This is a genomic window from Nocardioides sp. W7, assembly GCF_022919075.1.
Lineage (GTDB): Bacteria > Actinomycetota > Actinomycetes > Propionibacteriales > Nocardioidaceae > Nocardioides.
In genome coordinates this window covers 4,139,128-4,254,470 of record NZ_CP095078.1, presented here as the reverse complement: position 1 = coordinate 4,254,470, position 115,343 = coordinate 4,139,128, and the positions used below count along the sequence as shown (strand labels likewise).

Sequence of the window (115,343 nt, the reverse complement as noted above, 5' to 3'; positions counted from 1 at the left end):
AGGTCGAGCATCCGTCGTCGGGTCGGGTCGCCGACCGCCGACCAGAGGGCGTCGTCGACCGCCACGGTCATCGCGCGGCGACCAGGCGCTCGGCGTACGCCGCGAGGCGGGGGACGAAGAAGTCCCAGCCCGAGACATGGTCGCGGTAGGCCTCCTCGAGCACCGCGGCCTCCCAGCCCCTCTCGCGGAACCCGGACTCGGTCATCCGCAGCGAGGTGCCGGTCGCCGAGGGAACCAGGTCGAAGGTCACGAGCAGGGAGTTGCCGGGACCCGCCTCCTCGTCCGCGGCGTGGGTCCAGCAGAAGGCGAAGCGTCGCGGCGGGTCCGACTCCACCACCGTCATGAGCTGGACGTTGGCGCGCGGGTCGGCCTCGTCGCCCCAGATCAGCTCGCCGGTCGCGCCGGGGGCCGAGGACTCGAGGGTGGTCTCGTCGGGCCACCACTCCCGGAGGTGCTCCGGGCGGCTGACCACCTCGAACACCACCTCGGGGGAGGCCTGGATGTGGACCTCGCGCTCGATGCTTGCGTACTCCATGGCCGCTTCCCTTCGCGCAATGTTTGGTTGCGCATGACGTTAGTCGGGAACTCCAGGAGATGCAACCATTGGTTGCGATTCGGGGGTGCGGGCCCCGTCAGGCGCGCGCCGCCGCGGCTGCGCGGCCCGCCCGCCGCCCGAAGAACGTGCCGTCGCCGAGCGAGGTGCCGGAGACGTAACCCTCCCCGTGGATGCCCGAGCTGGCCCGGCCGGCGGCGTACAGGCCGGCCACGAGGGAGCCGGTCACCGAGCGGACCTCGCCGTCGACGGTCGTGCTGAGCCCGCCGAGGGTGAAGCCCTGGAAGCCGGTTCCGCCGCCCCCGGTGCTGCCCTCGGCGAAGAATCCGAGCCGGGGATCGACCGCGGCCCAGGGACCCTCGAGCACCCGCAGCCACCGAGCGTCCTTGTGGAACAGCGGGTCCGTGCCGGTCGCGGCGTGCTCGTTGTAGGCGGCCACCGTGCGGCCGAGCGAGCCGGTCGGGAGACCCAGCTCCTCCTCGAGCTCCTCCAGGGTCTCGGCGGCGTACGTCGGCCGCACCCCCATCTCGTCGCCGTCGGGGACCGACTCCAGGCCCTGCTCGTCGAGCAGCACCCAGCAGGGACCGGGCTGGTGCAGCGCCGCGTGGCTGAACAGCCCGGGGTAGACGTCCTCGTTGATGAACCGCTGCCCGAGCCCGTTGACCAGCATGCCGCGACACACCATCGCGGGCACCGCGGTGTACGCCGCCTCGACGAAGCCCATCCGGCGGGTGGCTGCGCCGAGCGCGGCGGCCATCTGGATGCCCGAGCCGTCGTCGAGCCCGTCGCTGACCTTGCCGTGTCCCAGCAGGACGGGGGCGTGGTCGGTGAGCATCTCGTCGTTGTCGACGAAGCCGCCGGTGGTGAGCACGACCCCGCGCCGCGCGCGGTAGGTGACCTGCGACCCGAACCGGCGGGCCACGACGCCGACGACGCGGCCCCCGTCGTCCACCACCAGCGACCGGGCGCGGGTGTCGGTGTGGACCGACGCCCCGCCCTCCCGGCAGGCGCCCATCAGCGCCTCCATGACGGTGTGTCCCGCCCAGCCCTTGGTCGCGGGGCGGTGCCCGCGAGGCACGGGGCGGGCGAGCTCGTTGTAGGGCCAGGCGTTCTCACCGAGCCACATCAGCCCGTCCTGGGTGAACGGCATCCAGGTCGGGGCGTCGTACAGCGACTCCTGGAAGTTCACGCCGCAGGACCGGAACCACTCGAAGTGCTCCACGGAGCCGTCGCAGTAGAGCCGGAGCTTCTCCTCGTCGACGTGCGGCCCGAGCGCGGCGCGCAGGTAGGCGAACATGTTGTCGGCGTCGTCCTCGAAGCCGCAGGCCCGCTGCACGGCGGTGCCGCCGCCGAGGTAGAGCTCGCCCCCCGACTGCGCCGACGACCCGCCGGGACCGCTGGCCCGCTCCAGTACGACGACCTCGGCCCCGGCCGCCGCCGCCTCCATCGCCGCTGCCGCCCCGGCGCACCCGGCGCCCACCACGAGCACGTCGACCTCGTGGTCGAAGGAGGACACCTGCGCGAGCGGCACCGGCGTCACGTCGGTGACTCCCGGGGCGGTTGCCCGCTCCTCGGCTGAGGCCTGGTCACTGGTCACGGGAACACTCCTCGTCGATCACCGGAAGGAGCGTCACCGTGCCACGGCCGGGGGTGGGCCGCCCCGCCTCCTTCCGTTGATCGGGACCCTCGTCGCGCGCTCAGCCCGGCCGCAGCACCTCGTAGCTCAGCACCACCGTGCCGCGGCTCGTCGTACCCGAGGCGGTGAGCGCGAGCGGGCGAGGAGCGGGCAGTTCCCGGAAGAGGCGCTTGCCGGTGCCCAGGAGCAGCGGGTGCAGGAAGAGTCGCAGCTCGTCGACCAGGTCGCGCCGCAGGAGCTGCTCCACGAGGTTGCCGCTGCCCAGGACCGCGAGGTCGCCGTCCCCGCTCGCCTTGAGCTCGCCGACCGCCGCCTCGAGCTCCCCGTCGAGCAGGTGCGTGCCCGGCCAGCCGACTTCGCGGAGGGTGCGGGACGCGACGTACTTGGGGGTGCTGTTCAGCCGCCGCGCCATGGGGTTGTCGTCGGGTTGCTGCGGCCAGAAGCCGGCCATCTTCTCGTAGGTACGACGTCCGAACAGGTAGGCGGTGGTGAGATTCGGCCCGTCTGTGGTGACGGCCTCGTGGATCGCGTCGGCGTACGGCGCGCCCCAGCCGCCGTGGGTGAACCCGCCGTCGGTGTCCTCCTCGGGGGAGCCCAGGCCCTGCATGACACCGTCCACGGACAGGAACTCGACGACCACCAGTCTGCGCATGTCCGCGATGGTGCAGGACCGACGATCCGGTGGCTTGAAGGAAATTGATCCGCGACACTGGGTCGGGTGGAGGAGCCGCACCGCATCGAGCTCGCGCGGCACCGTGCCTCGCCGGCCCTCGACGGCGTGGTCGCCGGCATGGTCGGGCTGTCCGAGCGGGCGACCGGCGCGGTTCGCCGCCGTCAGCCCGCGGGCACCGTGGTGCCCCTGGTGCTCTCGTTCGGCGACGCCCTCGCGATCGACGCGCTCGCCGACGGGGTGGGAGCCGGCCGCGAGTACCGCTCCTTCGCGGCCGGGCTGTCCACCGGCTGCGCCGACACGCGGTTCGCTCGCGGCCAGGACTGCGTGCAGGTCTACCTGACCCCCCTCGGCGTTCGCCGGATCATGGGCGTCCCCGGTCGAGAGGTGGCTCGCGCCGTCCTCCACGCGGGCGATGTCGTCACCGAGCTGGGCGACACCCTGAGCGACAGGCTCCACGCGGCGACCGGCTGGGAGGAGCGGTTCGAGGTCGTCGAGAGCCTGCTGCTCCGTCGCGCGGCCGCGCAGGGTGAGCCACCGTCGTGGCTGACCTGGATGTGGGACCAGATCCGGCTGAGCGGCGGACGGGCGCGGATCGCGGACCTGGTGACCGCCACGGGTTGGAGTCACGGCCACGTGGCGCGGACCTTCCGCGAGGAGATCGGACTCACGCCCAAGGAGGTCGCGGGGGTCGTGCGCTTCGAGCGGGCCGCGGCGGACCTGGGAGTGCTGCCGCAGGCCGAGATCGCGGTGCGGCACGGTTACGCCGACCAGAGTCACCTCGCGCGAGACGTCAGGCGCTACGCCGGCGAGACTCCCGGTGAGCTCGTCGCGGCGCGTCGACCGACGCCGTCGACGGCACTGGGTGGGTTCTAGCGGCGGCAGCGCGTCCGGCTACAGCTCGCGGTCGGCGATCAGCCGGTCGAGCTCGGCGTACCCCTCGTTGACGCCGACCTCCATGCCGCTGGCCAGCCACTGGTCGCGACCCTCCAAGGAGTCGCACAGCGAGACCGCGTGCAGCCGCGTGCGGCCGTCGCCCAGGTCCTCGAACGTCAGCGTCTCCAGCGAAACGGCGTCCGGCATGCCCTCCCAGGTGAAGGTCTGGACGATGCGGTCCTCGCGGACGGTGTGGAAGCAGCCGCGGAAGGAGCCCTCGAAGTCGTCGTGCCGGGCGGTGTAGCGCCAGGACCCGCCGTCGCGGGCGTCCCACTCGACGATCTCGTTCTCGAGCTCCCTCGGGCCCATCCAGCGGACGAAGATCTCGGGGTCGGTGTGGGCGCGGAAGAGCTGCGCCGGCGTGGCCCGGAAGTCGCGCCGGATGTGGATGGCGGGCACCGTCGTGTCGGCCTCGATGGCCGCCTCGTCGTAGCGCTGCGCGGCGGTGGGGGAGCTGCTGTCCTGCTGCTCGCTGGTGGTGGTCATGATGCGGTCCCTTCTCGGGTGCTGATGGGGGTGCTGTCCTCGTCGTCCATCTCGGCCATCTCGGCCAGCACGGCGTCGAGCCGGCTGAACCGCTCCTCGGCCTGTCGGCGGTAGCGCTCGATCCACTTCGTCATCAGGTCGAACACCTCCGCCTCCAGGTGGACCGGCCGGCGCTGCGCCTCTCTGCTGCGGCTGACCAGTCCGGCGTCCTCCAGCACCTTGAGGTGCTTGGACACGGCCTGGACGCTCACGTCGTACGGCTCGGCCAGCGCCCCGACCGTCGCGTCGCCTACGGCGAGGCGAGCGACGATGTCGCGGCGGGTCGGGTCGGCGAGCGCCGAGAAGACGCGGGAGAGCTGATCGGTCATCGTGTTCCTATTCAACCGGTGGGTTGAATAGAGGGTAGGTCGCGAACTGTCGGTCGTCAACCGTTCGGTTTACCAATGAGTCGCCAGGAGGCGGACAACGCGCCCCGGTGGGCAGCACGTAGTCGGACTGACACAAGTGGCTCGAGTCCACTCTCTGCACGCCTAGGGAGACTCACCGCCGGAGACTTATGTAGGTCGGACTACGAGACCCGGATCGGGACGCGACCAGGGACGACTGCAGCATCGGCATCCTCGGTCGGAGCTCAGTCAGCTGAGGTCTGCGCGCACCAGATCGACGAGGATCGGCTTCGCCGACAGGTCGCGGCAGTGAACGATGCCGGCGTAGGCGCTGCCCGGCGGGTTCGCCATCTCGGTTCGCCCGAGCACCGGCACGTCGGAGTTCTGCACACCCGTCTGGAACGTCGCGCCTGACTGGCGGCTGTGGTTCATCGACTGGGTTTGGCGGGCCACCGTGCGATTGCCCAGCCGTCGGCCGAAGTAGTCGGTCGTCTCCGGACCCGCGCCGGCCATCAGGATGTGGGTACCGCAGTTGGCGAGGATCGTTTCGCGCTGCTGCTCGTCGAAGTCAGTGACCTCCTGCAGCGCGAGCAGGATGCTCATGCCGGAGCTGGCCGACGTCGTCAAGAGCTGAGCCAGGTTGAGACGGTCCGCCAGCCGCGGCGCTTCATCGAGCACGAGCAACACCGGCCGCGACGAGCGGTTGAACTGGAGCATCTGCTGGCGGATGAACTGGGACAGGAACAACCCGGATACCGCCGTGGACGAGCGTCCGTGCGCGAGGGGAGCGGTCACGACGAGAAGCCCGGGCTCGTCGCTCACCCGGCTCAGGTCGATCCCGCGCCGGCCGGTGACCCGGTTGAAGTCGTGGGTATTGAGCGCCTCGAGGTACGTCACGAGGAACTGGACCCGGGTGTGGTAGTCGTCGGGGGACAGGCTGATCAGGTCGCGTAGGCGGGTTTGCGCCCGCTGCGGTGCGTCGTTCCCGACGTACTGCGCCAGCCGCGGTTGATCATGGAGCAAGCGCAGGAGGGAAGCGACGGTCCACGGGTGATCGCTGGTGCTGGCGTACTCCAGCAGACCCTGGAGCCATTTGAGATCGCGCAGCCGGAACTCGCGGTTCGGGTCGACCTCACGGTCATCACCGATGATCGCGGTCGCCGCCGTCGTGATCGCGCCGTCCTCGCCGTTGAGATCGCTGATCCAGTTCCAGGTGGCCGAGCGCTGGGCGTCGGTGTAGTCGAAGTTGGTGAGGGCCACGTCGGGCAGGTCGCCCGCTGCGCGTGCGTAGGTCTGCACCATGTCGAGCAGGTCGCCGTTGCCCTTGAGATCCAGGGCCACCACGAAGTAGCCCTGACCCATCGCGGCATGGATCCAGGGCGCGATGATCGAGGTGGACTTGCCGATCTGGCTCGGGGCGTAGACAACGGTGTGCTTGTTGGCAGTGCGCGGGGTGATCCCGATCTCGCCCTCGGCGGGGAAGGACCTGGACATCAGGGACGTCTTGGGCTTGACGTACCTGCCGAGCGGGAACGCCCAGGTCTGCGGCGAGATGTCGGCGGGTCGGGCGACCCCGGAGTAGTCGAGGAAGTCCTGCGCGCCGGCCGGCACCTGGTCCCACGGCCCGATCAGACCTCTGCTGACCGCGCGCGAGCCGCGGTTGGCCCGCCGCATCGCGGCGTTGGTCGCCGCCTGATTGGCCATGGTCCGACCGGCCCTGTTCATGCTCCGACTGGCCGCGTTGGTGGCGCCGAAGACGCCGCGGGTGACCTGCCATCCCAAGCCCATGGGCCGAAATCTAGCTACCTCGGAAGGTCGAGCGACCTGATTCGTGACAGTTGGTCAAATGATGGCGAAACCGTGGGCGCTCCCGCTTTGCCGCTGTCAGGCTGGCGCCTCGAAACGTACCAACCGAACACATGGGGGAGCGGGATGTTTGGAAAGGGCGCGTCCGGACGACCGGAGGAGCCGCCGGTCGTGGATGAACCCCTGGTTCCCCTCCAGCCCGTTGCTGTGCAGCCGTTAGAGTCCCTGGCGACGACGCCAGCACCGACGCCAGTACCGGCCCCGGAGCCGGAACCCGAAGCGGTCGCCCCGCAGCCTGATCCGCTGATCGAAGCGGTGGCCGCGATCGTGGCGCAGACCGCTCGCTTCCATGAGCGCTCCGCCGCCCAGGAGGACACGATCCGGCACCTTCACGCCCGGGTCGAGGAGCTCCAGGCCGACCAGGTGCGCACCCTGCTCAAGCCCGTGATCCAGCGGATGGCGGCGCTCCACGCGCAGTCGGGCGAGGCCGCGGACCGCGCTAAGGAAGCCGGCGAAAGTGCCGAACGCGACCTCGCCTACTTCGCGGTGGCCCTCGAGGACGCGCTGGGGCTGCTCGACATCGAGTCGATCGGCGCGGCCACCGGCCAGATGTTCGACGCGAGCCGACACCACGCCGTCCAGGTCGCGGCGACCGATCAACCCGAGCTCGACCGCACGATCTTCCGGGTCCTGCGCCAGGGCTTCACCTACTCCGGTGCGGAACGGGTTCTCCTGCCCGCACAGGTCGTCATCCACCGGCACGAGCCGGTTGACGCCTCCTGACCGACGCACTTTCCCGCCCCACTCACTGGCTGACCACGAGGAGTTCCATCGTGTCCGACACCGTCTACGGCATCGACCTGGGCACCACCTACTCGGCGCTTGCGCGCATCAACGAGCTCGGCCAGGCCGAGGTCGTCCCGAATTTCGAGGGCGAGCCGGCGACTCCTTCGGTCGTCTACTTCGAGGGCGAGCGCAACGTCGTCGTGGGCGCCGAGGCCAAGCGCACGCTGCTCTCGGACCCCGACAACGCCTGTGCGCTGGTGAAGCGGCACATGGGCACCGAGCACCCGCTGGAGTTCCAGGGCAGGAGCCACGGCCCGGAGAGCATCTCGGCGCTCATCCTGGGCGAGCTGGTGCGTACGGCGAACAACTCGACCGGCAGCCAGGTCGACAAGGTGGTCATCACCGTCCCGGCGTACTTCGGGATCCAGGCGCGTGAGGCGACCCGACAGGCCGGCGCGATCGCCGGCCTCGAGGTCGTCGGCATCGTCACCGAGCCGGTCGCGGCCGCGCTGTCGGCGGTGCGGGGCGAGCAGCAGCAGACGGTCCTGATCTATGACCTCGGCGGCGGCACCTTCGACACGACCGTCCTGCAGATCGGCCCGGGCGAGGCTGACGTCATCGCCATCGACGGCAACCGCCTGCTCGGCGGCGCCGACTGGGATCTGGCGCTGGTCGACCTGATCATCCGGAAGTTCTCCGAACAGTCTGGCGCGTCGGCGGAGGACGCCCACGACAACGACCTGTTCATGGCAGAGGTGCGAGGCTCGGCGGAGGAGACCAAGAAGGCGCTGACCCGTCGCGAACAGACGACCGTGCGGTGCCGGCTGGGACAGTGGGACGAGCAGGTGGTGGTGACCCGGGCCGAGTTCGAACAGGCGACCCGGGACCTCGTCACCCAGACGCTCGACATCTCCCAGCGGGTGGTCGCCAAGGCGCAGGAGAAGCGCCCCGGCCTGACCATCGACCAGGTCCTCCTGGTCGGTGGGTCCTCACGGATGCCGATGATCGGTGCGGCGCTGCGTGACCAGCTCGGCTGGACCCCGGTCGACACCGACTTCGACCTGGCCGTCGCCAAGGGCGCCGCCATCTACGGCCAGGCCGCCCTCGAAGAGGTGCTGACCACGGACGCCGACGAGCCTGCAGAGGTGCCGGCGGACGCGCCGGCCCGTCCCTACCTCCGCGGCGCACGGAGTCTCAACGTCAGCAACGTGCTGTCGCGCGGTCTTGGCGTCTACCTCATCGACTCCCAGACCGACGAGCCGATGATCGAGTTTCTCGTGCACGCCAACGACAGCCTGCCCGCCACACCGCCGACGCTGCCGGCGCGCACCCGGGTGGCCCAGCAGCCGAGCGTCCGCGTCCGGCTCTTCGAACAGGTCGGAGAGCGTGAGTCGCGGGTGCCCGGCGAGAACCGGGAGCTGAAGGCCCAGGAGTTGCCCCTCCCGCCGATGGACGCCGGTGCGCCGATCGAGATCACGCTCGAGGTCACGTCCGAGGGTTTGGCGCGAGTGCAGGCCTTCGACCCGACCAACGGCGGTCGGATCGACTTCGAGGTGCTCGTCGCACAGCTCGACCAGGAGCAGGTGGACAAGTTCACCGAGGAGCACGACGCGATCACCCTCCGCTCATGAGTCCGGTCTGATGGCATTCGACAAGTCCGCCTATCGCGAGACGCTCAAGCAGGTGGGCAGGGATCGCGGTCGAGCGGCCCAACTCAGCCAGGTGTTGCGCGATCTCCAGGCTCCGGGTCTCGAGATGTCCACGGTGATGACCATCGTTGGCGGCATCGACCTCGCCATCCTGCTCGCGGTCGACGACGACGTGCTGGCCGGCGATATCGCGGCCCACCTCAATCGGGTGAAGGCCGCTCTCAACAACGAGCCGTCGACCAACAAGGTGGCCGGGTTCGCCAAGCGCCTCATCGAGCAGCTGCCTGCCCTGGGTGTGGACCTGGAAACGTCGTTGTTCTGGGAGGACCTCGGCGGGGCGCGGGCCCGGGCGGTGCAGGAGCAGCTCGGTTCGTTCGCGACGACCCTCGCGCTCGAGTTCCCCCTCAAGGTGATCACACCGGCCGAGCTCAGCGAGGTCGCGGCCGTCCAGGGTCTCGGCGGGATCCCCGGTGCCGCACTCGCGAAGGCAGTCGCTGACCAGGGTCTCGAGGTCCATCCGGACTTCGACCTGCCGGGGGTCGCGGTGCCGGACTCGATCCTCAAGGCCCTCGACGCAGCGGCGTTCCGCACTGTTGCCGACATCCTGGCCCTGGGCCAGGAGGCTCGACCCGTGCAGGTGAGGGTCATCGGACGTGCCGCCCTCGGCACTCCGCCCGCCGAGATCACACCGGCCCTGTTCGAACCGGCGCAGCTCGCAGCACAGCGTCGTGACGACGACGCGAGCCACCTGGCGGACCGGGTGCTGTCCGAGCTCAGGTCCTACTTCGGTACGACGGCTCAACTGCGCGAGGTGATGCTGGCGCAGGCCGTCACCACCACCCAGAACCTGCTGCGTCGCGGCATGCCGCGCGCCGCGGTCCACCGCGAGCTGGTCCAGCTCGGCTACCACGCCACCGACGCGGCGCGGCTGATCGGGAAGCTGGTCGGTTCGACGGCCGTGCAGCGACTCTCCGACGTGTCCGAACGCCTCGCCGAAGGTGCGCTCGGCGAGGCCCAACGCCTGCTGGAAACCCTCCCTGAAATCCCCGAGGAGCAGGAAGAACGCGAGCGCATCGCGGCCCGGGTGGCCGACGCCGTTCGACGCAAGCAGCAGTTGGTCGCCGAGAGCGAGCGTGCCCTCGGGTCTCGCCAACACGCTGCCGCCGCGGCTGCCCTGCGCGCTGCGCTGACCATCGACCGCGAGGACGGCGAGCTCGCCCGACGCCTCGAGCAGCTGCCGCCCCCTGCGCCGGCCCACGTCCAGCTCCGCATCGACGGCCTCCAGGTCGTCGTCAGCTGGACGGCGGACGGCGACGCCGCGGTGCGCTACTCCGTCGTGCGCACTCGTGACACGGTCCCGGCCAACCCGCAGGACGGCGAGCTCCTGGCGCAGGACCTCGAGCAGCAGGTGTTCACCGATGCTGCGCCGGCCGTCGGTCGGACGGCGCGCTACACGGTCTTCGCCAGTCGCGACGGAAGGTCCCACTCCGACGGCGCAGGCGCGGCGGTGGTCGTGCTGCCGCCGCCGACCGAACTGGTCGCGTCCGCCGGGGTGACCGAGGCGGCGCTGTCGTGGACTGCGCCCATCGAGGCTGCCGGTGTTGTCGTGACCCGGATCGCTCCCGACGGCAGCACCTTGGCCTACCCGCCCACCAACGCGGGCCAGCTGTCGGTGCCGGGGCTGACCACCGGCACGAAATACAGGTTCGCAGCGCGTGCGATCTACGTGACGCCCGACGGTCGGGAGGAGTCCGCTGCTGCGGAGGTCGACGTCACCCCGCGTGGCGCCATGGCCGCGGTCAGCGACCTCGCCGTGGAGAACCTGCCGCGCGGCGGTCGCGCCGCGCATCGCGTTAGCTGGGCGACGATCGTCGGGTATTCCGTGGAGATCTGGGCGTTCCCGGTCACCGCCACCGTTCCCACGGGTCTGCGCCGGGAGTTCCACGAGATGCAGGAGGCCGGTGCCGAGCGGGTGACCGGCATCTCCGCGTCCGACACGGGCGGCCGGAGCGTCCGCGAGCTCGCTCCGCTTCCCGACCTGCGTCGTCTGGTCGCTGTCACCGTCGACGGTGCCGGCGGGTTGCTCGGGGCGACCTGCATCGCGGGTTCGGCGCCCTCGGTCGGCGAGCCACGAGCAGAGCTCTTCGGTGACGAGGTGCGCCTGTCGTGGAGCTGGCCGAAGGGCGACCATCTGATGGAGGTCACCTGGCGGGCGTCCGGCCATCGGCAGACCGAGCGGGTGACCCGGACGACCTACAACGACAAGTCCGGGGTGAATCTCCCCAACGCCCGGGAGGTCAGCGAGATCGGTGTCGCGACCGTCGTCCGGGCCGGCGACCAGGAATGGCTCTCCACACCGGTTCCGGTCACCTACTCCGCGGTGACCAGCCGGGTGCGTTACAAGGTCCAGCTCAAGCGGGCGCTCCTCGGGGGACGGGCGACAGTGACGGTCATCGCCGAGTCCGACGACTACCGCGGCGCCCTGCCGGTTCTAGCGATCCTCAAGGAGAGCTCGATCATGCCCGGTTCGGTCCAGGACGGCCGCCAGGTCGAACGCTCCGTCCTCGACCTGAGCGAGGGCACGACGACCTGGGAGTTCCCCCTCGGGAAGGTGAGTTCGCCCTACTGGGTGCGCCTCTTCCCCGAGTCCGACAGTGCGGTTCGACTCGACGACCCGCCCACCAGCCAGATGCGAGGATGACCATGGCCCTCTTCGATTCCAAGGTCCCGTGCCCGTACTGCTACACGCGCATCAACGTGTCCAAACTGGCCTACCGGTGCAGCGGGATGAAGGCCGCCGGCAAGGACACCTGCGAGCCCGCCGTCGACGCGCGGCGTCAGGACCACTTCACGGACGGCCAGCCGCGGTTGCCGGTGATCACCGCACCCGACGGCAGTGACCTGCTGGGGCGCAACAGTGTGGAGTGCGGCACCTGCGGTTCGACCCAGAACTTCCGGGTCTGCCCGGAATGTCACCATGAGCTCCCGCACGGCTTCGGGCCCGACTCGCCGCTCTTCGGTCTCGTCGGCGTCCGTGGCTCCGGCAAGACGGTGCTGCTCAGCGCGCTGCACCGCGAGCTGGAGGGTCCGGTGGCGGCGCGATTCCGGGGGAGCGTCAGCACGGTCGGCCAGTCGAAGTTGGTCGACAGCTTCGAGACCTGGGCACGGGCCCTGTCCACCGGTGGTTCGCTCCCGGATCAGACGGCCGCGGTCGGGATCGGTCGCGACGCCAAGCAGACGCCGGCGGTCTACGAGTGGCGGGAGCCGCGGACGGTTGCACGGATCAGTCGTGACCGGGCGACCGTGCTCTCGTTCTATGACAACGCCGGCGAGGACGTGTCGACCCAGGACGCCGTCCTGAGCCGGGCCTACCTCGCGGCTTCGTCGGGCATGGTGCTCCTGCTCGACCCCTTCACCTTCCCGGAGAACCTGCGCCGCGCGGAGGAACGGCGGGTGGAGTTGCCCGAGACCGGCACGCCGGAGAGCGTCCTTGACGCGATCACCTACCTGCTGCGGGCCGCGCACGGTGTGAAGCAGTCCCGGAAGATCAAGCAGCCGCTGGCGGTCGTGATCACCAAGATCGATGCATTCTTCGACCAGATTCCCGCCGAGCACCCCCTGCGGCAGCCGTCCTCGACCGCGCCGGCGGTGAGCCGGGCAGAACTGCAGACGGTGCACGACCACGTGGCCCTGATGATCGACCAGTGGGGCGGCAGTGGACTGCTCCGCAAGCTCGACGCCAACTACGAGTCCTTCCGGCTCTTCGGCGCCTCGGCGCTGGGTTCCGAGCCCGACTACGCGGCGAGGCGAGCCGGGGACCGGGGCTTCCTGCCCCACCGGGTCGCCGAGCCGGTGCTCTGGCTGCTTGCCGAGCGCGGCATCGTCCAGGCGGTGGACTGACCGTGGCATTCGACAGGGCGATCTACACCGATGTCCGCGCTGACGAGGCAGTGGACGGCCACGACGGCTTCAACTTCCAGGCCGTCTCCGCGGGGACCACGGGTTCAGATCTGGCGGCCATCCGGGGTGTGTTGTTGCACCAGGTCCAGCCCGGCTGGGCCGTCGACCACGACGAACTGAGCCACCCGCCGACCTGCGCCTACGTGATGCGTGACGGACGGCGGTACCTGTCCCGAGGCATCTCGACCGGGACGACCCACAACGGCCGCCCGGGCAACCAACTCACCGAGATCGCGATCTCGTCGGACGCCGGCGACTTCGTGCCCTATCGGCCGGCCCAGTTGTTCGCCGCTGAGGAGTGGACCCTGGCGAAGGCGCAGGGAACGTCGGTGGAGCCGTGGCTCACCCCACTGACCATTCGTGAGGACTTCGAGGTGGACGCGCTCGGCGCGATGCTCCTCGACGACCCGTGGGCGACGACGGCCCTGGCGAGCTTCCTGACGATGGTGGAGCAGGCCGCGGCCACCGAACCGACCCGTCTGATCCTGCTTCACGACGACATCGATGTCGTGATGCGCTGGATCGCCGTCGGCACGCTGTTCCTGGACGAGGACCGGGCGATGGCCCTGCAGTTCCGGGCGCTGGTGGCGGACCCATGGCGCCAGGAGGCTGACGTGGTGGGAGTGAGCCCGGCATTCCGCGGATCGACGGCGTTCGCAGGCGCCAACGTGCTCGACCTGGCCGGCCGGACACAGCCGAAGCTCGAGCCGAGCGTCTCGGCCCAGCAGCAGGCCCGCTGGCTCGTCGAGCTGGGCATCGAGGACACCCTGGCGGCAAGCGGTACGGCGCGTCGCTGGGCTCCGGCGCTGGGCGAGGCGCGAGCCGCGGAGGCGGCGCGGGTGCTGCTGTTCCCGACGTCGCGCTCCGACGGGCAGTCGGAGTGGGCCGCCGCGATCGGTCTCGTGGGCGGGCTCATCGCGAACGGAGAGGCCGAGCAGCTCGATCTCCACAGCGAGGAGATCGTCGAGGCAGCGGCGTCCTACCGGCCGCGCACCGCTGCGGAGTTCCAGGAGCACGCGACGGCCGTGCGCAGTGCCCACGACGCGGGCATGGGGGAGTTCGCCTGTGCCCTGCTCACTCCGGGGCTTGAGGCACTCGCGGCGACACCGCACCTCTGCGAAGGGTGGGCCGCCGAGCTCGGCCAGCTCGACCTCGCGCTCCAGTGGACCGATCGTGACGAGCAGTCGGCCGCTTCGCAGAGTCTGGCGACCGTGATCGCCGGCGCACCGGACCGGGCGCTGCCCGACCTGCTCTCAGCGGCTCGGGCGCTCGGCCTCCAGCTCCCGGTGGCGGATCTCGACGCGGCTGCGCGTCGGGTGGCCAACGTCTGGCTCGCTGAACCCGCCCTCGGTGTCGGACGCTGGCAACGCTGGGCGGGTGGCGACCGCGTCGTCACACTCGTCGCTGCGATGCTGGTCCAGCGGCTCCTCTCGGGGGACCGGCCGACCGGAATCGCCTTCCTGCAGGGGACCTGGGACCACCTCGCCGAGCTGCCGCCCGGCGTACCCGTGCGCGACTGGGTCCAAGCCGCCAGGATCGGGCGCACCCCACGTGAGCGGAAGCAGGAAGTGATCGCCCGGTCCGAGCCGCTTCCGCCCGAATCGTGGACGCTTGCCCTGTCCGGCACGACGCTCGACCGCGACGCGGCGATCTGGGGTGCCTGGGTGGCCTGGCACGGACTGCCCCCGGCGATGGGGGACAGGATCCGGGAGCGGACGCTGACCATCCTCCGGGCCGACCCCGACGGCGACATCGAGGGACTGGCAGGCGACTGGCACCTGTTGTTGCCGACCATCCACAAGGTCGACTACTACGGCGACACGCCTCCCGACCCGGTGCTGTGGGATCTCGCGGCGGAGATCGGTCCGCTGAGCAAGGCGATGAACGCGGCGCTCATGGACCTGAGACTGCGTTCGAACCGTGGCATCGCGGCGTGCTTCCCCCACATCTCGCGACTGGCGCCATTGGTCCTGATGCCGATGGGACGGCTCCTGGTCGAGGCCAAGGACCGGGGGGCTGCCGAAGTGCTCGCCGAGCGACTCGGTCCCTGGGCGCGCGCGGCCATCGAGACCGGCCTGCTCCGCTGGGTCGGCACGGAGTACCGCCTCAACGCGGTTGAGCTGTCCCTCCGGTTGCTGAACTCCAAGAACGACATCATGCGGGCGACCGCGCACTCTACTCTCGTCTGGCTCCACGAGGCACATCCGGCCCTCGTCCAGGAAGCCAAACAGGCCCAGCTGCTCCGCGTCGCCCTCGAGGCCTTTGCCGTCGATGCCGGCCTGGCGCGCGCCAAGAAGGGCCGTGGTTCGGGGACCCGCGGTGAACGCTCCATCTTCGATCGACGACAGGACGGCTGATCCCATGGACGAGATCTTGTTCTTCCTCCTGATGGTGGGCGCTGCCGTGACCGCGGTGTTCTTGGTGGTCTGGATCGCCGTGGCGGCGATCGCGAAGGTCCTCGCCTGGCTGCTCGTCGTGTGGGTGATCCTGTTCGCGGTCGGTGTCCTCGGCGGCATCCTCAACGGGGTCGTGCAGCCGCCGCGAGTGCTCCGCAACCGGGCGGCCACCCGTCCTGAAGTGGCGTCGCCAGAGGCCGTGGTGGCGGGCAATGTGCTCGGCGCCCGCACTCGGGGCGCTGCCCGCAACTTCGGTTGGGACTCGGCCTGGCCGCTCTACGTCCCGTACCAGTCCCGGCGCGACCTCAGGGCCGTCGTCGCGCAGAACCGTGCGGTCCTTCGAACGGTGCAGGTGCGGACCTTCGAGCTCCTCGACGACCTATTCGACGACCTCTACGGCCTGATCATCTGCCTGGTGCTCTTCGCCGTGCCGTACGCCGGCTTCTGGATCGGCGCCTGGGTGTCGACCCTGGCGTGGGCGGCGGTGATGGTGGTGCTGGGCCGGACCGTGGCACTCGTACAGTTGGTCGGAACGTCCTGCTACCGATGGTTCGACAAGCTGGCCCGCAAGCGCATCGACGCGACGTTCAACTGCACCAGCTGCCATCGCGTGTCGCAGACGCCGAGCTACCGGTGCCCGAACGGGGCCTGCGAGCAGATCCATCGCGACGTCTCGCCCGGCGCGCTGGGCATCGTGAACCGACGGTGCTCGTGCGGGACGAGCATGCCCACCACGGTGCGGGCGGCCGCGCGGGTCCTGATCGCCGTGTGCCCCTACTGTGACGCGGAAGCCCACGCGGGCAGCGGCGCCCGCAAGGTCGTGGCCATCCCGGTGGTCGGTTCCGTCGGCGCTGGCAAGACCCAGCTGCTCACCGCAGGCGTCGTCGCGGCCGACGAGCGGGCGCGCTCGCTCGGCGGCCGTCTGGAGGCACTCAATCCGGCCGCCCAGGACTTCCTCACCGCAGCGCGGGGGGTCGTCGGTGCCGGGCGAGGGGTGGTGAAGACCGACTGGACCCACCCCGAGGGCGTTCCCTTCCTCCTGGGGCTGAACGATCGCGACGTCGAACTGCTGATCGTCGACGCGGCGGGCGAGCTCTTCGCCGAGCATGAACGAGCCCGGGGCCTGAACTACTTCGACACCTCCGACGTGGTCGTCCTGGTGCTGGACCCGTTCGCGTTCCCGCAGGCCCTGGACCTGCTGCGTGCCGCGGGACTCGGGCACATTCCGGTGGCGTCCGGGGATCCGGAGACGGCGTACGGGACGGTCGTCGACCGGATGCGTGACCAGGGGCTGCGGGTGGGTCGCAAGCACCTCGCCGTAGCCGTAACCAAGGTGGACGTCGTCCAGCAGCTGCCCGGCGCGACAGCTCTGGTGCCTGGGGACGGTGCCTCGGTGCGGGCGTGGATCGAAGCTCACGGCGGTGCCAACTTCGTGCGGCGCATGGACCTGGACTTCAAGTCGGTGGAGTTCTTCGCCGTCGACTCCTTCCGTCGCCGGGAGGCTCTCGACCCGCTCCATCCGCTGCGCGTCATCGACTGGGTTCTGCGCAAGTCAGGTGCCCGGATGGAGCTACTGCCGGCGCCCGTGAGCGTCGGGGAGGAGTCGGCATGAGGCACGACATCCCGATCATCTACTGGATATATCGCAACATCTGGACCGGGATCCACCTGGCCATCGTCACAGCACTGGCGATCGTGGCAATCACCTGGGCGCAGGGAGACACAGCCGAGCGGCTGTTCACCGACGCGTCGAACTGGACGCTCGACGTGCAGTACGCCGTGTCGAGTGCCGTGCCGTTCCCCTGGGAGAGCTGAGTCAGGCAGCCGGCGAGGCGCCGCGAAGGCGCCGCTGGACCCGGCGCTGGGCAAGGGTGCAGCCGGCGAACACGACCAGGCCGACGGCGCTGAACGCCAGGCTCACCGTGCCCGCTGCGGATCCGTCCCGCAGCGGTGCTCCGGCCAGGGCATAGATGGGGACGTAGAGGGCTGACCACAGCACCGCCGCCGGCACCGCCCAGACGAGGAAGGCCGACGGTGACCGACCGCTCAGTCCCACCGCGAACGGCATGATCGAGCGCAGGAACGGGAGGAAGCGGGCGAGCAGGATCGCCGGTCCACCGCGGTGCTCGAGGTAATCCAGGGCGTTCTCGACCCTGCCGTGCCGGCCCTTGGATAGGCGTCGTGCCCGCCACCGCGGGCCGAGCCAGCGGCCCAGCGCGTAGCCGCCCAGGTCGCCGACCACAGCCCCGACGGACACGGCCACCGCGAGGCCGACGCCCTCGCCGGGGCTCGCCACCGCCGTACCGGCCAGGAGCAGGACCAGGTCGCCCGGCACCAGGATGCCGATCAGCAGACTCGTCTCCAGGGCGGCCGCGACACCGGCGATCGCCATCCGTTCGCCCGGGCCGAACTGGCGGAACCAGTCGGCAGCGTCATCGACCGGGCTGGTGAGAGCCTGCAGCAGGTCGAGGTACTGCGCCCACAGGTCGTTCACCGCAGTTCGTCCGCCAGCCCCACGGCGGTGGCTGTCAGCAGACGGAGGACGGGGGCCACGCTGGACAGCGGGACCTCCCCGGTCGCGGGGAGCAGGATGGCCTGGCGCACGCTCACGTGAGCGATGCCGCCGATGCTGAGGTGGCACAGCCCGCCGCAGACGGCCTTCTCGACGGCCCGGAGGGCCCGGTGCAGGTCGATCTGCGAGAGCTGGGCGATCGGTGCGTCGGCCTGGGCCCAGGACTGGTCGTCGTTGTCGCGGACGTGAGCCAGGTAGACCTCCTGGAGGCGTCCCGGGGTGACCTCGTGGACCACGCGCAGGGTCTGCGGGCCGATCCGGTCGACGCCATGGGCACGGTCAAGGGTGGCGCACAGTTGATCCCAGGGGGACATGGTCATCTCCGCTCGTCAGCGGCCGTTCCGGGAATGCGACCGGTCACGGCTCGGGGAGGGCTTGGCCTCCTGCTTGGGTTCGGGCTTGGGCTCGACGCGGGCGGGCACCGGATTGGGCAACGGGCGCTTGCCGAGGTCGGCGTACTCCTGCTGGGTACGGATGCTCTGGTACTCCGCCCAGTCCTTCTGCCGGTCCTGATCGATCTGGCGCGAGTACGAAGCGCCCGTGACTGGATCCTGGCTGACGTACTGCTGGATCACGGGCGTGGCTGCTGGGTTGAGGGCCACGTAGGCCACATGGACGGTGATCGCGCCGACGCGCGCGACGTCGCGGGTGTGCTCGTAGCCCTTGGCCCACCAGGTCGACATGACCACCTCGGATCTCTCGGCCACCGCCTCCGGTGGGTGCGTGCGCAGTCTAGGCACGCACGGGGGTGGTCGGACCCCTGAATCGTCGAACCGTCACGGGCCGCCGAGAGGTGGCTGAACGGGGCGCCCTTGCCCGGCGTGACAGTTCGTCACGGGGTGCCTGAATCCCGGGTCAGGCGGCGTCCGAAGCCCCTACAGTTCAGGCACTTGAGGAATCGAAGGGGGACGCGCAGCCTTGGTTTCGACTGCACACCGCTTCCTGCATCGCCAAGATCCGGGCTCACCAAGCATGCCCCGACACTGCATGCTTCACGGCGAAGGCATCATCGATGTCGTCTTCCATGACATGTTCCACGGTTGCGTGGTCGTGCCGCGGTCCGTCGAGTTGTGGGCCGGCCAGGAGTGGGCCGACGGCGACTCCGCCCCGCTCATCGTGCGGCTGACCAACACCGGCGACCTCGACTTCGGCGGGAACGCCGATCAGGAGGCCGCCCGCCAGGCGTTCGACCTGCGCCGGAACCCGCGAGGCCCGCGCTTCGCCAGCCGCAGGCCGACGCGCCGTACGGGCGCGGCCGAACAGACGCCGCTCACTCCAGAGCAGGAGGAGGAGGCCCGCGAGGCAGCCGACCAGGCTGCCGACGGCGTGGCCGACGGGCTCGGGAGCGGCAGGGGCCTGCTCAACCGCATGGAGCAGGTGGCCGCCGCGCTGGAGGCTCAGGGACACGGGCGGATGCTGGTCGTCGTAGATGATCTCGCCGGCCAACTGGAAGAGCTGCAGGCGCTCGGGCAGGACGGCATGCGGTTGCAGGTGATCAACTGCCTCAAGCGACGCTGGCTGACCCGGATCAACCCCAACGAAGCGCTCGTCGTCCACCTCGACCGCGATCGAGCGCTCGCCCCGCTGCTGAACGGCGTCGCCGGAGTGGCGTGGTGGCCCGTCGGCGGGCCGAGCGCCGGCGAGATCGGCGAGGCGCTGGTGCGGCTGGACGCGCGTCACCGCATCGGGCTGGAGAACGTCTCCGCCGTCTCCGACGCCCTCGCCCACCACGGCTCACTGCGCGAGTCGCTCGGTGCCGCGTCGCGGACCTACCAGGCGCGGGGCCGGATCGATCCGGCCGGCGTTCTCGACCTGCCGGACATCGACGAGGAAGCCATCGCCACCGTCCTCGGCGAACTCGACCAGATGGTCGGGCTGGAGGACCTGAAGGCCAAGCTGCGCGACAAGCGCGACGGCGCGGTCAAGCTGCGTGAGCGGGTCGGTGCCGGGAAGCCGGACGACCTGCGAACGATGCACATGATCTTCAGAGGTGGCGCGGGCACCGGCAAGACGACCGCGGCCAAGATCGTCGCCCGCTTGTTCCATGCCCTCGGCCTGCTGTCGACCGATTGGGTCGTCGAGACGACGGCGAACGACATCGTCTCGCAGTTCCAGGGCGCCAGTCGGGAGCGGATGGTCGCCAAGATCGCGGAGGCGCGCAACGGTGTGCTCTTCATCGACGAGGCCCACCAGTTCGCCGATCAGTCCAACAGCCATGTCCAAGAAGCGCTCCAGGCGCTGGTCCCGCTCGCCTGGGACAACCGGCACAACATGGTCATCATTCTCGCCGGCTATGCCCCGGGCATGGCGGACCTGCTGGCGACCGACGAAGGCCTGGAACGACGGTTCCCGGTGGATGGGCGAATCGAGTTCCATGACTACAACCGTGACGAGCTGTGGGAGATCCTTTCCCGCCAGTTGCGCAAGCAGGGATTGCGCGTCGAACCAGGCACCGAAGCCACGCTTCGCCGGGTCCTGGTCTCGCGTTCCCAGCGCAGCGGGTTCGGCAACGCCGGCGGCGTGGGGAACCTCGTCGGCGAGATCCTCGACATTCGTGACGCGCGACCCGACGCGGACCCGGACGTGGTGACGTCGCGAGACATGCCGCCGCGCGTCAGGCGCCGTCCCGAGGAGCTGGCCCAGGCGCGCGCTGCCCTCGACCAGATGATCGGGTTGTCCTCGGTGAAGGACGCGGTCGCGGACGTCGTCGCGAACCTGCTCTACATCGAGCTCGAGGACGAGGACATTCCGGGCGCGCCCCGCTACCGCTTCGTCGGGCCTCCCGGCACCGGAAAGACGACCGTGGCCCGGCTGATGGGTCAGATGTTGTACGGCGCCGGCCTGCTCGACCGCAAGCAAGTCGTCGAGGTCAAGGGCGCGGACCTGATGGCGCCGTACGTCGGCCAGACCGCGCCGCGGGTCCGCAAGATGTTCGTCGATGCCCGAGGTGGTGTGCTCTTCATCGATGAGGCGCACGCCCTGATCCCGCGCGGTGAGGGCACTTTCGCCCGCGATGCCCTGAGCGCCGTGGCCGCCGAGCTCACTCACCCCGACAACCGGGACACGGTACTCATCCTGGCCGGCTACCCGGGCGAGATCGACCAGCTCATCCAGGCCGAGCCGGGACTCGCACGTCGGGTGCCGTCGGTGATTCCCTTCGAGGCGTTGACTCCGGCGGAGTGCGTGGAGAAGGCGCGATTCATGGTCGGTGCCGGGGATCGACCGCACACGGCGGAGCCACTCTTCTACTCGGCGCTCGAGGAGCTCGTGCTCGAGGCGCAGCAGAACCCCAACTTCGGCAGCGCCGGGTGGGTCGAGAACATCGTGGGTGGTGCCATCAGCCAGCTCCGACGGCGCGTGGCCGCAGACCCGGTGGCGTACGACGCACCGGGGCGCCGCCACCTGCTGGTCGAGGACTTGGGTCTGGTGCGCCCGACTGAGCAGCCGGTCCGGGAAGTGACAGTCGCTGTCGACCTCGCGGCCGAGCCCTCACTGGCGCCGCGGATCCCGATCCGGCTCGACAGCTTCATCCCGCACGCACCGGTGCTGCCGCGAGCCGGCTCGGCATCGGGTCACCTGCGTGACGTCGTGGCCCGTCGGGTCGCCGATGCCGTCGTCCTGGTCGACGTCGAGACACCCACCGCCACGGGCACGGGGACGGGCTTCATGGTCACCCACGACGACATCGTGTTGACCAGCTGGCACGTGGTGCACGACAGCGTCGCGATCCAGGTGTTCCTCGGGCCGGGCCGCGGATCTGCGCCGTCGCAGGTGGTGGCGCACGACGAGGTGAACGACCTCGCCCTGCTGCGGGTGCTGCGTGATGATGCGGTGCCGCCGCTCCAGCCCCTCGCGCTCGCGACGAGCACCGACCTGCGTCCGCTCCAGGAACTGATCGTGGTCGGCAACGCCCAGGTCGGTCACGGCGAGGAGCCGCGCGTCATCACCGCACAGGTGGCGCGCAACCAGGAACAGGACGGCGCCCACTTCGAGACCGACGGCGCGATCGAGGAGGGCTTCAGCGGAGGCCCCCTGTTCGAGATCGACCAGGGCGGCGTCGTCGGCGTGGTCCGCGGTGGTCGCGGTCGCAACGTGAAGGTCGCCGTCCGATCCGAGCGGGCACTCGACCTGCTGCGAAGCCTGGGCTACCGGGAAGGGGACCTGTGATGGACACGACACTGGACGCGCCCTCGGCGTGGGAGGCAGTGGCGGGCATGGTCGACGGGCCTCGCCTCGTCGAGGCCCTGCGCGAGGTGATCGAACAGGCACGCTCCCAGGGGTCCGCGCCGCGGGTACAGATCATCGGGCCTCCGGGCTCGGGCCGCTCGACGCTGGCCCGCCACCTGGGTCCCGTGTTCGCTGCCGAGGGCCTGGTGCCCCGCAGGGGAGGGGTCGAGGTGTCTGCGGTGACGTGGCGGCCGACGTACGTCGGAAAGGCCGGCGAAGTGGCGCGAGCGACGATGAGCTCGGCCGGGGGAGGCACTCTCCTGGTCCAGGACGCACCCCGGATGGGCGGCACGTCCGACGGATTCGGGGCATCTCCTGTCGAGGCCCTCGTCGCCGAACTGGCAGGACCGAACTGGCACGACACGGCTGTGGTCCTGATCGGCGAGCCGGGTCCGATGGCCGAGCTCGCGGCCGAGAAGCCGGCGCTGGCCGAGCACTTCGCTCACCGCCTCGTCCGCACGGCGTACGACGCCTCGCACTGTGTCGACCTGCTCGCGGTCCTGCTGGGAGCAGGGGAGCGGCCGCAGACGGCCGAGCCCGCGTTCGTCGCCGCGTTCGAGGACCTGGCCCGCGCGGCCGCGTCGGATCCTGGCTTCGACAGCGGCGACTGGGTGGTGCGGGTGCTCGACGCAGCGCTGATCCGGATGCGACGACGGGTGATGACCGACCCCGAGCGCTTCGACGCAGAGGGTCGCCGCCGACTGGTGCTCGACGACCTCGTGCCGCCCGAGATTCCCCAGACCCACAGTCAAGGGAGCTGACCATGGTCCATGTCGGTATCGACATCGGTACGTCGAACACCGTTGCCGCCTACGTCAACGAGCAGGGCGAAGCCGTCGCGCACCACATCGAGAACTCGGTGCTGGTGCCGTCAGTGATGTACGTCGACGAGCTCGGCGGGCGGCGTACCGTCGGCCAGGCCGCTCTTGACGAGTGGGCTGACCCGGAGTTCGACCCGGCCGCCTCCTTCCGGCGCTGGAAGCTGGCGATGGGCAATGAGGTCGTCCTGGGTGAGCTCGCCATCGGCGGGAGCAAGCGAAGCACCAGGGTCACCCCGGAGCAGCTGACCACCTGGCTGGTCGAGTACGTCGTGGGCCACATCGCCGACGGCGTCGGTGGCCTCGAGGTCGAATCGGTGGTCGTGACCGTCCCCCACGGCTGGCGTCGCGAGAACCCGGAGAAGTGCGTGGCAACGCGCGCGGCCGCCTCGCTGGCGACCACCAACGGCACCAACCTCAAGGTGCGTGAGCTCACCTTGAGCGAGCCCGTCGCGGCGGCCAGCTACTGGTTGTGGGCCGCACGGCGCGGCGACACCGGAGCCGGCGACGACTTCCAGGGACGCACGGTTCTGGTCGTCGACATCGGTGGCGGGACCTTCGACCTGAGCCTGGTCCGAGTGGGGGCGGAGTCGGACCCGCTGGTGGTGGTCGACGCGATCAACCACGAGTTCGCTGGTGACTTCGCCACCGCGCTGGTCATGGCGCGCGTCGCCACCCAGGCCAATGCCGACCTGGGCACGACGTTGCCGACCGACCCCGGTGAGTTGCTGACCCTCGTGGGCGGTGACGAATCGGCCTGGGCCCGGGCCTGGTTCCTGGGCGCGCAGGAGCTGGTGCGCAAGGCCTCGACGCACCTGGCTGCTGCGGCGAGCCGGAACCTGACGCCGCGCCCGTTCAGGAACCACTTCGAGATGCCTGACGGTGAAGCGCTCAGGGTCCAGTTCACCCACGACGAGTTTCTGACCGTCCTCGAGCCCTTCTACGCATCGGGTCGTGACCTGGTGCGCCAGTTTCTGGGGCTCCAGGAGGCCGCCGATCTCCCGTACGGCGTGGTCTTCGCGGGCGGCGGCAGCCGGATTGCCGGTGTCGCCGACGAGATCGTCGAACCGGTCCTCGCCGACGTCGTCAAGGACGTCGCGACGGTGCTCGGCCGGATCGTCCTCAACGACGCGCGGGTCGACCAGGCAGTCGCGCTCGGCGCCGCCCTGGTCGCGAGCGACGTGGTGACGGTCGAGGAACGCCTGCTCTACGACATCGGCCTCGGCGTCGAGGTGTCGCAGCCGATCGCGAAGGTCCTCGACCTGGTCGCGGGCGAGCGGACGGTCGCGGTCTCGCCGATGCTGGCGCGCGGCTCTCGGCTCCCGACGGAGGCCGACAGTGCCACGCTGATCGGGGCCGTGGAGATCCCGGCGGGTCACAGCGCCGACTTCAGCGTGTGGGTGTTCGACGACCCGCACCATCCCTTCAAGCAGGAGTGGTCGCTGCCGCGCTTCGCGAGCGAATCGAGTGTGTCGGCATCGGTGGTCTTGACGGCTGACACCGACGGGGTCCTGACCGTGCACCTGGTGCGCGAGGACGGGGTCAGCGAGACGGTCCTGGGCCGGCTCGCGCGGGAGCGGTCGCGACGGGTCACGCTCACCGTGGATGCGGGCATTGAGGACAAGGAGTCGGTTCAAGTGGTCAGCCCCGACGACCTGAAGGCAGCGGTTGACAGGGTGCGGCGAGGGAAGGTCACGTCATGACGTCGACGAGCAGTCAGGACACCAACCTGACGAGCGAGCTTACCGCGATCCTGCACGGTGTGCTGCGGGCCGGCAGGCGACTCGAATGGGACGCCTGGTTCCCCATCACCCAGGCGGTGTCGGCGGATCCGCAGGCGTTGCAGGACGCCGTGAGCGCCCTGGCTCTCCAGGAGTGCTACGACCTGCTCGACCATTTGAAGGCCGACGGCGGCCCGCTGGCCGACTACCTCCTGTGTGTGCTCGCGTCCCGGCCTGAGGTCTTCGACGACGACCAGGTGCGCGCGTACCTGCTGGCCGATGCGGGCCCTGCTCTGAACCGGCGAGCGAGCGGTCTGGCCGGTCTCGTGTCCCAGTTGCGTTCGAACGTGGCCGAGCTCGACCGGCGTCGTGAGGACGGCTTCGACCTGGCCATCGAGGTCACCAGGCTGGAGGCCCGGCGCAACGAGCTGCGCGCCGAGCAACTCGACGAGGAGTTCCAGGAGATGAGCGATCTCGAATGGGAGATCGCACGGCTCGAGACGTTGCGGGCACGACTGGACGACTACGTGCCGGCCGAACGCGCTGCGCACCGCGACGCCCTGCTTGGGGAGTCGCAACGCCTCCAGACCGACCGGCAACAGACCGAAGAGCTCGTCGCGGCAGCGATCCGGGCCCGGGACGAGGCCCTGACCGGGGTGGAACGACTGCGCCGCGAGGCGGCGCAGGCCGAGCAGGAACACGGCTCGTTGACCGACGAGTCGGCCACCCTGTCGCGCCGCCTGGACCGGACGCGTGGCGAGCTCGAGGCCCTGCAGCGCGACATCGTCATGGTGCGTGGCGAGTTGGCCGCGCTCGAGGAGCGGCGTACGGCGCTCCAGGAGGAGTTCAAGGCCGATGAGTCGCGTCTGACCGATCTGGAGCGCTCGCCCGTCGGCGACGCCGCTCGCGCCCTGCGCGAACAGATCCGTCAGATCTATGCCGGGCTGCCGGTGGACGAGATGGACTCCCGGTTCGACAACAAGAGGAGAGCCCGATGAGTGGACCCAAGCGTGCCGACGTGCAGTCGGCGCTGGACCAGGCGGCCCGCACCGCTCAGACCGTTGCCGAGACGATCGGCAAGGCGCAGGACGGAACGATCCGGGCGCTGGCCGACCAGTTGGCCGAGGAAGCGCAGAAGGCGCGGGGACTCGAGGACCAACTCGGCGCGCTCGAGAAGGAGCTCGCTGCGACCGGCAGCCCGGAGGCGCGGCGGGCGCTGCTGACGGCCAAGGCGGCGCGGGAACGAATCCGGGACGTGGCGAGTCGCCGTACCGACCTCGGCAAGCAGGTCTCCGAGATCGCCAAGCTGGCGGGTGAAGCCGGTGCCGCGCACGCCCGTGCGCAGAAGCAGTACGACGCCGCACGGGCGAGTCTGTCCGGCAGCGGCGGACACTACCTGAGCCAGGAGATGGCGTCGGCCACGGCCGCCGGCCGTGCCTTCGACGATGCGGCGGCGGTCGCGCAGCGGGCAGCGGCCGCGAGGGAACACGCGCGCGTCCAGGCGACCGCGGCGCTGGAGGTGTCGCACGCCGCGCTCGCCGCAGGGCAGCAGGCGCTCGGCCAGGCCGACAAGGCCAGGCGAGCGGTCGAGGAGCGACGCAAGGCTGCAGAAGAGGCACAGCGCATCGTCGAGCAGGCCCGTCGGGCCGCCGTGGAGGCGTTGCAGGAGGCGACGATCGCCGTCGATGCGCTCGATGGCGCGGTGGTCGACCAGTTCCTGCCGGACCGCCGTGCTCGGTTGGCGCAGTCGGTCGAGGAAGCAGGTCGCGCGCTCGCGGCTGGCAGGTTCGCCGACGTGCACTCGGGCGTCAAGGCCATTGCCTCCGAGACCGGCAAGGTCGCTGAAGAGGCGGCCGAGGCGAAGCGTCGACACGACGAGGGTCTGGCCCGGGCGTCGGCTGCCGCCTCAGAGTTGGCTGCGGTGATCGGCGGTGCCGACGAAGAGGTGTTGCGCGAGTGGGCAGCGGACTCCGCTGCTCTGACGGCTGCGCGAACTGCTGCGGCCGCGGTCGACGCCGCCATCGCCGCCGGCGACTTCGACCGGGCAGTCGCGCTCGCCGGACAGGCCGGAACGGCTCTGGACGCCGCGGTTGCGGATGCAGCGGAGACGCTCGCACAAGACGTGCGACGGGCCGAGATCGGCGACGCCGTGATGGACGTGCTCGAGGAGCTGGGTTTCGAGACGTCCTGCGAGGACGGCACCCGCGACCAGGCGTTGAAGATCAGCGGCCAGACGTCGAGCGAGACGGGTCGCGGCGACTTCGAGATCGAGATCCCGCTCGACGGGGAGGTCGACTTCGAGGTGAAGGCCGACGAGGGAGACACCGCCTGCGCCACCGTGATCCGCGACCTGCAGAAGAAGCTGGCGGCGCGCGGCATCGACTGGAAGGTCACCGACTGGGGCCATGCGACCGGCACCGAAACGGGCGGACGGACCCGGACGCAGACCCAGACGCAGACACAGACCCGGACGCAGACCCCGGGCTGATGACGCCCGAGGCACCGGGTCCGGGCCTGCTCCGGATCGGCCACACCGCTCTCGACGTCGTCGACACCCTGGGTCCGGGGCGGCGTTCAGTCGTCTGGGTCCAGGGCTGCACCATCCACTGCGCCGGCTGCATCGTCCCGGAGAGTTGGCGCGCAGGTGGCCGGCTCGTCGATCCGGCGGAGCTGGCCGACGAACTGCTCGCCGACCAGGACGCCCAGCTGACGGTCAGCGGCGGCGAGCCGACCGAGCAACCGGCGGCGGTGGCCCGGCTGCTCGCGGCCGCACGCGAGCGGGGGCGCACCACCTGGGTCTACACCGGGCGCTCCATCGAGGACCTGGTCGCCGAAGGGGACGACGACCTGCTGACCATGCTCGCTTTGACTGATGTGCTGGTCGACGGGCCCTTCGCCGAGGACCAGGCCGGTGGCGTCGGCTATCGCGGGTCACGCAACCAGCGGATCCTGCGCCTGACCGATGCGGTCGACGAGGAGTCTGCGCTCGGTGGCCGACCGGGCAAGATCGAGTTGCGACTGTCGTCGAGCAACCACGAACTCACGCTCATCGGCATCCCTGAGCCCGGCCTGATGACTAGCCTCCGCGAGCGACTGGCGGCCCGGGGTCACGAACTCAACTCCCGCCACTGGCGCTGAGACTCAGCGAACGGTCAGGCGGCCCGGACGTCCGTCCAACCCAGCGCCGTTCTCGTCGCCGTACCGCTCACAGGTCTGCAGCACGATGCGCGTCTTCGAGCGGTAGCCGACGAGGTCGGAGTCCAGTCGCCAGGTGTCGCTCTCGTCCCACACGTAGGAGCCGGACGTGCAGGGCGGAGGTGCCACCGTGCTCCGCGGACCAGGAGAGCGTTCGGCTGCCCGACGGGTTCGGCGTCGAGTTGGTAGGGACCCACCTCGATCCGGATGCCGCTCTTGCGCCACGACAACTGCGCTTCCCAGCGTTCGTGGGGCCTCCAAATGTCGTACTCCTCGCTCGCGCCGCCGCCGGCCGGGACCTCAACCCACGACGGTGCGCTGGTGGGTGATCTTGATGAGGCGCAGCAGGTCGCTCATGTCGCTCCCGGAGCGAGCTGATCGAAGGCAGCGCACAGGGCATCGGGGTCCTTCGTCACGACGATGACGCCCTCGCCATGGCCGTCGATGTCGATGACGTCGGCGAGCTTGTGGTCCAGCAGCGGTGCGAACCGGCCCCCTGGCGGGCGACGGAGCAGAACTCCGTCGGTGGTCAGGGCCGTGTCACCGCGCAGGAGCCGGACCTTTCGTCCGGAGGTGTCGGGCGTGGCGTGCGTCGGGCTGTACACGGTGATGAGGCTGCCCGTCCAGTCGATCGCATTCACCCCTTGGCCGAGCTGTCGCAGCGCCGGCAGCCGCTGCGCCCAGGCGAGGCGGCGACTTCGCGGGGGCTTCGGGCGAGAGCCGAAGGCGGGCCAGCGGATTCCGTCACCGACGTGCGCGACACCCGCGTTCGTCATCACCATGCGGATGCCGGCACCCGACGACACCTGGGTTGCCCCAGCGATCCGATGGCGGTGGACAGTGCGGAGCCTGACGGAGGCGCCGGGGCCGGGGGGAGTGGTCTCCGGCACGGTCAGGGAGGTCACCCAACCGTCGGTGTCCACGGTCATCAGTTCCAAGCTGTCGATGGCTACCCCGACGAGGTGGCCCAGGCTCGGGTCGGTTTGCACCCGGCGGAAGCCTCGCCACAGGCTGCCGGTGCTCTCGAGCCACACCTCGCCACTCGCAGTGACTAGGGCGTGACGGTGGCCGTGCCTGGTGCGGGCAATGTGCAGCACCCGATCGGGGAAGTCGATGGTCTCGCCACTGGGGCGGTGCCAGAGCCTTCCCGAGGCCTGCACGCCCCAGTTGCCCCGATAGCAGATGACGTCGGTGCCGCCGCGCTTCTCGAGGGACGTCGCGGTCGACACGCCTCCGTGACCGCCAGCCACGTCGAGGGCGACGACGATCCCACCTGGGCCCGGGCAGAGTGGCGCGCCGCTCGGCTTGGGCGCTGGCTTCAGGGCCGGGAGCGCGCTGGCTTCACGCGGGGCCGTCGAACGTGACTTGGCGGGTGGAGGTGCAGGTGCAGGTGCAGGTTCCGGCGTCGGTTCGGGCGCAGCCACCGGCGTGGGTTCGGGCGCTGGTTCGGCGATCGCGAGGCCCGCGGTCTCGAGCACGTGCAACATGAAGCCGCGCACTTCGTCGTCGTGCCAGTCCGTCAGGTCGACGAGCCCGGCCAGTCGTTCGAGATCGTTGAGTTGCGCCGGCGTGAGGCGATTGTTCTCGTCACACAGGGCGCGGGCGCTGCGGACGTATCTGTCGACGAGCTGGGCCGGCCATGCGTCGAACTGCAAGGGCATCGCCAGCTCACCCCCTGTTGGCCGTCGACATTGTGGCGGCCCGATCGTAGTCCTCGCACGGCACCGGAGGGGCAGTTCCGCCAACTGTCACGCAACCGCCCTGACGACGCGGCTGCGCCACTAGATTGTCGGCGACATTCGCCAAGGCTGAGGAGTGACGCCGGTGCCGCTTCGCGAGCTGGTGCTCGGGGTACCGCACGTCGAGCTCGAGTACGCCGACCGTGTCCTCAGCGGCGATGCGCTGTGGGATGCCGTGGAGGACCGAGCGCGCCGCCTGGTCGAGTCCGGCCTGTGTCCGGGGGATCGGGTGCTGCTCCACCTCGACCTCACCGACGAGTACGTCCTGGCTCTCTTGGCAGCGCTGTCGGCCGACCTGGTGGTCGTGCCGGTCGACGTCTCCACCCCGGCGGTGGTGGTGGAGGAGATGGCGGTGCGCAGCAGGGCGGCAGCCCGGCTCTCCGCCTCCGGCATTGCGGCGTGCCCCGAACCGACGCCGGGCGGGGTCAATTCGTCGGGCGACCTGCAGTACATCCTGTTCACCTCGGGCTCCACTGGCCGGCCGAAGGGCGTGCTGGGATCGCGCGCGGGCCTGGCGACCCGGATCAGGTGGGGGCGCGACGAGTTCTTCGCCGGTGAGCACCGGCGCTGCGCGGTGCGGGCGAGCATCGCGTTCGTCGACAGTCTCACCGAGATCTTGGGCGCGGTTGCTGCGGGCAAGCGACTCGTGGTGGCCCCACCAGATGCGCGGCACGACGTCGGACAGCTGGCGCGCTTCGTCGCTGAATCCGGGATCGAACAGGTGACGACCACACCGAGCGTTGTTCCGGTGCTGGCGAGCTCGGCCGATCGGTGGTCACTGGCGGGAGTCAGGCGCTGGATCTTCAGCGGCGAGGAGCTGCGCGCCGACTGGGTGGAGCAGGTCCGCGGCTTCAGCCCGGATGCCGAGGTGATCAACTCCTACGGCTCCACGGAGGTCAGCGGCGACGTGGCCTTCCACCGGATCACCAGCAGTCAGCCCCTGCCGCACCCCGTCCCGCTCGGGACCATCGTTCCCGGAGTGGAGTGGACCATCGAGGCCGACGCGGGTGAGCCGGGTGCGGCCGAGGGCGGAGAGCTGCTGATCGGCGGAAGCCAGGTCGCGCTCGGCTACGTCGACCAGGACGCTGCCGCCTCGGCATTCGGCCCGGGCCGATGGTTCCGGACCAAGGACCTGGTCACGGTCGACGACGACGGCGTGCTCCACCTCCGCGGTCGGCGGGGCCACGTGGTGAAGGTGCGGGGCCGGCGGGTGGATCTCGACGGCGTCGCCTGCTCGCTCGAGTCGCTGCCGCAGGTCGTCGAGGCCGTTGCGTGGGTGGACTCTTCTCCCAGCGGAATGACGGCACTGCATGCCGCCGTGTCGGTTCGTCCCGGCGCGGTTGCCGACCCATCGGAGATCCTGGCACGCCTGCGTACCGACGTAGCTGGCCATCTCGTTCCGGACCGGGTCGTGATCGTGCCGCGGTTGCCGCGCACGGTGACCGGGAAGGTCGATCGCGCGAGCCTGTCCTCGACCAGCCCTGTCGTGAACCGTCCGAGCCAGGACCGCTTCGCCACCGGCATCGAGTACGTCGTGGCGCTCGGGATCGCCGAAGCCCTCGGCCACAGCGACTTCGACGCGCAGACCCCGCTGAGTGACGTCGGACTGGACTCGTTGCGCAGCGTGCAGGCCGCAGAGGCCATCCGTCGCCTGCTCGGTTGCGAGATCGACGGCCTCGACCTCCGGGCGAGCAACAAGATCGAGGCCATCGCACGGGAGGTGCTGCGGGACGCAGGACGCACAGCAGGGCCGGTTCGGGTGGTGCGCGCCGCCGATGGCCCCCACGTCGTGGTCTTCCTCCCGCCGGCCATCGGCACGGGCCTGGGGTACTTCCCTGTGCTGGAGGAGATTCCCGAGGGCACCACCCTCGCGCTAGTTGAGCAGGACGCGGCGTCGACGGCCGTCATCGCGTCTGCCGGGATGGATGCGCTGGCCGCCCACTACGCGGAGGCCATCGCAGGCGGGTTCAGCGGTCGCACGATCTACCTCGTCGGCTACTCGTTCGGTGGGGTCCTCACCTCGGCCGTCTGCTGCGCCCTCGGAGAGAGGGGCGTCGAGGTGGCGGGCATCGTCCTGCTCGATCCTGCGATTCCCACGGCAGGAATCGAGCTCCCCGATGACTGGGCGCTGCGACGCATCCTTGTCGACGCCGGCTACGCCGATCACCTTCCGAGCGAACCGCTCACGGTCGCTGCCGCGCATGACGTCGTCCGGCGCGCGGCGGGACCATTGGAGTTCGTGGCGCCGTCGTGGCTCGAGCAGCGTGCGCGCACGCTGTCGTCCAACAACGCTGAGATGGTCGGCTACCGACCGCCGGTGTGGAGTGGTCCCGCGCTGGTCGTGCTCGCCGGTGACCGTGACCGCCTGTTGAGCGACATCGGCTGGGTGCGTGAGAGCCACCCCACCGCCAAATTCGACGAGGTCGACTGCGGCCACTTCGACGTGCTCCGTCCTCCCCATGCCGCAATCGTGGCGCAGCTGATCACGAGCCGCCTCCAACGAACGATCGAGAGGTGAAGGTGGAGGAGACACCCGCGGGCACGGACGGCAACCGGATGAGTCTGTGCATGTTCATGGGGACCACCGGCTATCACAGTGCCTCCTGGCGGCTGCCGGGCTCGAACCTGCGCGGTGGCACCGATCCCGCTCACTTCGCCGCGCAGGCACGACTGGCCGAGGAGGGCGGGTTCGATGCCGTGTTCCTCGCCGACAGCATGGCCCTGTGGTCCGACGTACGGGAGCGGCCCGCAGGAGTCATCGACCCGTCGGTGCTGGCCTGCGCCGCGATCGCGGCGACCGAGCACATCGGCGTGGTCCTCACGTTCTCGACGTCGTTCAACGAGCCGTACAACGTCGCGCGTCGGTTGACCTCCCTCGACCACCTCAGTGGCGGTCGGATCGGGTGGAACATCGTGACGTCCGCGACACAGGAGGCGGCCCAGAACTTCGGCCTCGACACGATTCCCGACCACGGCGAGCGGTATCGACGAGGCGAGGAGTTCGTCGAGGTGTGCCTGAAGCTGTGGGACAGCTGGGACGACGACGCCGTCATCGGCGACCGTGCCGGTTGGTGGGCCGATCCTGCACGGATTCGTGCCATCGACCATGTCGGAGAGTTCTTCAGCGTCCGGGGGCCCCTCGATGTCCCGCCGTCGCCGCAACGGGTTCCCCTGCTCGTCCAGGCAGGATCCAGTCCGGCGGGCATGGCACTGGCTGCGGCGCGGGCCGATGTCGTCTTCACCGTGCAGGCGACGATCGACGCAGCAGCGGGGTTCCGGGCCGAGATCCAGGACCTGGCGCGGCGCTCCGGTCGGAGCACCCCGGTGCGCCTCCTGCCGGGCCTGATTCCCGTGGTCCGGGACACCGACGAGGAGGCCGAGGACTACCTGGCGCAGCTCGACTCGATGCTCGACCTCACCGACGGCCTGCGCCAACTCGAACGAAGCCTCGGCTGGGATCCCGGGTCGCTCGCGCTCGATGACCCGTTCGCGCCCGATCTCCCGGTGCCGGAGTCGGTCGCCGGCAACCAGACCTACTACCGGGTGATCAAGGACATGGCCGACGAGCGGCGCCATTCGGTGCGCGACGTCGTGCGCCGGATGAGCACCAGCCGTGGTCACCGGCTGGTCGTCGGTTCGCCCGAGACCGTCGCCGAGGCGATGAGCGACTGGGTCGATCGCGGAGCGGCCGACGGCTACATCGTGATGCCGGCCGTCCTGCCGGACGACCTCCAGGTGTTCGTCGACGAGGTCGTTCCTCTGTTGCGGAAGTCAGGCCACCTCCCCGCTGGCCACGACGATCGGGTGCTGGCCGATCGATTCCGGTCGACGGACCTCGCTCGATGAGCGAGGTGGGGCTGCGGGCGACCGGTCCGGTGCCGATCGGGCTGGGTGGGAGTGTGTTCGGCTGGCTGATCACGCCCTGCGAGTCAGAGGCGGTCCTGGACCGGTTCTTCGAGATCGGCGGGCGGTTCATCGACACCTCGGACGGCTATTCGCACGCGAGCCGCGACGTCGGTGGCGACTCCGAGAGCATCATCGGACGCTGGGCCCGGCGCAACGGCGTCGCTGACCAACTGCAGATCTGCACGAAGGTCGGCCTGTGCCCGGGGGGCGAGGGGCTGCGTGCAGAGACCGTACGCACGGCCGTCGACCGCTCGCGCGATCGCCTCGGCGTGGAGATGTTCGAGGCGGTTCTCGCGCATGCGGACGATCCGACGACCCCGGCCCCCGAGATCGCCCACACGTTGAGTTCACTGCGATGGGCCCGGGCCCATCGCGTCGGCGTCTCGGGGTTCGCAACCGAGCGCCTCGAAGCGGTGCTGAGCGCTGCGGAGGAGTTGCCCAACGGCACCCTCGACGTCGTCCAGGCCGAGTTCAATCTAGCCGATCGATCCTTCGAGAGCAGCGAGCTCGGCCGGCTGTGTGTCTCGCGCGGGCTGGGTCTGATGAGCACGGGTTCCCTGGCGCAGGGTTTCCTCACCGGCAAGTTCCGGAATGCGACCGAACGGGTCGGACACCGTCAGCAGGTGGTCGCCCGGCGCTATCGCGGCCACAGGATGGCGAACCTGCTCGACGTGCTGGAGTCGGTCGCTGCCCGGCACGACGTCTCGATGGCCGCGGCTGCCCTGGCCTGGTTGGTGGGCCGCCCTCCGGTCGTGCTGCCGCTGGCGAGCGTCACGCAGCCGGACCAGCTCGAGGCCTTCCGCGAGGTGGGCGGACTCCGCCTGGACGACGAGGACCGCGCGCTCCTGGATGGCGCGGGGACGAACTGATCCGAGGCTGCCCCTCAGCCTCCGGCCAGAAGCAGTTGCACCACGGTGTCGGAGATGCGGATGTCCAGGGACCGTTCGAGCCAGAGGAAGGCCCCGGACGGATTGACCTCCAGGAAGTGGTGGTCCTCGCCCGAACACAGGATGTCGACACCGCCGAACGAGAGCCCGAGCCGCTGCATCAGCAGGTCGAGGGAGGTGCGAAGGCCGTCGGGCAGGCTGGTTGCCTCGAACTCCGACGGCCCGGGCGTCCGCTGGCGCCAGTCGACGTCGTCGCCGTTGCCTCGCCGGATCCGGGCAGCGAACATCCGCCGCCCGACCACGGTGATCCGGAGCTCCGCGTCAGCGACGATCCGCTCCTGGAAGAGGTGGGGGTAGGGGAGGTCCTCTGCGGGCGCCGCATCTGCAGATGCGGTGTAGAGGAATCGTGCCGACGCATCACTGACGGTCACGACGGGGGAGTCGAGCGACTTGGAGACCACCTGGGTGGTGGACTGCGCGGCCCAGGCGCGCACCTGCTCGGCACTGCTGGTCACCAGCGTTCGGGGTGTCCGCAGGCCACAGGCCGCTGCGGCGTCGAGCTGGACCAACTTGTTCTCGGCGGCACGTACGGCCCACGGATCGTTGACCCAGCGATCGACCTTGATCCTTCCGACCAGCGCCCAGAACAGCGTCGTGAGCTGCTCGCCGGCGTACGACCGTTCCAGCGGGGGTACGGCGGCCCACTCCGGGTGGTGCCGAAGGGTCCGGTCGTAGTGGTAGTGCACGGGTTGATCGCCTCGGTGTGACCGGCACAGACCCACGTCGAAGCGGAGGTGTTCGACGGGTGCGGGCCAGGTCAGGCTGGGCTGCGATGCGATCCGGTCGGCCAGCAACACACGCACAAAGGCGCCGCGGTCAATGAGTTTGCGTGCGATGGACACCAGCTCGAGGTCATGGCTCTGCCCGATCAGCAGGACCCGAGTGGCCCTGGTGGGCGAGTCCGGCGGCGAGGGGTCGAGGTCGAGGAGTTCCTCGTCCCATTCGAGGAGGGGGTCGACGTCGAGCCGCGTCCACTGATCGGTGCTGGCTTTTCGGGGTTCAGACAATGGATGCCCCTGGGTCGGTCGTGCGGCTGGTGCCGCACGACCGGCCTGCGGGTACTGGGGCCTAGACGCCGGCCTTGCAGTCCATGATGCCGAAGGCGCCGAGGGGCGCCGGCCAGTGCTGCTCCGACAGCTCGCCGTAGGCGGCGGTCATCAGCGCGAGGGTGGGCTCGATCGGCGGCTGCGCCTCACTGGTCGAGGGGAGCGGGCGGTGGTGGATGAAGCCGCCGACCTTCTCGCCGAACAGCGCGTAGTCCTTGGTGAACAGGATGAAGGCGTGCCACATCTGGTCGATCGGGTAGCTCGGCGCCGGCGAGGCGTCGACGATGCTGCCGAGGAGGAGGAACTTCTTGACGTCCTCGAAGAGGCTGAGGGCGTCGGCCTCGGAGTAGCCGTGGTCGGTGCAGAACTTCTCGATCAGGAACCCTTCGGGCCGGTGGGCCAACGCGACCTGGGCGAGGTCGGTGGAGACCCGCTCCTGGAGTTCCTCGGCGGTGAATCCACACAACGGGTCGGCGACGAAGCTCTGAACCTTGTCGGTGTACGCCATGCTCTTCCTTCTTTCGATAGGTACCGCCGGTTGCGGTCACAGTTGGGGTTCGTCGACGAGATACTCGTCGAAGATGCGGATCTCGCGAAGAGTGAGGCTGAGCCGGGGTCCGACCGTCGCCTCCTCGCGGACCACGGTGTGTTCGTGCGTCGCCTGGACTGCCAAGTCCATGACGACGACGGCCCCTTCCTCCATCACCACCGACCGGACGTCGGTCGGAGCGGCGTAGGAACGGACCGAGAGGGTGCGCGGGGCGCCGAAGCTGACGATCGCGATCTTTGAGTCGTCCACGTGCAGGCTGGCCTTGTCCGAGTGCCAGCCGGTGTGGTCCTCGCCGTCGCGGTACAGGTTGGCCAACGCGTAGTTGAAACTCAGGCCGAATCGCTTCGCCACGACGTCGCGCAGGTCGGCCAGCTCGTCGGACCACACTCGGCTCACGTCCATGCCGTCGAGCCCGAGGGGTACGTCCGAGAAGGACGACACGAGGCGCGGTGCCGGATGGCGTTCGCCGTCGACGATGATCTCGCACTCCGCGTGCTGGTCGGCGCGCATCAGCGCGTTCCTGACCTGCGCGACGAGATCCGCATCGACCACGCCGGGGAAGTACTGGATCCCGTCGACAACGTCGACCACGTCGAGTGCGTCCGTCATGACCGGGAACGTAGCGCCTCGCGGGGTGCCCTCGGGGGCAATTGGTCAGGACTTTGACCAACTGTCACGCGGGATCGAATGTACGGTCAGATCCGCGACGCGACGGTCAGCGAATTGCCCAGGCCTGTCACGCAACACGGAGCGGATCGTCGAGATCGACCTCCTGCGACCAGTCGGTTCCGAGTCGGGTCCCAGCACTTGGAGCGAGCCCCGAAGGGCGGGAGCCACGACCTTGCCGGCGCTGTTCCACCAGCCGATCCACGCAGGTTCGCCACGCATCAGTCTCCAGTCGGTGTCATGGAGATCGGCCCACGCGCGCTTCTCGCTGCACGGCGCTCCGGCTGTCTGAGAGGCGCTGGGTCGCTCACCCAGGCCGCCCGCCCCAGGGCGTCGGCGATGAGCCGCTTCGCCGGTCTCTCGAACTCCAGCGGCCCCTCGCCCGAGGCGAGGTCCGGGCAGTCCGCGCAGGCCTGCACCTTCGCCAGCCACGCGGAGCGGTCCGCGCTCCCAGTGACCTCGGGGACCAGCCGCGCGAAGTCCGTGCGGGTGATGGCTCGGAGGATCAGGCGCTCCGAGGTCTGGTCGCCGACTGCGTGGCGTGCCGCAGCCGCGAGGACTTCCTCATCGGTGGCCCCCGCCGCGAGGAGATCCAGGAGGGCGGCGTTCGGGTCGGCCGTCATGCGGGCTCGACGGCGGCGGGCCGTGTGATGTCTCAGGACATCGGTGACACTACGGCGTCGGCGGGTGGCTTGGTGTTGGTGCGGCGTTGGTAGCCGCGTTGGCCGCTGAGGGTGACTTCGGCGATGAGTTGGTTGGTGCTGAACACGGTGACCTGGCGGTGCTGGCGGATGACGGTCCGACGCGTCCGCAGTGGCGGCGCCCGACGCCGAAGAGGTGCTTGTCAATGCGATGCAGCCGCGGGCGCTGACCTTCGCGGTGATGATCTGCACCGGCCACGGGGCTGGTTGGTCGCGCCCGCACGTCGACCCGCTCACCACCAGCAACCCTGGCGACAAGCGCAGCGAACTCCGGTCCCACCGGAACCCCATCTCTGGCCATCGCTCATCGTGAACGATCACCGGGTCAGGTGTTACCGATGTCCTGAGACATCTCGTGTTACCGAAGTCCTGAGACTCGACGCTACGGCGGCGGGACGTCCGCGAAGGACTTCGTTCGCGACCGGCTTCTCCAGCCTCACCCACGCCCGGAGCAGGTGGCGTCGCAGCTCCGGTGCAAGGTCATCGACGTACGACTCGCGTGCGTGCAGGACGGTCGTGTTGTTGAGCAGCTGGATGTCTCCGGGGCGGAACTCCATGGTGATGCGGAGGTCGGGACTGTTCGTGACCTCTTCGGCAAGGTCGATGGCTGCGCGTTGGTCAGCCGTGAGCCGTGGCGCTGTCGGGTGATGCTGCGACTGGCGGATGTACCACCCGATCATCGAGATCCGGGGCATCCCGTCGACCTCGGTGATGGGGGCCAGCTCGAAGTACGCCGGCTCTCCGGGGCGCTGTTCGGTGTGTCGGCTCCAGGGCATCGTCTCGTACATGACGGCGACGAGATCGGGTGCGCGGCGAAGCATCTCGTTGTAGACGGCGTGCGCGCTGACGATCATCGATCGGCCGCCGGATCGGGACGGTCGAAGGCACAACAGGCCGACGACATCGGAGGCGTCGCTGTGGAAGTCCTGGCTCTGGGTCGTCTGGTACTTCCGGACGGCCGGTCCGGGTGGCTTGCGCTCGTCGCGGATGTGGGTGATCAGGTTGTCGTTCCGGTCCTGGCCCACGGGCGTGCCGAGCAACGACGCGAGACCCAGGTAGGCGCGCTCGATCTCGTCCGCGTCGAGGACCTCGACGGGGAAGCCGCGCAGGCGAACGAAGCCGGGGCCAGAGGTCAGCAGGTCCGACCACCGGCGCGACTGATCGGCGATCCGTTCGCCGAGGATGCCGACCTCGGCGCCGCGACCGTGCTCGACCAGGGCCTGACGCGCATCGTCGTCGAGGTCGAAGGACCAGGTGGAGTCGTCGGCGAAGTCCTCCGGCCTCCACATCGATGGTGATTCGACAGGCACCAACGAAATCATGGCTGAGCTCCTCGGGATGCGTGGGCCGTCACGTGGACCATCGCTGTGAGCCGTCGGGTGGACTCGTCGAGGTACGGGTTGCTCCCGTGGAGCAGCCCGACAATGGTGCCGGTGCCGGTGAAGGCCGTCGCCACGTCATGGTCGGTCGGCTTGCCCGACATCAGTGTCGCCAGGCCCCGCACGAAGGCTGGTTCATCGGCGGGGAAGCGGTGCTCGAGGTCCTGGATCAGGAGCGGTGAGGCAACGATGACGGTCGCCGACACGATGCCGCCGGGTGCGGCGAGTGAGCACAGCGTCGCAGCCGTCGCGGCCAGCGAGACCGGGCGTTGCAGGGGAGGTAGGCCGTTCGCCAGTACGACGTCGAACGCACCCTCGGTGAACGGCGGGGAGAAGACGTCCCCGACCACCAGCGATGCGTCGGGACAGGCAGCGGCGGCGATCCGCAACAGGTCCGGCCTCTTGTCGACCCCGACCAGGGCGACGCCGTTCCCAGCGAGCACGTCGCCGACGGCCAGGTCGAGCCCGGCACCACAGCCCACGTCGACCACCCTCATTCCTGTCGGTGAGGGGAGGCCTTCCCAGACGTTCCCGAGGCCCAGGAACCGGGAGGTGACCTCACTCGGCAACGCCGCGACCACCTCGCTCGGATAGCCGTGCAGGTCCAGGGCCGCAACGCCACCTTCGAAGGTCGCCTCACCGCGCTCACCCCGTCGGGCGCTCGTGTAGAAGCCGTTGACGACCTGTTCGGTGTAGCGGCGGCGCTCGAGCACGGTGTCAGCCAGACTCGCGAGCGCCTGGTAGTGGCGATCGTCCTCGCCGGAGCGCGAACCCGGAGCGGCGGACACGAGCACGCGAAGGTCACCGTCGGACAGGCCCAGCTGGGACCGCGCCTGGGTGACGAGGCGATCGGCAGCGACGTGAGTGCTGGGGGAGGTCATGTCGTCCCACCGTCGTCCGGGTCGTCCGGGTCGGGTTCGCTCACCGGACCGATCAGGAGCGCCTGCGTCTCGGCGAACTCACGTCGTCCGACGGTGTCGAGCTCGTCGTAGCGGATGACGAGGGGGTACAGAACGAGCAGTGCCATCCGCCGGCGGCCGGCCCTGGCAGCCCACCGAGCCAGGGCGACGCGGGCGTTCATCCGGGCCGGCCCGACCCCTGCGGCCGCCGTGGCCCGTTCGAGGACTTCAATGCGCCGGACCAGGTCGCGGTGGTCGGAGTTCGCGTCGGCGGACTCACGGACGGTCGCCGTGATGCCCTCAAGCTGCTGACGCACCCACTGGTCGATGGCCGGGGCCAGCTCTGATGTGGCGAGCAGTCGCTGGAGGTGGCGGGGATCGGCACTGGCGGCCGTCGTCGGGTCCGGCGGGGACCAGCGCGGGTCGAGACGGGTCAGGGCGAGCGTCGCGGCGTGTTCGAGGGACTCCATCCGGACGGCGTAGCGGGGGCCGGCCGCGCGATAGGCCCGCAGCCCGTGGACCAGGGCGAGCGTGCGCCGAGCCTGGTCGCCGGCGGCTCCCCAGAGCGTGGCACTGCGCTCCCAGAGGGCGCCGACGACCGACCACTCCTCGGAGTCGACGGCGGTGGTCTGGAGATTGGCCGCGGCCGCAGCGAGCGTCCGGGCGCGATTGGCGTTGCCACCGGCACCGGACCACGGGTCGGCCATCAGGTCTGTCGTCAGGTCGAGGACGAAGCCCTCGTCGATCTCGCCTGCCACCACCAACTCGGCAGCGAACGTGTCAGCGGAGAAGTCGCACCGGCTTGCGTAGATCAGCGCTCCCGTCGGCGTGAACGCGCGCACCCAGGCGACGGGAGGCGGTGAGGCGGAGCCGTCGGGCGGCTGCCATCCTCCGGTGATGGTGGCGATCTCATTGCGCTGCTCGAGCACGCAGTCGGACACGACGAAGCCGAGGTGCTCGCCGTCCAGGGTCACCGGGTGCTGCCGCGAGCCCCGTCCCCGCCGCACGCCGACCTGATCGCCTCGGAGCAACCAGTCAAGGGTCGTGTTCGTGGGCACCGCTTGCTGTGGAAAAGGTGCCGTGAAGGCGCCGCGCTCGCCGCCGATCTGGGCGTCGATCCACCGGCCGATGTCTGCGAGCAGCGCGGCCTGGGCCGGGTTCAGGTCGAGAGCGTCGGACGACGGCAATTGGTCCCAGGCGTGGGCTGCACGCGCTGCGTGCATGGTCCCGAACGAGCGCACGAGGGCGCGCAGGTCCGCGTCGGTGCACTGGCCGGCGACCAGGTCGGCGTGCCGGGCGACGTCGATCGAGCACAGGGCCGGAAGGCTGCCCTCCACGACGGCGGCAAGGCCCACCAACTCCAGGAGCGAGGAACGGAGCGGATTCTCGCCGGAGTCCTCGACCGAGGCGATCTCGCCGGCAGTGGCAGCGACATCGCTTCCCCACAGGGCTGCCGCCAGCGCCCGGACCCGAGGTTCCAGGTCCGCAGCGACGGCGATCCCTTCGAGATCAAGGAGCACGGTGGGATCGGCGCGATCCAGGCGCACGATGACCGTCTGGGACAGGCGAATCGTGACCGCGCCGGCCGGACCTGCGGAGTGCTCGCGCGCCCGCCACCACGCGACGGCTCCGCCCGGTGGTGCACCCCGCAACTCGATCGTCGTCATGGGGTGGTCACGGCTCGCGCGCGAAGTCGAGCGCTGACCTCGCCGAGTCGGTCGATCGACGGTGCGAGGTCGTGCTCCGGCTGTTGCGGACCGAGCTCGTCGAGAAGCCCGGCGAGTTGGTCGAGCGTCGCCGCGGCGTCGAGAGCGCACGCGCCCGCGTCGGGATCCGCAGCGATGCGGCCACCGCAGGCCGTCAGATGGACGACCGCCCGCTGGACGCTGGCGTGCCACACATCCGACCGCGGTACCCGCGCGTTGCGATCGCTGGTCTGCAGTCGTTCGCGACGCATCCACGACGCGAGGGCGCCGACGGTGGCGATGTCGACGGTCGGGCGCAGGTCGGACAGGAGGTCGGCGACCTCGCGGTCGGCCGTGAGGCGGGCGCGGTCGATCTCCTGGAGAGCCACCAGGCACACCGCTCCCATGTGGGCCCGGCGATCCGTGCGACCGCGTTCGTGACCGCCCCAGCGTTCGGGCGCGGTGCGCTCCATGTGCCGGGTGACCTGGCGGATCGCCGTCAACAGGGTCGCGGGTCGGGCCGACATGCCGCTGAGCGTGCGGGAAGTCAGCAGTCCCCGCAAGTAGTTGAATCCAGCTGTCACATGGGCCTCGGACATCGTTCCGTGCTGCACCGTGGTGTAGACGTCCAGCGGCAATGCCTCGGCGCGGTTGGCGATCTGCATGGCGTACATGGCCGAGCGGTGACCCCGGTCGAGTTCGGCGTACGCGTCGTCGACGGTGCTGGAGGACTGCTTCGGGAAGTCGGAGGGCTTCAGCAGGCGTCGGGCTTCGTCGAGACGCTGGGAGGTGCGCGCGTCACGCCGGTCACGTCGAGTCGGTCGCTCTGCCGAGCGGTGCAGCCAGTGGGCGACGGCGGCGCCGAACAGGCTGTGGGGATCCGGGGCCGAGCCGACCCGGAGTCGGTCGATCTCGCGCCCGTCGGCGCGGTCGAGGATGTCCAGGTTGAGGGCCGCCAGCTCGGGCGCCGCCACGACGATGTGGGGCGCATCGGCTGGTCCGGCGAGGCGGGGCGCCGCGCCTGCCTGGTCCTCCGCCGACGCCAGGTCGGGGCCTCCAGTCTCGAGGTCGTCGAGGTGCGCATGGCTGAGGGTGGCGGTCAGCATCGCCAGCCGTGCGGCTGCCGCATCCGTGTGCAGGTCAACGAGTTCGCGCGGCAGGCCTGCGGTCGGCGCCAGGGCGTGGGCTGCGCGGGTCGAGTCGCGCAGGCTGGGCGGGCGCTGGTCCAGGCGGATCAGTTGGGTGAGCAGGCCGACCGCCGCGTCGACGTCGGCGTCGGGTACGCCGACCGTCTCAGCCTGGGCGCGCACTGCCCGCTCGATCGGGGCCGAGTCTCCCGGATTGGCCCGGGTGGTTCGGAGCAGGTCGGCACTGGTCCCCGGGCCGGTCGGTTCCGGTGCGTGGTCGATCAGCCAGGTCCAGTGGCGCAGGACCTGGGCCCACTGCTCGGGCGTTGGCTCGGGCCGCCCGGCGAGCGCCGCCCGGAGCGACCAGAGGCTGCGTCGCTCCTCGGGGGACAGAGCCGCACTGTCCGTGCGGTGCTCGTTGCTCTCCAGCTGCTGCAACCGGTCGAGCACCTGCTGCGCCTCCTGCCGTGGCAGTCCGGGGGCCGCGAGGCGCAGGGCACGGCCCAGTCGGAAGCCGTCGACACCCGAGGCGCCGGGCGTGGGCGGGTCGTCCACCCCGGGCTGGGATTCGGGCACGCGGTCGACAGACACATGCGGATCCTAGGGGGAATGCAGGGTGTGGAGGTGGGCGTTTCGGGAGGGCTTCGCGCCCGTTCCCCTGCGGGGTGGCTGTTCGTCACGGCAAGATGACTTCCGCCGACATCGGCATCTGCCGCCGCCGACGACACACGCGAGGTCCGTTGATGTACGCACCCCCGCACTCGTCTGCGACCGCTGCGGCCGCGACCGACTACTTCGCCGCTGGTGGCGCGGAGGCATGGCGAGCGTTCGTGGCGGCGGTCGACGCCGATGTGCGACGCGGCGTGCTGAGCCCGGCTTCCGGCGTACTCCTGAGCGCGCAGGTGCGGGTGGCCCGTGCGCAGGGTGCCCAGGACGACGACGCACTCGACGCAGCGGTCGCGCTGACGGCATCGCCACCCCCGGGGGCCGACCGGCGGGCGTTCCTCGCCGTGGAGCTGGTGGCTCGCGGCGAGCGCCTTCGAAGACGGACCGGGACGGACGACGTGGCAGTGCTGGTCGCGGCCGTGACCGCGGTCGACGCGCCCCCGGACCAGTACACCCATGACCTGCTCAACTCCAGCACTGCCGGACTGTTGGCCGACTACGAACGCAACCGGGACCCAGCGGTTCTGTCGAGCGCCATCGCACTGTGCGCCCGCCGTCACAACGGTGTGCTCGATCCGGTGACGAGGGCGGCGCTGGCGAACAACGAGTCGAACATCTACCTCGCGCGCGCCTCGGCGACCGGATCGCAGGAGGACTTCGATCACGCCGCCGCCGTTGCCGAGGAGGCGCTCGCGGTCCTGGCGGTAGGCGAGCAGTCCGCTCCCGCCGAGTTGCGTGCCCCGTGGGAGCAGACCCGGATCCGGGTCGAGCTGACCCTGCTCGGTGTCTTGTCCGAGAGGTGGCGGACGGTGAGCATCAATGACGGACTCGCGGCTGCCCGCGCGGCCGTCGAGGTGCGATTCGCTTTGCTGCCCGACGACCATCCGATGCGATCGTCGGTGGCCGCGGCGTTGGGTTCGGTCGAGGTCAACGACGCAGCGCTGCGCGGCGATGCCGCCGCGGCCGATCGCGCGGTGGACCACTATCGACGCGCGGTGGAGCAGGCCAGTGCAGGCACGATGGAGTTCTACGTCGCGGTGACCGGCCTGGTCGCCGCACTGCAGACGGTCTTCGACCACACGGGTGACACCGACGCGCTCGACGAGGCGATCGACGTGATCCACGAGGTGCGTCCGGCTGCGTCCGGCGCCGCGTCCGAGGCGCTCGACCACAATCTGGCGGTCTGCCTTCGTTGCCGGTATCTCGTCAGCCACGACGTGACGGACCTGGAGCGGGCGCTGGAGCTGCACCGGCTGGTCGACGCGCGGCAGGCGGGTGGCGACTCGTGGGCCGACCTGCGCGACCTCGAGCACGCCCGGACGGCGTACCGCCGGGCCCTGCACGACGAAGTCTCCGACCGCCACCTCGACCTCGCGCTGAGCCTGGCGCTCCGCGTGGCTCGTCGTGAGCAGATGACCCTGCTGCGCCTGCGGGCCTGGCAGCACGTCGCGGAGATCGCCGTGCGGGACGAGCGCTGGTCGCTGGCCGCCTGGGCGGCGGACCGAGCGCTCGCCGCCGTCGATGAAGTCCTGGGCGCGATCGCGTCGCACGAGTGGATCGACTGGTTGCGCCCGGTGCAGGGCGCGGCGACCCTCGGCGCGATCGGCGCGGCCCGGGTCGGCGACCTGACCGCGAGTGTGGAGCTGCTCGAGCGCGGCGCCGGCATCGAGGCCGCCGGGCACCTGGGCCACGAGTCGTTCGCCCTGCACCAGGCCCGCGCCACGGGTCACGAGGCCGTGGCTGACCGGTACGCCGTGGCGACCGAACGCGTCCGTGCGCTCCTGCGCGGCGCCATCCGGCTCAGCCCTCTCGACGGTGGCATCGACCCGGCATCGACCTCCGGGCAACTGGCGGGCGCTCTGGTTGAGATGCGTGAGGCCCGATCGGCCGTCGAAGCCCTCATCGGGCCCATTGCGCCGAGCGCCACCGTCGTGGCACTGCTGGACTTCGTCGCGCGCACGGGGGAGCAGCTGACCTATCTCGCGGCGGGTCAGGACAGCGGGATGCGGGTCGACCTCGCGCCCGACCCCGCCGGCCCGACGATCCGGGTGACGTGGCTCGAGGACCTGACCATGGACGAGGTGGCTGACCTCCGCGCAGACCTCGACGGCTGGACGGATGTTGTCGAGGGCGGGCGCGCAGTTCGTGGTGACCACCCGGTGCCCGACGCGGAGGCCGTGGCCGACGTCCAGGGCCGGATCGCCGAACTGGTCGGGGCGGCACTCCCGTCGGGCAACGGGGGTGCGTTGCGACTGGTGCCGGGAGGCGGTCTGATTTCCCTTCCGGTGACCGCCGCCCTCCTGGACGTTGAGGGCTGGGCGTCGGTGAGCGTGGCGGTCTCGGGGCGGATCCACCTCGCCGCCGTGGGCACCGCGGGCCCCGGGGTCGAACCGAGGATCGTTGCCGTCACCAATCCGACGCCGTGCGACTTCGACGGCCGAACCTGGCCACCGCTGCCCGGCGCCGAAGCGGAGGGCGAGGACCTCAGCGCCTACTACGGCGCCACCCACCTGACGCGCCGCGCGGCCACGGCCGCTGCCCTGCGCGGAGCGCTCGACGATCCGCAGGTCGAGGTCGTCCACGTCGCTGCGCACGGGCAGCTGAACGGCGAGGGCATCCGGGTCCTGCTCACCAACGAGGCCGATCATCAGGCGGGAGTCCTCTCGGAGCGCGAACTCCCGCCCCGGCTGGCCGGGACGTTCGTGGTTCTGACCTGTTGCTGGCTCGGCGCCTCGGCCGAGGAGCTTCCCGACGAGGCCAGGGGTTTTCCGACCTGGCTGCTCCGCGCAGGAGCATCCGGGGTCGTGGCACCGCTGTGGCCCGTGGAGGACCGGGCCGCCGGCGCGTTCACTGCGGCGTTCTACCGACACTGGGTCGGGGGCGGGTTGCCGCCGGCACGGGCGCTCGCGCTCGCTCGCGCCGATCTTCGACGCTGGGGCGGCGACGAGACCCGTGATCCGCGGGAGCGGGCCGACCTGCTCGTGACGGCTGAGGCCTTCACCGTCTTCGGCTGCTGAGACGCCGGTCCCGTCGCTGCCACCGTGACAGTTGGGCAGGGGGTCTGGGTTGTCGGCGCGTGCACTGTGATGCTGGCTGAGCGGATGGGTCGCGCCGGACGCCGTGGTGGTTCGTGGGGGCATCAGGTCGTCCATCGCCTGCCGGCCAGGTGGGTCGCCGTCGGCTGGGGGTGACGGCGACCTGCCGGGACCGCAGGCCGCGCGGGAGCGTCGGGCCATGTCCGAGGGGGTGGCACGCTGGGAGAGATGCAGGTGGGGGCGTGATCGGACCGACGCCGGACGGTGGTCCGCTGGCCTTCGGCGTCGAGTGCCGGACCAACCCCAAGTCCTTGGCTGAGTCCGACCGGGTGACCAGCAATGCGGACAGCATCTACGGCCTGGTGGCGCTGGAACCGATTCGGCCTCAGGCCGATGGCCTGTCGGGATCACTGATTCTTCTCGAGTTGCACCGTCCAACTGATCACGATTGATGCCCGCAAGCGTAGGTGCTCTCCGACACGGAAGCCGACCGGGCCGTAGCCCGTCCTCCGCCAAGACGAGACGGTCTGCTTGGTCACGCCAAGGTAGGAAGCGACATCGCCGTTGTCCCGTGTCAACGGCGGCTGAAAACTGACCCCCTCGCGGCAATCGAAAACTGACCCCCTCTTGTTCACTGGTTCTCTTCGGTGACGGCCGCGGGGACGCGGCCGAGTTCTCGGTTCTTCAGCCGGTAGGAGTCGCCCTTCAAGGCGATGACCTCGGCGTGGTGGACGAGCCGGTCGATCATCGCGGCGGCGACGGTGTCGTCGACAAAGACCTCGCCCCAGCGGGCAAAGTTCTTGTTGGACGTGACGATCAGGCTGGCGCGCTCGTAGCGCGATGAGACGAGCTGGAAGAACAGGTTCGCCGCCTCGGGTTCGAAAGGGATGTAGCCGACCTCGTCGATCACCAGGACCGGGTAGCGGACCAGGCGGCGCAGCTCGTCTTGCAGCCGGCCGGCGTGATGGGCCTCGGCGAGCCGGTCGACCCACTGGCTGGCGGTGGCGAACTGGACCCGGTGTCCGGCCTGACAGGCCCGGATCGCGAGCCCGGTGGCCAGGTGGGTCTTCCCCGTCCCTGGCGGGCCGAGCAGGACCACGTTCTCCTTGCCCGCGACGAAGTCCAGGGTGCCCAGGTGCGCGATGGTCTCCCGCTTCAGGCCACGGGCGTGGTCGTAGTCGAAGTCCTCCAGGCTCTTCCTCGACGGGAACCGGGCGGCGCGGATGCGGCCCTCACCACCGTGGGACTCCCGCGCCGACACCTCACGTTGCAGACACGCGGCGAGGAACTCCTCGTGCGTCCACGACTCCTCCCGGGCCCGTACGGCCAACCGTGCGACAGACTCGCGCAGCGTGGGCGCCTTCAACGCTCGGGTCAGGAACTCCAGCTCGCTCGTGACGTCGCGACCGGCCCTCGCGGTCCTCTTCGCCGTGCTCGGCGTGGTCATCACGACACCTCCTCGTCGACCAGGCCGTCGGACAGGGGATCGACGAGCCCGAGGACCTGGTCGTAGACGCCGAGCGATCGGATCTCGACCTCCTCGCCGGTCACCGCATCGGCGACCGGGCGGAGCAGGTCGCCGCGTCCTTGCCGCAGGAGCTTCGCGGCCACGGTGTGCTCGAAGTCGCTGATCGTCTGGTGCTGGGCCCATACCCGGGCGTGGTCGGCGACGATCGCGCCCTCACACGTCACCCACACCCGGGCCAGGTCGGCGTGGACCTCAATCCGGCGCCCGACCACGGCGGGGTGCACGGAGTAGTCGTTGGAATCGAGGCGGATGTAGTGATCGCGTGGCAGCCGCATCGACTTGCGCCACCCGACCTCGGGCGGCACTGGTGGCAGCGGCATCATCGCGGCCCGGTCGGCGGCGATCCGATCGTTCGGTGCGCATCCCAGGACCCGCATCTTCCGGGCGTTGGCCTTCACGACGAACCCGGCCAGCTGGGTGTTGAAGTCCTCAGGGCCGGTGAACTCCCGGCCGGGCAGGAACGAGCGCTCCAGGTAGTCGTGGAACCGCTCGAGCATGCCCTTGGCCTCAGGGTCGGCTGGCTTGCACACGTAGACCTTGGTGCCGAGCACGCCGCGGAATGCCTGGCACTCGGTGGTGAGCGCGGACTCCTTGGGGCGCCACCGCCCGATGGCACCCTCGCCGTCCCACACCAGCAGCTTCGGGACCGCGCCCAACTGCTGGATCAGGTGCCACCAGCCGGGAAACAGGTCCTCGCTCTCTCGGCGCGGGATCAGCACCGCGCTGGTCCAGTGCGAGTAGCCCGACACCATCGTCATCACCGGCAACCGCTTCGCGGTCCGCCTCTGGCCGAAGCCCACCGGCAACTCGATGTCGGGGAACCAGAAGTCGAACTGCGCCAACCCACCAGCCTCATAGATCGTGCGCGAGGACGGGTCCGGCGGCAGGTACACCGGCCGTAGCTCGCTCACCCGGGTGCGCAGCGTCCGGATCGAATGCACCCACCCGATCCGCTCAGCAACGACCGTTGCCGGCATCGTGGGCGTGACCCGCAACAACTCACGAATCCGCGGCTCGACCTCATCGACCAACGATCCCCGCGCCGGCCGCTCGTAACGCGGGGCACCGACGTCGCGCAGCGCCTTCCGCACCGTGTTCTTCGAGATCCCCATCGACCTGGCGATCACCTTGATCGGCACTCCCTCCGCACGGTGCAACCGGCGGATCTCAGCCCAGTCCTCCACTGACAACACTCCGCATCCCCCTGCCTCGAGATGAGGACAGGGTCTCGGAGGGGGTCAGTTTTCAGTTGCCGTTCGGGGGTCAGTTTTCACGTGCCGTCGACATCCCGCAGTTCTTGGGCGTCGACCAGCCTGGGTGCCCGGCTGCCCGGTCCACCCGACGTCGCGGCCCAAAGGCTCCCGGTTCCATAGCCCGCACGGGAGCGATCACGCCGGCGGTAATGATGTGGCAGCAAGCTGACTCGAGACGCGCAGCGATGGTCGCCGAACCGTGGGATGCGACGCTGGTGGCTCGGGCAACCGACCCCGGGCCGAGGCCGCTGCGGCGACCTACCCCGAGGCCCCTGAAGATCGTGTGGCAGGGGATGGTGCTGCCAGAATCTGTACCGGATCTGTCACAGACGAGCGACTAACAACAGCAAAACGCCGCCGAGCGACCAAAGGGTCGCTCGGCGGCGTTTGCACAGGTCAGCGGTTGTTCTTGTGGTTGTTCGGGGTGGTCGAACGACCACAGCCGGAAGTCCGGTCAGATGTCGTAGTAGAGCTCGAACTCGTGCGGGTGCGGGCGCAGCTGCACGGGCGCGATCTCGTGGGTGCGCTTGTAGTCGATCCAGGTCTCGATCAGGTCCGGCGTGAAGACGTTGCCGGCCGTGAGGTACTCGTGGTCGTCCTCGAGTGCGTTGAGGACGGCGTCCAGCGAGGTCGGGACCTGGTCGATCTCGGCCATCTCGTCCGGCGGGAGCTCGTAGATGTCCTTGTCGATCGGCGCGGGGGGCTCGATCTTGTTCTTGACGCCGTCGATGCCGGCGAGCATCAGGGCCGCGAAGGCGAGGTAGGGGTTCGCCGACGGGTCGGGGAAACGGGTCTCGACGCGCTTGGCCTTCGGGTTCGACCCGGTGATCGGGATGCGGACCGAGGCGGACCGGTTGCGCGAGGAGTACACCAGCGAGATCGGGGCCTCGAAGCCGGGCACCAGGCGGTGGTAGGAGTTCACCGTGGGGTTGGTGAAGGCCAGCAGCGACGGGGCGTGCTTGAGGATGCCGCCGATGTAGTGGCGGGCCATCTCGGAGAGGCCGCCGTACCCGGTCTCGTCGTAGAACAGCGGGTCGCCGTTCTTCCACAGCGACTGGTGGACGTGCATGCCCGAGCCGTTGTCACCGAAGATCGGCTTCGGCATGAAGGTGACCGACTTGCCCTGGTGCCAGGCGGTGTTCTTGATGATGTACTTGAACTTCATCACGTCGTCGGCGGCCTTGAGCAGCGTGTCGAAGCGGTAGTTGATCTCCGCCTGACCCGCGGTGCCGACCTCGTGGTGGGCGCGCTCGACGAGCAGGCCCGACGCCTCGAGGTTCTTGACCATGTCGTCGCGCAGGTCGCCGTAGTGGTCGTACGGCGCGACGGGGAAGTAGCCGCCCTTGAAGCGGGTCTTGTAGCCGAGGTTGTCGCCCTCCTTGCCGGAGTTCCACCAGCCCTCGACCGAGTCGATGTGGTAGTAGCCCTCGTTGGCGGAGGTGGAGTAGCGGACCGAGTCGAAGATGTAGAACTCGGCCTCGGGCGCGAAGTACGCGGTGTCCGCGATGCCCGTCGTCTCGAGGTACGTCAGCGCCTTGCGCGCGATGTTGCGCGGGTCGCGCGAGTATGCCTCGCCCGTGATCGGGTCGTGGATGAAGAAGTTCAGGACCAGCGTCTTGGCGGTCCGGAACGGGTCGATGAACGCCGTGGTCGGGTCCGGGAACAGAGCCATGTCGGACTCGTTGATCGCCTGGAACCCACGGATCGACGAGCCGTCGAAGGCGAGGCCGTCGTCGAACACCGACTGGTCGAACGAGGAGACCGGGACCGTGAAGTGCTGCATGATGCCGGGCAGGTCGCAGAACCGGATGTCGACCATCTCGACACCTTCGTCCTTGACGTACTTGAGCAGCTCGTCGCTGTTCTGGAACATTCATCCTCCTTGGCTGCTGGAGCGGCAGCCGTGGTGCGGAAGTGCGGAAGGCCCGGTGCCACAATGCGCCGGCTGGTTGCTCGCAACTTAGCGCAGGGCCCGTGTCCGGGTCATTGCCACCCTGTTTCGCCGAGGTAACAGGTATGCCGGATCCCGCCTGGCGGCGCCCTCCCTCTACCCTGACGGCCGTGACCTCGCCGACCTTCGAGACGACCAGCTGGGCCCGCCGTGTGATCGCTCTCCTGGTGGACTGGTTCGCCTCGACGCTCGTGGTCATCGCCTTCGTCGGGATCGACGCGTACGGCGAGACCGGCAGCCGCGCGCAGTGGCTGGTCCTGGGCGTGTACGTCCTCGAGTCGGCGCTCGGCACGGCTCTGGCCGGCGGCTCGTTCGGCAAGCTCGTGACCCGGCTCCGGGTGGTTCGGGTCGACGGCGACCCCCGTCCGATCGGCCTGCTGCAGGCGTTGCTCCGGTCGGTGATGGTCGCGCTGGTGATCCCGCCGCTCGTCTTCCGGCCCGACGGTCGGGGCCTGCACGACCTCGTCGCGGGCTCGGCGACCGTGGACCTGCAGACCTGGCGCACGCTGACCGGGCGCTGAGCAGCACCGCGGCCAGTTTCGGTCGTACGGTCGCTGGTTAGGCTCGAAGCGACTCCCACGAAAGGTCGCCTCCCATGTCGCGCCGTACCCTCCCTGTCCGCCGCCTTGCCGTCGCCGCCCTGGCGCCCCTCGCCCTGACCACACTCGCCGCCTGCGGCGACGACGGGGGATCGGCCGCGAAGGAGCCCGCCGCGTCCTCGACCCCGTCTCCGGCAGACGACGTCGAGGAGAGCGGTGACGCGGACGCCGCCGCGGACGTCGCCGCGGGCGAGGAGATCGAGCCGGCCGCCTTCATGAAGATCTTCGAAGGGGCCTTCGAGGATGCCACCACCGTGCACATGACGATGGACATGAGCACCGCCGCCGGCGCGATGCAGGGCGAGGGTGACGCCGACTACTCGAAGACCCCGGTCGAGATGCAGCTGACGATGAGCGGCGGCATGATGCCGGGCGCTGGCATCGAGACCGTCATGGTCGACGGCGTGATGTACATGAAGATGCCCGGCATGGGGGCCGACGACAAGTACTTCAAGCTCGACCTCAACGATCCCGACAACCCGCTCGGACAGAGCTTCACCAGCCAACTGGACCCGAAGGCGATGTTCGAGCAGTTCGAGGACGGCCTCTCCTCGGTGGTCTACCAGGGCGAGCAGGACGTCGACGGCGACTCCGCCGACGCCTACGTGGTGACCGTCGACGCGGCCGAGGTGCTGGCGGCGCAGGGCCAGGAGATCCCGGAGGGCGTCGACGTCCCGGAGGAGTTCAGCTACACCGTCTACTTCGCCGACGACCTCTTCCGCCGGATGGAGATCGACATGGGCGAGGGCCTCGGTGCGGTCTCCATGGACTTCACCGACTGGGGCAAGGACGTCACGATCGAGGCGCCGCCGAGCAACCAGGTGACCGACTTCCCCGACCTGACCACGGCGGGCTAGCCCGGTCCGGGCGGGGGAGCCTCGATGAGCGGCGCCTACGCCCGGTGGCTGGACAACGCCGAGCGGCGGGGGGTCGACTCCAGCACGATCCTGCAGATCGCCGCGGAGCACGACCTCACGCCGGAGGACTTCGGGCTCCTCGACCGCCTCGAGGAGGTCCGCGACCTCGACGGCAAGTCGTTCTTCCTGCTGCCCGACGACATCGGCTCCGACGACGCCCGTCGGGCGGTGCTGCTGACCTATGTCCTGAACGCCGGCACCGACTACGGTCCCGCGAGCACCGACAACGACTTCGAGGAGACGCCGTACTCCTCGACGGAGGTGCGGCGGATCGTCGGCCGCCAAGCGGCGAACAGCTGGAGCTACGACCGGGGAGTGGCGTTCGTGCACGGCAACGGCGGCCGGCTGGCCAGCACTCCCAACGCGATCCTGATCGGCCTGGGCGGCAACCGGCTGCAGGGTCTCCTCAGCCAGCGGGGCGGCACGACGTACGGCGACATCTTCCTGCTCAACGTCGACGAGGTGGACGACCCCGCCGCCACGCTGAGGTCCGCCATCGAGTCCGGCCGGGCGACGTACCAGGACGACGACGGCGACGTCTACCAGGGCAAGCTCGACCTCGACCGGCTCCTGCACCACGAGGAGCGGCACTCGCAGCAGTGGGCCGAGAAGGGGTACGCCGGATTCATCTCGTCCTACCTCTGGGAGCAGCTCACCGGTGGGAACGAGACCGAGGAGGGCGCCGGCCCCTCCGACGGGGGCTACCGCCGGTGAGGCGCGGGCTTGCTCCGGGAGTGCGGCTCAGCGACCGCGCAGGTTGCCGCGCATGCCCTTCATGCTCGTCGGCACCGGGCCCTTGGGCAGCGGGATCGTGCCGCGGCGCGCGTCGATGGCCTTGAGCCGGTTGAGGATGTCGGTGATCTCCGGGCCCTTGACCTGGCGGCCGAGCTTCTGGACGTGCCGCACCAGCTTGGGCAGCGGCACCTCGCCCTCGCCGCGCCCGCAGACGATGTCGTGGATCGGCGCGTCGATGACGACCCGCTCGTGCTTGCGGTGCTCGGCGGCCAGCAGCTGGCGCACCCGGCCCGGGTTGCCCTCGCCGATGAGCACGATGCCGGGAGGGCCGACCAGGCGGTGCACGACGTCCTGCTGGCGGTTGAAGGCGATGGCCGGCTCGGTGACCCAGCCACGCCGCAGCATCCGGAGCGCCGCGGCGGCGGCGCCGGGCTGCCCCTCCATCTGGGAGTACGCCGAGCGCTGCGCCTTGCGGCCGAACAGGATCATCGTGGCCAGCGCGCCGAACAGCAGCGCGCCGACGATCGACATGATCCAGGCGATGATGCCCGAGCCGGGGAGCAGCCAGAAGATCGCGAAGCCCGCCGCTGCCGCGACCACGAAGGTGGCGAGGAGGACCAGGCCGACGCGGGGGTCGGTCTTCTTGGTGAGACGGTAGGTCTCGACGAACTGCTGCCGCCGGCTCATGTCAGCCGCGGGGTTCGGGTTGGCCATGCGGTGCTGCTGCCTATCTGCCGAAGTGCTGGGGACTGGGTTCAGGCCGACGCGCTGGCGCGGGCCTCGATGGCCTGACGGTACAGCCGGCCGGCGCGGTAGGACGAACGCACGAGCGGGCCGGACAGGGCGCCGGCGAAGCCGATCTCCTCGGCCTCGGCCTGCAGCTCCACGAACTCCTCGGGCTTGACCCAGCGCTCGACCGGGTGGTGGCGCAGCGAGGGGCGGAGGTACTGGGTGATGGTGACCAGGTCGCACCCGGCGTCGTGCAGGTCGCGCAGCGCCTGCGAGACCTCCTCGCGGGTCTCGCCCATGCCGAGGATCAGGTTGGACTTGGTGACCAGCCCGAACGCGCGGGCCTGGGTCAGCACGTCGAGGGAGCGCTCGTAGCGGAAGGCGGGGCGGATCCGCTTGAAGATCCGCGGCACCGTCTCGACGTTGTGGGCGAGCACCTCGGGCCGGGACTCGAAGACCTCGGCCAGCAGGTCGGGCTTGCCGTTGAAGTCGGGGACCAGGTTCTCGACGCCGGTGCCCGGGTTGAGCTCGTGGATGGCGCGGACCGTCTCGGCGTACAGCCAGGCGCCGCCGTCCTCGAGGTCGTCGCGGGCGACGCCGGTGATGGTGGCGTAGCGCAGCTCCATCTTCTGCACCGACTCAGCGACCCGGCGCGGCTCGTCGCGGTCGAGCGGCTGGGGCTTGCCGGTGTCGATCTGGCAGAAGTCACAGCGTCGCGTGCACTGGTCGCCGCCGATGAGGAAGGTCGCCTCACGGTCCTCCCAGCACTCGAAGATGTTGGGACAGCCCGCCTCCTGGCAGACCGTGTGCAGCCCCTCGGACTTCACCAGCCCCATGAGCTCCTTGTACTCCGGGCCCATCTTCGCCCGGGTCTTGATCCACTCCGGCTTGCGCTCGATGGGGGTCTCGGCGTTGCGGACCTCCAGGCGGAGGAGCTTGCGACCTTCGGGGACAGGAGCTTGAGTCACATCGAAGAACTGTACGCCGGTGGCCTGACCCGAGCCGATCCGGCGGGGGTGGTCTACGGCACGTCCCGGCGGGCGAACGAGAGCCCCGAGAGCACCGAGCCGCCGAGCAGCAGGACGCCGTAGTAGGCGGCGCCGTGGCCGAGCGAGAGCTCCTGCTCCTCGTCGCACACGGAGTCCGGCAGGGGCTCGGGGCCCTCCGCCGCCTGGTCGTAGCAGTGCTCGGGAACCTCCACGAAGTAGGTCGTCCCGTTCTTGACGATCGCCTCGAGGTTGGGTCCGGGCTGCCAGTTGCCGGCGAGGCCCAGCACCGCGATCAGCGCCCCGCCGCCGACCGAGAGGGCGAAGAGCACCCCGACGGTGGCGACGGTGCTGCGGAACAGCATGGTGAGGACGAACCCGCCCAGGGCCGCCGCGGCGGCGAAGAGGGCGCCGCGGAGCCCGAACTGCAAACAGTCGAGGAGCAGGCCGGTCCCGCTCGGGAGGTCGCGAGAGCGGACCACGGCCCACAGCGCCAGCCAGTACGCCGAGGAGACGACCGTCGCGGTCAGGAACGCCATCAGCGTCACCACGACGCCCTTGGCGGCCCAGATCCGGCTCCGACGGGACTCGAAGAGCAGCTGGTTGCTCATCGACCCGCTGCTCCAGTCGTGCCCGATGAACGTGGTGCCGGCGAGCATCAGCAGCAGGGTCAGCACCGTGACGACGACGAGACCGTCGCCGAAGTCCATCTGGTCGCGCAGGCTCAGCTGCTCGAAGCCGCCGTACCACTCGACCTGCGGCAGCACCATCTCCTCGCACTCGGCCTGGAGGCCGGCGGACTCCGGGTCGACGCCGTACTGACCCGGCTCGTCGAGGCAGGTCTGGAGCTCCTCCTGGACGTAGGGCTGCTCGCGCTCCTCGGCGACCTGCTGCTCGATGCGGGCCAGCTCGTCGGCGGACGGCGGCCGGCTGGTCAGGATCGCGGAGATCGCGATGATCGTCGGGACCACGACGCAGGCGGCCACCAGCAGCCAGACGGCCCGTCGCCAGCGGAGCCGGGTGAGCTCGACGCGCAGCAGGGCGATCATCGGGCCACCTCGCTGGTCGGGGCGGCGGAGGTGGCCAGGTTGTCGGCGGCGGTGAGCTGGAGGAAGAACGTCTCCAGGTCCGGCCGCAGCGGGGACAGCTCGGTGAGCCAGATGCCCGCGCCGGCGAGGGCGCGGGTGACGGCCGCCGGGTCCTCGGTCTCGACCCGCAGCCCGCCGCTGGGCTCGGGGGCGGCGGCGAGGCCGGCCGCCGCCAAGGCGGCACCCGCGGCCTCGGGGTCCGGGACGGCGACGCGGTACGCCGTACCCGCGCCGAGCAGGTCCTCGACGGTGCCGGAGGCGAGCAGCCGGCCGTTGCCGATGATCGTCGCGGAGGTGCAGACGTGCTGCACCTCGGCGAGGATGTGCGAGCTCAGCAGCACCGTCACCCCGGACTCACCGAGCGAGCGGATGGTCTCGCGGATCTCTCGGATGCCCGCGGGGTCGAGGCCGTTGGTCGGCTCGTCGAGGATCAGCAACCGGGGGTCCTTGAGAAGGGTGGCGGCGATCGCGAGCCGCTGCTTCATGCCGAGCGAGTAGCCCTTGTAGCGGTCGCCGTCGCGGCCGGTCAGGCCGACCGTCTGCACGGCGGCGGCGACCCGGCTGTCGGGCGCGCCGATGGAGCGGGCGAGGAGCAGCAGGTTCTGTCGGCCGGTGAAGTTGGGTGAGAACTTCGGCGACTCGACGACGGCGCCGACCCGGCCGATGACCTCGGGCAGCGCGTCGGGCACCGGGCGGCCGAAGAGCCGCATCGAGCCGCTGGTGGCCCGTGCCAGGCCGAGCAGCATCCGGATCGTCGTGGTCTTGCCCGAGCCGTTGGGCCCGAGGAACCCGTGCACCCCGCCGGCGGGCACCGCCAGGTCGAGGCCCTGCACGGCCACCCGTCGGCCCTTGCGGTTCCGGAACTCCTTGCGCAGCGCCGAGGTCTCGATCACCAGGTCCGTCACGTACTGCCTCTCGCCGCGGGTGCGACCGGCAGTCGTCCGGTCGAAACTCAGACGATCCAAGCAGTCCGTTCGGTTGCGTGGTGGCCGAACGCGCCCAGAGGTCTAGCGCGGTCCGGGCGTCAGCAGCTCGATCCGGGGGCCCTTGGCGGGGTCGGGACGCGGGTCGTAGTCGGGGGTGGCGGCGTACGGCGTCCAGGCGAGCAGCTCGCCCAGGTGGCGGCGCACCGACGGCAGCACCTCGGTCACCGGGACGTCGCGGCCGAGCTCGGCCGACAGCGAGGTGACGCCGGCGTCGGCGATGCTGCACGGGACGAACCGGTCGAACCAGCTCAGGTCGACGTCGCAGTTGAGCGAGAAGCCGTGCATGGTCACGCCGCGACTCACTCGGATGCCGATGGCGGCAATTTTGCGCTCCGGACCGCGGTCGTCGGCGCGCAGCCACACCCCGCTGCGGCCGGGCACCCGCGCGGTGGTCACGCCGAGGTCGGCGCAGACCTGGATGAGGGCCTCCTCGACCCGGCGCACGTAGTCGACGACCTTGACGTGGTCGGGGAGGGCGACGATCGGGTAGCCGACCAGCTGGCCGGGGCCGTGGAAGGTGATGGTGCCGCCGCGGTCGACGTCGACGACGGGGGCGCCGTTGGGGTCGAGCGGCCGGTCGTGCGGCTGGGTGCGCTTGCCGGCGGTGAAGACCGGCGGGTGCTCGAGCAGCAGCACGGTGTCGGGCTGCTCGCCGTCGGCGACGCGGGCGTGCACCTCGCGCTGCAGGTCCCAGGCGGCGAGGTAGTCGACCAGTCCGGCGTCCTCGAAGTTCACGCGTCGAGCCTACGCCCGAGGAAGGACAGCTGGCCGGGCAGCACCCGTCGCCAGTACGCCCCGTCGTGGGCCCCCGGCTCGAAGCTCGCCGTCACCTCGGCGCCCGCGGGGAAGCCGTCGGCGTACTCCTCGGTCGCACGGTAGAACGGGTCGCCGGTGCCGCACTCGAGGCGGACCGGGATGCCGTCCAGGTCGGCCTGCCGGCCCAGCACCGAGTGCTGCTCGTACTCGTCGGCGTCCGCGAAGCCCGTCGGGGAGGCCTCGTCGGCGTCGGTCCACAGTGCGGGGCTGGCGACGGCCACGCCCAGCACTCGCTCGGGGCCCAGGAGGCCGGCGAGCCGCAGCGCGCCGTAGCCGCCCATCGACCAGCCGAGCAGCCCGAACCGGGTGGTGTCGACGTCGTGCTGGGCGAGCAGCGGCAGCAGCTCGTCGACGACCATCGCGGAGGCGTCCTCGCCGTCGGGACGCGGGTGCCAGTAGCTGGTGCCGCCGTCGACGGTCGCCACGGCGTACGACGGTCCTTCCGCGGCCTGCGCGGCCAGGAACCGGTCCAGCTCCAGCTCGGGGCCGAGGAGCTTCGCGTGATTGCTGCCGAGCGGGTGCAGCGCGACCACCAGCGGCAGCGTGCCGACCGCTGCCGGAGGTCGGGCCAGGGCCCAGCCGGTCTCCACCCCGCCGCGGTGCTCGGAGCGGAAGCTCCCGGTGATCACCGGGCCGGGCGCTACGTCCGGGACGACGCCGGCCTCGCCGTTCAGGCCGAGCCGGGCCTGGGCCCAGACCCGGCCGGGGAGCACTCCCTGGTGGACACCGGCGGCGCCGGCGGCTGCCACCGCGGCGGTCGAGCCGCCGCCGAGCAGGACGGCGCGACGGGAGAGGCGGGGCATCCCGGCATTCTGGCAGCCGGGTGGGCGCGGCTCGCTGAGCCTGTGGAGGAGCGGTCGCGGTCCGGCCCGCGGCCCGGTAGGAACGGACGGTGAGTGCTCCCCGCCTGCCGCTCGTCGTCCTGGCGCTGCTGGCGACCGCCGTCCTGGTCGCGGCGAGCCTGGCGGTGCTCGATGGCCGACATCCGTCCCCGCGGGTGGAGGCGGCCCCGGAGGCGGTTCCCGCGCGCGCCGAGGCGGCCGCCGTGCTGGCGGACTGGGATCGACGCCGGGCCGCGGCCTGGGCCGCAGGCGACCCGGCGGGGCTGGGGCGCCTCTACACGCCGGGCAGCCGAGCCGGTCGCGAGGACGTCGCCATGCTCCGCCGGTGGGTGGACCGCGGCCTGCGGGTGACCGGTCTGCGGATGCAGGTGCTCGACGTACGGGCCGACAACCGCCAGGGCCCGCGCTGGGAGCTGGTGGTCACCGACCGGCTGGCCGGTGGGCAGGCCGTCGGCCGGCGCACCCGCACGGCGCTGCCGCGCGACGGGTGGAGCACCCGCAGGATCGTCCTGGAGCAGACCCGGGGGGAGTGGCGGGTCGGGGCGGTCAGGACGCTCCCAGCCCGGCCCTCAGCACCGCGCTGACGTCGTGGTGCTCGAAGGCGTAGCCGGCCGCCTGGAGCGCCGCGGGGCGGACGTTGAGCGAGCCGAGCAGCTCGGGGCCCATGGGCCCCGCGGCCAGGCTCAGCAGCGGGCCGGGCACGGCCGCGAACGCCGGTCGGTGCAGCTGCCGGGCCAGGGCGCGGGTGAACTCGGCATTGGTCGGTGCCTCCGGGCAGCACAGGTTGACCGGACCGGCGAGCGTGTCGTGCTCGGCGGCGTACACGACCCCGCCGATCCAGTCGGCCAGCGAGATCATCGCCAGGTGCTGGCGCCCCGATCCGAGCCGGCCGCCGAGACCGGCCCGGAAGAGCAGGGCGAGCTGCTTCAGCGGGGCGCTGCGTCGGTCCATCACGGGCGCGGTGCGGAGCACCACCAGCCGCGAGCCGGCCGCCGCGGCCGGCTCCGCCACGGCCTGCCACTCGCGGCAGATCCGGGTGAGCAGCGCCTGGCCCCGACTGTCGGAGGCCTCGGTCAACACCGCGTCGCCGTGGTCGCCGTAGTAGGAGATCCCGTTCCCGGCCAGGTACGCCGCCCGGCCGCCCGCCGCGGCCACGGCCCGGGCCAGCACCCGGGTGGTGGTCACCCGGCTCTCCCGGAGCTCGCGCGCCCAGCGGCCGGAGTGCGGGTTGCCGAGGGTGGGCGCACCGGCCAGGTTGACGACGACGTCGGCGGCTTCGAGGATCCCGCGGTCGTAGCTGCCGGCGTAGGGGTCCCAGGTGGACTCGCCGGAGCCGGCGGGGCGTCGTACCAGCGTGGTGACGGCGTGACCTCGGCTGCGGAGGGTGTCGGTGAGGTGGCGTCCCAGGAACCCGGAGGCCCCGGCGATCACGATCGTCTGCGACGGCATGGGCCCAGTTTCCCCCCGAGACAAACCGGGGTGCGGGGCGATGGGAGACCATGGGCTCATGAACCTCGGAAGCCCGCAGGGGCGGGCGGGCTTGGGGGAGCTCGGAGCATGGATCGTGGAGGCCGTCCCTGACGGCCTCTGGGTCGTCGGCGACGACGGCGTGACGACGTACGGCAACAGCTGTCTCGCCGAGCTGCTCGGGCTCGCGCCCGAGGAGGTCGTCGGCTTCCCGGTGGCCCGGGCGTTCGACGAGGAGGGGCAGGCCCAGCTCCGAGCGCACCTGGAGCAGGAGCGCGACGAGACCAGCCGCGGCGACGACATCGACTGCCGGTTGGTGCGCGGCGACGGAAGCACCTTCTGGGCGCGGGTCAGCCATGTCCCGCTGCTCGACGATGCCGGACGCCGGCACGGCTGGCTGCTCCGGGTCCGCGACCACAGCGTGCAGCGACGCCTCGTCGAGGACCTCCGCCGTGGTGAGCTGCAGCTGGCCGAGGCCCAGTCGATCGCCCGGATGGGCAGCTGGGAGCTCGACGTCGCCGGCGACGGCGTACTGCGCTGGTCCGACGAGCTCTACCGCGTGCTCGAGGTGGACCCGGCGACGTTCGTGCCGACCCAGGAGTCGTTCCGTCTGCGGCTGCACCCGGACGACCGCGGCACCGCCCAGGAGGCCGCCGAGCGCATGCTGGCCGCGGAGGACATGCTCGACGTGGACGTGCGCCTCGACCGGCCGCCGGGCCTGCCGACCCGGTGGCTCCGCATCCGCGGCCGCGCGATCCGGGCCGCCGACGGCGCGGTGCTGCGGCTGGGCGGCACCGTGCAGGACATCACGGAGAGCAAGGAGAACGAGCACGGACTGGCGTTCCTCAGCGCGATGGCCGGGGCTGCCAACGAGGCCCGCACGCTGCCCGAGGCGCTGCTGGCCGCCGACGAGGTGGTGCGCCCCTACACCCAGTGGCCGGCGGTCCAGGTGTCCTTCCCGACCCCGGGCGAGCTCCTGCACTTCGGCACCGGGTGGGGCGACTTCGGCTCGGAGGAGGTCGCGGCGGCGCAGTCGCTGGGCGCCCGAGCGGTCGAGTCGGCCGAGATCCTGTGCGAGCCGGGTCCGCGAGGCACCTACCTCGTCTCGGGGCCGGTGACGCGCGCCGGCCAGGTGGTCTGCGTGGTCACCTCCGACAGTCGATCGGAGCTCCCGCCCCGCACGTCCGAGCTGGCGATCTTCGGGCAGATGCTGACCCTCCTCGGGCACGTGTCCGAGCGGGAGGAGAGCGCCAACGAGCTGGCCCGGGCGCGCGACGCGGCTGTCGAGGCCTCGCGCGCGAAGTCGGAGTTCCTGGCCACGATGAGCCACGAGATCCGCACCCCGCTGAACGGCGTGATCGGGCTGAGCGAGCTGCTCGGACGCACCGAGCTCAACGCCCACCAGCGCCGGCTCGCCGCGGGCGTCGACCAGGCCGGTCGGGCCCTGCTCGCCCTCGTCAACGACATCCTCGACCTCTCCAAGATCGAGGCCGGCCGCCTGGACCTCGAGGAGGTCGACTTCGACCCGCGCCAGGTGCTCGAGCAGAGCGTCAGTCTGCTGGCCGAGCGGGCGAGCACCCGCGGCCTCGAGCTGGTCGTGAGCAGCGCCGGGTCGATCCCCGCCCTGGTGCGCGGTGACCCGGTGCGCTTCGGGCAGGTGATCACCAACCTGGTCGCCAACGCGGTCAAGTTCACCCACGAGGGCGAGGTCGTCGTCCGCGCCACCGTCACCGAGGGCTCGGAACTGCGCGTCGAGGTCCGCGACACCGGCATCGGCATCGAGCCCGACGTCCAGTCGCGGCTCTTCGACGCCTTCTCCCAGGCCGACAGCTCCACCACCCGCGAGTACGGCGGCACCGGCCTCGGCCTCGCGATCAGCGAGCGGATCGTCTCGGCCCTGGGGGGCCGGATCGGGGTCCGCAGCGAGCCCGGCGTCGGCAGCACGTTCTGGTTCACCGCCGCGTTCGCTCCCGCCAGCGGCGACGGGGCCGCCGACGACTCGCGTCCGGCGCCGTCGGTCGAGGGCCTGCGGGTCCTGGTCGTGGACGACAACGAGACCAACCGCTTCATCCTCGCCGAGCAGCTGGCGGCCTGGGGGGTCCGAGTCGGGACCGTCGCCTCGGCGTACGACGCCCTGGTCGAGCTGGACACGGCGGTGCGGAGCGACACGCCGTACGACGTCGCGCTGCTCGACTACATGATGCCCGGCATGGACGGCGAGCAGCTGGCCCGCACGGTCCGCAGCGAGGAGCGCTACGCCGGCCTCCGGATGGCTCTGCTCTCCTCCGGGGTCGAGGCGAGCGCCGAGTGGCTCGCCGACGCCGGGATCGACGCCTATCTCGGCAAGCCGATCTTCCCCTCGAGGCTGCTCGACACCTTGGCGACCCTCGTCGGCCGGGGGCGGCCGGACGCGTCACCAGCCGCCCGCGACGACGTCGAGGCGGGCTCTCGCGGACGGGTCCTGGTCGTCGAGGACAACCCGGTCAACCAGCTCGTCGCCGAGGGGATCCTGCGCCGGCTCGGCTACGACCTGGCGCTCGCCGAGAACGGTGCGTTGGGGCTCGCGCTGCTCGCCGACGACCCGGCCGGCTTCGACGTCGTGCTGATGGACTGCCAGATGCCGGTCATGGACGGGTTCGACGCCACCCGGGCGATCCGGGCGATGGGCGGCGACGTGGGCCGGATCCCGATCGTGGCGATGACCGCCGCCGCGACCGAGGTGGAGCGTGAGCGCTGTCGCCAGGCCGGGATGGACGACTTCCTCAGCAAGCCGGTCGTGCCGGCCCTGCTGGAGGCCAGCCTGGAGCGCTGGGCGCACAGCGGGGACGCGGACGTCCGGCTGCGCAACCTCGTCGAGGACGAGGGCATCGACCTGGAGTTCGTGCAGCTGATGGTGTCCCGGTTCGGCGCCTCGGCCCCGCAGACCATCGGCGACCTGGACGCCGCCGAGGCCGCCGAGGACCCGGTCGAGGTCGCCCGGGTCGCGCACGGGTTGCGGGGGAGCGCCGCCAACCTCGGGCTGACCCGGCTCGCCGCGCTGGCGGCGGAGCTGGAGGAGACGGCGCGCACGGGCCGGATGCCGCACCCGGCGGCCGTCACCGGCCTCCGCGTCGCCGCGATCGAGGCCGTGGACGAGCTGGGCCGCGCAGCCCGGAGGCTGCGCGGCCCAGAGTGAGACCTGACGGGTGACCCGTCGGCGGGATCAGACGTCGAAGACGCCGGCCTCCAGCCGCTTCTTGACGTCGCGCAGGAAGCGGCCCGCGTCGGCGCCGTCGACCAGGCGGTGGTCGTAGGTCAGGGCCAGGTACACCATGTGGCGCACCGCGATCGTCTCGCCGAGGTTCGGGTCGTCGATCACGACCGGGCGCTTGACGACCGCGCCGGGACCGAGGATCGCCACCTGCGGCTTGTTGATGATCGGGGTGTCGAACAGCGCCCCGAAGCTGCCGAGGTTGGTGATCGTGAAGGTGCCGCCACCGAGCTCGTCGGGACCGATCTTGTTGGTCCGGGTCCGCTCGGCCACGTCGGCGATCTTCTTCGCCAGGCCGGCGATCGACAGGTCGCCGGCGTCCTTGACGACGGGGGTCAGCAGACCCTTCTCGGTGTCGACGGCGAAGGCGATGTTCTCGCGGTCGTAGTAGGTGATCTCGCCCGCGTCGGTGTCGATCGTCGCGTTGAGCTTGGGGTGCTCCTTGAGCGTGTCGATCGCCGCCTTGCTGAAGAACGGCAGGTACGTCAGCTTGACGCCCTCCCGGGCCAGGAAGTCGGCCTTCTTGGCCTCGCGCAGCCGGGCGATGTTGGTGACGTCGACCTCGACCACCTGGGTGAGCTGGGCGGCCGTCTGCAGCGAGTCGACCATCCGCTCGGAGATGATCTTGCGCAGCCGGCTGATCTTCTCGGTCGTGCCGCGCAGCGGCGACGGGGTGACCGACGGCGCCGAGGCGGACGAAGCAGCGGGGGCGGCGGCCGGTGCGGCCGGTGTCTCCTTGGCCTTGGCGGCCTCGAGGACGTCCTGCTTGCGGATCCGACCGCCGACGCCGGTGCCGGACACCGACGACAGGTCGACGTCGTGCTGGCTGGCCAGCTTGCGGACCAGGGGGGTGACGTAGCCGCCGCCGTCAGAGGAGGGAGCGGACGTCGCGGCGGGGGCGGCCGGCTTCGGCTCCTCCGGCTTCGGCTCCTCCGCCTTCGGCTCCTCCGCCTTCGGGGCCGCAGGCTTCGGCTCCTCCGCCTTCGGGGCGGGCTCCGGCTCCGGCTCCGGCTCGGGCTCCGGCTCGGGCTCGGGCTCGGGCTCGGGCTCCGGCTCCGGCTCCGGCTCGGGCTCCGGCTCGGGCTCGGGCTCGGGCTCGGGCTCCGGCTCGGGCTCCTTCGCCGCGGGTGCGGCGTCGGCGGAACCGATGATCGCGAGCTCGGCGCCGACCTCGACCGTCTCGTCCTCCTCGGCCTTGATCTCCAGCAGGGTGCCGGCGATCGGGGAGGGGATCTCGGTGTCGACCTTGTCGGTGGACACCTCCAGCAGGGGCTCGTCGACCGCGACCTCGTCACCTACCGACTTCAGCCAGCGGGTGACGGTGCCCTCGGTGACGGACTCGCCCAGCGCGGGCAGGGTGACGGCGGTGCCGGACCCGCCCGACGGCTTCGTCTCGGCGGCGGGCTTCTCGGCATCCTCGCCGGCGGGGGCGGGCTCCAGGGCGGCGTCGGGCTCCTCGGCCTTGGCCTGCTCGGGCTCCTCCTGCGGCTCGGGCTCCTGCTCCGGCTCGGGCTCGGCGGCGCTCTCGGAGCTCCCCGAGGACTCGCCCTCGTCACCGATCACCGCGAGGATCGCGCCCACCTCGACGGTGTCGTCCTCCTCGGCCTTGATCTCGAGCAGGGTGCCGGCGACCGGGGAGGGGATCTCGGTGTCGACCTTGTCGGTGGACACCTCCAGCAGGGGCTCGTCGACCGCGACCGTGTCACCGACCTGCTTGAGCCAGCGGGTGACGGTGCCTTCGGTGACGGACTCCCCGAGGGCTGGGAGGTTGACTTCGGTGGCCAATGGAGTTCCTTCGTCTCTTCGTGAATGGAGATGGGGTTCAGGCGTGGGCGTGCAGCGGCTTGCCGGCGAGCGCGAGGTGCGCCTCGCCGAGGGCCTCGTTCTGGGTGGGATGGGCGTGCACGAGCGGGGCCACGTCCTCGGGGTACCCCTCCCAGCCGTAGATCAGCTGGGCCTCCCCGATGAGCTCGCCGACCCGGTCGCCGGCGAGGTGGATGCCGACGACGGGGCCGTCGGTGCGGCGTACGAGCTTCACGAAGCCCTGGGTCTTCAGGATCTGGCTCTTGCCGTTGCCGCCGAGATCGTAGGTGAGGGTCTCGATGGCGTCGGCGCCGTACGTCTCCGCAGCGACGGCCTCGGTGAGGCCGACGGAGGCCAGCTCGGGGTGGGAGTAGGTCACGCGGGGGATGCCGGCCTCGTCGATCGGCTGCGGCTCGAGCCCGGCGATGTCCTCGGCGACGAAGATGCCCTGGGCGAAGCCGCGCTGGGCCAGCTGGAGACCCGGGACGATGTCGCCCACTGCGTAGACGCCGTCGAGGTTGGTGCGGCAGCGCTCGTCGGCGAGCACGAAGCCGCGCTCCATCGCGACGCCCTGCTCGGCGTACCCGAGGCCGTCGGTGCTCGGGCCGCGGCCGACCGCGACGAGCAGCAGCTCGGCCTCGATGACGTCGCCACCCTCGACGCCCACCGCGACCCTGTCGGCGGTGGTCTTCACGCTCTCGAAGGGCGTGCCGGTGCGGACGACGATGCCGCGCTTGCGGAAGGCCCGCTCGAGCGCCTTCGACGAGTCGGCGTCCTCGGCCGCGACGAGCCGGGGGAGCGCCTCGACGATGGTGACCTCGGCGCCGAAGCTGCGCCACACGCTGGCGAACTCAGCACCGATCACACCCCCGCCGAGGACGACGACCGATGCGGGCACCCGGTCGAGCCGCAGCGCGTGCTCGGAGGTGATCACCCGCTCGCCGTCGATCTCGAGGCCGGGGAGGGAGCGAGAGTAGGAGCCGGAGGCGAGCACCAGGTGGCGCCCGGAGTACGTCGTGTCGCCCACCGTCACCTCGCGCGGCCCGGTCATCCGGCCCTCGCCCTCGATGACGGTGATGCCGCGGCTCTTGACGAGCCCGGCCAGCCCCTTGAACAGCCGGTTGACCACGCCGTCCTTGTAGGAGTTCACCGCCGCCACGTCGATGCCCTCGAACGTCGCCCGGACGCCGAACTGCGCGGCGTCGCGGGCGCTGTCGGCGACCTCCGCGGCGTGCAGCAGCGCCTTGGTGGGGATGCACCCGACGTGCAGGCAGGTGCCGCCGAGCGGCCCCTTCTCGACGAGGCCGACCCGGAGACCGAGCTGAGCGGCGCGCAACGCACAGGCGTAGCCGCCGGAGCCGGCGCCGAGGACGAGTACGTCGAAGCCGGTGGTGCCGGAGTCGCCGTTGTCGTCGGGGGTGGCCACCGTGGTCCTTCCGTGGGTCGTCGAGAGCGCCGCACCATCTTTGCACTTCCGCCCGGTGGAACCACACCGGGTCGCCGGCCGGATTCCTGCCGTCCCGAGCGCACACCTGGGTGGACCGGGCAGACTAGGGGCCATGGGTTGGATGGACCGCTTTCGTCGCGGCACGCGCATGAGTAGGCCGGCCGGCGACGGCTACCGCACCGGGTCGACGCAGGTGCGTGCCTCCGACAAGGTCGACGAGACCCACCTGCACCAGTGGGTGACCGACCGTCGTGGCGTCGAGGGGTTCGTCGAGCCGCGGACCGCGGTCAGCGACGTGACGCTGCTGCTCGTCGCCCACGACGGCGAGTGGACGCGCCGGCGGGTGCCGTCGGTGGCCTGGGCGCACAAGTTCTGCAACACCTACCAGGTGCCGTCGTACGACGCCGCGGTCGTCGGCATCCCGCAGCGGATGCGTGACTACAACCGCCGGCAGAAGCTCCAGCAGCGCCAGCAGGGTCTCTAGTCCTAGGAGCCGGCGCTCATCGCCCGGGCGTACTCCACCAGGGTCGTCACCGCGAAGCCGGTGCCGCCGGCGGTGACGTGACCGGTCGGGCCACCCGAGGCGAATGCGGGTCCCGCGATGTCGAGGTGGGCCCACGGCAGGCCGGCGGTGAACTCGCGCAGGAAGGCCGCCGCGAAGAGGCCGCCGCCCCAGCGGACCCAGTCGTGCTGAGCGAGGTCGGCGACCTTGCTGCTGTGGATGCGCTCGTCCATGCCCTCGGGGATCGGCATCGGCCACAGCTCCTCGCCGGCGCTGCGGCCGGCGGCGAGGACCTGCTCGACGACCTCGTCGGAGCCCATCACGCCGGCCACCTTGTCACCGAGCGCGACGACCATGTGGCCGGTGAGGGTGGCGACGTCCAGGATCACGTCGGGCTGGGACTCGGTCGCGCGCAGCAGCGCGTCGCCCAGGACCAGCCGACCCTCCGCGTCGGTGTTGAGCACCTCGACGGTGGTGCCGCCGTACATCGTCAGGACGTCGCCGGGTCGCACCGCGCCCCCGGAGACCATGTTCTCGGCCATCGGGACGAAGGTGCTGACCTTGATCGGCAGCCCGAGGGCGGCGATGGCGAACGTCGCCTGCACGACCGCAGCGGCGCCGGCCATGTCGGACTTCATCTCGTGCATGCTCGCGGCCGGCTTGATGGTCAGGCCGCCGGAGTCGAAGGTGATGCCCTTGCCGACCAGCGCGAGGTGCTGCTTGGCGCCGCGGGGCGCGTAGGTCAGCTCGACCAGGCGGGGCGGGGCAGCGGAGCCCTGGCCGACGCCGAGGATGCCACCGCAGCCGAGCTCGGCGAGCTCGTGCTCGTCGCGGACGGTGACCTTGACCTTGGGGGCGCCCCGGCCCTTCGACAACTCCTTGCCGGCGGCGACGACGGCGTCCGCGAAGGCCGGGGGAGTCAGGTCGCCGGGCGGGGTGTTCACCCAGTCGCGGGTGGCGGCCACGGCTCCGGCCACGAGCTGGGCCTGCTCGAAGGCGGCCCCGACCTCCTTGCGCCGGGCCGCCGGGCTGAGCACCACGACCTCCCCGGGCGTCTCCCGCTTCGCGTCCTTCTTGTACGCCGTGAAGGTGTAGCCGCCGAGGATCCAGCCCTCGGTCGCGGCCCGCACCAGCTCGGCGGTGTCGGCGGGCAGCGCGACGGCCACGGAGGCCGAGTTGGTGACGGCGCGGGCGGCCGCGCCGGCAGCCCGTCGTACGGCTGCGGGGGTGGGCTCCTTGCCGAGGCCGACCAGCACCAGCAGCGGGGTCGAGAGGACGCCGGAGGTGGGCACCTTCACGACCTCGCCCGGCTTGCCCGCGACCCCCAGCGTCGCGAGCAGCGGCCGGAGCTTGCGGCCGTAGGCCTTCGCGACGTCGTCGCCACCGGCCGCCAGCTCGACGCCCTTCGCGCCCTGGACGACACCGACGACCACCGCGTCCGCTCGGGTCTTGGCGGGGCTGGCGTTGCGCAGCGTGTACGAGGTCATCGACGCAGGATAGTCGGGACGCTGGGGTAGGTTCCGGGCCATGGTCGACCAGGCAGCCGATGACCCCGCTCTGATCCGCTCGCCACTGCACGAGCGGCACGTCGCGCTCGGTGCGAAGTTCGCCGAGTTCGGGGGCTGGACGATGCCGTTGGAGTACCCGACCGGGGTGGTCAAGGAGCACACGGCCGTGCGGGAGGGCGTCGGCGTCTTCGACGTGAGCCACCTGGGCAAGGCGACGGTGTCCGGGCCCGGGGCGGCGGCGTACGTCGACGCGACGCTGACCAACTCGCTGGCCAAGATCCGGCCGGGCAAGGCGCAGTACACCCTGTGCTGCGACGACGAGACCGGCGGGATCGTCGACGACCTGATCGTCTACTGGCACGACGACGAGCGGGTGCTGCTGGTCCCCAACGCCGCCAACACCGCCGAGGTGGTGCGCCGCCTGGAGTCCGCGGCTCCCGACGGCGTGAGCGTGACCGACGAGCACCGCGACCACGTGGTGCTCGCCGTCCAGGGCCGGTTCAGCGACGAGGTGCTGGCCGCGGTCGGGCTGCCCGTCGGGCACGAGTACATGTCGTTCGCCGAGACGCCGTTCGAGGGCGCCACGGTCGTGGTCTGCCGCACCGGCTACACCGGCGAGCGCGGCTACGAGCTGGTGGCTCCGGTCGCGGTCGCCGAGCCGCTGTGGGACGCGCTGATGGCGGCGGGCGAGCCGCACGGGATGGTGGCCTGCGGCCTCGGCGCGCGCGACACCCTGCGCACCGAGATGGGCTACCCGCTCCACGGTCAGGACATCTCCCTCGACGTCACCCCCAACGAGGCCCGCCTCGGCTGGGCGGTCGGGTGGAAGAAGGACGCGTTCTGGGGTCGCGACGTCCTCGTCGCCGAGAAGGCCGAGGGTCCGACGCGAGTGCTCCGCGGCCTGGTCGCCACCGGTCGCGGCATCCCGCGCCCGCACATGACGGTGTCGCTGACCGCCGACGTACTGCTCGGCGAGATCACCTCGGGGACGTTCTCGCCGACCCTGCGCAAGGGCGTGGGGCTGGCCCTGCTGCCGTCGTTCGTCGCCGAGGACGCCGAGGTCGGCGTCGACATCCGGGGACGCCGCGAGATCTTCCAGCTCACCAAGCCGCCGTTCGTCGACCCGTCCGTGCGAGAGGACTGACCACGTGAACCTCCCCGACCAGCCGCACACCTTCCGCCAGCCGACCCCCGCCGAGCACCCCTGGCGCTGGCGCCTCGAGAACGCCACCGGCGCCGAGGTCGTCGTCGAGGGGGAGCTCGCCGACCAGCGCTTCCCCAGCCAGGCCGACGCCGAGTCCTGGGTCGGCGAGACCTGGTCGGAGCTGGCCGGCGAGGGGGTCGACGCGGTGACACTCTTCGACCTCGACCGCCGGGTCTACGGCCCGATGTCACTGCACGCCTGACGGAGGCGGTCATGGAGCTGCCGGCGCCCGTCTCGCAGCTCCGGCCGCACGCCCTCGCCGGGACGTCCTGAGGCGGACGGGTGGCGGCGGACGACGACCTCGACACCTACGCCGCAGCGCGCGCGCCCGTGCTGCAGGAGGTCCTGCTGCGGCTGGACTGTCCGCGCTTCCTGGTGCCCGGCGTCGTGCGCGAGGCGATCGGACGCTGCCGCCGCGGTTGGGCGCGCTCGATCCGCGAGGACGACGTCGACGTCGTGTTCCTGGGGACCCTGCTCGCGACCTGGGAGGACCGGCGCCGCTCGACCGGGTGGCAGAGCCGGGTGGGCGAGGTCCTCACCGAGGTGGCGGGTCTCGACGAGTGGCAGGTCGCCGACGTGCTGGACGACCTGGTCACCCACCGCCGGCGCCGGCCCGCGACCCGCTTCCTGGCCGCCCTCCTGGTCGTGGTGCTCGTCGCGGCCGCAGCCGCCGTCGTGTGGACCGCGCGCGACGAGGACTCGTACGACGTCCTGCCGCCGGTGCCGGTCCAGCGGGCGCCGGCGCTCGTCGACGCGGTCTGGTACGCCAATGGGGTGCTGCGACTGCGCGACGTCGTGGTGGTGCTCGGTGCGGTGCGCGCGCTTGCCGCGGTGGGCGGTGGCGCCGTCTACGTGGCCGGGGACGGTGCGGTGGTCCAGGTCGACGACGCCGGCCGGCGCCTCCGGCTGGGGTGGGCGGATCCGCGGTCTCCGGTCGTCGCGTCGAGCGGCGGCCGGCTCGTCGCGTGGCGTGAGGAGGACGGCGGCCTGGTCCTCCACGACCTCGACGCCGGAGGCGAGGTCGGCCGGACGGCCGGGTCTGGGCTGGAGCCGGTGGCCATCGACGGGGGGAGGCTCTTCTTCACCGACAGGGCCGGCACCGCGGCCTTCTCGCCGGGCCGGGACCCGGTCCGGGTCTCGGGCCTGCCGCTGCTCGACATCCGGGCGGGCGCCCGGCTCTACCAGTCCGGCGACGGCAGGGTGCGGCTGCAGGGACCGGGTGGGCGGCCGTCGTACGTCGGCGACGGCCAGGGCGGGATGCTCTCGCCGGACGGGCGGTTCGCGCTGGTGGACTCGGTCGTGGGGCAGCCCGTCGTCCTCGACCTCCTCGGCGGTACCGCGGCGACGGGCCTGCGCCCGGGCGAGCGGGACGTCGCGGCGACGCTCGTGCGCGACGGACGGGTGGTGCTGGTCGTCGCGGTCCCCGAGCGGGCGGCCGACGACGAGGAGTTCGGGCGGCGCTCGGCCTCCGGCTCCTGGGAGCTGCGGACCTGCACGCTCGGCACCGGGGCCTGCGTCGTGGAGTCCCAGCTGTCGGCGGCGGGGGAGGTGCCGCTGTTCGCCCGGTGAGGACGCCGCTACGGTCGTCGGGTGCTGTCCTTCCGTCAGGTCGACGTCTTCTCCGCCGCCCCGCTGCTCGGCAATCCCGTCGCGGTCGTCCACGACGCCGACGGCCTCGACGACGAGACGATGGCGCGCTTCGCGCGCTGGACCAACCTGTCCGAGACCACCTTCCTGCTGACGCCCTCCACCCCGCGCGCGGACTACCGGCTGCGGATCTGGACGCCTGGAGGGGAGCTGCCCTTCGCCGGGCACCCGACTCTCGGCAGTGCGCACGCCTGGCTGGAGGCGGGCGGCGTGCCCGCCGGCGCCGACGTGGTCCAGGAGTGCGGGGCCGGGCTGGTGCGGCTGCGCCGTGACGACGCCGGACGGCTGTCCTTCCAGGCGCCGCCGCTGATCCGCTCCGGACCGGTCTCCTCCGACGACGTGGCCGGGATCTGCCGGGCGCTGCGGATCGAGGAGTCGGCGATCGTCGAGTCGACCTGGATCGACAACGGGCCGGGCTGGGTCGGCGTACTCCTCGCGGACGGGGAATCCGTGCTCGCGCTCGAGCCCGACTTCGCCGCGTTCGGTGATCTCAAGATCGGCGTCGTCGGCCCGTACGACGACGGGCCGCGGGCCGTCGAGGTGCGCGCGTTCTGCCCCGGCTACGGCATGCCGGAGGATCCGGTCACCGGGTCGCTCAACGCCGGGATCGGCCAGTGGCTGGCCGGTGGCCGGCTGCCCGCGTCGTACGTCGCGAGCCAGGGGACCGCGCTCGGCCGAGCCGGCCAGGTGCACGTGCGGCGCGAGGGGCAGGACGTCTGGGTCGGCGGCGACACCCGCACGACCATCGTCGGCTCCGTGGACGCTCTAGGCTGAGCACGTGCAGGCCTACCTCGACCTCGTCCGCCGGGTCCTCGACGAGGGCGTCGAGAAGGGCGACCGCACCGGCACCGGGACCCGCTCGGTCTTCGGTCACCAGCTCCGCTTCGACCTCCGTGAGGGCTTCCCGCTGGTCACCACCAAGAAGGTGCACACCCGCTCGGTCTTCGCCGAGCTGCTGTGGTTCCTTCGCGGCGACACGAACGTGAAGTGGCTGCAGGACCGTGGTGTGTCGATCTGGGACGAGTGGGCCGACGAGAACGGCGACCTCGGGCCGGTCTACGGCTACCAGTGGCGGTCCTGGCCGACCCCCGACGGGCGCCACGTCGACCAGATCGCCCAGGTCGTGGAGCAGCTCCGCTCGAACCCCGACTCGCGCCGCCACCTGGTCAGCGCCTGGAACGTCGCGGACATCCCCGACATGGCGCTCGCGCCCTGCCACACGATGTTCCAGTTCTACGTCGCGCCGCAGGAGTCCGGGCCGGGCCGGCTGTCGTGCCAGCTCTACCAGCGCTCGGCGGACGTGTTCCTCGGCGTGCCGTTCAACATCGCCTCCTACGCCCTGCTCACCCACATGGTCGCCCAGGTGACGGGTCTGGAGGTCGGAGACTTCGTGCACACCTTCGGCGACGCCCACCTCTACCTCAACCACCTCGACCAGGCCGCCCTGCAGCTCACCCGCGAGCCACGCCCGCTCCCGACGCTGCACCTCGACCCGTCGGTGACCGCGCTCGACGAGTTCGACCTCGAGCACATCAGCCTCGAGGGCTACGACCCGCACCCCGGGATCAAGGCCCCCATTGCCGTCTGAGGGCGGGCGCCGGATCGTGCTGGTCGCGGCCGTGGCCGCGAACGGCGTGATCGGCAACGGGCCCGACATCCCGTGGCGGCTACCCGGCGAGCAGCGGCTCTTCAAGGAGCTCACGCTCGGCCACACGCTGCTGATGGGCCGCACGACGTACGACTCGATCGGCCGGCCGCTGCCCGGTCGCACGACCATGGTGCTGACCCGCGACCCGGACTGGTCCGCCGAGGGCGTGCTGGTGGCCCACGACGTGGCCTCGGCGCTCGCGCTCGCCGACACGCTCCCGGGCGACGTGATGGTCGCCGGGGGAGCCCAGGTGTACGCCGCGCTGCTCGGTGCCGCGGACGAGCAGGTGCTCAGCGAGGTCGAGCTGGAGCCCGAGGGCGACGTCCTCTACCCGTCGTACGACCACACGGAGTGGGAGGAGACAGCGCGGGAGCACCACGAGGGGTATGACCGCGTGTTCCGCGTGCGGAGGCTCCTGGCAGGCTGAGGGCATGGAGCTGCGCATCTTCACCGAGCCCCAGCAGGGCGCGACGTACGACGACCTCCTCGCGGTCGCCCTCGAGGCCGAGAGGCTCGGGTTCGGGGCGTTCTTCCGCTCCGACCACTATCTCGGCATGGGCACCGAGGGGCTGCCCGGCCCGAGCGACGCGTGGATCACGCTCGCCGGGCTGGCGCGCGACACCTCGACGATCCGGCTCGGGACGATGATGACGAGCGCGACGTTCCGGCACCCGGGGCCGCTGGCGATCAGCGTCGCGAACGTCGACCAGATGAGCGGCGGCCGGGTCGAGCTCGGCATCGGCGCCGGCTGGTTCGAGGCCGAGCACACCAAGTACGGCATCCCGTTCCCGTCGACGGGGGAGCGTTTCGACCGGTTCGAGGAGCAGCTCGCGGTGATCACCGGGCTGTGGGCCACCTCGGGCGGCTTCGACTTCGCCGGCACGCACTACCAGCTGACCGACTCACCGGGCCTGCCGAAGCCGGTCCAGCCCAAGCCACCGGTCCTGATCGGCGGCCTCGGCAAGAAGCGGACCCCGGCCCTCGCCGCGGCGTACGCCGACGAGTTCAACCTGCCCTTCGTCGACGAGGCCACCACCGAGACGCAGTTCGCCCGCGTCCGCGCCGCCTGCGAGACGATCGACCGCGACCCGGCCACGATGACCTGGTCGAACGCGCTGGTGCTGTGCGTCGGCTCCGACGAGGCCGAGATCGCCCGTCGGGCGGCCGCGATCGGGCGCGAGCCCGACGAGCTGCGCGAGAACGGTCTCGCCGGCACCCCCCAGGAGGTCGTCGACAAGCTCGGTCGGTACGCCGCCCTCGGCGCGGAGCGGGCCTACCTGCAGGTCCTGGACCTCGCCGACCTGGATCACCTGCGGCTGGTCGCGGCGGAGGTTGCTCCGCACGTCTGAGTCAGCCGGGCAGCGTCGCCAGCAGCACCCACACGTGGCCGAAGGGATCGCGCAGGATCGAGCTGCGCAGGCCGTAGTCCATGTCCCGGGGAGCCTGGGCCTCGTCGGCGCCCGCGCCGACCGCCCGCGCATGCACGGCGTCGAGGTCGGAGACGAAAAGGTGGATCCCGACCGACGTGCCGCCGAGGGTCAGCGGGCTGTGGAAGCCGTCGTGAGCGTCGCTCAGCATGAAGACGGAACCTTCGACGTCCATCTCGGCGTGGACGATCGGTCCCCCGTCGTCCGGGATCCGGAACAGCTCCTGGGCACCGAGCGCGCGTTCGTAGAAGCCGATCGCCTCGGAGGCGCCGTCGAGTAAGAGATGGGGGACTGTCGAGCGCAGGTACTGCTCGGGGATGGTGGTCATCCGCCCACGCTAGGAATTCATCCTTGGTTGAAGTCAAGGCGTGCCTGTGGCCCTGACGGTCGGTGCCGGTCAGGGCGGAGGCTTCGGGTCGGTCAGGTGAGCTCGGTGGTGCCCGTGTGGTCGCGTTTGATGAGCAGACCGTTGGGCGATTGCCACACGAAAGTGGTCTCGTCGAGCTTGTCGTACCGCCATCTCGTGTGGGTTTTCGCGCGGTGGTGCCGGCGGCAGAGCGGGGCGATGTTGCAGTCGCAGGTCGGTCCGCCGCGGGCGGCGGGGTCGATGTGGTCGCAGTCGCAGCGTCGGGCCGGCTTGCGGCACCACGGGAACACGCAGCTGTGTTGGAGCAGGACCTGGCGTTCGCGGAGCCGGTCCGGGGTCTCGTAGGCATCGACGTGGACGTGATCGGCCAGGTCGATGACCGGCTTCACGACCACCTGGGTGTCGCCGTTCGCGCACCACGTCTTCACCTGCTCGGCGGAGACGAAGGAGCGGGTCTCCTCGACCCGGGCCAGGTGCAGCTCGTTCCCGGCCCCGGCGAGGGCTGCCTCGGAGAGATGCACGTGCAGCAGCACCTGCCGGGGCCGCTTCCGCCGCGGGTCGTCCGCGGCGGGCTCCCCGGTGTTGAGTTCCAGGGACAGCTGGCGGCGGGCGAGGTCGCCGACGGCGATCGAGCGGCGGATGTCGACCGGCACGTCGAGGCCGAGCTGGCCGAGTTCGCGGGCGCGGCGGGCGACGGCGTCTTCGAGGTCGAGGGCGTCGGCCAGGTCCAGGGTGCCGTGCACGTCGACGGTGCCGTCGAAGGAGACCTGCTGGCGGTCGATGTCGAAGTGCCGCTTCTCGAAGGCCGCCTCCCGCCGGGCTCTAGCTTCGGCGGGGTCGTACGTGACCCGGGCTTCCTCGACGGTGCGGTCGAGCTGGGCGATCGAGACCTTGTGGGCCACCGCGTGCAGGTGCGCGTCGACGTACGCGGCACCCTCCATGGGGAGGTCGTTGGTGGCTTTGGCGATCCGGCGGGCCTTCCACACCGGCAGGTCGAGGGCCTGGACCCGGCCGTAGAGGTTCGGCAACCGGTGCGCCAGCTCGACCGCATCGCCGAGGTGGATCCGCCCGGCATCGGTCGACAGACCGAGGGCGGCAGCGAACTCCAACACCGAGAACTCGCTAATCAACGGGGCGCCCTCCCCGGCGATCGCGACCGGCTCCTGACTGCCCGGAACCAGGCTCGCGGCCTCATCGAGGGACTCGGTCGAGTGCATCGCCGCCCAGGCCACCGCGGACGCCAACAAGTCGGCCTCCGCCCGGGCCGCGACGGTGCGGCGGGCGCGCACGAACGCAAGCAACGCAGCTGCGTCATCGCAGTCGAGCAGCTCCCCGTTGGCCATACCAGTATTGTAGTGAAGCCCACCGACAGACCAGGGTGTTCATCCACAGCGGTGACCACGACGGTCGACCCGAAGCAACCGTGAGCCGACCAGCAACCGCGACCAGGTGCGACGAGTGCTGCGAACGACGAGCCCCTTATTTCATTGAAAGTCTTCGAACCAGCCTGGTGCCGAACGCAGACCGCAACCCACCGCCCCTACGCGATGCCGTACCTCGGCTCACCGGGTTTCGACACGGTCGCGAGCGCGACCTGCTCAACCACCGGGAGTCGGGCGGCGCCTCAAGAAGCGTCACGGAGACGTCCACAGAGGCTGTCGAGGTGGGTGGATGCGGTGGTGGGGGAGGGGGGAGGGATAGCCTGACTCCCATGACGTCCGGCACCACTTCTGCGCCCGCGGCGCCGTTCGGCCACGTGCTGACGGCGATGGCCACCGCCTTCCACGACGACGGTTCCCTGGACCTCGACGGCACCGTGAAGGTCGCGCAGCACCTCGTGGCGCACGGCCACGACGGTCTGGTCGTGTCCGGCACCACGGGTGAGTCGCCGACGACGACCCCCGAGGAGGACGGCGACATCCTCGCGGCGGTCCGCGACGCGGTCGGCTCCGGCACCAAGATCGTGGCGGGCGTCGGCACCAACGACACCCGCACCTCGATCGCGCTGGCCCAGCAGGCCCGTAAGAACGGCGCCGACGGCGTGCTGCTCGTGACGCCGTACTACAACAAGCCCGGCCAGCGGGGCATCCTCGGCCACTTCCGCCAGGTGGTGGACGCGGCCGAGCTCCCCGTCATGTTGTACGACGTCCCGGGGCGCACCGGCTCGACGATCGCGCTGGAGACCTACGAGCAGGCGATCGCCTGGGACGAGATCGTCGCGGTCAAGGACGCCGTGGGCGACTTCGCGCGCGGGATCCGCATCCGCGAGCTCGGGTACGCCGTCTACTCCGGCGACGACGAGGCCAACCTCGCCTGGCTGGCACACGGCGCCGTCGGGTTCGTCAGCGTCGTCGGTCACGTCGCGGGCGACCAGCTCCGGGCCATGGCGGACTCCTACTGGGCCGGCGACCCTGCCGCCGCCCTCCAGATCTTCACGCGGCTGCTCCCCGCGATCGACGCCGTCATGGGCGTCGCCAACTACGGAGCGACTACTGCCAAGGCCGGTCTCCAGCTTCTCGGTGTGCTCGACAACCGCAACGTCCGCTCACCGCTGGTGGCGCTGGACGACGCTGAGGTCGCGGCGCTGCGAGCGGGGCTTGCGGCCGCCGACCTGCTGTAAAGGACCTTCATGAGTCACCCGCATCCTGAGCTCTCCGCGCCGCCCGCACTGCCGGAAGGAGGGCTCCGGGTCACCGCATTCGGCGGGCTCGGCGAGGTCGGCCGCAACATGACCGCCTTCGAGTACGACGGCCGCATCCTGATCGTCGACTGCGGCGTGCTCTTCCCCGAGGACCACCAGCCGGGCGTCGACCTGATCCTCCCGGACTGGAGCTCGATCCGGGACCGCCTCGACGACGTCGAGGCGCTGGTGCTCACCCACGGTCACGAGGACCACATCGGCGCTACGCCGTACCTCCTCCGCGAGCGTCAGGACATCCCGCTGGTCGGCTCCCGGCTCACCCTCGCGCTGCTCGACAGCAAGCTGCGTGAGCACCGGCTGCGCGAGACCGTGCACCACCAGGTCAAGGAGGGCGACCGGCTGACGTTCGGCCCCTTCGAGCTGGAGTTCATCGCGGTCAACCACTCCATCCCCGACGCGCTCGCGGTCGCGATCCGCACGGGTGCCGGCCTGGTGCTGCACACCGGTGACTTCAAGATGGACCAGCTGCCGCTGGACGGCCGGATCACCGACCTGCGCGCGTTCGCGCGGCTGGGGGACGAGGGCGTCGACCTCTTCCTGACCGACTCGACCAACGCCGAGACGCCGGGCTTCACCCCGTCGGAGAAGAAGATCACCCCGGTCATCGACCAGGTGTTCCGCGAGTCCAACCAACGCGTCATCGTGGCCTGCTTCGCCTCGCACGTGCACCGGGTCCAGCAGATCCTCGACGCCGCCGTCGCGCACCGACGCAAGGTCGCGTACGTCGGCCGCTCGATGGTCCGCAACATGGCCATCGCCCGCGACCTGGGCTACCTGAAGGTGCCCGAGGGTGTGCTGGTGGAGGCCAAGGAGCTGGCGACGCTGCCGCCCGAGCGGGTGGTGCTGATCTCGACCGGTTCGCAGGGCGAGCCGATGAGCGCGCTGAGCCGGATCGCCCAGCGCAACCACAACTTCGTGCACATCGAGGAGGGCGACACCGTCCTGCTCGCCTCGAGCCTGATCCCCGGCAACGAGAACGCCGTCTACCGCGTCATCAACGGCCTGGCCCGCTGGGGCGCGAAGGTGGTCCACAAGGGCAACGCGATGGTGCACGTCTCGGGCCACGCGAGCGCCGGCGAGCTGCTCTACTGCTACAACATCGTGCAGCCGCGCAACGTGCTGCCGGTGCACGGCGAGATCCGGCACCTGCTGGCCAACGCCGACCTGGCCCGGGCGACCGGCGTCGAGAACGTCGTGATCGCCGAGGACGGCGTGGTCGTCGACCTGGTGGACGGGATCGCGAAGATCGTCGGCAAGGTCGAGTGCGGCAACGTGTTCGTCGACGGGTCCTCGGTCGGCGACGTCACCGAGTCCGACCTCAAGGACCGTCGGATCCTGGGGGAGGAGGGCTTCATCTCGATCATCGTCGTGGTCGACTCCGTCAGCGGGAAGGTCGCCGCGGGCCCGGAGATCCACGCCCGCGGCAACGCGCTGGACGACGCGACGTTCGACGAGATCAAGCAGCCGATCATCGACGCGCTCGACCGGGCGATCGCGGAGGGCAACACCGACGCCTACCAGCTCCAGCAGACGGTGCGCCGGGTCGTGGGTCGCTGGGTGAACAGCGCCCACCGTCGTCGTCCGATGATCATCCCGGTCGTCATCGAAGCCTGATCGTGACGTAATCGCTCGCGGGGCTCGACCTCGGGACCCGAGACTCGGGGCCATGGTGACCGAGGCAGCACCAGCGGCCGATCCCTCGATGATCGGCACAGCCCACGCGGCCTTCCGGCGTGACCTGGCCCGGACCCGGATCGTCGTCGCCGGCGGCGCCGGGGACAGCCGACGGACGGCGCTCGGCGAGCACGTGCTGTGGCTGATGGGTGCCCTGCACCGCCATCACGAGGCCGAGGCCGCGCTGTACCCCCTCGTGGTCGACCACGACCCGGCGGTGGCGCCGCTGGTCGCGACGGTCGACGCCGAGCACGGGGTGATCGCGCCCGCGGTCGGGGTGCTGGAGGAGGCGGCGCGGGAGTTTCGCGACGGGGCCGACCGGGAGGTGCTGCTGGCCGCGCTCACCGGTCTCGACTCCGTGCTGCTGCCGCACCTGGAGCGGGAGGAGGCCGAGCTGGTGCCCGTCGCCGCCGGGAGCCTCACGGACGAGCAGTGGCATCGCTGGCACCAGGGCCGCACGGCCGGTACGACGACCGCGGCGCAGCGGGCCCTGGAGGTGCACTGGCTGATCGACGGCGCCGACCCGGGGACCCGCGCCGCGGTGCTGGCCCGGCTGCCCGCCGTACCCCGTGTGCTGCACGGGCTGCGACGGGCCTACGCCCGGCGGTTCCGGGAGCTGTGGGCGGGGACGCCCGCGGCCCGGGTGCCGGCGCTCACGTTGCAGAACCACGCCGACTGGAGCTGACGACCCCGGCGCGCCCTACCGCTTGCGGGTCACCAGGACGCTCACCCGGTCCTTGCTGGCCCTGATCGACCTGGTGCCGGGGTAGGTCACCACGAGGGTGTGCCTGCCGACCCGCAGCCGCCTGACCCGGATGCTCACCCGGCCCTTGCCGTCGACCCTGCCGGACGCCACCTTCTTGCCCCTCAGGGTCACGACGACCCGGCCGGTCGGCCGCGCCGACCCGGGCACGGTGACCAGGGCCCGGACCCGGACCTGCCTGCCGGCCACGACGCGCTTCGGGGCGGAGGCCGCGGTCCTCGAGGTGGCCTTGGCGACCTTGACGGTGACCGTCTTCGAGGCGGCGGCGTTCCTGCTGTCGCCCGGGTAGCTGACGGTCACCCGGTGGCTGCCCACCGCCAGGCTCGCCGGCAGCGCGATTCTCGCCCGGCCGGCGCTGAGCGTCGCCGTACCGAGGCTCCGGCCGCCCTCGGTGGCCGTGACCGTCCCCGCCGGTATCCGGCCGGCGACCGCCACGTCCAGCCGGTGCGGCCGACCGTACGTCGACGGCTCGGGCGCGTGCGTGACCCGCACGGCGTCGGCCTCCGCCACGCAGACCGTGACCTCGATGTCGTCGACGTACCAGCCGTCGAGGCCGGTGCAGCCGTCCCGGCCGACGTCGAACCGGAACCGCACCTGGGCGCCGGGCCCGGCGCCGGGAATCCGGCTCAGGTCGACGATGGAGGTGCCCCACGAGCCGCCGGGCTCGTTGCCGTTGGTGCCGGTGAAGGCCACCTGGCCCGCCATCGGGTTGGTGTTCTTCTTCTCGGCGGTCTCCAGCGTCTCGCCCGGCGCGTTGAAGACGTACGCCGCCGCCGGGACGATCTGGTAGGGAGCGCCGCCGACGCTGACCTTCACGTTGCCGCCGTCCCACCGGACCTCGGTGGCCACGTAGTGGTCGAAGGAGAGTCGCGGTGAGCTGCCGGCCGGGACGGTGATCGCGGGACTGATCGGCCCGTTGCGGCTCGAGATGTCGTCCGCGTCGCCCTGGCAGCTGCCGGCGGCGGGAGTCGGCGCGAAGGCCACGCCACCCGGGTGAGCACCCGGTGCCGACGCGTTGGCCCGCCACGCGATGCCCGTGGCGCCGGGGTAGACGACCTCCACGTCCTGGGACCAGCCGGCGAGACCGTCCTCGAAGTCCTCGGCGAACGCGACCTCGGTGCGGAAGCCCGCGCCGCACAGCGCCGGGGTCGCCGGGTCGAGGATCGGCCCGAAGGCGCACTGGACCGGCTCTTCGCGCAGCTCGGTCGCCCGGATGGCGGAGGCCACGGCAGTGCAGTCGGACGCGGTGATCGGGTCCGCGAGGGGCGCGGCGACCTGGGCGCCGCCGGTGGTGCCGGTCCCGATGGCCAGCTGCTTGATGTCCTCCCCGGTCAGGTCGGCGCAGGACGCCTCGAGGCCGTCGGCCAGGTCGGCGAAGGTCGAGGTCCGGGTGAGGTACTCGGTCTGGGTCCGCCAGAAGAGGTGGGCGGCCCGGTCGAGCCCGATCGCCGGCACCGCGACGCCGTTGGAGGAGGCGCTGCCGTCGACCATCAGGGCGAAGGTGTGGTTGACCACCCCGGAGTTGGTGTGGACGCCCCCGCTGTCGTCGGTGGAGCAGACGTACTCCTCGTCGGAGACCTTGCCCGGGTCGCCGTAGCAGGTGGGGTTCCACAGGTCGCGGATCGCGCCGCCGAACTCCGGGTCCTCCTCGCCCGAGAGCCAGCGACCCGACGGGTCGTCGGTCACGGTCGACGCGGCGATCCGGACGGTGCTGGTGCCGGCGGTCTTGAAGCGGACGCCCGAGTCGGCGTCGACCTGCAGGGCCGGGAGGTCGAAGGTGTCCTCGTTCATGTCGAAGGGCGCGTACGTCGGGTCGGAGCCGACGATGATGCCGGCGGCGCCGGCGGCCGCGGCGCGCTGACCCTGGCTGGTGTAGCTGCAGCCGAGCGGGCCGAGGTTCTCGTCGACGTAGACCCAGTTGCCGGCGATCGCGGCGGCGTTGGTGAACCCGGAGCAGCCGTCGGTGCTGCTGCCGCTGGCGGCGCTGTCGGCGCCGACCACGACCTCGGGGGTGATCGGGTCGACGGCGAACGTCGGTCCGTCGGAGGCCGCGACCGCCCGGCAGGGGCCGGCGGCGCTCGCGGGCGCGGTGATCTGGACCGTGATCAGGGTCGGGCTGTGGACGGAGCAGCCGCCCTCGGCGCGCGGGGCCTGGTCGTGGTCGTCCATCCGGTCGTTGAGCAGGTCGACCGTCTCGCCCCAGATGTCGGAGTAGGCCTCGTTCATCGCCCCCGACTGCCACTGGTAGACGAGCTCGGAGGTGTACTCGGTGTAGGCGTGGCCCCACTCGTGCGCGACCGTGTCGTCGGAGCTGACGCCCGAGCAGTAGTTGGTGGAGATGCCGTTCCAGCTGGCGTTCGGGCACTGGATCTGGGGATCGTTGTTGACCGTGAGCATCTTCGCGCCGAGGCCGTCGTACGAGTCGTAGCCGAAGGTGTTCTTGAACAGCCAGTACGTCTCGCCGGCGCCCAGGACCTCGTTCTCCTGGTCCTGGGTGAGGTCGGCGGGGAAGAGGTCACCCTCCTCCCACTCCAGAGTGCGGGTGTCGTCGCTGTAGTCGTCGCGCGTGCCGTTGTCGTGCGCCTCGTACAGCTCACGGTCGAGCGCGTGGGCGATCATCGACCAGCGGTTCACCGGCTTGCCGGTGCGGGCGTCGAGGATGACCGTCTCGCGGGTGTCGTCCTGGTTGCTCACCTCGACGACCCAGGAGAGGACCGGGCTGCCCTCGACGCCGCGCGTCGAGCCCAGCCGGTAGACCATCAGCTCGGTGCTGACGGCCTCCAGGTCCGGTGCCCCCGCAGTGGCGTCCCGGTCGCCGACCGGGGCGTTCCGGACCAGGTCGACGGCGCGCTCGGCGGCGTCGGAGCGGGAGAGGACCGGGGTGACGGAGAGGTCGAGGTCGGGTACGGCGAAGCCGTTGACCGCCGTGAGGTCGCCCTGGGCGTCGACGTGGGCCCGGAGCTCCCCACCGAAGACCGGGACGCCCCGGTAGGACTGGTGGTACTCGACCGTCCAGCCGCCGGTGGTGCTGCGCACCTCGCCCTGCTCCAGCTCGGCGCGGCGCGCGCCGAACGCGGCGGCGTACTCGTCGAGGTACGCCGAGGCCTTGGCGGCCGCGGACGTCCTCGAGGTCGCCTCGACCGAGGGGAGCAGGTCGCGAGCCCGGGCGAAGCCGACCCGGCCGGTCGCCGGCTCGGTCTCGACGCGGACCGAGCCATGGGCGTCGTCCTTCAGACGCTGCACGATCGAGGGCACGATCGAGGGCTCGGCCGGGGCGGGAGCGGCGATGGTCGGAGCCATGGGGACGGCCACGAGGCCGGCCCCCAGCAGCGCAAGGCTGAGCCCTTGCCGGACGGTCTTCACGATTGCTACCCCTCGGAGTGGACGAAATCGATCCGACGGCCCGGCCCGTCGCAGCCGAACCCTAGGGACAGGTGCTGGTTCCGGTCCAGGGGATCCGACACTTTTGGGTGAGGCGACCCGCAGCGAGGGATGGGCCGGACCGCCGCGAGTGACGACACGCCGCTCCGTCACTCGTGGGGTCCCTGTGGCGGGTGTGACGATCGCCTAGGGTCGGGAGCATGGCGACCCGTACGTCTTCCCCGCCGGGGTCGCGGAGCAAGAGCACGTCCACTTCCGGGTCGCGAGGCTCGGGACGAAGCGGCTCGAGCACCCGTGCCCGGAGTACCAGTACCAGCCGCACCAGTTCGTCGCGGACCGGCAAGCAGCCGGCCAAGCGACCCACGAAGCGCGCCCCCGCGAAGAGCTCTCGGGGGCGGACCTCGCGCCCGGCACCCCGAGCGGTGCGCAGCGGGCCCGGACCGGTCGCCCGACTGTTCACCGGGCTCGTCCGCGGCCTGGTCGCGGTCTGGCTCGCCGTCGCGCACGGCATCGGAGCGGCCGCTCGCGGCATCGGACGCAGTGCCCGAGACCTCGACCCGGCGCACCGACGAGACGGCGCCGGCCTGTTCCTCATCGGCATCGCCCTGGTGGTCGCGGCCGCGGTCTGGTTCCAGCCCGGCGGCGACGTCATGGGCTTCACCCGCACCGCGGTCGCCGGCACGGTCGGCAAGCTCGGCTGGTTCGTCCCGCTCGTCTTGGTGTGGACCGGCTGGCGGACCCTGCGCGACCCCGAGCAGAACGGCCCGGTCGGGCGTCAGGTGATCGGCTGGACGGCCGTCGCCTTCGGCGTGCTCGGCATCGTGCACGTCGCCAACGGCTCACCCGAGCCGATCGACGGCGACACCGGGCCGCTGCAGGACGCCGGCGGAGCCATCGGCTTCGTGGTCTCCTCGGTCCTGCTCGACCTGCTCCGCACGCCGTACGTCGTCGTGCCGCTGCTGGCCCTGGTCGCGTTCTTCGGCGTCCTCGTCGTCACCGCGACCCCGCTCTACCAGGTGCCCGAGCGGCTCGCCGAGCTCGGCGACCGGCTGCTCGGCCGCGAGCACTACGACGACGAGCCGACCCGCCCGGTGCGCACCCGGGGCCGCAAGGGCGAGGACGACGAGATCGACCCCGACCTCGGCGACCCGGCGTACGACACGCCCGTCCTGGAGGACCGCGAGGCCCGCAAGCGCGGCCGCAAGAAGGACGCGATCGACGTGGCGCTGGAGGAGGACGACCTGCACGACGTCGGCGTCGACCTCTTCTCGCCCGAGGCGGAGGACGAGGTCGAGGTCGAGGTCGACCTCGACCTGCCCCCGACCCGCGGCCCCGACGACACCGCGGAGCGTCCTGCGGTCAAGGGCGACCTGGTGCCGCCGCCGCACACCCCGCTGCCCGCCCGGGTCGAGCAGCTCGCTCTCTCCGGCGACGTCGTCTACTCGCTGCCGGCCGACGAGGTGCTCAAGCCCGGCTCGGTGCACAAGGCGAGGTCGAAGGCCAGCGACGCGGTCGTCGACCGGCTGATGCAGGTGATGGACGAGTTCACCATCGACGCCCAGGTCACCGGCTACACCCGCGGCCCGACGGTCACGCGCTACGAGGTCGAGCTCGGCCCGGGCGTCAAGGTCGAGAAGATCATGAACATCCAGAAGAACATCGCCTACGCGGTGGCCTCCGCCGACGTGCGGATCCTCTCGCCGATCCCGGGCAAGTCCGCGGTCGGCGTGGAGATCCCCAACGTCGACAAGGAGATCGTCTCCCTGGGTGACGTGCTGCGCTCCAACGCGTCCCGGTCGGCGCACCACCCGATGATCGCCGGGCTCGGCAAGGACGTCGAGGGCGGCTTCGTGGTCGCGAACCTGGCCAAGATGCCGCACCTGCTCGTCGCCGGCGCCACGGGCTCGGGCAAGTCGTCGTTCATCAACTCGATGATCACCTCGGTCCTGATGCGCTCCACGCCCGACGAGGTGCGGATGATCATGGTCGACCCCAAGCGGGTCGAGCTGAACGCCTACGAGGGCGTCCCGCACCTGATCACCCCGATCATCACCAACCCCAAGAAGGCCGCCGAGGCGCTGGCCTGGGTCGTGCGCGAGATGGACCTGCGCTACGACGACCTGGCCAACTTCGGCTTCCGCCACATCGACGACTTCAACAAGGCGGTCCGGGCCGGCACCGTCGAGCTGCCGGCCGGCTCGGAGCGCGTGCTGTCGCCGTACCCGTACCTGCTGGTGATCGTCGACGAGCTCGCCGACCTGATGATGGTCGCCCCGCGCGACGTCGAGGACGCGATCGTGCGGATCACCCAGCTGGCGCGGGCGGCGGGCATCCACCTGGTGCTGGCGACCCAGCGGCCCTCGGTCGACGTGGTCACCGGCCTGATCAAGGCCAACGTGCCGTCGCGGCTGGCCTTCGCCACCTCCTCCGTCACCGACAGCCGGGTCATCCTGGACCAGCCGGGTGCGGAGAAGCTGGTCGGCCAGGGCGACGGGCTGTTCCTGCCGATGGGTGCCTCCAAGCCGATCCGGGTGCAGGGGGCGTGGGTGACCGAGGCGGAGATCGCCCAGGTCGTCAAGCACTGCAAGGGCCAGCTGGAGCCGACCTACCGCGAGGACGTCACGGCTCCGGCCGCGTCCAAGCGCGACCTCGACGACGACATCGGCGACGACCTGGACCTGGTGATCCAGGCGGTCGAGCTGGTCGTGTCGACCCAGTTCGGCTCGACCTCGATGCTGCAGCGCAAGCTGCGGGTCGGCTTCGCCAAGGCCGGCCGGTTGATGGACATCATGGAGAGCCGCGGCGTGGTCGGACCCAGCGAGGGCTCCAAGGCCCGCGACGTGCTGGTCAAGCCCGACGAGATCGACGGCGTCATCGCGACCCTGCAGGGGGAGATGTGAGCGAACAGCTGCACGACCACGACCACGACCACGAGACCGAGACCGAGACCACCGATCGGGTCGAGGCCACCGCCCCGGCCACCGAGGTGACCGTGCGCCGCAACGCCGGCCTGGCCGGCGCCATCGGCGCCGCCGCGGCCGTCGTCGCGATCCTCTATCTCTCCCGCGCGAGCGGGTCCGGCGCCTGGCTGGACTGGGCCATCTGCCTGGTCATGGGCGTCGTCGCGGCGGCCTGGCTGCAGGCCTTCGTCGACGCCCGGACCCCGCTGCTGGTCGCGGACGCCCAGGGCCTGCGGGTCCGGCAGGGCCGGGCCTGGCACGGCATGCCGTGGGAGGCCGTCGAGGCGCTCGAGCACCTGCCGCGCACCAGCGTGCTGCGCGACGGCCGGCTGGAGGTCTTCCCGGTCGAGGGCGAGCCGCTGTCCGTGCCGCTGTCGCTCTCGGTCCGGGTCACCGGCGCCGGTGACGACCTCACCGCTGCCCTCGACGCCCTCGCCGCGGGTGCGGCCGAGGTGGTCGAGGTGTACGACGACTACGCCGACGAGCCGGAGTCCGCCGAGTCGGCGGAGGAGCCGGCCGAGGTGCCCGAGCCCGAGCCCGAACCCGCCGAGTCAGCACCAGTAGTGCTGACTCGCGCCGCCACTTCTGCTGACTCGGCGGAGGACGAGGCCGGGGATGTTGTGGAGGAGCGGCGGTTGCCCGACCCGCGGCCCTGGCTGGCCGGCGCGATCAACGGGCTGGCGCGGCTGCGGCGTACTCCTGCCGAGGGACGGGCCGACGGGCCGACCGAGGACGAGGCGATCTCCGAGGAGCAGGTGGCCGCCCAGGAGGACAGCACACCCACGCCGTCCCCGCTGCGCGACCCGGTCTCCGCCGCCCGCATCGAGGTCCGCAGCGACCTCGCGACGGCGGACGAGGACGACATCGAGCACACGGCGGTGCGTGCCCTGCGCCGCCCCGGCCGGGTCGACCTGGTCGAGGAGTCCGTGCCCGCCGAGTCAGCACCAGTGGTGCCGACTCGGACCACCATTGCTGATGACTCGGCGGTCGAGCCCGAGCCCGCCGCGGACCCGGTGATCGGTCCGCAGCTGGCCGCGGCCCGCGAGCGGCTCCGGCTGAGCGTGGACCAGCTGGCGGAGCGCACCCGGATCCGTCCGCACGTGATCGAGTCGATCGAGGTCGACGACTTCGCGCCGTGCGGCGGCGACTTCTACGCCCGCGGCCACCTCCGGACGCTGGCCCGGATCGTCGGCATCGACGTGGCCCCGCTGCTCGCGACCTACGAGGAGCGGTACGCCGACGCTCCCGTGAACGCCCGCCGGGTCTTCGAGGCCGAGCTGGCGACCGGCAGCGGCAGCATCCGCGGCACCCGGGGCGGGCCGAGCTGGTCGGTGCTCGTGGCGGCCGTGATGGTGCTGGTGCTCGCCTGGTCGGTCGCCCGGCTGTTCATGGACGGGACCGTCGCGCTCGACAAGGAGCCGCCGCTGGACGGCTCGGCCGGGCTGAGCAGCAGCGCGACCGGCTCGGTCACCTCGCTGCGGCTGGACGCGGCCGGCGGCGGCGCGGCGGTCAAGGTGGTCGACGGTGACGGACAGCTGGTCTTCACCGGCGACCTGGCCTTCGGCCAGGTGAAGACCCTGAAGAAGGTCGTCACGCCGATCAAGGTCACCAGCTCCGACGGCTCGCTCGTGGTCGCGCTGGGCGACGGCGACCCGAAGAAGATCGGGCAGACCGGCGAGCGCGCCACCCAGACCTACGTCGTACGCCGGTAGCGTCGCTCGGGCCGCCCGCCACCGCCGTACTGCAGGCGGACGGCGGAGCGGCCCTCGGCGACGAAGTGCTCCAGGTAGCGCCGCGCGCTGACCCGGGAGACCCCGACCCGCTCGGCACACTCGGCGGCTGACAGCTCGCCGTCCGCGAGGGCGGCGAGGACCAGGGCGGCGGTCTCCGGGCTCAGGCCCTTGGGGAGCGCGACCCGGGTGCGGCCCACCGGCGCGAAGACCGCGTCGATGTCGTGCTGGTCGGGCACCTCCGAACCGGCGAGTGCGCCGTGCGACTGGCGGAACGCCTCGAGGCGGGCGACGAGATCGTCGTACTCGAACGGCTTGACGAGGTAGTGCGCGGCACCCCCGGCGGAGGCCGCCCGGACCGTGTCGACCTCCCGGGCCGCGGTCACCACGATCACCCCGACGCCGTTGCCGGCACCGCGGAGCCGGCGCAGCACCTCGATGCCGCTGAGGTCCGGCAGGTGTACGTCGAGGAGCACCAGGTCCGGGGCGAGCCGCTGCACCTCGGCGATCGCGCTCGCGCCGGTGGCGGCCTGCCCGACGACGACGAAGCCGGGCGTGCGGTCGACGAACCGGGTGTGGATCGAGGCGACCATGAAGTCGTCGTCGACGACGAGCACGCGAAGGTCGCTACGAGCGTCGGTCATGGCTCAATCATGGAGGTCCTCGGCCGGGAGCCGGGCGGTGAAGACCGCGCCGTCCTCGTTGTGCACCGAGACGGAGCCGCCCCGGCGCTCGCACACGACCTGAACGAGGGCGAGCCCCACCCCGCGGCCGCTGGCGTCCGACGGCTTGGTGGTGAAGCCGCGGCGGAAGACCGAGGCCACCTGCTCGGTCGGTACGCCGGGTCCGGTGTCGGCCACCTGGAGGACGAGCTCGTCGCCGTCCACGAGCAGCCGGACGTCGACGCTCCCGGGCTCCCCGGTGGAGGCCACCGCGTCTACGGCGTTGTCGACGAGGTTGCCCAGCACCGTGCCGACGTCGGCCGACAGGTCGGGACCGAGTCGGGGGAGTGCGCTGTCCTCGTCGAGCCGGAGCTCGACCCGACGCTCGGCGGCGAGGCTGGTCTTGGCGATGAGCAGGGCGGCGACGGCCGGGTCCTCGACGATCCCGGTGACGGCGTCGCTGATCTCGGCGCGGCGCCGGGTCAGGGTGCCGATCAGCCGGCCGGCCTCGTCGTACTCCTGCAGCTGGAGCAGACCGGAGATGGTGTGCAGCTGGTTGCTGAACTCGTGGGTCTGGGCGCGCAGCGTCTCGGTGACGCCCTGGCGCGCGCTGAGCTCGCTCTGCATGGCGAGCAGCTCGGTGCGGTCGCGGAGCGTCACGACCGTCCCGGCGGAGCGCCCGGAGGCCTCGACCGGGTTGCGGTTGACCACGACGAGTCGGCCGTCGACGAGCAGCACGGCGTCCTGCACCTGGTCGCTCCCGGCCAGCAGGTCGCGGACCCGCGGCTCGAGGTCGAGACCGTCGAGCGGCCGGCCCTGCGCGTCGGGGGGCAGGTTGAGCAGCTCGCGGGCGCTCTCGCTGAGCACCGTGACGACGCCGTCGGCGCTGATCGCGACCAACCCCTCCCTGATCGAGGTCAGCAGCGCCTCGCGCTGGTCGGCCAGCGCGGCGATCTCGGCCGGCTCCAGGCCACGGGTACGGCGCTTGATGAGGCGCGACAGCAGCCACGAGCCCGCGCCGCCGAGCGCGAGGCCGAGGGCGAGGAAGATCAGCAGGTCGTCGAAGGCGTTGTCGAGCCGTTCGCTCAGGGGCGGGTACGTCTCCAGCATCACCACCCCGCCCACGAGGGTGCCCGCCGCCGGCGGCCCGTCGTCGGGGCTGTTGTTGGCGATCACCGGTACCGACACGGCGATCGCCCGTGCGCCGCGGTCGTCTGTCTCGCCGAACGAGCGGCGCCCGACCACCTCCTGCTCGCCGAGGTCGACCGCCTCGCCCTCGCGGGTGGGATCGGTGCTGACGAGCACGGTGCCGTCGGTGTCGGTCAGGAAGGCCACCGACGCGCCGACGTCGTCGGCCCGCTGCTGGAGCGAGAACACCAGCGCCATCCGGTCCGGCTCGCCCTCCAGGCCGTCCTGGACGGCCGCCGTGCTGGCGACCGCCTCGGCCGCCGAGGTCATCCGGTCACGTCGCTGGTCGCGGAAGTCCGCGTCGTTCTGCCGGACCGAGAACACGCTGACCACGACGAGGACGACCAGCAGCACGGCGAGCTGGAGGGCCAGGAACTGACCGGCGAGCGACACCCGTGCGCCACGTGACCACAAGTTCCACAACCTCCTTTGGTTACCGAAGCGTGACGGGTACCACATTGGTGGGGATGCTCGTCACCACGGAACCTGACAGGAGAAACATGCTGACGGCAACACGAGCGGTCGCGGCCGCGGTCGCGCTGGTCGCGGTGACCGCGTCCGCCGGGTGCGGAGTCACCCGGGGCGACGAGAGCCGCGACCTGGCGATGTGGATCCCCAACAGCCCCGGCGGGGGGTACGACCAGACCGGCCGCGCCGCGGTGAGCGTCTTCGACCAGACCGACATCACCGGCGGCGACTTCGAGGTCACCAACATCCTCGGCGCGGGCGGCTCGGTCGCCCTGACCCGGCTGATGGGCGCGTCCGGCGACGAGCACACGCTGATGACCATGGGTCTCGGCGTGGTGGGCTCGGCGTACTCCTTCGCCCTGCCCTACAAGGTCACCGACGCCACCCCGATCGCCCAGCTGATCGAGGACCAGGAGGGCGTGCTGGTGCCGGCGGACTCGCCGTACCAGACCATCGACGACTTCGTCGCGGCCTGGCAGGCCGACCCGTCCGGCATCGCCGTCGGCGGCGGCTCCAGCCCCGGCGGCCCCGACCACCTGTTCCCGATGCAGCTCGCCGAGGCGGTCGACATCAAGCCGTCGGACGTCCGCTACGTGCCGTACGACGGCGGCGGGCCGCTCACCAGCGCCCTGCTCGGCGAGAAGATCGCGGTCGGCTTCTCGGGTCTCGGCGAGTTCGAGGGCCAGATCGAGGCCGGCGAGCTGCGGGTGCTCGCCGTCTCCGGCGAGGAGCGGCTCTCGGGTGAGTCGGTCAAGGACGCGCCCACGCTGACCGAGTCGGGCATCGACCTGGTGTTCACCAACTGGCGCGGGGTGCTCGCGCCGCCGGACATCTCCGACGAGCGCCGCGACGAGCTGATCGGGTTCATCGAGGAGATGCACGCGACCCCGGAGTGGGAGCAGGCCCTCGAGGACAACGGCTGGACCGATGCGCTGAAGACCGGCGACGAGTTCGGCGAGTTCCTGAACGAACAGGACGCGCGCGTCGCGTCGACCCTGGAGGAGGTCGGTCTGCTGTGACCGAGACGAGCCACGAGACCACCCCGCCGGCCACCGAGCCGGTCCGGATCGACCGCGCCCAGTTCGGACTGGCCGGCTTCCTCGCCCTGCTGGGCGGCTACACCCTGTACGACGCCACCACCCTCGAGGTCGGGTTCGCCGACCCGGTGGGCCCGCGCGTGTTCCCGTACGTCATCGGCTCGGCGCTGCTCCTGCTGGCCGTGCTGCTGGTCATCGCGACCCTGCGCGGCTCGCGCCCGGAGGCCGACGACGGCGAGGACATCGACCTGGACACCCCCGCGGACTGGGTGACGGTCGGCAAGCTCGTCGGCGTCCTGGTCTTCACGATCGCGACCATCAGCGTGCTCGGCTGGGCCATCTCCGGGGCGCTGCTCTTCGCGGGCGCCGCCTGGGCGCTCGGCAGCACGACGCTGGTGCGGGACGTGCTCGTCGGCATCGTGATGTCGGTGGCCAGCTGGTACGGCTTCTACGTCGGTCTCGGCATCCCGCTCAGCCCCGGCCTCCTGGACGGGATCCTCTGATGGACAGCCTCAACCTGCTGTGGGGCGGCCTCGAAGCGGCCGTCACCCCCGAGAACCTGCTCTGGGCCGCGCTCGGCGTGCTGCTCGGCACCTTCGTCGGTGTGCTGCCGGGCATCGGCCCGGCCATGGCCGTGGCGCTGCTGCTGCCCGTGACCTACGGGCTGGAGGCCACCCAGGCCTTCATCATGTTCGCCGGCATCTACTACGGCGGCATGTACGGCGGGTCGACGACCTCGATCCTGCTCAACACCCCCGGTGAGTCGGCGTCGGTGATGACGGCGATCGAGGGCAACAAGATGGCCAAGGCGGGGCGGGCCGCGCAGGCGCTCGCCACCGCCGCCATCGGGTCGTTCATCGCCGGCACCATCGGGACCATGGGCGTGGTCTTCTTCGCCCCGGCGCTCGCCGAGGTGGCGGTCAAGATCGGCGCGCCGTCGTACCTCGCGATCACGGTGATGGCCCTGGTGCTGGTGACCGCGGTGCTCGGCAGCTCCAAGCTGCGTGGCTTCATCGCGCTCTTCATCGGCCTGACGATCGGCCTGGTGGGCCTGGACCTGAACACCGGGCAGCCGCGGCTGAGCTTCGGCACCACCCAGCTCGCCGACCGGCTCGACATCGTGGTGGTGGCGGTCGGCATCTTCGCGCTCGGCGAGGCCCTCTGGGTCGCCGCGCACCTGCGTCGTACGCCGTTGCAGATCACGCCGGTCGGCCAGCCCTTCATGGGCAAGGAGGACTGGAGGCGCTCGTGGAAGCCGTGGCTGCGGGGGACCGCGCTGGGCTTCCCGTTCGGCGCGATCCCGGCCGGCGGCGCCGAGACCCCGACCTTCCTGTCCTACCTGGCCGAGAAGAAGCTCACCAAGCACCCCGAGGAGTTCGGCAAGGGCGCCATCGAGGGCGTGGCGGGGCCGGAGGCGGCCAACAACGCCTCCGCGGCCGGCACCTTCGTGCCGCTGCTCGCGATGGGCCTGCCGGTCACCGCGACCGCCACGATCATGCTGGCCGCGCTGCAGAGCTACGGCATCCAGCCGGGGCCGCAGCTGATGACCGAGCAGCCCGACCTGGTCTGGACGCTGCTGGCCAGCCTGCTGATCGGCAACACCATGCTGCTCGTCCTCAACCTGCCGCTGGCGCCGCTGTGGGCGAAGCTGCTGCGGGTGCCGCGGCCCTACCTCTACGCCGGCATCCTCTTCTTCGCCTCGCTCGGTGCCTACACGGTCAACCTGGACGCCTTCGACCTGTTCCTGCTGCTGATCTTCGGGCTGCTCGGCCTGGCCATGCGCCGCTTCGGCCTGCCGGTGCTGCCGTTGATCCTCGGCGTGATCCTCGGGCCGATCATGGAGTCCAAGCTCCGCGAGGCGCTGGCCCTCTCCGGCGGGGACGCCTCCGGGCTGGTGAACGAGCCGCTGTCGGTGATCGTCTACGTGCTGATCGCCCTCTTCCTGGCGGTGCCGATCGCGGTTCGCTACCTCCTCCCGTCCCGCTTCGACAGGACCGACGACCCCACGGACGGCGACCCGTCCGACGATCGAGAGCTGGTGGACCGATGAGCACGATCCTGGTGGGCTTCACCCCCGACGAGTTCGGCCGGGCGGCGGTGAAGCACGCCGCTGCCGAGGCCCGGCAGCGCGGCTACGGCCTGCTGATCGTCAACGGCAGCAAGGGCGACGCGTTCGTCGACCAGCGGTTCGCCGCCCCGGAGGTCCTCCAGCACGTCGGGGACGACCTGGACGGGGTCACCTTCGAGGTCCGGCAGGTGGTGGCGGCCGACGTGGCCGACGAGCTGCTCCGGGTGGCCGAGGACGAGGGGGTCCGGCTGATCGTGCTGGGCCTGCGCCGTCGTACGCCGGTCGGCAAGCTGCTGATGGGCAGCGTCGCGCAGCGGGTGATCCTGGGCGCGGTCTGCCCGGTGCTGACCGTGAAACCGGACACGGAACCCGTCTGATCGGGGGTCGCGGTTCGCGGGCGGGGTCCCCGGGCGGTCATACTCGGGAACGACCATGAGCCAGACCACTGAGACGACCCCCGCCCGCGACACCCTGCTGTCGGTCGCCCTCGTGACCCTCGGGTGTGCCCGCAACGAGGTGGACTCCGAAGAGCTCGCGGGCCGACTGGAGGCCGACGGCTTCCTGCTGGTCGACGACCCGGCGGACGCCGACACCGTCGTCGTCAACACCTGCGGCTTCGTCGAGGCGGCCAAGAAGGACTCGGTCGACACCCTGCTGCAGGCCGCCGATCTCAAGGACACCGGCCGCACCCAGGCCGTCGTGGCCGTGGGCTGCCTGGCCGAGCGCTACGGCAAGGACCTGGCCGAGTCGCTGCCCGAGGCCGACGCGGTGCTGGGCTTCGACGACTACCCCGACATCGCGGCGCGGCTGCGCTCGATCGTGGCGGGGGAGACCCACCAGGCGCACACCCCGCAGGATCGTCGCCGGCTGCTGCCGATCTCGCCGGCCGAGCGCGACGCCACCACGCTGAGCGTGCCGGGCCACGCGGTCGCGACCAGCGGGGACGTCGGCATCGGCGGTCCGGTGACCGGGCCGCGCGGGCTGCGTCGCCGGCTCGACGGCGGCCCGATGGCGCCGCTGAAGCTCGCGAGCGGCTGCGACCGACGCTGCACGTTCTGCGCGATCCCGGCGTTCCGCGGATCGTTCGTCAGCCGACGGCCCGCCGACGTGCTGGCCGAGGCGCACTGGCTGGCGAGCCAGGGAGCCCGCGAGCTGTTCCTGGTCTCGGAGAACTCCACGTCGTACGGCAAGGACCTCGGCGACCTGCGCCTCCTCGAGATGCTGCTGCCGGAGCTGGCCGCGGTCGACGGCGTCGACCGGGTCCGGGTCTCCTACCTGCAGCCCGCCGAGACCCGGCCGGGGCTGATCGAGGCGATCGCGACGACGCCGGGCGTGGTGCCGTACTTCGACCTCTCCTTCCAGCACGCGAGCGCCACGGTGCTGCGCCGGATGCGTCGCTTCGGTGACCCCGAGAGCTTCCTGGGCCTGCTCGACCAGGCGCGCCGGCTGGCGCCGACGGCGGGCGTGCGGTCCAACGTGATCGTCGGCTTCCCCGGCGAGACCGAGGACGAGCTGCAGACGCTGTGCGACTTCCTGGTCGCGGCCCGGATGGACGTCACCGGCGTCTTCGGCTACTCCGACGAGGACGGCACCGAGGCGGCGACGTACGACGGCAAGCTCGACGAGGACGAGGTCCGCGCCCGCACCGAGCACGTGCAGTCCCTCGTCGAGGAGCTCAACGCCCAGCGGGCCGAGGAGCGGATCGGCGAGGTCGTCGAGGTGCTCGTGGAGTCGGTCGACGAGGGCGAGGTCGCCGGCCGGGCCGCCCACCAGGGTCCCGAGGTCGACGGCACGACGTACCTGCCCGGTGCCACGGCCGAGGTGGGCGCCCTGGTCTCGGCCGTGGTGGTTGCCACCGACGGCGTCGACCTGATCGCCGAGGAGGTCTGAGTGAGCGGGATCGAGCAGCAGCGGGTCAGCAACTTCAACCTGCCCAACGTCCTCACGACCCTGCGGATCGTGCTGGTCCCGTTCTTCGCCTGGGCACTGCTGATCGACGGCGGTGAGTCGATCACGTGGCGCACCGTCGCCTGGGTGATCTTCGCCGTCGCGATGATCACCGACAAGATCGACGGCGACATCGCCCGCGCCCGCAACCTGGTCACCGACTTCGGCAAGATCGCCGACCCGATCGCCGACAAGGCGATCACCGGGATGGCGCTGATCGGGCTCTCGATCGTGGGCGACGTCTGGTGGTGGGTCACCGTGGTGGTGCTCCTGCGCGAGTGGAGCGTCACGCTGCTGCGGCTCTCGGTGCTGAAGAAGGTCGTGATCGCGGCCAAGGACCTCGGCAAGCTGAAGACCACCTTCCAGGCCCTGGCGCTCGGCGGCCTGATCCTGCCGCTGCGCGACGAGGACCTCCCGAGCTGGCTGCAGACGCCCGGCGAGGTGCTGTTCTACGTGTCGCAGGCGTGCCTGGTGGTCGCCGTGGGGCTGACCCTCTGGTCCGGCTTCGAGTTCTACCGCGACGTGTGGAAGCAGCGCGCCCGGTTGCGCTGACACCCGCGCGACCTACGAAATCCGGGCACCACAGCGGTTAGGGTCCGAGGCACACACCGACCTCGGGAAAGGCCCCCTCCGCCGTGCCAGCTCCGCATCCCTCCCGCCGCGTCCTGCGCGCCGTCGCCTCCGCCACGGCCCTCGGCCTGGCCGGGACCGCACTCAGCGTGGTGGCCGCGCCCGCCGCCCACGCCGCCGACCCGGTCGAGCTGCAGCTGCTCAACCTCAACGACTTCCACGGCCGCATCGACGCGAACACCACGAAGTTCGCGACCACCGTCGAGAACCTCCGGGCGGCCGAGCCGAACACGCTGCTGCTCTCCGCCGGCGACAACGTCGGCGCCACAGTGTTCGCCTCGAGCGTCCAGCAGGACAACCCGACCATCGACGTCCTGAACGCCCTGGGGCTGAAGAGCTCCGCGGTCGGCAACCACGAGTTCGACAAGGGCGCCGCGGACCTCACCGGCCGGGTCGAGGCGCGGGCCGACTGGCGCTACCTCGGCGCGAACGTCTACCGGAAGGGCACCACGACACCGGCGCTCCCGGAGTACGACACCTTCGAGGTCGGCGGGGTCACGGTCGGCGTCATCGGGGTGGTCACCCAGGAGACGGCGACCATCGTCTCGCCCGCCGGCATCGCCGACCTGGACTTCGGGAACCCGGTCCAGGCCGTCAACCGGGTGGCGGCGCAGCTCACCGATGCCGACCCCAGCAACGGCGAGGCCGACGTCGTGGTGGCCGAGTACCACGAGGGCGCCGGGGTCGGCGAGCCCGCCTCCACCCTGGCCGGCGAGGTCGCGAAGGGCGGGGCGTTCGCCTCGATCGTCAACGACACGGTCGCCGCGGTGGACGTCATCTTCACCGGCCACAGCCACGCCACCTACGCCTGGGACGCGCCCGTCCCCGGCGCCGCGACGACGCGACCGATCGTGCAGACCGGGTCGTACGGCGCCAACCTCGGCCAGGTCACGCTGACCTACGACCCCGACACCGATGCGGTGACGGCGTACGACGCCGCGAACGTCGCGCGGGTCGCCCAGGAGAACACCGCGCTCCCGGCGGTCGCGAAGGTCAAGACCATCGTGGACGCGGCGCTGGCCAACGCAGCCCAGGTCGGCAGCCAGGCGGTCGGCCGGCAGGTCGGTGACATCACCACCGCCTTCACCGGCGGGACCTACACCGGCGGCCGCTACACCGGCGGCAGCCGTGACGACCGGGCCTCGGAGTCGACGCTCGGCAACCTGGTCGCCGAGACCCTCCTCGCCGGACCCGCGGTCGGCGACCCTGACTTCGGGGTCACCAACCCCGGCGGGCTGCGTGCCGAGCTGCTCGCGGCCGGCGACACGAGCCAGAACCCCCTCAACGCCGACCGGGTGATCACCTACGCCGAGGCCGCGGCCGTGCTGCCGTTCGGGAACACCGTCGCCCTGGTCGAGCTGACCGGGGCGCAGATCGACCAGCTGTTCGAGCAGCAGTGGCGCAACGACGCCGAGGACCCGTACCTCCAGCTCGGGGTGTCGGACAACCTGCGCGTGACCGCCGACCCGAGTCGGCCGGCCGGCGACCGGATCACCTCGATCCGGCTCGACGGCAAGGTGCTGGAGCCGGCGACGCCGTACACCGTCTCCACGCTGAACTTCCTCGCCGGGGGCGCCGACGGGTTCACGGCCTTCTCCCGGGGCAAGGTGACCGACACGGGCATCCTCGACATCGAGATGTTCGCCGCTCACCTGCGCAAGGCCGGGACGGTGCGTCCGGACTACGCCCGCCAGCAGGTCGAGGTGAGCGGCACGCTGCCCGACACGATCACCGCTGGTGCGCAGGTCGACGTCGACCTGGCCGACCTGGACCTGACCTCGCAGGGCAGCCCGGCCAACACCCGGGTGAAGGCGTTCGCCGTCTCCGGGGCGAGCTACCGCGAGCTCGGCACCTTCCCGGTCACGAACGGGGCCGCCTCGGTGGACCTGACCGTGCCCGCCGACCTGGCGGGGGAGCAGGGTCTCGCCCTGGTCGCCGAGCCCAGCCGGACCGTCGTCGGCGCCGCGCTGCCGAAGCTCGCCTCGACCCTGTCTGCCCCGCTGCCGGCGAAGCTCACCTACGGCCAGGGCTGGTCGGTCCCCGTGACCGTCAGCGGGCCCCTCGCCGCCGCCGGGCGGGTGCGGCTGATGGACGGCGACCGGCTGATCCGGCGAGCCGACCTGGTCGACGGCAAGGTCACGCTCGAAGTGAGCGGGCGGGCCCTGGTGCCCGGCTATCACCGACTCCGCGTCGCCTACCTCGGCGACGACAACCTGGCCTCGAACGCCGGATCGGAGACCCGGGTGGGCGTCGCCAAGGCCGCCCCGCGCAAGCTCCTGCTCGACGTCAAGGCCAAGCGGATCGTCGTACGCCGCCACCGCCCGCTGCTCGCCATCCGGGTACGGCCGCCGACCACCCTCGACAGCGTGAGCGGGACGGTCCGGGTCGTCATCGTCGGGGGCCAGCGGGTCCGGCTGCCGCTCGTCAACGGCCGGGCCGTGATGTGGCTGCCCGCGTTCCGGGTGCCCGGCAGGAAGCGGATCCAGGTGACCTACCTCGGCAGTGCGACCGTCAAGCGGATCTCGCGCACGATCCGGATCCGCGTGTCCCGACGCTAGTCCCGGACGCACGTAACGACCTGGCGCCGGCCGGGGGCCCAGGGGCCCCCGGCCGGCGTCGTCGTACCGGGCAACGGTAGATCCCGACAAAGAAGCCGCGGCGGTTTGGCGGAGGCTGCGGTAGTCCTCCGCCGTTGTCCCGACTTGGGTCAAGTTGTTACGTCGCGTTCACGCGATCAACAGGACAGGTTCCCGTTTCGGCGGGTTACGGTCGCCCCGTTCGCTCGTGTCGTCGAAAGGTCCCCCCACGTGTCCTCACGCACCCGGCAGCGCGTCTCCGCTGCCCTCGGCCTCGGTCTGGCCGTCGCCGGTCTGCAGCTCGTGTCGCCGCCGATCGCCTCGGCCGCCAGCTCCGGCATCGTCATCTCGGAGTTCTACGGCAACGGCGGCAACGCCAACGCCGTCAGGAACGCCGACTTCATCGAGCTCTACAACCCAACAGCCAGCCCGATCGATCTGGCCGGCACCTCGGTGCAGTACCGCTCGGCGACCGGGGCGGCTGTCGCGAGCGGCGTGGCCACGCTGTCCGGCACCGTCCAGCCCGGGAAGACCTTCCTGGTCCGGCTGACGGCCCCGACGGCCAACGGCACCAACCTGCCGGCCGCCGACCTGGTCGCCACCGGTGTCCTGGCGGGCGGCACGAACGGCACGATCTGGATCGCCAACGGCACGTCGGCGATCAACCCGGGGACCGCGTCGGTCCTGAACAACCCGCAGGTCATCGACCTCGTCGGGTTCGGCACGTCGAACACCTACGAGACGGCTGCGGCGACCGGAGTCACCGACAACACGAAGTCGTTCAGCCGGACCACGGTCAGCACCGACAACGACAACAACAGCACCGACTTCGCCGCGGGCACGCCGACCCCCACCAACGCGGCCGGCGAGACCCTCCCTGAGGTCGTGCCGTTCTCCGCGGCGGACCCGGGCGACAAGAGCGTGTTCGTGGGTCAGGCGATCGCGCCGATCACCCTCACCGCCGTCAGCGGCACCGCGCCGATCACCTGGCAGACGAGCCCGCTCCCGGCCGGCCTGACGCTGGCGGGCAACCAGATCACCGGCACGCCGACGACCGTCGGCACGACTGAGGTCACCATCACGGCGACCGACGCCAGCACTCCGGCCCAGACCGACACCGAGACGTTCTCGATCACCGTGTCCGAGGTCCCGGCGGCCAAGACGATCGCCGAGATCCAGGGCGACGATTCGTCCTCGCCCGAGGTCGGCAAGACCGTGGTGACCACGGGCGTCGTCACCGCCATCTACCCGGCCGGGGGCTTCAACGGCCTGTACCTCCAGACCCCGGGCGCCGACACGGACGGCTCGTCCGACGCGATCTTCGTCTACGGCGGTCCCACCTACGCCAACATCCCGACGGGCGTCGCCCTCGGCGACTCGATCCGGGTCACGGGCGCCGTCTCCGAGTTCAACGGCCTGACCCAGATCTCGCCGACGTCGCCGTCGGGCGTGACCGAGGTCGACCCGCTGGGCACCGTGACGCCGCGGTCGATCGCCTACCCGACCACCGAGGCCACTCGCGAGGACCGCGAGGGTGAGCTGGTCTCCCCGACCGACACCTTCACGGTCACCAACACCTACAACCTCAACACGTTCGCCGAGATCGGGTTGGCGACGGGGAACGCCCCGTTGCGCCAGCCGACCGAGTACGTCCGCGACGACGACAGCACCGGCCTGGCCGTCATCAAGGCGGAGAACGCCGAGCGCGCCGTCTCTCTCGACGACGGTTCGTCGCTCAACTACATGACGAACGCGACGGCCAAGAACCAGCCGCTGCCGTGGCTCTCGCCGAGCAACCCGATCCGGGTGGGCGCCGAGGCGACGCTCACGGATCCGGTGGTGCTCGACTGGCGCAACAGCACGTGGAAGTTCCAGCCGACCGCGCAGGTGACGGACAGCGGCGCCGACGTCGCCACCTTCACGAACACCCGGACGGGCAACGAGAACCCGGTGAACGTGCCGGGCGACCTCAAGATCGCCACGTTCAACGTCCTGAACTACTTCAACACCACCGGCGAGGACTACCTCGAGAACGGGGCTGCGGCCCGCCTGACGGTGGACTGCGACTTCTACGAGGACCGCGCCGGCAACCCGATCGCGGTCGACTCCTGCGGCACGGTGGTGAACGGCGAGATCACCGGAAACGGGGTGCGTGGGGCGGCCACCGAGGACAGCTTCCTGCGGCAGCAGGCCAAGATCGTCACGGCGATCAACCGCCTCGACGCGGACATCGTCGCCCTGGAGGAGATCGAGAACTCGATCAAGCTCCCGGGTGAGGGCAACAACCGCGACGACGCACTGGTCGCCCTGGTGAACGCCCTCAACACGGACGCGGGCTCCACCACCTGGAAGCTGGTCACCAGCCCGACCGAGGCCGTCCAGTCCGGTGCGGTCGGTCTCCAGGACGTCATCCGGTCGGCCTTCATCTACAAGCCCCAGACCGTCGACCCGGTCGGGGCCTCCGACCTGTACCTCGACGAGTCCGCCAACGCGAACGCAGCGACCGGCACGCCGGCAGGTGTGTTCGCCAACGCCCGCGAGCCGCTGGCCCAGGCGTTCAAGCCCCGCGGGGCGCTCGACTCCCAGTCGTTCGCGGTGATCGCCAACCACTTCAAGTCGAAGGGCGACAGCGACCCGGCCGCGACCGGCGACAACGCCAACAACGCCGACACCGGCGCTTTCAACGGCGACCGCACGCGCCAGGCGCAGAAGCTGGCGGCGTTCGCCGAGCAGTTCGCCTCCGCGCGCGGCATCGAGGCGGTGTTCCTCGCGGGTGACTTCAACTCCTACACCCACGAGGACCCCATGCACGTCCTCTACACCGCGGGCTACGAGGCTATCGAGTCCAGCCAGGGCGGTGAGGAGACCTACTCCTTCAGCGGCCTGTCCGGGTCGGTCGACCACGTGCTCGGCAACGAGGCCGCCATGGACCTCGTCGTGGGTGCCGACATCTGGGACATCAACGCGGCCGAGTCGATCGCGTTCCAGTACAGCCGTTTCAACTACAACGCCACGAACTTCTTCCAGGGCGACAGCCCGTTCGCGGCCTCCGACCACAACCCGGCCATCGTGGGTCTCGACCTGGAGGACTACGGGACCGACTACTCCACCATCCAGCTGCTGGCGACCAACGACTTCCATGGCCGGCTGTTGCCGGACGGTGCGAACGGCGCCGGTGCGGCAGTGCTGGCCGGCGCGGTCAAGGAGCTCGAGGCCGAGAACCCCGACACCGTATTCGCAGCGGCCGGTGACCTGATCGGTGCCTCGACGTTCGAGTCGTTCATCCAGGACGACGAGCCCACGATCGAGGCGCTCAACGAAGCCGGACTCGACGTCTCCGCAGCGGGCAACCACGAGTTCGACAAGGGCTACGACGACTTCCTCGGGCGGGTCCACGACCGTGCGGACTGGGAGTACATCGCGGCCAACGTCGAGGCTCCCGCGGGCGAGCCGGAACTGGCCGACTCCTGGACGGAGACCTTCGACACCGACGCCGGCGAGATCAAGGTCGGCTTCGTCGGTGCGGTGACCGAGGACCTGCCGTCGCTGGTGGCCCCGGCGGGCATCGCGGGCGTCACCGTCACCGACATCGTCGACGCGACCAACGCGGCGACGGCCGAGCTGAAGTCCGGTCCCGATCCCGCCGACCTGGTGGTCCTGCTCGTCCACGAGGGTGCCTCGCAGGCGACGTACACGTCCGCCACGGACGAGACGACGGCCTTCGGGCACATCGTGAACAACGTCGACGACGACGTCGACGCGATTGTCTCCGGTCACACGCACCTGGCGTACAGCTTCGCCGTACCCGTGCCCGGTTGGGCGGACCGTGCGGTCAAGACGCGACCGGTCGTCTCGGCCGGCCAGTACGGCACCAACCTCAACCAGTTGCTGTTCACCTACGACAACGACACCGACGACCTGGTCGCGGTGGCGCAGGACATCGTCGGCGTCGCCGGCGCCGGCTTCGAGCCGGACGCCGAGGTCGCGGACACGGTCGCCGCCGCGAAGGCCGAGGCGGACATCCGCGGTGCCGTGAAGGTCGGCGAGATCGAGGCCCCGTTCAACCGGGCCAAGCTGGGCGACACCACGACGGAGAACCGTGGTGGCGAGTCGACGCTGGGCAACCTGGTCGCGGAGGTCCAGCGGTGGGCGACGGAGACCCCCGAGGCCGGGGCGGCGCAGATCGCGTTCATGAATCCCGGCGGCCTGCGGGCGGACATGATCGGGACCGTCTCCGGCGCCGAGCGCAACCTCACCTACAAGGACGCCGCAGTCGTCCAGCCCTTCGCCAACACCCTGGTGAACATGGACCTGACCGGCGAGCAGATCGAGAAGGTCCTCGAGCAGCAGTGGCAGCGCGACTCGGCGGGCAACGTGCCGTCCCGCGCCTTCCTGCGGCTCGGCGTGTCCGAGGGCCTGACCTACACCTACTACCAGTACGACGACCCGGCGAAGCCCGGTCAGCAGCTGGGCGAGGTGACGGGCATCTGGCTCGACGGGGCGCCGATCAGCCCGACCGCGAGCTACTCGGTGACGGTGAACTCCTTCCTGGCCTCGGGCGGCGACAACTTCTTCGAGCTGAACAACGGCACGGGGAAGGCCGACACGGGCAAGGTCGACCTCGAGGCGATGATCGACTACCTCGAGGAGTTCGCGGAGACCGACCCGCTGCCGGTCGACTACAGCCAGCGTGCGGTCGGGGTGCGGTTCCCGGCCGGGGCGCCCGCGACCTACGGCGCCGGGGACCGCGTCGTCCTCGACGTCTCCTCCTGGTCGATGTCGACGGGCGCCGACATCGTGGACACCGAGCTGCAGGTGAAGCTCGGGGCGCAGGTGCTGGGCACCTTCCCGGTCACCACGACCATCGGCACCGCCCAGACCGACGAGCAGGGCACGGCCTCGGTCGACGTGGTGCTCCCGGCCTCGGTGTCGAACGGTGCGGTGCTGACCCTGGAGGGGGCGTCGACGGGCACCAAGGTCCCGGTCCCACTGGCGATCCGGTCCGGGCCTCGGACCACTCCGGTCTCGGTCGGCGACGTGAGCCTCGCCTACGGCAGGACGGCGTCGGTGAAGGTGACGGTCGACGCCGCTGCCACCGGCACCGTCCAGGTGAAGCTGGGCGCCGGGGTGCTCGGCTCCGCGCCGGTCGTCGGTGGGGTCGCCACGGTGATCCTGCCGGCCAGGTCGCTCGCCCCGGGTCGGGTGACGCTGACGGCGTCGTACTCCGGTGACGGCACCTTCGCGCCGGCGTCGAAGACGTTCGGGGCGACGGTGGCCAAGGCACGTTCGGTCATCCGCGGCTCGGTCAAGCCCAAGAAGGTCGTCGTCAGGCGCACCAGGGCGACGCTCACCGTCCGGGTCGCCGGAGCCGACGGCGTCAAGGCCACCGGGAGTGTGCGGATCACCGTCACGGGCCAGAGGTCGAGGACGATCACGGTCCGCAACGGCCGGGCGACGCTGAAGCTGAAGGCGTTCTCCAGCACCGGCCGGAAGAAGGTCACGGTCCAGTACCTCGGCAGTGCGCTGCTGGAGCGGAGCAGCGAAAAGCTGGCCTTCACGGTGCGCCGGAAGCGCTAGCACCCGCACGACGCGCGGTGGGAGTCGGTCCTCGGGACCGGCTCCCACCGGCCGCTCTCGGGGGGCGATTGTCTCGCGCCCGGCCCGGATACCCTGCGGCCATGCGCGCACGCGATCGTCAGGAGCAGGCCACCCGCACCCACCTCCTGCTGCGGGCCGGCGGGTTCACCGTCGCGACCGCGGAGTCCCTCACCGGTGGGAAGCTGGCGGTGCGGTTCACCGAGACGCCGGGGGCGTCGGAGACCTATCTCGGCGGGGTCGTGGCCTACGCGACGGCCTTGAAGCAGACGATGCTCGACGTGCCCGACGAGGTGGTCGAGGAGCACGGGGTGGTCTCGGCGGAGTGTGCTCGAGCGATGGCCTCGGGTGTACGGGCCAGCACCGGCGCGACCTTCGGCGTCGCCACGACGGGCGTCGCGGGACCGAGCGAGCAGGAGGGCAAGCCTCCTGGGACGGTCTACGTCGGCCTCGCCGGTCCGGGGCTGCTGGAGGCGGTGGCACTCGAGCTGTCGGGGGATCGCGCGACGATCACGGATCGCACCTGCGACGAGGCACTGTCGGCGCTGGCTGGCATCCTCCAGAGGGAAGAAGTAGGTCTCGGGTAGCGTTGGGCCACACAGGCCAGGAAGGAGACCCCGCATGGTGCTGTTCCGACGACAGTTGGGCGACGTGCTGCGCGCCCAGCGCATGGAGCGTGGGATGACGCTGCGCGAGGTCTCGGCCGAGGCTCGGGTGAGCCTGGGCTACATCTCCGAGATCGAGCGCGGGCAGAAGGAGGCCTCCTCCGAGCTGCTCGCCTCCCTGTGCACGGCCCTCGAGGTCACGCTGTCCGAGGTGCTCCGCGAGGTCTCCGACGCGGTGGCGGTCGAAGAGGCCGCCCTGACCGCCACGCCGATCACCGTCGGCGCTCGGGTGGCTGCCGGCGCGGTCGTCGCCTCCGCCGCCTGATCCTCAGCCCGCCTGATCCTCAATCCACCGGCGCCGGCTGGCACGACGGGCACCAGTACGACGCCCGCTCCCGGCCCGCCGGTCCGCGCATCTCGACCGCGATCGGCGTCCCGCAGCGCCGGCACGGCGACCGGTCCCGGCGGTAGACCCACATCCGCTCGCGCTCGCGCAGGTCGCCGGTCGTGGACTGCACCGCCCGCTCCTTGTTGAGGTCGAGCATCTGACGCGCGCGCCGGACCAGCCGGGTCAGGCCGGACACGTCGCCGACGGGGGTGGCGGGGTGCACGCCGCCGACGAAGCAGAGCTCGGCGGCGTACATGTTGCCGATCCCGGCGAGCCGGGTCTGGTCGAGCAGCGCCTCGACGATCGGCCGGGACGGAGCCTCGGTCAGTCGGCGCAGCGCCTCGTCCTCGTCCCAGTCGGGGCCGAGCAGGTCCGGCCCGAGGTGTCCGACGACGTCGTCCTCGCCGTCGGCCGGGAGCAGCTCGACGATGCCGAGGGAGAACCCGACGGCGACCGCGGTCTCGGTGCGCAGCACCACCCGGGCCTGGTGGGCCGGCCTTCGCCACGGGCGCCCGGGCTCGTAGACGCGCCAGCTGCCCTCCATCTTCAGGTGGGTGTGCAGCGTCCAGCGCTCGCTGCCGGGTCCGGCGATCCGGGTCAGCAGGTGCTTGCCCCGGCTGACGGTCTCGACGACCGCCGCCCCGGTGAGGTCGGCGGTGGCGTGCTGGGGCACCCGGAAGTCGGTGCCGGTGAGCAGGTGGCCGGACAGGCTGCGGTCGAGCAGCCGGGCCGCGCGGTAGACGGTGTCGCCCTCCGGCACCTCAGGACCGCCCCAGCCGGAGACCCTTGGGGGTCACGACGAACCCGGCGGCCTCCAGCGCCTCCCGCAGCGGGGTGCCGCCGGAGCCGAGCAGCTGGGTGCCGTCGGCACGCTCGACGGTGAGCCGGCCGAGGGCGCCACGGCGCGCGGACTCGGCGAGGGCCGAGGCCGCGGGCGTGAGCAGGTCGACGTCGTCGGACCAGGTGAGCAGGGTCCGGCCGCCGCGCTCGACGTACAGGATCAGCCGACCGTCGACCAGCACGACCAGAGCACCGGCCTTGCGGCCCGGGCGGTGCCCGGCACTCTCGGTGGTCGCGCCCGTCGAGGCCGGCCAGGGGAGGGCGGCGCCGAAGGGGTTGGCCGGGTCGGTGGCGGCCAGCGCGACGGCGGTCGGCTTGGCGTCGCCCCCGCCGGTGGCCGAGGTCGCCGAGGCCTCGCTGAAGGTCCGCAGCCGATCGATCGCGCCTGCGGTGCCGAACTGGGCCGCCCCCAGGCCGTTGACGAAGTAGCCGCGTCGGCAGCGACCGGAGTCCTCGAACGCGGAGAGCACTTTGTAGGTGGCGGCGAACCCACCCGGCACCCGCTCGCTCAGCACCGCGCCCCGGATCACCACGCCGTGCCGGTCGAGCAGGTGCTCGGCGGTCGCGTGGGCGCGCCGGGTCGGGTCGGTGTCGATCTCGGGCAGCAGCGCCCACCGGCCGGCGGTCTCGGGCGGTCCGGTGCGGGCGGGCATCCGGCCGCGGCCGGTGGTCGACGACATCCGCGGTCGCGCCGGCGGCCGCTTGGTGCGGTGGCTGGCCGTGCCGGAGCGGGTCAGCGCACGCAACGGGGTCAGGGTGTCGTTGCTGACCCGACCCGCCCACACCAGCGACCACAGGGCGGCCGAGAGGGCCTGGTCGTCGGTGCTCCCGACGCTGGTCGCGAGCTGGCGGAAGAACCACGCGCCGCCCGGCGCGAGGGCGTCGAGGACGGCCTGGGCGAGCTCGCTCTGCTCGAAGGGGGTGGCCTCGGGGAGGGTGAGCGGCGCCTGGTCGGCGAGGTGCAGGCTGACCCAGCCGTCCGAGCCGGGCAGCGCCGCGTGGCCGGCCCAGATCACCTCACCGGAGGCGGTCAGCTCGTCGAGGTACGCCGGCTCGTAGTCGCGCACCCGGGCGCCCAGCACCAGCGGCTCCAGCGCGCTGGCCGGCAACGGGCAGCCGGCGAGCTGGTCGATGACCGTGAGGACGCCGTCGACGCCCCGCGGGCCGCCCCGGCCACCGGTGTCGACGTGCTGCCAGGCCACGAGGAACCGGCCCAGCGCCTCGGGCTCGACCGGCTCGACCTCCTGGCGCAGCCGGGCCAGGGAGCGCCGGCGGAGCTTGCGGAGCACCTCGGCGTCGCACCACTCCGAGCCCGTCCCGGACGGCCGGAACTCGCCGTCGAGGACGCGGCCCTGGGCGCCGAGCCGCTGCAGCGTGTGGCGTACGACGGCGCCGCCGAGCCCGAGCCGCGCGGCGACCTGGTCGGTGGTGAACGGGCCGTGGGTGCGGGCGAAGCGGGCCACCAGGTCGCCGAGCGGGTCCTCGACCGGGTCGGTGAACGCGTCGGGGGTGCCCGGAGGGACCGGGACACCCAGCCCGTCGCGGAGCCGGCCGACGTCCTCGACGACCGCCCAGCGCTCCTCGCCCGCCATCCGCACCTCGACGACGCGCCGGGTCGCGGCCAGCTCGCCGAGCCAGGCCCCCGCCGGCGCGCCCTCGACGCAGCGCAGCGCCGCCTCCTCGGTGGTCAGCGGGCCGAGCAGCCGCAGCGTGTCGACCAGCCCCTCGGCGCTGCGCGCCCGTCGGTCGGGAGCCAGGCGCTGCAGCTCGGCCTCGACCTCGGCCAGCACCTCGGGGTCGAGCAGCTCGCGCAGCTCGGCCCGGCCGAGCAGCTCCGCGAGCAGCCCCTGGTCGAGGGAGAGGGCCGCGGCCCGGCGCTCGGCGATGGGGGAGTCGCCCTCGTACATGAACTGCGCGACGTAGCCGAACAGCAGGCTCCGCGCGAACGGCGACGGCGCGTGCGTCGCCACCTCGGCGACCTGCACCTCGCGTCGGTCGACGCGCCGCATCAGCGCCACCAGGGCCGGCAGGTCGTAGACGTCCTGGAGGCACTCGCGCACCGCCTCCAGGACGATCGGGAAGGACGGGTAGCGCGAGGCGACCTCGAGCAGCGCCGCCGAGCGCTGCCGCTGTTGCCACAGCGGTGAGCGCCGACCCGGGTCGCGCCGGGGGAGCAGCAGGGCCCGGGCCGCGCACTCGCGGAACCGGGCGGCGAACAGCGCGGAGCCGCCGACCTCGGAGGTGACCAGGTCCTCGATCTCGTCGGGCTCGAAGACCAGCAGCTCGCCGCCGGGCGCCTCGGCGTCGGTGTCGGGGATCCGGATCACGATGCCGTCGTCGGAGGCGACCGCCTGGCCGTCGACGCCGTCGCGCTCGCGCAGCCGGGCGTTGATCGCGAGCGCCCACGGCGCGTGGACCGGAGTGCCGTACGGCGAGTGCACGACCAGGCGCCAGTCGCCCAGCTCGTCGCGGAAGCGCTCCACCAGCAGGGTCGTGTCGCTCGGCAGCACGTTGGTGGCCTCGAGCTGCTCGTGGAGGTAGGTCACGAGGTTGCCGGCGGCCCACTCGTCGAGACCGCCCTGGCGGGCGCGGGCCTCGGCGTCGGCCTTCGGCAGCGCCGCCAGCTCGCGGGTGAACGCGCCGATGGCCGCGCCCAGCTCGGCGGGGCGGCCGAGGGTGTCGCCCTTCCAGAACGGCAGCCGGCCGGGGATGCCCGGGGCCGGGGTGACCATCACCCGGTCGTGGGTGATGTCCTCGATCCGCCAGCTGGTCGCGCCGAGCGCGAAGATGTCGCCGACGCGCGACTCGTAGACCATCTCCTCGTCGAGCTCGCCGACCCGGCGGCCGCTGCCGTCGCCGACCAGGAAGACCCCGAACAGGCCGCGGTCGGGGATCGTGCCGCCGCTGGTGACCGCAAGCCGTTGCGCACCCGGTCGGCCGGTCAGCGCACCGGTCACCCGGTCCCAGACGATGCGCGGGCGCAGCTCGGCGAACTCATCCGAGGGGTAGCGGCCGCTCAGCAGGTCGAGGGTGGCGTCGTACGCCGGGCGGGGCAGCTGCGCGAACGACGCCGTCCGCCTCATCAGCGCGAACAGCTCGTCGGCGTCCCAGGCCTCGAGCGCGGTCGCGGCGACGACCTGCTGGGCGAGCACGTCGAGCGGGTTGGTCGGCACCCGCAGCGACTCGATCGCACCGCTGCGCATCCGCTCGACGGCGACCGCGGTCTGGGCCAGGTCCCCGCGGTGCTTGGGGAACAGCACCCCGCGGGAGACCTCGCCGACCTGGTGGCCGGCCCGGCCGACCCGCTGCAGTGCGCTGGCCACGCTGGGCGGCGACTCGATCTGGATGACCAGGTCGACGGCGCCCATGTCGATGCCGAGCTCGAGGCTGCTGGTCGCCACCACGGCGGGGAGCCGGCCGCGCTTGAGGTCGTCCTCGATCAGCGCCCGTTGCTCCTTCGACACCGAGCCGTGGTGGGCCTTGGCGATCACGGTCTCGGCCCCCTGCGACTGCCCGGACTGGGCCATCACCTCGGCCGGGACCGCGTCGCCGCCCTCCAGCTCGCCCCCGGCGCGCTCGGTCGCGATCTCGTTGAGTCGCGCCGTGAGCCGCTCGGCCAGCCGGCGGGAGTTGGCGAACACGATGGTCGAGCGGTGCTGCTCGATCAGGTCGACGACCCGCTCCTCGACGTGCGGCCAGATCGACTGCGCGCGGGCCGGCTCGTCGCCGTCCTCGCCAGGCTCGTCGAACCTAGTCTCACCGGGGGCGGTCATGTCCTCGACCGGGACCACGACCTTCAGGTCCCACTCCTTGGCCGAGGGCGGCGCGACGATGTCGACCGGGGCGGTGCCACCGAGGTAGCGCGCCACCTCCTCCAGCGGGCGGACCGTCGCGGACAGGCCGATCCGCTGGGCCGGCCGCTCCAGCAGCGCGTCGAGGCGCTCGAGCGAGACCGCGAGGTGGGCACCGCGCTTGGTGCCGGCGACGGCGTGCACCTCGTCGACGATCACCGTCTCGACGCCGCGCAGCGACTCGCGGGCCTGGGAGGTCAGCATCAGGAACAGCGACTCGGGCGTCGTGATCATGATGTCGGGCGGTGCGGTGACCAGCTTGCGGCGCTCGGTCGCCGGGGTGTCACCGGAGCGGACGCCGACCCGCACCTCGGACACCGGCACGCCGAGCCGGTCCGCGGTGTGGCGGATGCCGGTCAGCGGCGCGCGCAGGTTGCGCTCGACGTCGACCGCGAGGGCCTTCAGCGGCGAGACGTAGAGGACCCGGCAGCGCCGCTGCCTGTCGTCCGGCAGCGGCGCGGAGAGCAGCCGGTCGAGGCTCCACAGGAACGCGCTCAGGGTCTTGCCCGAGCCGGTGGGGGCCACGACCAGTGCGTGCCGGCCGGCGCCGATCGCGTCCCACGCCCCGGCCTGCGCGGGGGTGGGTGCGGCGAACGCCGCCTCGAACCAGGTGCGGGTCGGGGCGGTGAACCGGGCGAGCGCGTCGGACACGTCGCCCAGTCTTGCTCACCCCACCGACAACCGGTCCGACCGCCGGTGTCGACCGGGTGGACGGAGCCGGGAAGGGTCCGGGCTCCGCGAGCGTTGTCCCGAGACACCCGACCGGAAGGCTCCTCCATGCAGATCCCGCTGTCCGTGCTCGACCTCGCCCCGATCGCGCGCGGAGAGAGCGTCAGCAGCAGCATCGCCGCCAGCGTCGCCCTCGCCCAGCGCGCGGAGCAGTGCGGCTACGAGCGGGTCTGGTACGCCGAGCACCACAACATGCCGCGGATCGCCTCCTCGGCGACCAGCGTGCTGATCGCGCACGTCGGCGCGCACACGTCCTCGATCCGGCTCGGTGCCGGCGGCGTGATGCTGCCCAACCACGCCCCGCTCACGATCGCCGAGCAGTTCGGCACGCTCGAGGCGATGTACCCGGGCCGGATCGACCTCGGCCTGGGCCGCGCGCCCGGCTCGGACCAGCCGACCATGTACGCCCTGCGCCGCGACCCGACCTCCTCGGACCGGTTCCCCGACGACGTCCTGGAGCTCCAGGGATTCCTCGCGGGTGAGTCCCGGGTCCCGGGTGTCCAGGCGGTCCCGGGCAGCGGCTCGCACGTCCCGCTCTACGTCCTCGGGTCCTCGATGTTCGGGGCCCACCTGGCCGCGCGGCTGGGGCTGCCGTACGCCTTCGCCAGCCACTTCGCGCCGCAGGCGCTCGAGGCCGCCGTCGCCGCCTACCGCCGCGAGTTCCAGCCCTCCGCCCAGCTCGACGCGCCGTACGTCATCGCGGGCGTCAACGTCATCGCCGCCGACACCACGAGCCAGGCCCAGGAGCAGCACGCGGCCATGCGACGGGCGCTCGCGGTCGGGCTGTTCGCCGGCGGCCAGGACCTCTCCGACGTCGAGGCCGACGTACTGCTGCGCCGCGGTGCCGGCCAGCACGTCGACCAGATGTTCACCTACGCCGCGGTCGGTACGCCGCCCCAGGTCGCCGACTACCTGCGCGGCTTCCGCGACCTGGTCGCCGCCGACGAGCTGATCACCGCCCACCAGGCGCCGACCACCGAGGGCCGGCTGCGATCGGTCGAGCTGACCGCCGAGGCCCTCGAGCGGGAATCGGTGGCCTGAGCGGGCAGCTCGGATCGGGCGGGCTGTCGGCGCCCGGCACTAGGGTGCTCCCCGTGCCCGATTTCTCGGTGGAGCCGGAGTCCATGATCCTGGCGCGAGGTCTGCGCAAGACCTTCGGCAAGCCCGGTGCGGAGTTCGAGGCCGTGAAGGGCATCGACGTCGACGTAAGACGCGGGGAGGCGTTCGGGTTCCTCGGACCCAACGGGGCGGGCAAGTCCTCGACCATGCGGATGATCGCCGCGGTCTCGCCGGTCAGTGGCGGCGAGCTGCGCATCCTCGGCATGGACCCGGCGACCGACGGTCCGACGATCCGCGGACGCCTCGGCGTGTGCCCCCAGGAGGACACCCTCGACGTCGAGCTGAACGTGCGCGACAACCTCTACATCTACGGCCGCTACTTCGGGATCCCGAAGGGCGAGGTCAACGACCGGGTCGACGAGCTGCTGGAGTTCGTGCAGCTGACCGAGAAGGCCAAGGCCAAGGTCGAGGACCTCTCCGGCGGCATGAAGCGGCGCCTCACGATCGCTCGCAGCCTGGTCAACTCACCCGACCTGCTGCTCCTCGACGAGCCGACCACCGGCCTCGACCCGCAGGCGCGGCACGTGCTGTGGGACCGGCTGTTCCGGCTCAAGCAGGCCGGGGTGACGCTGGTGATCACGACCCACTACATGGACGAGGCGGAGCAGCTGTGCGACCGGTTGGTCGTGATGGACAAGGGCCTGATCGTCGCCGAGGGCTCGCCGCTGCAGCTGATCCGCGAGCACTCCACCCGCGAGGTCGCCGAGCTCCGGTTCGGGGTCGCCGAGGAGGGCGCGACCCACGAGACGCTCGCCGAGAAGGTCGCCGACCTCGGGGTCCGGGTCGAGGTGCTGCCCGACCGGCTGCTCGTCTACAGCGACGACGGTGAGGAGGTCGTGACGAAGGTCCACGAGCGCGGGCTCACCCCCGTCGCGACCCTGGTCCGGCGCTCCTCCCTGGAGGACGTCTTCCTGCGCCTCACCGGCCGCACGCTGGTCGACTGAGGGGGAGCGGTGCCCGATCTCGCCTTCGCCGACGGTGTCCGCCGGCAGACCGACTACTGGCTGACCGTCTACAGGCGCACCTGGCGCTCCTCGGCGATCAGCTCCTTCGTCGCCCCACTGTTCTACGTCGTCGCGATGGGGGTGCTGCTCGGCGGCTTCATCGAGGCCGATTCCGACGAGCTCGAGGGCGCGACGTCGTACCTCGCCTTCGTGGTGCCGGGCCTGGTCGCCGCCCAGGCGATGCAGACCGCGGTGGGGGAGACGACGTACCCGGTGATGGGGCTGATCAAGTGGCAGCGGGTCTACGACTCGATGCTCGCGACGCCGCTGCAGGTCCAGCACCTCGCCGGCGCGACCCTGTCGTTCGTCCTCTTCCGGGTCGCGACGACGTGCGGCGTCTACATGCTGGTGCTGGCGCCGTTCGGGGTGTTCGAGTCCTGGTGGGGCCCGTTCGTGGCGTTCGCCGGACAGGTGCTGGTGGGGATGGCGTTCGGGGTGTGGGTCTACGGCTTCAGCGCCCGGCTGGAGGACGAGCAGGCCTTCGGGGTGCTGTTCCGGATCGGGGTCTTCCCGATGTTCCTGCTCTCCGGGGCGTTCTTCCCGGTCGTCAACCTCGGCGACGTCGGGGCCTGGTTCGCGCGGCTGACGCCACTGTGGCACGGGGTCAGCCTGTCGCGGATGTTCTGCCTGGACGAGATCGACTGGTCGACCGCCGCGGTCAACGTGACGGTGCTGGTCGTGCTGCTGGTCACCGGCTGGTTCTGGGCGCTCGCCGGACTGCGGAAGCGGCTGGTCTCGTGAGCACCGTCCAGCCGCTGTCGAGCGTCCAGGCGATGCGCCTGCTGACGCTGCGCAACTACGTCGTCTACAAGGACGCCTGGAAGCTGTTCCTGACCGGCTTCCTCGAGCCCGTCCTCTACCTGCTCTCCATCGGCATCGGGGTCGGGCAGCTCGTCGAGTCCTTCGAGCTCAACGGCCAGCCGGTGCCGTACGCCGAGTTCGTCGCGCCCGCCATGCTCGCGGCGTCGGCGTTCAACGGCGCGCTGCTCGACTCCACGTTCAACGTCTTCTTCAAGCTGAAGTTCATCAAGCTCTACGACCAGCTGCTGGCCACCCCGCTGACCACCGGCGACATCGCGCGCTCGGAGATCCTGTGGGGCCAGCTGCGCGGCGGCAGCTACTCCCTGGCCTTCCTGCTGGTGATGCTGGGGATGGGGCTCATCGACTCGTGGTGGGCGGTGCTGGCGTTCCCGGCCGCGCTGCTGATCGGCTTCGCGTTCAGCTCCGTGTGCATGGCGCTCACGACGTACATGACCTCCTGGCAGGACTTCGACAAGGTCACCCTGATCCAGCTGCCGCTGTTCCTGTTCTCCGCGACGTTCTTCCCGATCACCGCGTACGACGGCTGGCTGCGGTGGGTGGTGGAGTGCACGCCGCTCTACCGCGGGGTGGTGCTGTGCCGCGAGCTCACCACCGGGGCGATCTCCTGGGACTCGGCCGTCTCGGTCGGCTACCTGCTGGTGATGGGGCTGGTCGGGATGCTCGTGGTCCGCAAGCGGCTGGACACCCTGCTCCTGACGTAGCTCAGTGAGGCTCGACCAGCACGGTGATCGCCATCCGCAGGCCGCCGAGGTCGCCGATCAGGTCGTGCACCGCCTCGTAGGCCGCTCGCATCTGCGGGTCCGGCGAGCGGCGGTGGTCCTGCAGCTCCAGCATCGCCCGGCACGCGTGTGCCGCCGCCACGTCGACGATCCGGTTCAGCCGATCGACCTCGGTCCTGACCATGCCCATCACCTCGTCCCTGGTCCCAGGCTGACGCCGCTTCCCCAGGACGGAGAGGCCCGAACGGACTATTGCCGGCCCGCGGGCTGACCCGTCAATCGTGCTACGACACGCCGTCGGAAACGCCGAATGATTGACGGGTCGCGCTCAGGCCAGGCTGACGGTGATCGGCTGGTAGCCGAAGCCCGGAGCGAGCTCGAGAGCGAGCTGCTCGGCGTCGCCGACCCAGAACCCGACCGAGAAGGTGACGGTCCCGCGGTCGGCGAGCCGCTCCTCGGGCCGGGCCAGCACCTGGCTGTCGTGGTCGAAGATCGGGGTGGCGGGGGTGAAGGCCGACAGCAGCCGGACGTGCAGCTGGCTGGGGTTCCAGGTGTCGCCGGTGCGGTTGCGGACGGTGATCTCGAAGCGCATCGGCGTACCCGCTTGGCGCTGCACCCACGCGGACGGGCGGAAGGGCTCCGGCTCGGCGACCGTGACGGCCAGCCCACCGCCGTACCGGAACGTGCGGCCGAACCGGGGGGCCGGCGCGGGTGCGTCGCCGGTGGCACCCGTGGTCGTCGCCGGCGTCGGCGCGGTCGAGGTCTCGGGCAGGCCGGCGGTGGCGGCGTCGATGCCCGGCCCGGGTGCCGTGGCCCCCGGATCCGCGTCCGCGCAGCCGGCCGTGGTCAGCGCGATCGAGGCGATCGCCAGGAGCGCCGCAAGGCTCCTCGGAGGGGTCCGTGGCATGGCGAGGACGCTAGGGCCGGGGTCGGGCCGGGTCCCGGTGACGGCCGCGTTGTCCCCACTTTTGTGGAGGCCGAGCGGTCAGCGGCGGCACCGGACGTTGCCGAAGCCCGAGCGCGCGGCCCGCACCCGGTTGTCG

General features: G+C 71.4%; 94 protein-coding genes (2 of these 94 only partly in view). 51 read left to right on the top strand and 43 right to left on the bottom strand.

Going from position 1 to position 115,343, the window contains the following annotated elements:
- From MUB56_RS20005 to MUB56_RS19990, 4 genes are all read right to left on the bottom strand, one after another.
- A protein-coding gene (locus MUB56_RS20005) for a metalloregulator ArsR/SmtB family transcription factor (RefSeq protein WP_244928766.1) crosses the window boundary here: on the bottom strand, positions 1-71 show its beginning. 289 nt of this gene lie to the left of the window's left edge; 71 of the gene's 360 nt are visible here — the first part of the coding sequence; it begins with the start codon at positions 69-71; its stop codon lies off the left edge, out of view.
- A complete protein-coding gene (locus MUB56_RS20000; RefSeq protein ID WP_244928765.1) occupies positions 68-535 on the bottom strand; it encodes an SRPBCC family protein in 468 nt (155 codons plus the stop codon). Before MUB56_RS20000 ends, MUB56_RS20005 begins: the two co-directional genes overlap by 4 nt.
- Before the next feature lie 97 nt (positions 536-632).
- Entirely contained in the window at positions 633-2,150 is a 1,518-nt protein-coding gene (locus MUB56_RS19995; RefSeq protein WP_244928764.1) for an FAD-dependent oxidoreductase, read from the bottom strand.
- A gap of 100 nt (positions 2,151-2,250) precedes the next feature.
- Complete coding sequence (locus MUB56_RS19990; RefSeq protein ID WP_244928763.1) at positions 2,251-2,841, bottom strand: dihydrofolate reductase family protein; 591 nt, start codon at positions 2,839-2,841, stop codon at positions 2,251-2,253.
- 66 nt (positions 2,842-2,907) lie between these two features.
- Here MUB56_RS19990 and MUB56_RS19985 point away from each other — a divergent pair, with 66 nt between their 5' ends.
- Positions 2,908-3,735, top strand: a complete 828-nt coding sequence (locus tag MUB56_RS19985; protein ID WP_244928762.1) for a helix-turn-helix transcriptional regulator — start codon at positions 2,908-2,910, stop codon at positions 3,733-3,735.
- Between the two features lie 18 nt (positions 3,736-3,753).
- On the opposite strand, the gene MUB56_RS19980 is transcribed toward MUB56_RS19985, so the two are convergent.
- From MUB56_RS19980 to MUB56_RS19970, 3 genes are all read right to left on the bottom strand, one after another.
- The gene (locus tag MUB56_RS19980) at positions 3,754-4,281 is read right to left on the bottom strand and encodes an SRPBCC family protein (RefSeq protein ID WP_244928761.1); all 528 of its coding nucleotides are present in this window, start codon (positions 4,279-4,281) and stop codon (positions 3,754-3,756) included.
- The gene (locus MUB56_RS19975) at positions 4,278-4,649 is read right to left on the bottom strand and encodes a metalloregulator ArsR/SmtB family transcription factor (protein ID WP_244928760.1); all 372 of its coding nucleotides are present in this window, start codon (positions 4,647-4,649) and stop codon (positions 4,278-4,280) included. Before MUB56_RS19975 ends, MUB56_RS19980 begins: the two co-directional genes overlap by 4 nt.
- A gap of 267 nt (positions 4,650-4,916) precedes the next feature.
- On the bottom strand, positions 4,917-6,161 hold the full coding sequence (locus MUB56_RS19970; RefSeq protein WP_244928759.1) for a TraM recognition domain-containing protein: 1,245 nt from the start codon (positions 6,159-6,161) through the stop codon (positions 4,917-4,919).
- Between the two features lie 627 nt (positions 6,162-6,788).
- Between MUB56_RS19970 and grpE the strand changes: the two genes are divergently transcribed.
- The 7 genes from grpE to MUB56_RS19935 are packed head-to-tail and all read left to right on the top strand — an operon-like array spanning position 6,789 to position 17,079.
- The gene (gene grpE, locus MUB56_RS19965; protein WP_244928758.1) at positions 6,789-7,256 is read left to right on the top strand and encodes a nucleotide exchange factor GrpE; all 468 of its coding nucleotides are present in this window, start codon (positions 6,789-6,791) and stop codon (positions 7,254-7,256) included.
- Between the two features lie 50 nt (positions 7,257-7,306).
- The gene (locus MUB56_RS19960; protein WP_244928757.1) at positions 7,307-8,890 is read left to right on the top strand and encodes an Hsp70 family protein; all 1,584 of its coding nucleotides are present in this window, start codon (positions 7,307-7,309) and stop codon (positions 8,888-8,890) included.
- Between the two features lie 10 nt (positions 8,891-8,900).
- Complete coding sequence (locus MUB56_RS19955; RefSeq protein ID WP_244928756.1) at positions 8,901-11,609, top strand: hypothetical protein; 2,709 nt, start codon at positions 8,901-8,903, stop codon at positions 11,607-11,609.
- A 2-nt stretch (positions 11,610-11,611) separates the two neighbouring features.
- On the top strand, positions 11,612-12,808 hold the full coding sequence (locus MUB56_RS19950; protein ID WP_244928755.1) for a hypothetical protein: 1,197 nt from the start codon (positions 11,612-11,614) through the stop codon (positions 12,806-12,808).
- A gap of 2 nt (positions 12,809-12,810) precedes the next feature.
- On the top strand, positions 12,811-15,225 hold the full coding sequence (locus tag MUB56_RS19945) for a hypothetical protein (RefSeq protein ID WP_244928754.1): 2,415 nt from the start codon (positions 12,811-12,813) through the stop codon (positions 15,223-15,225).
- A gap of 4 nt (positions 15,226-15,229) precedes the next feature.
- On the top strand, positions 15,230-16,876 hold the full coding sequence (locus MUB56_RS19940) for a hypothetical protein (RefSeq protein ID WP_244928753.1): 1,647 nt from the start codon (positions 15,230-15,232) through the stop codon (positions 16,874-16,876).
- Positions 16,873-17,079 carry a hypothetical protein gene (locus tag MUB56_RS19935; RefSeq protein WP_244928752.1) on the top strand — a complete coding sequence of 69 codons (207 nt, stop codon included), beginning with the start codon at positions 16,873-16,875 and terminating at the stop codon, positions 17,077-17,079. The genes MUB56_RS19940 and MUB56_RS19935 overlap by 4 nt, the downstream gene beginning before the upstream one ends.
- Before the next feature lies 1 nt (position 17,080).
- Here MUB56_RS19935 and MUB56_RS19930 read toward each other — a convergent pair whose 3' ends face one another.
- Genes MUB56_RS19930 through MUB56_RS19920 form a run of 3 tightly spaced genes read right to left on the bottom strand, consistent with a single transcriptional unit; the run spans position 17,081 to position 18,519 of the window.
- The gene (locus tag MUB56_RS19930; protein WP_244928751.1) at positions 17,081-17,758 is read right to left on the bottom strand and encodes a VTT domain-containing protein; all 678 of its coding nucleotides are present in this window, start codon (positions 17,756-17,758) and stop codon (positions 17,081-17,083) included.
- Positions 17,755-18,156, bottom strand: coding sequence for a hypothetical protein (locus MUB56_RS19925; RefSeq protein ID WP_244928750.1), 402 nt, complete (start codon positions 18,154-18,156; stop codon positions 17,755-17,757). Before MUB56_RS19925 ends, MUB56_RS19930 begins: the two co-directional genes overlap by 4 nt.
- 9 nt (positions 18,157-18,165) lie before the next feature.
- Complete coding sequence (locus MUB56_RS19920; protein WP_244928749.1) at positions 18,166-18,519, bottom strand: hypothetical protein; 354 nt, start codon at positions 18,517-18,519, stop codon at positions 18,166-18,168.
- Between the two features lie 304 nt (positions 18,520-18,823).
- Here MUB56_RS19920 and MUB56_RS19915 point away from each other — a divergent pair, with 304 nt between their 5' ends.
- From MUB56_RS19915 to MUB56_RS19890, 6 genes are read left to right on the top strand one after another with little or no spacing between them, the layout of a single operon-like run.
- Positions 18,824-22,003 carry an AAA family ATPase gene (locus tag MUB56_RS19915; protein ID WP_244928748.1) on the top strand — a complete coding sequence of 1,060 codons (3,180 nt, stop codon included), beginning with the start codon at positions 18,824-18,826 and terminating at the stop codon, positions 22,001-22,003.
- Positions 22,003-22,824 (top strand): hypothetical protein, encoded by an 822-nt coding sequence (locus MUB56_RS19910; RefSeq protein ID WP_244928747.1) that lies wholly within the window; start codon positions 22,003-22,005, stop codon positions 22,822-22,824. The genes MUB56_RS19915 and MUB56_RS19910 overlap by 1 nt, the downstream gene beginning before the upstream one ends.
- A gap of 2 nt (positions 22,825-22,826) precedes the next feature.
- Positions 22,827-24,584, top strand: a complete 1,758-nt coding sequence (locus MUB56_RS19905; RefSeq protein WP_244928746.1) for an Hsp70 family protein — start codon at positions 22,827-22,829, stop codon at positions 24,582-24,584.
- Positions 24,581-25,600: a hypothetical protein gene (locus tag MUB56_RS19900; RefSeq protein ID WP_244928745.1), complete on the top strand. Its 1,020-nt coding sequence runs from the start codon at positions 24,581-24,583 to the stop codon at positions 25,598-25,600. The genes MUB56_RS19905 and MUB56_RS19900 overlap by 4 nt, the downstream gene beginning before the upstream one ends.
- The gene (locus MUB56_RS19895; protein WP_244928744.1) at positions 25,597-27,090 is read left to right on the top strand and encodes a hypothetical protein; all 1,494 of its coding nucleotides are present in this window, start codon (positions 25,597-25,599) and stop codon (positions 27,088-27,090) included. The genes MUB56_RS19900 and MUB56_RS19895 overlap by 4 nt, the downstream gene beginning before the upstream one ends.
- Positions 27,090-27,740: a 4Fe-4S single cluster domain-containing protein gene (locus MUB56_RS19890; RefSeq protein ID WP_244928743.1), complete on the top strand. Its 651-nt coding sequence runs from the start codon at positions 27,090-27,092 to the stop codon at positions 27,738-27,740. Before MUB56_RS19895 ends, MUB56_RS19890 begins: the two co-directional genes overlap by 1 nt.
- Positions 27,741-27,743: 3 nt before the next feature.
- On the opposite strand, the gene MUB56_RS19885 is transcribed toward MUB56_RS19890, so the two are convergent.
- Both MUB56_RS19885 and MUB56_RS25940 read right to left on the bottom strand, forming a co-directional pair.
- Complete coding sequence (locus tag MUB56_RS19885) at positions 27,744-27,926, bottom strand: hypothetical protein (RefSeq protein WP_244928742.1); 183 nt, start codon at positions 27,924-27,926, stop codon at positions 27,744-27,746.
- Positions 27,927-28,150: 224 nt separating this feature from the next.
- Complete coding sequence (locus MUB56_RS25940) at positions 28,151-29,458, bottom strand: hypothetical protein (RefSeq protein WP_280637316.1); 1,308 nt, start codon at positions 29,456-29,458, stop codon at positions 28,151-28,153.
- A 154-nt stretch (positions 29,459-29,612) separates the two neighbouring features.
- Here MUB56_RS25940 and MUB56_RS19875 point away from each other — a divergent pair, with 154 nt between their 5' ends.
- From MUB56_RS19875 to MUB56_RS19865, 3 genes are read left to right on the top strand one after another with little or no spacing between them, the layout of a single operon-like run.
- On the top strand, positions 29,613-32,054 hold the full coding sequence (locus MUB56_RS19875; protein ID WP_348536698.1) for an AMP-binding protein: 2,442 nt from the start codon (positions 29,613-29,615) through the stop codon (positions 32,052-32,054).
- On the top strand, positions 32,051-33,382 hold the full coding sequence (locus tag MUB56_RS19870; RefSeq protein ID WP_244928741.1) for an NtaA/DmoA family FMN-dependent monooxygenase: 1,332 nt from the start codon (positions 32,051-32,053) through the stop codon (positions 33,380-33,382). Before MUB56_RS19875 ends, MUB56_RS19870 begins: the two co-directional genes overlap by 4 nt.
- Positions 33,379-34,311: an aldo/keto reductase gene (locus MUB56_RS19865; RefSeq protein ID WP_244928740.1), complete on the top strand. Its 933-nt coding sequence runs from the start codon at positions 33,379-33,381 to the stop codon at positions 34,309-34,311. Before MUB56_RS19870 ends, MUB56_RS19865 begins: the two co-directional genes overlap by 4 nt.
- Positions 34,312-34,325: 14 nt before the next feature.
- Here the strand turns inward: MUB56_RS19865 and MUB56_RS19860 are convergent, their stop codons facing one another.
- The 8 genes from MUB56_RS19860 to MUB56_RS19825 all read right to left on the bottom strand — a co-directional run bounded on the left by MUB56_RS19860 (position 34,326) and on the right by MUB56_RS19825 (position 43,033).
- The gene (locus MUB56_RS19860; protein ID WP_244928739.1) at positions 34,326-35,075 is read right to left on the bottom strand and encodes a hypothetical protein; all 750 of its coding nucleotides are present in this window, start codon (positions 35,073-35,075) and stop codon (positions 34,326-34,328) included.
- A 382-nt stretch (positions 35,076-35,457) separates the two neighbouring features.
- Positions 35,458-35,943, bottom strand: coding sequence for a hypothetical protein (locus MUB56_RS19855; protein ID WP_244928738.1), 486 nt, complete (start codon positions 35,941-35,943; stop codon positions 35,458-35,460).
- Between the two features lie 36 nt (positions 35,944-35,979).
- Positions 35,980-36,594 (bottom strand): alpha-ketoglutarate-dependent dioxygenase AlkB, encoded by a 615-nt coding sequence (locus MUB56_RS19850; RefSeq protein ID WP_244928737.1) that lies wholly within the window; start codon positions 36,592-36,594, stop codon positions 35,980-35,982.
- Positions 36,595-36,872: 278 nt separating this feature from the next.
- Positions 36,873-37,274 (bottom strand): hypothetical protein, encoded by a 402-nt coding sequence (locus MUB56_RS19845; protein WP_244928736.1) that lies wholly within the window; start codon positions 37,272-37,274, stop codon positions 36,873-36,875.
- Between the two features lie 410 nt (positions 37,275-37,684).
- Positions 37,685-38,641, bottom strand: coding sequence for a TauD/TfdA family dioxygenase (locus tag MUB56_RS19840; protein ID WP_244928735.1), 957 nt, complete (start codon positions 38,639-38,641; stop codon positions 37,685-37,687).
- A gap of 29 nt (positions 38,642-38,670) precedes the next feature.
- Positions 38,671-39,612, bottom strand: coding sequence for a class I SAM-dependent methyltransferase (locus MUB56_RS19835; RefSeq protein ID WP_244928734.1), 942 nt, complete (start codon positions 39,610-39,612; stop codon positions 38,671-38,673).
- Positions 39,609-41,297, bottom strand: a complete 1,689-nt coding sequence (locus MUB56_RS19830) for a hypothetical protein (RefSeq protein ID WP_244928733.1) — start codon at positions 41,295-41,297, stop codon at positions 39,609-39,611. The genes MUB56_RS19835 and MUB56_RS19830 overlap by 4 nt, the downstream gene beginning before the upstream one ends.
- Positions 41,294-43,033 (bottom strand): hypothetical protein, encoded by a 1,740-nt coding sequence (locus tag MUB56_RS19825; RefSeq protein ID WP_244928732.1) that lies wholly within the window; start codon positions 43,031-43,033, stop codon positions 41,294-41,296. Before MUB56_RS19825 ends, MUB56_RS19830 begins: the two co-directional genes overlap by 4 nt.
- A 152-nt stretch (positions 43,034-43,185) precedes the next feature.
- Between MUB56_RS19825 and MUB56_RS19820 the strand changes: the two genes are divergently transcribed.
- Both MUB56_RS19820 and MUB56_RS19815 read left to right on the top strand, forming a co-directional pair.
- Positions 43,186-46,125, top strand: a complete 2,940-nt coding sequence (locus MUB56_RS19820) for a CHAT domain-containing protein (protein WP_244928731.1) — start codon at positions 43,186-43,188, stop codon at positions 46,123-46,125.
- Between the two features lie 260 nt (positions 46,126-46,385).
- Positions 46,386-46,595 (top strand): hypothetical protein, encoded by a 210-nt coding sequence (locus tag MUB56_RS19815; RefSeq protein ID WP_244928730.1) that lies wholly within the window; start codon positions 46,386-46,388, stop codon positions 46,593-46,595.
- 179 nt (positions 46,596-46,774) lie between these two features.
- Here MUB56_RS19815 and istB read toward each other — a convergent pair whose 3' ends face one another.
- From istB to glnA, 3 genes are all read right to left on the bottom strand, one after another.
- Complete coding sequence (gene istB, locus MUB56_RS19810) at positions 46,775-47,590, bottom strand: IS21-like element helper ATPase IstB (protein ID WP_244927737.1); 816 nt, start codon at positions 47,588-47,590, stop codon at positions 46,775-46,777.
- Entirely contained in the window at positions 47,590-48,864 is a 1,275-nt protein-coding gene (gene istA, locus MUB56_RS19805) for an IS21 family transposase (RefSeq protein WP_244927736.1), read from the bottom strand. Before istA ends, istB begins: the two co-directional genes overlap by 1 nt.
- A 514-nt stretch (positions 48,865-49,378) precedes the next feature.
- Positions 49,379-50,797 (bottom strand): type I glutamate--ammonia ligase, encoded by a 1,419-nt coding sequence (gene glnA, locus MUB56_RS19800; RefSeq protein WP_244928729.1) that lies wholly within the window; start codon positions 50,795-50,797, stop codon positions 49,379-49,381.
- Between the two features lie 188 nt (positions 50,798-50,985).
- Between glnA and MUB56_RS19795 the strand changes: the two genes are divergently transcribed.
- The 3 genes from MUB56_RS19795 (at position 50,986) to MUB56_RS19785 (ending at position 53,105) form a co-directional block, all read left to right on the top strand.
- The gene (locus tag MUB56_RS19795; protein WP_244928728.1) at positions 50,986-51,396 is read left to right on the top strand and encodes an RDD family protein; all 411 of its coding nucleotides are present in this window, start codon (positions 50,986-50,988) and stop codon (positions 51,394-51,396) included.
- A 74-nt stretch (positions 51,397-51,470) separates the two neighbouring features.
- Positions 51,471-52,331 carry an LppX_LprAFG lipoprotein gene (locus MUB56_RS19790; protein WP_244928727.1) on the top strand — a complete coding sequence of 287 codons (861 nt, stop codon included), beginning with the start codon at positions 51,471-51,473 and terminating at the stop codon, positions 52,329-52,331.
- A 24-nt stretch (positions 52,332-52,355) separates the two neighbouring features.
- Positions 52,356-53,105 carry a hypothetical protein gene (locus MUB56_RS19785; protein ID WP_244928726.1) on the top strand — a complete coding sequence of 250 codons (750 nt, stop codon included), beginning with the start codon at positions 52,356-52,358 and terminating at the stop codon, positions 53,103-53,105.
- Positions 53,106-53,132: 27 nt separating this feature from the next.
- On the opposite strand, the gene MUB56_RS19780 is transcribed toward MUB56_RS19785, so the two are convergent.
- The 6 genes from MUB56_RS19780 to MUB56_RS19755 all read right to left on the bottom strand — a co-directional run bounded on the left by MUB56_RS19780 (position 53,133) and on the right by MUB56_RS19755 (position 58,534).
- Positions 53,133-53,840 (bottom strand): DUF4191 domain-containing protein, encoded by a 708-nt coding sequence (locus tag MUB56_RS19780; protein WP_244928725.1) that lies wholly within the window; start codon positions 53,838-53,840, stop codon positions 53,133-53,135.
- Positions 53,841-53,881: 41 nt separating this feature from the next.
- The gene (gene lipA / locus MUB56_RS19775) at positions 53,882-54,823 is read right to left on the bottom strand and encodes a lipoyl synthase (RefSeq protein ID WP_244928724.1); all 942 of its coding nucleotides are present in this window, start codon (positions 54,821-54,823) and stop codon (positions 53,882-53,884) included.
- Between the two features lie 53 nt (positions 54,824-54,876).
- A complete protein-coding gene (locus MUB56_RS19770) occupies positions 54,877-55,890 on the bottom strand; it encodes a hypothetical protein (RefSeq protein ID WP_244928723.1) in 1,014 nt (337 codons plus the stop codon).
- Positions 55,887-56,834, bottom strand: coding sequence for an ABC transporter ATP-binding protein (locus MUB56_RS19765; protein ID WP_244928722.1), 948 nt, complete (start codon positions 56,832-56,834; stop codon positions 55,887-55,889). Before MUB56_RS19765 ends, MUB56_RS19770 begins: the two co-directional genes overlap by 4 nt.
- A 102-nt stretch (positions 56,835-56,936) precedes the next feature.
- Positions 56,937-57,650 carry a lipoyl(octanoyl) transferase LipB gene (gene lipB, locus MUB56_RS19760; protein WP_244928721.1) on the bottom strand — a complete coding sequence of 238 codons (714 nt, stop codon included), beginning with the start codon at positions 57,648-57,650 and terminating at the stop codon, positions 56,937-56,939.
- The gene (locus MUB56_RS19755; RefSeq protein WP_244928720.1) at positions 57,647-58,534 is read right to left on the bottom strand and encodes an alpha/beta hydrolase-fold protein; all 888 of its coding nucleotides are present in this window, start codon (positions 58,532-58,534) and stop codon (positions 57,647-57,649) included. The genes lipB and MUB56_RS19755 overlap by 4 nt, the downstream gene beginning before the upstream one ends.
- Before the next feature lie 89 nt (positions 58,535-58,623).
- Here MUB56_RS19755 and MUB56_RS19750 point away from each other — a divergent pair, with 89 nt between their 5' ends.
- The gene (locus MUB56_RS19750; protein WP_244928719.1) at positions 58,624-59,157 is read left to right on the top strand and encodes a hypothetical protein; all 534 of its coding nucleotides are present in this window, start codon (positions 58,624-58,626) and stop codon (positions 59,155-59,157) included.
- Here the strand turns inward: MUB56_RS19750 and MUB56_RS19745 are convergent.
- Positions 59,120-60,022, bottom strand: a complete 903-nt coding sequence (locus tag MUB56_RS19745) for a TIGR01777 family oxidoreductase (RefSeq protein WP_244928718.1) — start codon at positions 60,020-60,022, stop codon at positions 59,120-59,122. The genes MUB56_RS19750 and MUB56_RS19745 overlap by 38 nt on opposite strands.
- Positions 60,023-60,080: 58 nt before the next feature.
- Here MUB56_RS19745 and MUB56_RS19740 point away from each other — a divergent pair, with 58 nt between their 5' ends.
- On the top strand, positions 60,081-63,215 hold the full coding sequence (locus MUB56_RS19740; RefSeq protein WP_244928717.1) for a response regulator: 3,135 nt from the start codon (positions 60,081-60,083) through the stop codon (positions 63,213-63,215).
- Positions 63,216-63,242: 27 nt separating this feature from the next.
- On the opposite strand, the gene sucB is transcribed toward MUB56_RS19740, so the two are convergent.
- Together sucB and lpdA are read right to left on the bottom strand one after the other, a co-directional pair.
- Positions 63,243-65,075, bottom strand: coding sequence for a 2-oxoglutarate dehydrogenase, E2 component, dihydrolipoamide succinyltransferase (gene sucB, locus MUB56_RS19735; protein WP_244928716.1), 1,833 nt, complete (start codon positions 65,073-65,075; stop codon positions 63,243-63,245).
- A gap of 37 nt (positions 65,076-65,112) precedes the next feature.
- The gene (gene lpdA / locus MUB56_RS19730; protein ID WP_244928715.1) at positions 65,113-66,519 is read right to left on the bottom strand and encodes a dihydrolipoyl dehydrogenase; all 1,407 of its coding nucleotides are present in this window, start codon (positions 66,517-66,519) and stop codon (positions 65,113-65,115) included.
- 169 nt (positions 66,520-66,688) lie between these two features.
- Here lpdA and MUB56_RS19725 point away from each other — a divergent pair, with 169 nt between their 5' ends.
- The gene (locus tag MUB56_RS19725) at positions 66,689-67,024 is read left to right on the top strand and encodes a hypothetical protein (RefSeq protein WP_244928714.1); all 336 of its coding nucleotides are present in this window, start codon (positions 66,689-66,691) and stop codon (positions 67,022-67,024) included.
- 2 nt (positions 67,025-67,026) lie between these two features.
- Here the strand turns inward: MUB56_RS19725 and MUB56_RS19720 are convergent, their stop codons facing one another.
- On the bottom strand, positions 67,027-68,529 hold the full coding sequence (locus MUB56_RS19720; RefSeq protein WP_244928713.1) for a leucyl aminopeptidase: 1,503 nt from the start codon (positions 68,527-68,529) through the stop codon (positions 67,027-67,029).
- Between the two features lie 40 nt (positions 68,530-68,569).
- On the opposite strand from MUB56_RS19720, the gene gcvT reads away from it, so the two are divergent.
- The 7 genes from gcvT (at position 68,570) to MUB56_RS19685 (ending at position 74,398) form a co-directional block, all read left to right on the top strand.
- Complete coding sequence (gcvT, locus tag MUB56_RS19715) at positions 68,570-69,694, top strand: glycine cleavage system aminomethyltransferase GcvT (RefSeq protein ID WP_244928712.1); 1,125 nt, start codon at positions 68,570-68,572, stop codon at positions 69,692-69,694.
- A gap of 4 nt (positions 69,695-69,698) precedes the next feature.
- Positions 69,699-69,956: a hypothetical protein gene (locus MUB56_RS19710; protein WP_244928711.1), complete on the top strand. Its 258-nt coding sequence runs from the start codon at positions 69,699-69,701 to the stop codon at positions 69,954-69,956.
- 80 nt (positions 69,957-70,036) lie between these two features.
- Positions 70,037-71,323: a hypothetical protein gene (locus tag MUB56_RS19705; RefSeq protein ID WP_244928710.1), complete on the top strand. Its 1,287-nt coding sequence runs from the start codon at positions 70,037-70,039 to the stop codon at positions 71,321-71,323.
- Positions 71,324-71,344: 21 nt separating this feature from the next.
- Positions 71,345-72,175 (top strand): PhzF family phenazine biosynthesis protein, encoded by an 831-nt coding sequence (locus MUB56_RS19700; RefSeq protein ID WP_244928709.1) that lies wholly within the window; start codon positions 71,345-71,347, stop codon positions 72,173-72,175.
- A gap of 4 nt (positions 72,176-72,179) precedes the next feature.
- The gene (locus MUB56_RS19695; RefSeq protein ID WP_244928708.1) at positions 72,180-72,989 is read left to right on the top strand and encodes a thymidylate synthase; all 810 of its coding nucleotides are present in this window, start codon (positions 72,180-72,182) and stop codon (positions 72,987-72,989) included.
- Complete coding sequence (locus tag MUB56_RS19690) at positions 72,979-73,476, top strand: dihydrofolate reductase (RefSeq protein WP_244928707.1); 498 nt, start codon at positions 72,979-72,981, stop codon at positions 73,474-73,476. The genes MUB56_RS19695 and MUB56_RS19690 overlap by 11 nt, the downstream gene beginning before the upstream one ends.
- Before the next feature lie 4 nt (positions 73,477-73,480).
- The gene (locus MUB56_RS19685) at positions 73,481-74,398 is read left to right on the top strand and encodes an LLM class F420-dependent oxidoreductase (RefSeq protein WP_244928706.1); all 918 of its coding nucleotides are present in this window, start codon (positions 73,481-73,483) and stop codon (positions 74,396-74,398) included.
- Between the two features lies 1 nt (position 74,399).
- On the opposite strand, the gene MUB56_RS19680 is transcribed toward MUB56_RS19685, so the two are convergent.
- Both MUB56_RS19680 and MUB56_RS19675 read right to left on the bottom strand, forming a co-directional pair.
- On the bottom strand, positions 74,400-74,804 hold the full coding sequence (locus MUB56_RS19680) for a VOC family protein (RefSeq protein ID WP_244928705.1): 405 nt from the start codon (positions 74,802-74,804) through the stop codon (positions 74,400-74,402).
- Positions 74,805-74,896: 92 nt separating this feature from the next.
- Entirely contained in the window at positions 74,897-76,186 is a 1,290-nt protein-coding gene (locus MUB56_RS19675; RefSeq protein ID WP_244928704.1) for an HNH endonuclease signature motif containing protein, read from the bottom strand.
- 368 nt (positions 76,187-76,554) lie between these two features.
- On the opposite strand from MUB56_RS19675, the gene dapA reads away from it, so the two are divergent.
- Genes dapA through MUB56_RS19660 form a run of 3 tightly spaced genes read left to right on the top strand, consistent with a single transcriptional unit; the run spans position 76,555 to position 79,903 of the window.
- Positions 76,555-77,463, top strand: a complete 909-nt coding sequence (gene dapA / locus MUB56_RS19670) for a 4-hydroxy-tetrahydrodipicolinate synthase (RefSeq protein ID WP_244928703.1) — start codon at positions 76,555-76,557, stop codon at positions 77,461-77,463.
- Positions 77,464-77,472: 9 nt separating this feature from the next.
- Entirely contained in the window at positions 77,473-79,158 is a 1,686-nt protein-coding gene (locus MUB56_RS19665) for a ribonuclease J (RefSeq protein WP_244928702.1), read from the top strand.
- 52 nt (positions 79,159-79,210) lie between these two features.
- Positions 79,211-79,903 (top strand): hemerythrin domain-containing protein, encoded by a 693-nt coding sequence (locus tag MUB56_RS19660; protein WP_244928701.1) that lies wholly within the window; start codon positions 79,211-79,213, stop codon positions 79,901-79,903.
- Positions 79,904-79,918: 15 nt separating this feature from the next.
- On the opposite strand, the gene MUB56_RS19655 is transcribed toward MUB56_RS19660, so the two are convergent.
- Positions 79,919-83,344, bottom strand: a complete 3,426-nt coding sequence (locus MUB56_RS19655; RefSeq protein ID WP_244928700.1) for a M4 family metallopeptidase — start codon at positions 83,342-83,344, stop codon at positions 79,919-79,921.
- A gap of 218 nt (positions 83,345-83,562) precedes the next feature.
- Between MUB56_RS19655 and MUB56_RS19650 the strand changes: the two genes are divergently transcribed.
- The gene (locus tag MUB56_RS19650) at positions 83,563-86,262 is read left to right on the top strand and encodes a DNA translocase FtsK (RefSeq protein WP_244928699.1); all 2,700 of its coding nucleotides are present in this window, start codon (positions 83,563-83,565) and stop codon (positions 86,260-86,262) included.
- On the top strand, positions 86,259-88,034 hold the full coding sequence (locus tag MUB56_RS19645; protein ID WP_244928698.1) for a helix-turn-helix transcriptional regulator: 1,776 nt from the start codon (positions 86,259-86,261) through the stop codon (positions 88,032-88,034). Before MUB56_RS19650 ends, MUB56_RS19645 begins: the two co-directional genes overlap by 4 nt.
- On the opposite strand, the gene MUB56_RS19640 is transcribed toward MUB56_RS19645, so the two are convergent.
- Positions 88,016-88,696: a response regulator gene (locus tag MUB56_RS19640; protein ID WP_244928697.1), complete on the bottom strand. Its 681-nt coding sequence runs from the start codon at positions 88,694-88,696 to the stop codon at positions 88,016-88,018. The two genes, MUB56_RS19645 and MUB56_RS19640, sit on opposite strands and share 19 nt — an antisense overlap.
- Before the next feature lie 3 nt (positions 88,697-88,699).
- Positions 88,700-90,295, bottom strand: coding sequence for an ATP-binding protein (locus MUB56_RS19635; RefSeq protein ID WP_244928696.1), 1,596 nt, complete (start codon positions 90,293-90,295; stop codon positions 88,700-88,702).
- Between the two features lie 107 nt (positions 90,296-90,402).
- Between MUB56_RS19635 and MUB56_RS19630 the strand changes: the two genes are divergently transcribed.
- The 10 genes from MUB56_RS19630 (at position 90,403) to MUB56_RS19585 (ending at position 105,153) form a co-directional block, all read left to right on the top strand.
- Positions 90,403-91,389 carry a tripartite tricarboxylate transporter substrate-binding protein gene (locus MUB56_RS19630; RefSeq protein ID WP_244928695.1) on the top strand — a complete coding sequence of 329 codons (987 nt, stop codon included), beginning with the start codon at positions 90,403-90,405 and terminating at the stop codon, positions 91,387-91,389.
- On the top strand, positions 91,386-91,910 hold the full coding sequence (locus tag MUB56_RS19625) for a tripartite tricarboxylate transporter TctB family protein (RefSeq protein WP_244928694.1): 525 nt from the start codon (positions 91,386-91,388) through the stop codon (positions 91,908-91,910). The genes MUB56_RS19630 and MUB56_RS19625 overlap by 4 nt, the downstream gene beginning before the upstream one ends.
- Positions 91,910-93,457, top strand: coding sequence for a tripartite tricarboxylate transporter permease (locus tag MUB56_RS19620; RefSeq protein ID WP_244928693.1), 1,548 nt, complete (start codon positions 91,910-91,912; stop codon positions 93,455-93,457). The genes MUB56_RS19625 and MUB56_RS19620 overlap by 1 nt, the downstream gene beginning before the upstream one ends.
- Positions 93,454-93,852: a universal stress protein gene (locus MUB56_RS19615; RefSeq protein ID WP_244928692.1), complete on the top strand. Its 399-nt coding sequence runs from the start codon at positions 93,454-93,456 to the stop codon at positions 93,850-93,852. The genes MUB56_RS19620 and MUB56_RS19615 overlap by 4 nt, the downstream gene beginning before the upstream one ends.
- A 97-nt stretch (positions 93,853-93,949) precedes the next feature.
- A complete protein-coding gene (gene rimO / locus MUB56_RS19610) occupies positions 93,950-95,365 on the top strand; it encodes a 30S ribosomal protein S12 methylthiotransferase RimO (protein WP_244932448.1) in 1,416 nt (471 codons plus the stop codon).
- The gene (gene pgsA / locus MUB56_RS19605; RefSeq protein WP_244928691.1) at positions 95,366-95,974 is read left to right on the top strand and encodes a CDP-diacylglycerol--glycerol-3-phosphate 3-phosphatidyltransferase; all 609 of its coding nucleotides are present in this window, start codon (positions 95,366-95,368) and stop codon (positions 95,972-95,974) included.
- A gap of 83 nt (positions 95,975-96,057) precedes the next feature.
- Entirely contained in the window at positions 96,058-98,610 is a 2,553-nt protein-coding gene (locus tag MUB56_RS19600) for a 5'-nucleotidase C-terminal domain-containing protein (RefSeq protein WP_244928690.1), read from the top strand.
- A gap of 249 nt (positions 98,611-98,859) precedes the next feature.
- On the top strand, positions 98,860-104,205 hold the full coding sequence (locus MUB56_RS19595) for an ExeM/NucH family extracellular endonuclease (RefSeq protein WP_244928689.1): 5,346 nt from the start codon (positions 98,860-98,862) through the stop codon (positions 104,203-104,205).
- A 101-nt stretch (positions 104,206-104,306) separates the two neighbouring features.
- Complete coding sequence (locus MUB56_RS19590) at positions 104,307-104,810, top strand: CinA family protein (RefSeq protein ID WP_244928688.1); 504 nt, start codon at positions 104,307-104,309, stop codon at positions 104,808-104,810.
- Positions 104,811-104,844: 34 nt separating this feature from the next.
- Positions 104,845-105,153 (top strand): helix-turn-helix transcriptional regulator, encoded by a 309-nt coding sequence (locus MUB56_RS19585; RefSeq protein WP_244928687.1) that lies wholly within the window; start codon positions 104,845-104,847, stop codon positions 105,151-105,153.
- A gap of 19 nt (positions 105,154-105,172) precedes the next feature.
- Here MUB56_RS19585 and MUB56_RS19580 read toward each other — a convergent pair whose 3' ends face one another.
- Together MUB56_RS19580 and MUB56_RS19575 are read right to left on the bottom strand one after the other, a co-directional pair.
- Positions 105,173-105,976, bottom strand: a complete 804-nt coding sequence (locus MUB56_RS19580; RefSeq protein ID WP_244928686.1) for a DNA-formamidopyrimidine glycosylase family protein — start codon at positions 105,974-105,976, stop codon at positions 105,173-105,175.
- Between the two features lies 1 nt (position 105,977).
- A complete protein-coding gene (locus MUB56_RS19575; RefSeq protein WP_244932447.1) occupies positions 105,978-110,567 on the bottom strand; it encodes an ATP-dependent helicase in 4,590 nt (1,529 codons plus the stop codon).
- Positions 110,568-110,684: 117 nt separating this feature from the next.
- On the opposite strand from MUB56_RS19575, the gene MUB56_RS19570 reads away from it, so the two are divergent.
- The 4 genes from MUB56_RS19570 to MUB56_RS19555 all read left to right on the top strand — a co-directional run bounded on the left by MUB56_RS19570 (position 110,685) and on the right by MUB56_RS19555 (position 114,282).
- A complete protein-coding gene (locus MUB56_RS19570; protein ID WP_244928685.1) occupies positions 110,685-111,677 on the top strand; it encodes an LLM class flavin-dependent oxidoreductase in 993 nt (330 codons plus the stop codon).
- An 83-nt stretch (positions 111,678-111,760) separates the two neighbouring features.
- On the top strand, positions 111,761-112,699 hold the full coding sequence (locus MUB56_RS19565; RefSeq protein ID WP_244932446.1) for an ABC transporter ATP-binding protein: 939 nt from the start codon (positions 111,761-111,763) through the stop codon (positions 112,697-112,699).
- Between the two features lie 9 nt (positions 112,700-112,708).
- Complete coding sequence (locus tag MUB56_RS19560) at positions 112,709-113,500, top strand: ABC transporter permease (RefSeq protein WP_244928684.1); 792 nt, start codon at positions 112,709-112,711, stop codon at positions 113,498-113,500.
- Positions 113,497-114,282, top strand: a complete 786-nt coding sequence (locus MUB56_RS19555) for an ABC transporter permease (protein ID WP_244928683.1) — start codon at positions 113,497-113,499, stop codon at positions 114,280-114,282. The genes MUB56_RS19560 and MUB56_RS19555 overlap by 4 nt, the downstream gene beginning before the upstream one ends.
- A 1-nt stretch (position 114,283) precedes the next feature.
- Here MUB56_RS19555 and MUB56_RS19550 read toward each other — a convergent pair whose 3' ends face one another.
- From MUB56_RS19550 to MUB56_RS19540, 3 genes are all read right to left on the bottom strand, one after another.
- The gene (locus MUB56_RS19550) at positions 114,284-114,484 is read right to left on the bottom strand and encodes a hypothetical protein (RefSeq protein ID WP_244928682.1); all 201 of its coding nucleotides are present in this window, start codon (positions 114,482-114,484) and stop codon (positions 114,284-114,286) included.
- 144 nt (positions 114,485-114,628) lie between these two features.
- Complete coding sequence (locus MUB56_RS19545) at positions 114,629-115,207, bottom strand: hypothetical protein (protein WP_244928681.1); 579 nt, start codon at positions 115,205-115,207, stop codon at positions 114,629-114,631.
- A gap of 78 nt (positions 115,208-115,285) precedes the next feature.
- A protein-coding gene (locus MUB56_RS19540) for a right-handed parallel beta-helix repeat-containing protein (RefSeq protein WP_244928680.1) crosses the window boundary here: on the bottom strand, positions 115,286-115,343 show its 3' end. It continues 983 nt past the right edge of the window; only the last 58 of its 1,041 coding nucleotides appear in the window; its start codon lies beyond the right edge, outside the window; the stop codon is at positions 115,286-115,288.

What these genes read in the sequence shown, in the direction of transcription:
- istB (WP_244927737.1), bottom strand. Translation starts at nt 47,590, where the DNA reads ATGACCACGCCGAGCACGGCGAAGAGGACCGCGAGGGCCGGTCGCGAC.
- MUB56_RS19950 (WP_244928755.1), top strand. Translation starts at nt 11,612, where the DNA reads ATGGCCCTCTTCGATTCCAAGGTCCCGTGCCCGTACTGCTACACGCGC.
- MUB56_RS19590 (WP_244928688.1), top strand. Translation starts at nt 104,307, where the DNA reads ATGCGCGCACGCGATCGTCAGGAGCAGGCCACCCGCACCCACCTCCTG.
- MUB56_RS19550 (WP_244928682.1), bottom strand. Translation starts at nt 114,484, where the DNA reads ATGGTCAGGACCGAGGTCGATCGGCTGAACCGGATCGTCGACGTGGCG.
- MUB56_RS19910 (WP_244928747.1), top strand. Translation starts at nt 22,003, where the DNA reads ATGGACACGACACTGGACGCGCCCTCGGCGTGGGAGGCAGTGGCGGGC.
- MUB56_RS19850 (WP_244928737.1), bottom strand. Translation starts at nt 36,594, where the DNA reads ATGACGGACGCACTCGACGTGGTCGACGTTGTCGACGGGATCCAGTAC.
- MUB56_RS19940 (WP_244928753.1), top strand. Translation starts at nt 15,230, where the DNA reads ATGGACGAGATCTTGTTCTTCCTCCTGATGGTGGGCGCTGCCGTGACC.
- MUB56_RS19905 (WP_244928746.1), top strand. Translation starts at nt 22,827, where the DNA reads ATGGTCCATGTCGGTATCGACATCGGTACGTCGAACACCGTTGCCGCC.
- MUB56_RS19570 (WP_244928685.1), top strand. Translation starts at nt 110,685, where the DNA reads ATGCAGATCCCGCTGTCCGTGCTCGACCTCGCCCCGATCGCGCGCGGA.
- MUB56_RS19675 (WP_244928704.1), bottom strand. Translation starts at nt 76,186, where the DNA reads ATGGCCAACGGGGAGCTGCTCGACTGCGATGACGCAGCTGCGTTGCTT.
- MUB56_RS25940 (WP_280637316.1), bottom strand. Translation starts at nt 29,458, where the DNA reads ATGCCCTTGCAGTTCGACGCATGGCCGGCCCAGCTCGTCGACAGATAC.
- MUB56_RS19720 (WP_244928713.1), bottom strand. Translation starts at nt 68,529, where the DNA reads ATGACCTCGTACACGCTGCGCAACGCCAGCCCCGCCAAGACCCGAGCG.
- MUB56_RS19890 (WP_244928743.1), top strand. Translation starts at nt 27,090, where the DNA reads ATGACGCCCGAGGCACCGGGTCCGGGCCTGCTCCGGATCGGCCACACC.
- MUB56_RS19920 (WP_244928749.1), bottom strand. Translation starts at nt 18,519, where the DNA reads ATGTCGACCTGGTGGGCCAAGGGCTACGAGCACACCCGCGACGTCGCG.
- MUB56_RS19865 (WP_244928740.1), top strand. Translation starts at nt 33,379, where the DNA reads ATGAGCGAGGTGGGGCTGCGGGCGACCGGTCCGGTGCCGATCGGGCTG.
- MUB56_RS20000 (WP_244928765.1), bottom strand. Translation starts at nt 535, where the DNA reads ATGGAGTACGCAAGCATCGAGCGCGAGGTCCACATCCAGGCCTCCCCC.
- MUB56_RS19740 (WP_244928717.1), top strand. Translation starts at nt 60,081, where the DNA reads ATGAACCTCGGAAGCCCGCAGGGGCGGGCGGGCTTGGGGGAGCTCGGA.
- MUB56_RS19970 (WP_244928759.1), bottom strand. Translation starts at nt 6,161, where the DNA reads ATGTCCAGGTCCTTCCCCGCCGAGGGCGAGATCGGGATCACCCCGCGC.
- dapA (WP_244928703.1), top strand. Translation starts at nt 76,555, where the DNA reads ATGACGTCCGGCACCACTTCTGCGCCCGCGGCGCCGTTCGGCCACGTG.
- MUB56_RS19845 (WP_244928736.1), bottom strand. Translation starts at nt 37,274, where the DNA reads ATGACGGCCGACCCGAACGCCGCCCTCCTGGATCTCCTCGCGGCGGGG.
- MUB56_RS19935 (WP_244928752.1), top strand. Translation starts at nt 16,873, where the DNA reads ATGAGGCACGACATCCCGATCATCTACTGGATATATCGCAACATCTGG.
- MUB56_RS19855 (WP_244928738.1), bottom strand. Translation starts at nt 35,943, where the DNA reads ATGGCGTACACCGACAAGGTTCAGAGCTTCGTCGCCGACCCGTTGTGT.
- MUB56_RS19755 (WP_244928720.1), bottom strand. Translation starts at nt 58,534, where the DNA reads ATGCCCCGCCTCTCCCGTCGCGCCGTCCTGCTCGGCGGCGGCTCGACC.
- MUB56_RS19955 (WP_244928756.1), top strand. Translation starts at nt 8,901, where the DNA reads ATGGCATTCGACAAGTCCGCCTATCGCGAGACGCTCAAGCAGGTGGGC.
- MUB56_RS19820 (WP_244928731.1), top strand. Translation starts at nt 43,186, where the DNA reads ATGTACGCACCCCCGCACTCGTCTGCGACCGCTGCGGCCGCGACCGAC.
- MUB56_RS19640 (WP_244928697.1), bottom strand. Translation starts at nt 88,696, where the DNA reads ATGACCGACGCTCGTAGCGACCTTCGCGTGCTCGTCGTCGACGACGAC.
- MUB56_RS19770 (WP_244928723.1), bottom strand. Translation starts at nt 55,890, where the DNA reads ATGATCGCCCTGCTGCGCGTCGAGCTCACCCGGCTCCGCTGGCGACGG.
- MUB56_RS19900 (WP_244928745.1), top strand. Translation starts at nt 24,581, where the DNA reads ATGACGTCGACGAGCAGTCAGGACACCAACCTGACGAGCGAGCTTACC.
- MUB56_RS19895 (WP_244928744.1), top strand. Translation starts at nt 25,597, where the DNA reads ATGAGTGGACCCAAGCGTGCCGACGTGCAGTCGGCGCTGGACCAGGCG.
- MUB56_RS19660 (WP_244928701.1), top strand. Translation starts at nt 79,211, where the DNA reads ATGGTGACCGAGGCAGCACCAGCGGCCGATCCCTCGATGATCGGCACA.
- MUB56_RS19745 (WP_244928718.1), bottom strand. Translation starts at nt 60,022, where the DNA reads ATGCCGTCGCAGACGATCGTGATCGCCGGGGCCTCCGGGTTCCTGGGA.
- MUB56_RS19685 (WP_244928706.1), top strand. Translation starts at nt 73,481, where the DNA reads ATGGAGCTGCGCATCTTCACCGAGCCCCAGCAGGGCGCGACGTACGAC.
- MUB56_RS19615 (WP_244928692.1), top strand. Translation starts at nt 93,454, where the DNA reads ATGAGCACGATCCTGGTGGGCTTCACCCCCGACGAGTTCGGCCGGGCG.
- MUB56_RS19680 (WP_244928705.1), bottom strand. Translation starts at nt 74,804, where the DNA reads ATGACCACCATCCCCGAGCAGTACCTGCGCTCGACAGTCCCCCATCTC.
- MUB56_RS19990 (WP_244928763.1), bottom strand. Translation starts at nt 2,841, where the DNA reads ATGCGCAGACTGGTGGTCGTCGAGTTCCTGTCCGTGGACGGTGTCATG.
- MUB56_RS19840 (WP_244928735.1), bottom strand. Translation starts at nt 38,641, where the DNA reads ATGTGGAGGCCGGAGGACTTCGCCGACGACTCCACCTGGTCCTTCGAC.
- MUB56_RS19830 (WP_244928733.1), bottom strand. Translation starts at nt 41,297, where the DNA reads ATGACGACGATCGAGTTGCGGGGTGCACCACCGGGCGGAGCCGTCGCG.
- MUB56_RS19780 (WP_244928725.1), bottom strand. Translation starts at nt 53,840, where the DNA reads ATGGCCAACCCGAACCCCGCGGCTGACATGAGCCGGCGGCAGCAGTTC.
- MUB56_RS19650 (WP_244928699.1), top strand. Translation starts at nt 83,563, where the DNA reads ATGGCGACCCGTACGTCTTCCCCGCCGGGGTCGCGGAGCAAGAGCACG.
- MUB56_RS19980 (WP_244928761.1), bottom strand. Translation starts at nt 4,281, where the DNA reads ATGACCACCACCAGCGAGCAGCAGGACAGCAGCTCCCCCACCGCCGCG.
- gcvT (WP_244928712.1), top strand. Translation starts at nt 68,570, where the DNA reads ATGGTCGACCAGGCAGCCGATGACCCCGCTCTGATCCGCTCGCCACTG.
- MUB56_RS19565 (WP_244932446.1), top strand. Translation starts at nt 111,761, where the DNA reads ATGATCCTGGCGCGAGGTCTGCGCAAGACCTTCGGCAAGCCCGGTGCG.
- MUB56_RS19915 (WP_244928748.1), top strand. Translation starts at nt 18,824, where the DNA reads ATGCTTCACGGCGAAGGCATCATCGATGTCGTCTTCCATGACATGTTC.
- MUB56_RS19925 (WP_244928750.1), bottom strand. Translation starts at nt 18,156, where the DNA reads ATGACCATGTCCCCCTGGGATCAACTGTGCGCCACCCTTGACCGTGCC.
- glnA (WP_244928729.1), bottom strand. Translation starts at nt 50,797, where the DNA reads ATGTTCCAGAACAGCGACGAGCTGCTCAAGTACGTCAAGGACGAAGGT.
- MUB56_RS19975 (WP_244928760.1), bottom strand. Translation starts at nt 4,649, where the DNA reads ATGACCGATCAGCTCTCCCGCGTCTTCTCGGCGCTCGCCGACCCGACC.
- MUB56_RS19665 (WP_244928702.1), top strand. Translation starts at nt 77,473, where the DNA reads ATGAGTCACCCGCATCCTGAGCTCTCCGCGCCGCCCGCACTGCCGGAA.
- MUB56_RS19630 (WP_244928695.1), top strand. Translation starts at nt 90,403, where the DNA reads ATGCTGACGGCAACACGAGCGGTCGCGGCCGCGGTCGCGCTGGTCGCG.
- MUB56_RS19725 (WP_244928714.1), top strand. Translation starts at nt 66,689, where the DNA reads ATGAGTAGGCCGGCCGGCGACGGCTACCGCACCGGGTCGACGCAGGTG.
- MUB56_RS19785 (WP_244928726.1), top strand. Translation starts at nt 52,356, where the DNA reads ATGAGCGGCGCCTACGCCCGGTGGCTGGACAACGCCGAGCGGCGGGGG.
- MUB56_RS19545 (WP_244928681.1), bottom strand. Translation starts at nt 115,207, where the DNA reads ATGCCACGGACCCCTCCGAGGAGCCTTGCGGCGCTCCTGGCGATCGCC.
- MUB56_RS19585 (WP_244928687.1), top strand. Translation starts at nt 104,845, where the DNA reads ATGGTGCTGTTCCGACGACAGTTGGGCGACGTGCTGCGCGCCCAGCGC.
- MUB56_RS19620 (WP_244928693.1), top strand. Translation starts at nt 91,910, where the DNA reads ATGGACAGCCTCAACCTGCTGTGGGGCGGCCTCGAAGCGGCCGTCACC.
- MUB56_RS19790 (WP_244928727.1), top strand. Translation starts at nt 51,471, where the DNA reads ATGTCGCGCCGTACCCTCCCTGTCCGCCGCCTTGCCGTCGCCGCCCTG.
- MUB56_RS19835 (WP_244928734.1), bottom strand. Translation starts at nt 39,612, where the DNA reads ATGACCTCCCCCAGCACTCACGTCGCTGCCGATCGCCTCGTCACCCAG.